The sequence below is a fragment of the Bradyrhizobium sp. DOA9 genome (assembly GCF_000617845.2).
Classification (GTDB): Bacteria; Pseudomonadota; Alphaproteobacteria; order Rhizobiales; family Xanthobacteraceae; genus Bradyrhizobium.
The window spans coordinates 5270835-5382129 of record NZ_DF820425.1 but is presented as its reverse complement, the minus strand read 5'-3'; the positions used below and the strand labels follow the sequence as shown (position 1 = coordinate 5382129).

At 65.1% G+C, this 111295-nt stretch carries 110 protein-coding genes and 3 tRNA genes (2 of these 113 only partly in view); 74 read left to right on the top strand and 39 right to left on the bottom strand.

Annotation, left to right across the window (positions count from 1 at the left end; translation table 11 throughout):
• The 8 genes from BDOA9_RS25235 to BDOA9_RS25200 all read left to right on the top strand — a co-directional run.
• On the top strand, positions 1 to 69 hold the end of the coding sequence (locus BDOA9_RS25235) for an NAD(P)H-dependent flavin oxidoreductase (RefSeq protein ID WP_025036740.1). It extends 909 nt beyond the left edge of the window; only the last 69 of its 978 coding nucleotides appear in the window; its start codon lies beyond the left edge, outside the window; its stop codon occupies positions 67 to 69.
• Between the two features lie 184 nt (positions 70 to 253).
• A complete protein-coding gene (locus BDOA9_RS25230; RefSeq protein WP_025036739.1) occupies positions 254 to 1330 on the top strand; it encodes an NAD(P)H-dependent flavin oxidoreductase in 1077 nt (358 codons plus the stop codon).
• Positions 1331 to 1420: 90 nt separating this feature from the next.
• On the top strand, positions 1421 to 1708 hold the full coding sequence (gene gatC / locus BDOA9_RS25225; protein ID WP_025036738.1) for an Asp-tRNA(Asn)/Glu-tRNA(Gln) amidotransferase subunit GatC: 288 nt from the start codon (positions 1421 to 1423) through the stop codon (positions 1706 to 1708).
• A gap of 14 nt (positions 1709 to 1722) precedes the next feature.
• On the top strand, positions 1723 to 1947 hold the full coding sequence (locus BDOA9_RS25220; protein WP_025036737.1) for a hypothetical protein: 225 nt from the start codon (positions 1723 to 1725) through the stop codon (positions 1945 to 1947).
• Complete coding sequence (gene gatA, locus BDOA9_RS25215) at positions 1944 to 3419, top strand: Asp-tRNA(Asn)/Glu-tRNA(Gln) amidotransferase subunit GatA (protein ID WP_025036736.1); 1476 nt, start codon at positions 1944 to 1946, stop codon at positions 3417 to 3419. The genes BDOA9_RS25220 and gatA overlap by 4 nt, the downstream gene beginning before the upstream one ends.
• Complete coding sequence (locus BDOA9_RS25210; protein ID WP_025036735.1) at positions 3410 to 3712, top strand: hypothetical protein; 303 nt, start codon at positions 3410 to 3412, stop codon at positions 3710 to 3712. Before gatA ends, BDOA9_RS25210 begins: the two co-directional genes overlap by 10 nt.
• Positions 3709 to 5187: an Asp-tRNA(Asn)/Glu-tRNA(Gln) amidotransferase subunit GatB gene (gene gatB / locus BDOA9_RS25205; protein WP_025036734.1), complete on the top strand. Its 1479-nt coding sequence runs from the start codon at positions 3709 to 3711 to the stop codon at positions 5185 to 5187. The genes BDOA9_RS25210 and gatB overlap by 4 nt, the downstream gene beginning before the upstream one ends.
• Before the next feature lie 1443 nt (positions 5188 to 6630).
• Positions 6631 to 6897: a hypothetical protein gene (locus tag BDOA9_RS25200; RefSeq protein WP_025036733.1), complete on the top strand. Its 267-nt coding sequence runs from the start codon at positions 6631 to 6633 to the stop codon at positions 6895 to 6897.
• A gap of 47 nt (positions 6898 to 6944) precedes the next feature.
• Here the strand turns inward: BDOA9_RS25200 and BDOA9_RS25195 are convergent, their stop codons facing one another.
• Entirely contained in the window at positions 6945 to 9020 is a 2076-nt protein-coding gene (locus BDOA9_RS25195; protein WP_152033459.1) for an O-linked N-acetylglucosamine transferase, SPINDLY family protein, read from the bottom strand.
• A 412-nt stretch (positions 9021 to 9432) separates the two neighbouring features.
• A tRNA-Ser gene (locus tag BDOA9_RS25190) sits at positions 9433 to 9525 on the bottom strand.
• A 742-nt stretch (positions 9526 to 10267) separates the two neighbouring features.
• Between BDOA9_RS25190 and BDOA9_RS25185 the strand changes: the two genes are divergently transcribed.
• Positions 10268 to 11827, top strand: coding sequence for a porin (locus tag BDOA9_RS25185; protein WP_025036731.1), 1560 nt, complete (start codon positions 10268 to 10270; stop codon positions 11825 to 11827).
• Positions 11828 to 11949: 122 nt separating this feature from the next.
• Complete coding sequence (locus BDOA9_RS36885) at positions 11950 to 12264, top strand: DUF3551 domain-containing protein (protein ID WP_082847871.1); 315 nt, start codon at positions 11950 to 11952, stop codon at positions 12262 to 12264.
• Positions 12265 to 12436: 172 nt separating this feature from the next.
• On the opposite strand, the gene BDOA9_RS25180 is transcribed toward BDOA9_RS36885, so the two are convergent.
• Positions 12437 to 14935 carry a lytic transglycosylase domain-containing protein gene (locus BDOA9_RS25180; RefSeq protein ID WP_025036730.1) on the bottom strand — a complete coding sequence of 833 codons (2499 nt, stop codon included), beginning with the start codon at positions 14933 to 14935 and terminating at the stop codon, positions 12437 to 12439.
• A gap of 225 nt (positions 14936 to 15160) precedes the next feature.
• Between BDOA9_RS25180 and dapA the strand changes: the two genes are divergently transcribed.
• From dapA to BDOA9_RS25160, 4 genes are read left to right on the top strand one after another with little or no spacing between them, the layout of a single operon-like run.
• On the top strand, positions 15161 to 16051 hold the full coding sequence (dapA, locus tag BDOA9_RS25175; protein ID WP_025036729.1) for a 4-hydroxy-tetrahydrodipicolinate synthase: 891 nt from the start codon (positions 15161 to 15163) through the stop codon (positions 16049 to 16051).
• 50 nt (positions 16052 to 16101) lie between these two features.
• Positions 16102 to 16515 (top strand): large conductance mechanosensitive channel protein MscL, encoded by a 414-nt coding sequence (gene mscL / locus BDOA9_RS25170; protein WP_025036728.1) that lies wholly within the window; start codon positions 16102 to 16104, stop codon positions 16513 to 16515.
• A gap of 59 nt (positions 16516 to 16574) precedes the next feature.
• Positions 16575 to 17048 (top strand): SsrA-binding protein SmpB, encoded by a 474-nt coding sequence (gene smpB, locus BDOA9_RS25165; protein ID WP_025036727.1) that lies wholly within the window; start codon positions 16575 to 16577, stop codon positions 17046 to 17048.
• 4 nt (positions 17049 to 17052) lie between these two features.
• The gene (locus BDOA9_RS25160; RefSeq protein ID WP_025036726.1) at positions 17053 to 17634 is read left to right on the top strand and encodes a peroxiredoxin; all 582 of its coding nucleotides are present in this window, start codon (positions 17053 to 17055) and stop codon (positions 17632 to 17634) included.
• 214 nt (positions 17635 to 17848) lie between these two features.
• Here the strand turns inward: BDOA9_RS25160 and BDOA9_RS25155 are convergent, their stop codons facing one another.
• Both BDOA9_RS25155 and BDOA9_RS25150 read right to left on the bottom strand, forming a co-directional pair.
• Positions 17849 to 18523, bottom strand: coding sequence for a uracil-DNA glycosylase (locus BDOA9_RS25155; RefSeq protein WP_025036725.1), 675 nt, complete (start codon positions 18521 to 18523; stop codon positions 17849 to 17851).
• On the bottom strand, positions 18504 to 19148 hold the full coding sequence (locus tag BDOA9_RS25150; protein WP_025036724.1) for a LabA-like NYN domain-containing protein: 645 nt from the start codon (positions 19146 to 19148) through the stop codon (positions 18504 to 18506). The genes BDOA9_RS25155 and BDOA9_RS25150 overlap by 20 nt, the downstream gene beginning before the upstream one ends.
• 329 nt (positions 19149 to 19477) lie before the next feature.
• On the opposite strand from BDOA9_RS25150, the gene rpoZ reads away from it, so the two are divergent.
• The 8 genes from rpoZ to BDOA9_RS25110 all read left to right on the top strand — a co-directional run bounded on the left by rpoZ (position 19478) and on the right by BDOA9_RS25110 (position 26756).
• The gene (gene rpoZ / locus BDOA9_RS25145) at positions 19478 to 19870 is read left to right on the top strand and encodes a DNA-directed RNA polymerase subunit omega (RefSeq protein ID WP_007603391.1); all 393 of its coding nucleotides are present in this window, start codon (positions 19478 to 19480) and stop codon (positions 19868 to 19870) included.
• A gap of 204 nt (positions 19871 to 20074) precedes the next feature.
• Complete coding sequence (locus tag BDOA9_RS25140) at positions 20075 to 22363, top strand: RelA/SpoT family protein (RefSeq protein ID WP_025036723.1); 2289 nt, start codon at positions 20075 to 20077, stop codon at positions 22361 to 22363.
• 44 nt (positions 22364 to 22407) lie between these two features.
• Positions 22408 to 23160, top strand: coding sequence for a pyridoxine 5'-phosphate synthase (locus BDOA9_RS25135; protein WP_025036722.1), 753 nt, complete (start codon positions 22408 to 22410; stop codon positions 23158 to 23160).
• Positions 23157 to 23576, top strand: coding sequence for a holo-ACP synthase (gene acpS, locus BDOA9_RS25130; RefSeq protein WP_025036721.1), 420 nt, complete (start codon positions 23157 to 23159; stop codon positions 23574 to 23576). The genes BDOA9_RS25135 and acpS overlap by 4 nt, the downstream gene beginning before the upstream one ends.
• A 249-nt stretch (positions 23577 to 23825) precedes the next feature.
• Complete coding sequence (lepB, locus tag BDOA9_RS25125) at positions 23826 to 24590, top strand: signal peptidase I (RefSeq protein WP_025036720.1); 765 nt, start codon at positions 23826 to 23828, stop codon at positions 24588 to 24590.
• Positions 24587 to 25438, top strand: coding sequence for a ribonuclease III (rnc, locus tag BDOA9_RS25120; protein ID WP_025036719.1), 852 nt, complete (start codon positions 24587 to 24589; stop codon positions 25436 to 25438). The genes lepB and rnc overlap by 4 nt, the downstream gene beginning before the upstream one ends.
• Positions 25428 to 26354: a GTPase Era gene (gene era / locus BDOA9_RS25115; RefSeq protein ID WP_025036718.1), complete on the top strand. Its 927-nt coding sequence runs from the start codon at positions 25428 to 25430 to the stop codon at positions 26352 to 26354. The genes rnc and era overlap by 11 nt, the downstream gene beginning before the upstream one ends.
• 21 nt (positions 26355 to 26375) lie before the next feature.
• Entirely contained in the window at positions 26376 to 26756 is a 381-nt protein-coding gene (locus BDOA9_RS25110; protein ID WP_025036717.1) for a hypothetical protein, read from the top strand.
• Between the two features lie 128 nt (positions 26757 to 26884).
• On the opposite strand, the gene BDOA9_RS25105 is transcribed toward BDOA9_RS25110, so the two are convergent.
• Positions 26885 to 27199, bottom strand: coding sequence for a hypothetical protein (locus BDOA9_RS25105; RefSeq protein ID WP_025036716.1), 315 nt, complete (start codon positions 27197 to 27199; stop codon positions 26885 to 26887).
• Between the two features lie 59 nt (positions 27200 to 27258).
• On the opposite strand from BDOA9_RS25105, the gene recO reads away from it, so the two are divergent.
• The 5 genes from recO to BDOA9_RS25080 all read left to right on the top strand — a co-directional run bounded on the left by recO (position 27259) and on the right by BDOA9_RS25080 (position 34201).
• The gene (gene recO, locus BDOA9_RS25100) at positions 27259 to 28011 is read left to right on the top strand and encodes a DNA repair protein RecO (protein ID WP_025036715.1); all 753 of its coding nucleotides are present in this window, start codon (positions 27259 to 27261) and stop codon (positions 28009 to 28011) included.
• 100 nt (positions 28012 to 28111) lie between these two features.
• On the top strand, positions 28112 to 28384 hold the full coding sequence (locus tag BDOA9_RS25095) for a hypothetical protein (RefSeq protein ID WP_025036714.1): 273 nt from the start codon (positions 28112 to 28114) through the stop codon (positions 28382 to 28384).
• Positions 28385 to 28448: 64 nt separating this feature from the next.
• Positions 28449 to 30707 (top strand): DNA topoisomerase IV subunit A, encoded by a 2259-nt coding sequence (parC, locus tag BDOA9_RS25090; RefSeq protein ID WP_025036713.1) that lies wholly within the window; start codon positions 28449 to 28451, stop codon positions 30705 to 30707.
• Positions 30708 to 31101: 394 nt separating this feature from the next.
• On the top strand, positions 31102 to 32652 hold the full coding sequence (locus tag BDOA9_RS25085; RefSeq protein ID WP_025036712.1) for an ABC transporter substrate-binding protein: 1551 nt from the start codon (positions 31102 to 31104) through the stop codon (positions 32650 to 32652).
• Between the two features lie 4 nt (positions 32653 to 32656).
• Positions 32657 to 34201 (top strand): GMC family oxidoreductase, encoded by a 1545-nt coding sequence (locus BDOA9_RS25080; protein WP_025036711.1) that lies wholly within the window; start codon positions 32657 to 32659, stop codon positions 34199 to 34201.
• 636 nt (positions 34202 to 34837) lie between these two features.
• Here the strand turns inward: BDOA9_RS25080 and BDOA9_RS25070 are convergent.
• The 3 genes from BDOA9_RS25070 to BDOA9_RS25060 form a co-directional block, all read right to left on the bottom strand.
• Positions 34838 to 35104 carry a hypothetical protein gene (locus BDOA9_RS25070; protein ID WP_025036709.1) on the bottom strand — a complete coding sequence of 89 codons (267 nt, stop codon included), beginning with the start codon at positions 35102 to 35104 and terminating at the stop codon, positions 34838 to 34840.
• 92 nt (positions 35105 to 35196) lie between these two features.
• Positions 35197 to 36579 (bottom strand): chromate efflux transporter, encoded by a 1383-nt coding sequence (chrA, locus tag BDOA9_RS25065; RefSeq protein WP_025036708.1) that lies wholly within the window; start codon positions 36577 to 36579, stop codon positions 35197 to 35199.
• Positions 36579 to 37397 carry a chromate resistance protein ChrB domain-containing protein gene (locus BDOA9_RS25060; RefSeq protein ID WP_025036707.1) on the bottom strand — a complete coding sequence of 273 codons (819 nt, stop codon included), beginning with the start codon at positions 37395 to 37397 and terminating at the stop codon, positions 36579 to 36581. The genes chrA and BDOA9_RS25060 overlap by 1 nt, the downstream gene beginning before the upstream one ends.
• Positions 37398 to 37593: 196 nt before the next feature.
• On the opposite strand from BDOA9_RS25060, the gene dmeF reads away from it, so the two are divergent.
• Positions 37594 to 38550, top strand: coding sequence for a CDF family Co(II)/Ni(II) efflux transporter DmeF (gene dmeF, locus BDOA9_RS25055; RefSeq protein WP_025036706.1), 957 nt, complete (start codon positions 37594 to 37596; stop codon positions 38548 to 38550).
• A 278-nt stretch (positions 38551 to 38828) separates the two neighbouring features.
• On the opposite strand, the gene BDOA9_RS25050 is transcribed toward dmeF, so the two are convergent.
• Entirely contained in the window at positions 38829 to 39020 is a 192-nt protein-coding gene (locus BDOA9_RS25050) for a hypothetical protein (protein ID WP_025036705.1), read from the bottom strand.
• A 31-nt stretch (positions 39021 to 39051) separates the two neighbouring features.
• Positions 39052 to 40209, bottom strand: a complete 1158-nt coding sequence (locus BDOA9_RS25045; protein ID WP_025036704.1) for an MFS transporter — start codon at positions 40207 to 40209, stop codon at positions 39052 to 39054.
• A gap of 178 nt (positions 40210 to 40387) precedes the next feature.
• Here BDOA9_RS25045 and BDOA9_RS25040 point away from each other — a divergent pair, with 178 nt between their 5' ends.
• A complete protein-coding gene (locus BDOA9_RS25040; RefSeq protein WP_025036703.1) occupies positions 40388 to 41647 on the top strand; it encodes an adenylate/guanylate cyclase domain-containing protein in 1260 nt (419 codons plus the stop codon).
• 16 nt (positions 41648 to 41663) lie between these two features.
• Here BDOA9_RS25040 and BDOA9_RS25035 read toward each other — a convergent pair whose 3' ends face one another.
• On the bottom strand, positions 41664 to 42908 hold the full coding sequence (locus tag BDOA9_RS25035) for an MFS transporter (protein ID WP_025036702.1): 1245 nt from the start codon (positions 42906 to 42908) through the stop codon (positions 41664 to 41666).
• Positions 42909 to 43077: 169 nt separating this feature from the next.
• Between BDOA9_RS25035 and BDOA9_RS25030 the strand changes: the two genes are divergently transcribed.
• On the top strand, positions 43078 to 44430 hold the full coding sequence (locus BDOA9_RS25030; RefSeq protein ID WP_025036701.1) for an Nramp family divalent metal transporter: 1353 nt from the start codon (positions 43078 to 43080) through the stop codon (positions 44428 to 44430).
• Between the two features lie 188 nt (positions 44431 to 44618).
• On the opposite strand, the gene BDOA9_RS25025 is transcribed toward BDOA9_RS25030, so the two are convergent.
• From BDOA9_RS25025 to hemB, 3 genes are all read right to left on the bottom strand, one after another.
• Complete coding sequence (locus BDOA9_RS25025) at positions 44619 to 45395, bottom strand: arginyltransferase (RefSeq protein ID WP_025036700.1); 777 nt, start codon at positions 45393 to 45395, stop codon at positions 44619 to 44621.
• A 68-nt stretch (positions 45396 to 45463) separates the two neighbouring features.
• Positions 45464 to 46006, bottom strand: coding sequence for an RDD family protein (locus tag BDOA9_RS25020; RefSeq protein WP_025036699.1), 543 nt, complete (start codon positions 46004 to 46006; stop codon positions 45464 to 45466).
• Between the two features lie 176 nt (positions 46007 to 46182).
• Positions 46183 to 47244, bottom strand: coding sequence for a porphobilinogen synthase (gene hemB / locus BDOA9_RS25015; RefSeq protein ID WP_025036698.1), 1062 nt, complete (start codon positions 47242 to 47244; stop codon positions 46183 to 46185).
• 122 nt (positions 47245 to 47366) lie between these two features.
• Between hemB and BDOA9_RS25010 the strand changes: the two genes are divergently transcribed.
• The 12 genes from BDOA9_RS25010 (at position 47367) to BDOA9_RS24955 (ending at position 58107) form a co-directional block, all read left to right on the top strand.
• A complete protein-coding gene (locus BDOA9_RS25010) occupies positions 47367 to 47870 on the top strand; it encodes a DUF6163 family protein (protein WP_025036697.1) in 504 nt (167 codons plus the stop codon).
• Between the two features lie 483 nt (positions 47871 to 48353).
• Positions 48354 to 48872: a transcriptional regulator LdtR gene (gene ldtR / locus BDOA9_RS25005; protein ID WP_025036696.1), complete on the top strand. Its 519-nt coding sequence runs from the start codon at positions 48354 to 48356 to the stop codon at positions 48870 to 48872.
• A gap of 200 nt (positions 48873 to 49072) precedes the next feature.
• Entirely contained in the window at positions 49073 to 49309 is a 237-nt protein-coding gene (locus BDOA9_RS25000) for a hypothetical protein (RefSeq protein ID WP_025036695.1), read from the top strand.
• A 37-nt stretch (positions 49310 to 49346) separates the two neighbouring features.
• Complete coding sequence (locus BDOA9_RS24995; RefSeq protein WP_025036694.1) at positions 49347 to 49568, top strand: hypothetical protein; 222 nt, start codon at positions 49347 to 49349, stop codon at positions 49566 to 49568.
• A gap of 263 nt (positions 49569 to 49831) precedes the next feature.
• A complete protein-coding gene (glyA, locus tag BDOA9_RS24990) occupies positions 49832 to 51130 on the top strand; it encodes a serine hydroxymethyltransferase (protein ID WP_025036693.1) in 1299 nt (432 codons plus the stop codon).
• A gap of 70 nt (positions 51131 to 51200) precedes the next feature.
• Positions 51201 to 51683 (top strand): transcriptional regulator NrdR, encoded by a 483-nt coding sequence (gene nrdR / locus BDOA9_RS24985; RefSeq protein WP_007603426.1) that lies wholly within the window; start codon positions 51201 to 51203, stop codon positions 51681 to 51683.
• Positions 51680 to 52828, top strand: a complete 1149-nt coding sequence (ribD, locus tag BDOA9_RS24980; RefSeq protein ID WP_025036692.1) for a bifunctional diaminohydroxyphosphoribosylaminopyrimidine deaminase/5-amino-6-(5-phosphoribosylamino)uracil reductase RibD — start codon at positions 51680 to 51682, stop codon at positions 52826 to 52828. Before nrdR ends, ribD begins: the two co-directional genes overlap by 4 nt.
• Positions 52828 to 53451, top strand: a complete 624-nt coding sequence (locus BDOA9_RS24975) for a riboflavin synthase (protein ID WP_025036691.1) — start codon at positions 52828 to 52830, stop codon at positions 53449 to 53451. The genes ribD and BDOA9_RS24975 overlap by 1 nt, the downstream gene beginning before the upstream one ends.
• 111 nt (positions 53452 to 53562) lie before the next feature.
• Entirely contained in the window at positions 53563 to 54054 is a 492-nt protein-coding gene (gene ribH / locus BDOA9_RS24970; protein WP_025036690.1) for a 6,7-dimethyl-8-ribityllumazine synthase, read from the top strand.
• Positions 54055 to 54058: 4 nt separating this feature from the next.
• Complete coding sequence (nusB, locus tag BDOA9_RS24965) at positions 54059 to 54556, top strand: transcription antitermination factor NusB (protein ID WP_025036689.1); 498 nt, start codon at positions 54059 to 54061, stop codon at positions 54554 to 54556.
• 202 nt (positions 54557 to 54758) lie between these two features.
• Positions 54759 to 55751: a thiamine-phosphate kinase gene (gene thiL, locus BDOA9_RS24960; protein ID WP_025036688.1), complete on the top strand. Its 993-nt coding sequence runs from the start codon at positions 54759 to 54761 to the stop codon at positions 55749 to 55751.
• A 235-nt stretch (positions 55752 to 55986) separates the two neighbouring features.
• On the top strand, positions 55987 to 58107 hold the full coding sequence (locus tag BDOA9_RS24955; protein ID WP_025036687.1) for a sodium-translocating pyrophosphatase: 2121 nt from the start codon (positions 55987 to 55989) through the stop codon (positions 58105 to 58107).
• Positions 58108 to 58282: 175 nt separating this feature from the next.
• Here the strand turns inward: BDOA9_RS24955 and BDOA9_RS24950 are convergent, their stop codons facing one another.
• Together BDOA9_RS24950 and BDOA9_RS24945 are read right to left on the bottom strand one after the other, a co-directional pair.
• Positions 58283 to 59284 (bottom strand): Bug family tripartite tricarboxylate transporter substrate binding protein, encoded by a 1002-nt coding sequence (locus BDOA9_RS24950; protein ID WP_025036686.1) that lies wholly within the window; start codon positions 59282 to 59284, stop codon positions 58283 to 58285.
• Between the two features lie 214 nt (positions 59285 to 59498).
• Positions 59499 to 60005, bottom strand: coding sequence for an outer membrane protein assembly factor BamE (locus BDOA9_RS24945; RefSeq protein ID WP_025036685.1), 507 nt, complete (start codon positions 60003 to 60005; stop codon positions 59499 to 59501).
• A 98-nt stretch (positions 60006 to 60103) separates the two neighbouring features.
• Here BDOA9_RS24945 and BDOA9_RS24940 point away from each other — a divergent pair, with 98 nt between their 5' ends.
• From BDOA9_RS24940 to BDOA9_RS24905, 8 genes are all read left to right on the top strand, one after another.
• Positions 60104 to 60655, top strand: a complete 552-nt coding sequence (locus BDOA9_RS24940) for a ubiquinol-cytochrome C chaperone family protein (protein WP_025036684.1) — start codon at positions 60104 to 60106, stop codon at positions 60653 to 60655.
• The gene (locus tag BDOA9_RS24935) at positions 60652 to 61215 is read left to right on the top strand and encodes a YceD family protein (protein WP_025036683.1); all 564 of its coding nucleotides are present in this window, start codon (positions 60652 to 60654) and stop codon (positions 61213 to 61215) included. The genes BDOA9_RS24940 and BDOA9_RS24935 overlap by 4 nt, the downstream gene beginning before the upstream one ends.
• Positions 61216 to 61515: 300 nt before the next feature.
• The gene (gene plsX / locus BDOA9_RS24930) at positions 61516 to 62577 is read left to right on the top strand and encodes a phosphate acyltransferase PlsX (RefSeq protein WP_025036682.1); all 1062 of its coding nucleotides are present in this window, start codon (positions 61516 to 61518) and stop codon (positions 62575 to 62577) included.
• Positions 62574 to 63554 (top strand): beta-ketoacyl-ACP synthase III, encoded by a 981-nt coding sequence (locus BDOA9_RS24925; RefSeq protein WP_025036681.1) that lies wholly within the window; start codon positions 62574 to 62576, stop codon positions 63552 to 63554. The genes plsX and BDOA9_RS24925 overlap by 4 nt, the downstream gene beginning before the upstream one ends.
• A 132-nt stretch (positions 63555 to 63686) precedes the next feature.
• Positions 63687 to 64028, top strand: a complete 342-nt coding sequence (locus tag BDOA9_RS24920) for an integration host factor subunit alpha (RefSeq protein WP_025036680.1) — start codon at positions 63687 to 63689, stop codon at positions 64026 to 64028.
• A gap of 24 nt (positions 64029 to 64052) precedes the next feature.
• The gene (locus BDOA9_RS24915) at positions 64053 to 64628 is read left to right on the top strand and encodes a MerR family transcriptional regulator (RefSeq protein WP_025036679.1); all 576 of its coding nucleotides are present in this window, start codon (positions 64053 to 64055) and stop codon (positions 64626 to 64628) included.
• Between the two features lie 112 nt (positions 64629 to 64740).
• Positions 64741 to 64818, top strand: a tRNA-Pro gene (locus BDOA9_RS24910).
• 330 nt (positions 64819 to 65148) lie between these two features.
• Entirely contained in the window at positions 65149 to 65640 is a 492-nt protein-coding gene (locus tag BDOA9_RS24905; RefSeq protein ID WP_042336754.1) for a DUF421 domain-containing protein, read from the top strand.
• Here the strand turns inward: BDOA9_RS24905 and BDOA9_RS24900 are convergent.
• From BDOA9_RS24900 to BDOA9_RS24890, 3 genes are all read right to left on the bottom strand, one after another.
• Positions 65615 to 65914 (bottom strand): hypothetical protein, encoded by a 300-nt coding sequence (locus tag BDOA9_RS24900; protein WP_025036678.1) that lies wholly within the window; start codon positions 65912 to 65914, stop codon positions 65615 to 65617. The genes BDOA9_RS24905 and BDOA9_RS24900 overlap by 26 nt on opposite strands.
• The gene (locus BDOA9_RS24895; protein ID WP_025036677.1) at positions 65911 to 67164 is read right to left on the bottom strand and encodes an OpgC domain-containing protein; all 1254 of its coding nucleotides are present in this window, start codon (positions 67162 to 67164) and stop codon (positions 65911 to 65913) included. The genes BDOA9_RS24900 and BDOA9_RS24895 overlap by 4 nt, the downstream gene beginning before the upstream one ends.
• 367 nt (positions 67165 to 67531) lie before the next feature.
• Positions 67532 to 68089, bottom strand: coding sequence for a TetR/AcrR family transcriptional regulator (locus tag BDOA9_RS24890; RefSeq protein WP_244521519.1), 558 nt, complete (start codon positions 68087 to 68089; stop codon positions 67532 to 67534).
• A 184-nt stretch (positions 68090 to 68273) separates the two neighbouring features.
• Here BDOA9_RS24890 and BDOA9_RS24885 point away from each other — a divergent pair, with 184 nt between their 5' ends.
• Entirely contained in the window at positions 68274 to 69248 is a 975-nt protein-coding gene (locus tag BDOA9_RS24885; RefSeq protein WP_025036675.1) for an alpha/beta fold hydrolase, read from the top strand.
• 150 nt (positions 69249 to 69398) lie between these two features.
• On the opposite strand, the gene BDOA9_RS24880 is transcribed toward BDOA9_RS24885, so the two are convergent.
• Entirely contained in the window at positions 69399 to 69638 is a 240-nt protein-coding gene (locus BDOA9_RS24880; RefSeq protein WP_025036674.1) for a hypothetical protein, read from the bottom strand.
• A 408-nt stretch (positions 69639 to 70046) separates the two neighbouring features.
• Between BDOA9_RS24880 and BDOA9_RS24875 the strand changes: the two genes are divergently transcribed.
• Positions 70047 to 71018 carry an SDR family NAD(P)-dependent oxidoreductase gene (locus BDOA9_RS24875; RefSeq protein ID WP_025036673.1) on the top strand — a complete coding sequence of 324 codons (972 nt, stop codon included), beginning with the start codon at positions 70047 to 70049 and terminating at the stop codon, positions 71016 to 71018.
• 345 nt (positions 71019 to 71363) lie between these two features.
• Positions 71364 to 72476, top strand: a complete 1113-nt coding sequence (locus tag BDOA9_RS24870; RefSeq protein WP_025036672.1) for an alpha/beta hydrolase family protein — start codon at positions 71364 to 71366, stop codon at positions 72474 to 72476.
• A gap of 9 nt (positions 72477 to 72485) precedes the next feature.
• Here the strand turns inward: BDOA9_RS24870 and BDOA9_RS24865 are convergent, their stop codons facing one another.
• On the bottom strand, positions 72486 to 72992 hold the full coding sequence (locus tag BDOA9_RS24865; RefSeq protein WP_025036671.1) for a MarR family winged helix-turn-helix transcriptional regulator: 507 nt from the start codon (positions 72990 to 72992) through the stop codon (positions 72486 to 72488).
• Between the two features lie 406 nt (positions 72993 to 73398).
• On the opposite strand from BDOA9_RS24865, the gene BDOA9_RS24860 reads away from it, so the two are divergent.
• A complete protein-coding gene (locus BDOA9_RS24860) occupies positions 73399 to 74883 on the top strand; it encodes a porin (protein ID WP_025036670.1) in 1485 nt (494 codons plus the stop codon).
• A 273-nt stretch (positions 74884 to 75156) separates the two neighbouring features.
• Here BDOA9_RS24860 and BDOA9_RS24855 read toward each other — a convergent pair whose 3' ends face one another.
• The 3 genes from BDOA9_RS24855 to BDOA9_RS24845 form a co-directional block, all read right to left on the bottom strand.
• Positions 75157 to 75648, bottom strand: a complete 492-nt coding sequence (locus BDOA9_RS24855) for a GcrA family cell cycle regulator (RefSeq protein ID WP_025036669.1) — start codon at positions 75646 to 75648, stop codon at positions 75157 to 75159.
• A gap of 73 nt (positions 75649 to 75721) precedes the next feature.
• Positions 75722 to 75919, bottom strand: coding sequence for a hypothetical protein (locus tag BDOA9_RS24850; RefSeq protein ID WP_024341172.1), 198 nt, complete (start codon positions 75917 to 75919; stop codon positions 75722 to 75724).
• Positions 75920 to 76120: 201 nt separating this feature from the next.
• Positions 76121 to 77062 carry an acetamidase/formamidase family protein gene (locus BDOA9_RS24845; protein ID WP_025036668.1) on the bottom strand — a complete coding sequence of 314 codons (942 nt, stop codon included), beginning with the start codon at positions 77060 to 77062 and terminating at the stop codon, positions 76121 to 76123.
• 194 nt (positions 77063 to 77256) lie between these two features.
• On the opposite strand from BDOA9_RS24845, the gene BDOA9_RS24840 reads away from it, so the two are divergent.
• Genes BDOA9_RS24840 through BDOA9_RS24830 form a run of 3 tightly spaced genes read left to right on the top strand, consistent with a single transcriptional unit; the run spans position 77257 to position 80052 of the window.
• Positions 77257 to 78024 (top strand): YdcF family protein, encoded by a 768-nt coding sequence (locus BDOA9_RS24840; protein WP_042336851.1) that lies wholly within the window; start codon positions 77257 to 77259, stop codon positions 78022 to 78024.
• Between the two features lie 57 nt (positions 78025 to 78081).
• Positions 78082 to 78864 carry a DUF169 domain-containing protein gene (locus BDOA9_RS24835; RefSeq protein ID WP_025036666.1) on the top strand — a complete coding sequence of 261 codons (783 nt, stop codon included), beginning with the start codon at positions 78082 to 78084 and terminating at the stop codon, positions 78862 to 78864.
• Between the two features lie 9 nt (positions 78865 to 78873).
• On the top strand, positions 78874 to 80052 hold the full coding sequence (locus BDOA9_RS24830; protein ID WP_025036665.1) for a saccharopine dehydrogenase family protein: 1179 nt from the start codon (positions 78874 to 78876) through the stop codon (positions 80050 to 80052).
• Positions 80053 to 80161: 109 nt separating this feature from the next.
• Here BDOA9_RS24830 and BDOA9_RS24825 read toward each other — a convergent pair whose 3' ends face one another.
• Positions 80162 to 81358 carry an FAD-dependent monooxygenase gene (locus BDOA9_RS24825; protein WP_025036664.1) on the bottom strand — a complete coding sequence of 399 codons (1197 nt, stop codon included), beginning with the start codon at positions 81356 to 81358 and terminating at the stop codon, positions 80162 to 80164.
• 147 nt (positions 81359 to 81505) lie between these two features.
• Between BDOA9_RS24825 and BDOA9_RS24820 the strand changes: the two genes are divergently transcribed.
• Positions 81506 to 81982, top strand: coding sequence for a MarR family winged helix-turn-helix transcriptional regulator (locus BDOA9_RS24820; RefSeq protein WP_042336850.1), 477 nt, complete (start codon positions 81506 to 81508; stop codon positions 81980 to 81982).
• Here BDOA9_RS24820 and BDOA9_RS24815 read toward each other — a convergent pair.
• The 3 genes from BDOA9_RS24815 to BDOA9_RS24805 form a co-directional block, all read right to left on the bottom strand.
• Entirely contained in the window at positions 81951 to 83207 is a 1257-nt protein-coding gene (locus tag BDOA9_RS24815) for an O-antigen ligase family protein (RefSeq protein WP_025036662.1), read from the bottom strand. The genes BDOA9_RS24820 and BDOA9_RS24815 overlap by 32 nt on opposite strands.
• Before the next feature lie 78 nt (positions 83208 to 83285).
• Complete coding sequence (locus BDOA9_RS24810; protein ID WP_025036661.1) at positions 83286 to 84836, bottom strand: undecaprenyl-phosphate glucose phosphotransferase; 1551 nt, start codon at positions 84834 to 84836, stop codon at positions 83286 to 83288.
• A 117-nt stretch (positions 84837 to 84953) separates the two neighbouring features.
• Complete coding sequence (locus BDOA9_RS24805; protein WP_025036660.1) at positions 84954 to 86087, bottom strand: glycosyltransferase family 4 protein; 1134 nt, start codon at positions 86085 to 86087, stop codon at positions 84954 to 84956.
• Positions 86088 to 86289: 202 nt separating this feature from the next.
• Between BDOA9_RS24805 and BDOA9_RS24800 the strand changes: the two genes are divergently transcribed.
• Complete coding sequence (locus BDOA9_RS24800) at positions 86290 to 88638, top strand: GumC family protein (RefSeq protein ID WP_025036659.1); 2349 nt, start codon at positions 86290 to 86292, stop codon at positions 88636 to 88638.
• Between the two features lie 241 nt (positions 88639 to 88879).
• On the opposite strand, the gene BDOA9_RS24795 is transcribed toward BDOA9_RS24800, so the two are convergent.
• Complete coding sequence (locus BDOA9_RS24795) at positions 88880 to 90061, bottom strand: GNAT family N-acetyltransferase (RefSeq protein WP_025036658.1); 1182 nt, start codon at positions 90059 to 90061, stop codon at positions 88880 to 88882.
• Between the two features lie 130 nt (positions 90062 to 90191).
• Between BDOA9_RS24795 and BDOA9_RS24790 the strand changes: the two genes are divergently transcribed.
• Positions 90192 to 91238 carry a polysaccharide deacetylase family protein gene (locus tag BDOA9_RS24790; RefSeq protein ID WP_025036657.1) on the top strand — a complete coding sequence of 349 codons (1047 nt, stop codon included), beginning with the start codon at positions 90192 to 90194 and terminating at the stop codon, positions 91236 to 91238.
• Here the strand turns inward: BDOA9_RS24790 and BDOA9_RS24785 are convergent.
• Positions 91222 to 91443: a DUF2842 domain-containing protein gene (locus tag BDOA9_RS24785; protein WP_025036656.1), complete on the bottom strand. Its 222-nt coding sequence runs from the start codon at positions 91441 to 91443 to the stop codon at positions 91222 to 91224. The genes BDOA9_RS24790 and BDOA9_RS24785 overlap by 17 nt on opposite strands.
• 110 nt (positions 91444 to 91553) lie before the next feature.
• Here BDOA9_RS24785 and BDOA9_RS24780 point away from each other — a divergent pair, with 110 nt between their 5' ends.
• Positions 91554 to 92636, top strand: a complete 1083-nt coding sequence (locus BDOA9_RS24780; RefSeq protein WP_025036655.1) for a COX15/CtaA family protein — start codon at positions 91554 to 91556, stop codon at positions 92634 to 92636.
• On the opposite strand, the gene BDOA9_RS24775 is transcribed toward BDOA9_RS24780, so the two are convergent.
• The 4 genes from BDOA9_RS24775 to BDOA9_RS24760 form a co-directional block, all read right to left on the bottom strand.
• Positions 92637 to 92978, bottom strand: coding sequence for a hypothetical protein (locus BDOA9_RS24775; protein WP_025036654.1), 342 nt, complete (start codon positions 92976 to 92978; stop codon positions 92637 to 92639). It lies immediately after the preceding gene.
• A 106-nt stretch (positions 92979 to 93084) separates the two neighbouring features.
• Positions 93085 to 94365 carry an O-acetylhomoserine aminocarboxypropyltransferase gene (locus tag BDOA9_RS24770; protein WP_025036653.1) on the bottom strand — a complete coding sequence of 427 codons (1281 nt, stop codon included), beginning with the start codon at positions 94363 to 94365 and terminating at the stop codon, positions 93085 to 93087.
• A 150-nt stretch (positions 94366 to 94515) separates the two neighbouring features.
• Positions 94516 to 95100: a CoA-binding protein gene (locus BDOA9_RS24765; protein ID WP_025036652.1), complete on the bottom strand. Its 585-nt coding sequence runs from the start codon at positions 95098 to 95100 to the stop codon at positions 94516 to 94518.
• A gap of 108 nt (positions 95101 to 95208) precedes the next feature.
• Entirely contained in the window at positions 95209 to 96033 is an 825-nt protein-coding gene (locus BDOA9_RS24760) for an enoyl-CoA hydratase (RefSeq protein ID WP_025036651.1), read from the bottom strand.
• 85 nt (positions 96034 to 96118) lie between these two features.
• Here BDOA9_RS24760 and BDOA9_RS24755 point away from each other — a divergent pair, with 85 nt between their 5' ends.
• The 6 genes from BDOA9_RS24755 (at position 96119) to BDOA9_RS24730 (ending at position 99792) form a co-directional block, all read left to right on the top strand.
• Positions 96119 to 96547, top strand: coding sequence for a PaaI family thioesterase (locus tag BDOA9_RS24755; RefSeq protein ID WP_025036650.1), 429 nt, complete (start codon positions 96119 to 96121; stop codon positions 96545 to 96547).
• 158 nt (positions 96548 to 96705) lie between these two features.
• Positions 96706 to 97170 carry a 50S ribosomal protein L13 gene (gene rplM, locus BDOA9_RS24750; protein WP_011087726.1) on the top strand — a complete coding sequence of 155 codons (465 nt, stop codon included), beginning with the start codon at positions 96706 to 96708 and terminating at the stop codon, positions 97168 to 97170.
• Between the two features lies 1 nt (position 97171).
• Positions 97172 to 97651, top strand: coding sequence for a 30S ribosomal protein S9 (rpsI, locus tag BDOA9_RS24745; protein WP_018642439.1), 480 nt, complete (start codon positions 97172 to 97174; stop codon positions 97649 to 97651).
• Positions 97652 to 97880: 229 nt separating this feature from the next.
• Positions 97881 to 99098 carry a GGDEF domain-containing protein gene (locus BDOA9_RS24740; RefSeq protein ID WP_025036649.1) on the top strand — a complete coding sequence of 406 codons (1218 nt, stop codon included), beginning with the start codon at positions 97881 to 97883 and terminating at the stop codon, positions 99096 to 99098.
• 60 nt (positions 99099 to 99158) lie between these two features.
• Positions 99159 to 99395, top strand: a complete 237-nt coding sequence (locus BDOA9_RS24735; protein WP_025036648.1) for a hypothetical protein — start codon at positions 99159 to 99161, stop codon at positions 99393 to 99395.
• A 100-nt stretch (positions 99396 to 99495) separates the two neighbouring features.
• Complete coding sequence (locus BDOA9_RS24730; protein WP_025036647.1) at positions 99496 to 99792, top strand: antibiotic biosynthesis monooxygenase family protein; 297 nt, start codon at positions 99496 to 99498, stop codon at positions 99790 to 99792.
• A 7-nt stretch (positions 99793 to 99799) separates the two neighbouring features.
• On the opposite strand, the gene BDOA9_RS24725 is transcribed toward BDOA9_RS24730, so the two are convergent.
• On the bottom strand, positions 99800 to 100951 hold the full coding sequence (locus tag BDOA9_RS24725; protein ID WP_025036646.1) for an AI-2E family transporter: 1152 nt from the start codon (positions 100949 to 100951) through the stop codon (positions 99800 to 99802).
• A gap of 135 nt (positions 100952 to 101086) precedes the next feature.
• Between BDOA9_RS24725 and BDOA9_RS24720 the strand changes: the two genes are divergently transcribed.
• From BDOA9_RS24720 to BDOA9_RS24710, 3 genes are all read left to right on the top strand, one after another.
• The gene (locus tag BDOA9_RS24720) at positions 101087 to 101791 is read left to right on the top strand and encodes a hypothetical protein (protein WP_025036645.1); all 705 of its coding nucleotides are present in this window, start codon (positions 101087 to 101089) and stop codon (positions 101789 to 101791) included.
• Between the two features lie 90 nt (positions 101792 to 101881).
• Positions 101882 to 102655, top strand: a complete 774-nt coding sequence (locus BDOA9_RS24715) for a gamma-glutamyl-gamma-aminobutyrate hydrolase family protein (RefSeq protein ID WP_025036644.1) — start codon at positions 101882 to 101884, stop codon at positions 102653 to 102655.
• Between the two features lie 165 nt (positions 102656 to 102820).
• Positions 102821 to 103300: a hypothetical protein gene (locus BDOA9_RS24710; RefSeq protein ID WP_340162397.1), complete on the top strand. Its 480-nt coding sequence runs from the start codon at positions 102821 to 102823 to the stop codon at positions 103298 to 103300.
• Between the two features lie 297 nt (positions 103301 to 103597).
• Here BDOA9_RS24710 and glnA read toward each other — a convergent pair whose 3' ends face one another.
• Positions 103598 to 105007 (bottom strand): type I glutamate--ammonia ligase, encoded by a 1410-nt coding sequence (gene glnA / locus BDOA9_RS24705; protein ID WP_025036642.1) that lies wholly within the window; start codon positions 105005 to 105007, stop codon positions 103598 to 103600.
• Between the two features lie 153 nt (positions 105008 to 105160).
• A complete protein-coding gene (locus tag BDOA9_RS24700; RefSeq protein ID WP_007603495.1) occupies positions 105161 to 105499 on the bottom strand; it encodes a P-II family nitrogen regulator in 339 nt (112 codons plus the stop codon).
• A 381-nt stretch (positions 105500 to 105880) separates the two neighbouring features.
• On the opposite strand from BDOA9_RS24700, the gene BDOA9_RS24695 reads away from it, so the two are divergent.
• The gene (locus BDOA9_RS24695; RefSeq protein ID WP_025036641.1) at positions 105881 to 107380 is read left to right on the top strand and encodes an NAD(P)H-hydrate dehydratase; all 1500 of its coding nucleotides are present in this window, start codon (positions 105881 to 105883) and stop codon (positions 107378 to 107380) included.
• 107 nt (positions 107381 to 107487) lie between these two features.
• Here the strand turns inward: BDOA9_RS24695 and BDOA9_RS24690 are convergent, their stop codons facing one another.
• The gene (locus BDOA9_RS24690) at positions 107488 to 108792 is read right to left on the bottom strand and encodes a multicopper oxidase family protein (protein WP_025036640.1); all 1305 of its coding nucleotides are present in this window, start codon (positions 108790 to 108792) and stop codon (positions 107488 to 107490) included.
• Positions 108793 to 108946: 154 nt separating this feature from the next.
• Here BDOA9_RS24690 and BDOA9_RS24685 point away from each other — a divergent pair.
• From BDOA9_RS24685 to BDOA9_RS24675, 3 genes are all read left to right on the top strand, one after another.
• Positions 108947 to 109031, top strand: a tRNA-Leu gene (locus tag BDOA9_RS24685).
• A 175-nt stretch (positions 109032 to 109206) separates the two neighbouring features.
• Positions 109207 to 110568 carry a trigger factor gene (gene tig / locus BDOA9_RS24680; RefSeq protein WP_025036639.1) on the top strand — a complete coding sequence of 454 codons (1362 nt, stop codon included), beginning with the start codon at positions 109207 to 109209 and terminating at the stop codon, positions 110566 to 110568.
• A 280-nt stretch (positions 110569 to 110848) separates the two neighbouring features.
• A protein-coding gene (locus tag BDOA9_RS24675; RefSeq protein WP_025036638.1) for an ATP-dependent Clp protease proteolytic subunit crosses the window boundary here: on the top strand, positions 110849 to 111295 show its 5' portion. 189 nt of this gene lie beyond the right edge of the window; 447 of the gene's 636 nt are visible here — the first part of the coding sequence; the start codon lies at positions 110849 to 110851; the stop codon falls past the right edge of the window.

Here is a 111295-nt window from a genome sequence, read left to right as displayed (position 1 = left end):
GTCGAGCGGATTGCGGCGGAGGCGGAGCAGTTGCTCGCCGGGCGGAGAAACTCGGTGGCGGCAGCGTAGACTTCTTACCCTCCCCTGGAACGGGAGGATCGATCGCGCGAAGCGCGAGCGGGGTCGGGTGATAGTCTCTCCATTGAGGCGGTGCCCGTGTTGAGAGATCACCCCACCCCGCTTCGCATTTCGCTTCGCTACATGCGAACCGACCCTCCCCCTCCAGGGGAGGGCAAGAAAGAGAGAAACAACCATGTGGCCTGACCGTCGACTGATCGACCTGTTCAAGACCGAACTCCCGATCGTGCAGGCGCCGATGGCGGGCGCGATGGATGCGGAGCTGGTGATCGCGGCCGCGCAAGGCGGGGCGCTGGGGTCGCTGCCGTGTGCGATGATCTCGCCGGAGAAGGTGCGCGAGCAGGTCGGCCTGATCCGCCAGCGCGTCAAGGCGCCGGTCAATGTGAACTTCTTCTGCCACACGCCGGTCGAGCTGACGCGCGAAGCTGAGGCGCGCTGGAAGCAGCGGCTCTCAGGGTACTACGCCGAGTATGGTCTTGATCCCGCAGCGCCGATCGCGGCTGCGAACCGCGCGCCGTTCGATGCAACGTTCTGCGAGGTCGTCGAGGAGCTGAAGCCGGAGGTCGTCAGCTTCCATTTCGGCCTGCCGGAGCAAGCGCTGCTGAGGCGCGTCAAGGCGGCGGGCTGCCTCGTCCTCTCGTCCGCCACGACGGTGGAGGAGGCGGTCTGGCTGGAAGACCACGGCGTCGACGCCGTGATCGCGCAAGGTGCCGAGGCGGGCGGCCATCGCGGCATGTTCCTGACCGACAGGATCGCCGAGCAGCCCGGCACCTTCGCTCTGGTGCCGCAGGTCGCCGATGCCGTGAAGGTGCCGGTGATCGCAGCGGGCGGCATCGCCGACGGGCGCGGCATTGCCGCAGCCTTGGCGCTCGGCGCCTCGGGCGTGCAGATCGGCAGCGCCTATCTGCGCTGCCCGGAATCCAAGGTCAGCGCAGGCGGCCGCAAGGCGCTCACTGATGCGCGGGATGATTCCACCGTCATCACCAATGTCATGACCGGCCGGCCGGCGCGCGGGGTGCAGAACCGGCTGATGCGCGAGGCCGGCCCGATCTCGCCGGATGCGCCGCCGTTTCCCCACGCCGCGACGGCGCTGGGGCCGCTGAAGGCGGCTGCCGAAAAGCAGGGCAGGGTCGATTTCACCAATCTCTGGGCGGGACAGGCCGTTGCGCTCGGCCGAGAGCTCCCCGCCGCCGAATTGACCCGGGATCTCGCCAGATTGGCGCTGGGGCGCATGAAGGCCCTCGCCGGATAGGGGGAAGCGCCGGTTGCGGCGCAAAACCGGCCTCTGCTATACGGCACTCAGGTTTACCGTGCTGGGTTTTGCCGTAAGAGGCCTTATATAATGTCCGTCGACGCCGCTACCGTCCGCCGCATCGCGCATCTGGCGCGCATTGCGGTTTCCGAGGACGAGGTTCCGCATCTGCAGGGCGAGCTCAACGCCATGCTCGCCTTCGTCGAGCAGCTCTCGGAGGTCAATGTCGAGGGCGTGGAGCCGATGACCTCGGTCACCCCAATGCAGATGAAGAAGCGGCAGGACGTGGTCGATGACGGCGGGATCGCCGACGATATCGTGGCCAACGCGCCCGCGACCGAAGGTCACTTCTTCTTGGTGCCGAAGGTCGTTGAATAAACAGGTTAGGTCCGATGTGCCTGCTTTGCGACGATGAGAAGGCCTATCAGGCCTACATGAATTACCTCGACAAGATGGAGCGGCAGGGCAAGGCTGCCGATCCCAACGTCGCCGTCAATGCCGTGCTCGACGAGATCGAGGCGGCTGCGAAAGCCGCCGCCAAGAAAAACGTCATGCAAGACGACCCGGCCAACGACAAGACCCTGTCTCCGTTCTTCTGCAGCCCGATCAATAAATGACCGATTTGACATCGCTGACGCTCGCCGAGGCCCGCAAGGGTCTCGCGGCAAAAACGTTCACGTCGCTGGAGCTGACCGACGCGCATCTTTCCGCGATCGAAGCCGCGCGCGTGCTCAACGCCTTCGTGATGGAGACGCCCGATCGCGCGCGCGACATGGCCAAGGCCGTGGACGCGAAGATCGCCAAGGGTGAGGGCGGCCCGCTCGCCGGCATCCCGCTCGGCATCAAGGACCTGTTCGCGACCAAGGGCGTGCGCACCACGGCCTGCTCGAAGATCCTCGGCAATTTCGTGCCCACCTACGAGTCCACCGTCACCTCGCAGCTCTGGCGCGACGGCGCGGTGATGCTCGGCAAGCTCAACAATGACGAGTTCGCGATGGGCTCGGCCAACGAGACCTCGTGCTTCGGCCCGGTCGGCAATCCCTGGCGGCGCGAGGGCAGCAACACCACCTTGGTGCCGGGCGGCTCGTCCGGCGGCTCGGCCTCGGCCGTGGCGGCGCTGCTGTGCATGGGCGCGACCGCGACCGACACCGGCGGTTCGATCCGCCAGCCGGCGGCGTTCACCGCCACCGTCGGCATCAAGCCGACCTATGGCCGCTGCTCGCGCTGGGGCATCGTCGCCTTTGCCTCCTCGCTCGATCAGGCTGGCCCGATCGCCCGCAGCGTGCGCGATGCCGCGATGCTGCTGCGCTCGATGGCCGGGCACGATCCGAAGGACACGACCTCGGTCGATATCCCCGTGCCGGATTACGAGGCGGCGATCGGCAAATCCGTGAAGGGCATGAAGATCGGCATCCCCAGGGAATATCGTCTCGACGGCATGCCGGCCGAGATCGAAAAACTCTGGAGCGAGGGCGCGGCGTTGCTGAAGGCGGCGGGCGCCGAGCTGGTCGAGGTGTCGCTGCCGCACACCAAATACGCGCTGCCGGCCTATTACATCGTGGCGCCGGCGGAGGCCTCGTCGAATCTCGCGCGCTATGACGGCGTCCGCTACGGCCTGCGCGAGCAGGGCAAGACCATCATCGAGCTCTACGAGAACACCCGCGCCGAAGGCTTTGGCGCAGAGGTGCGCCGCCGCGTCATGATCGGCACCTATGTGCTCTCGGCCGGCTATTACGACGCCTATTATCTGCGCGCCCAGAAGGTGCGCACGCTGATCAAGAAGGACTTCGAGGATTGCTTCGCCAAGGGCGTCGACGCCATCCTCACCCCGGCGACGCCGTCGGCGGCCTTCGGTATCGGCGAGAAGGGCGGCGCCGATCCGGTCGAGATGTATCTCAATGACATCTTCACGGTGACGGTAAACATGGCGGGCCTTCCGGGCATCGCCGTGCCCGCCGGCAAGGACGCGCAGGGCCTGCCGCTCGGCCTGCAATTGATCGGCCGCCCGTTCGACGAGGAGACGCTGTTCTCGCTCGGCGAGGTGATCGAGCAGGCCGCCGGCCGCTTCACGCCCGCGAGGTGGTGGTGAATGTCGCCGATTTCATCGCGAGCATCAGTGGCGCGGCGCCCGCGCCGGACCTGAGCGCGCCGCTCGCCGGCCTCTGGTGGGCGGCGAAGGGCGACTGGGACCGCGCGCATGGAATCGTTCAGGACGAGAGCAACCGCGAGGCCGCCTGGGTGCATGCCTATTTGCACCGTGTCGAAGGCGATCTCGGCAATGCCGGCTATTGGTACCGCCAGGCCGGCCAGGTCGCGGCAAAGGATTCATTGGAAGCGGAGTGGGAGCGGATCGCTGCCACGCTGCTCGGGAGCAGGACATGAGCACGGCCACGCACAAGCTTCTCAAGGGCTCAACTGGTGACTGGGAGGTTGTCATCGGCATGGAGATCCACGCCCAGGTGACCTCCAATGCGAAACTATTCTCGGGTGCGTCCACCGCGTTCGGCGGCGAGCCGAACAGCCACGTCTCGCTGGTCGACGTCGCGATGCCGGGCATGCTCCCCGTCATCAACGAGGAATGCGTCAGGCAGGCTGTCCGGACCGGGCTTGGCCTCAACGCGAAGATCAACCTGCGCTCGGTGTTCGACCGCAAGAACTATTTCTATCCGGACCTGCCGCAGGGCTACCAGATCAGCCAGTACCAATCGCCCGTCGTCGGCGAGGGTGAGGTGATCATCGATCTCGACGGCGGCAAGACGGCCACCATCGGGATCGAGCGGCTGCATCTGGAGCAGGATCCCGGCAAGATGCTGCACGACCGGTCGCCGTCGCTCTCCTACATCGATTTCAACCGCTCCGGCGTGGCGCTGATGGAGATCGTCTCCAAGCCTGACATCCGCGACGCCGAGCAGGCCAAGGCCTATGTGACCAAGCTGCGCTCGATCATGCGCTACCTCGGCACCTGCGACGGCGACATGGAGAAGGGATCCTTGCGCGCCGACGTCAACGTCTCCGTGCGCAGGCCTGGCGCGCCGCTCGGCACTCGCTGCGAGATCAAGAACATGAACTCGATCGCCTTCATCGGCCAGGCGATCGAGTACGAAGCCCGGCGCCAGATCGAGATCCTCGAGGACGGAGGCGAGATCGAGCAGGAGACGCGCCGGTTCGATCCCAACAAGGGCGAGACGCGCTCGATGCGGTCGAAGGAAGAGGCGCACGACTATCGCTACTTCCCCGACCCCGACCTGTTGCCGCTGGAGTTCAGCCAGGACTTCGTCGACGCGCTGAAGGCGAAGCTGCCGGAGCTGCCGGACCAGAAGAAAGCGCGCTTCGTCGCCGATTTCGGCCTCTCGGCCTATGATGCGAGCGTGCTGGTCGCCGAGCGCGAGAGCGCGCTGTTCTACGAGACGGTGCTCGACAAGCTGGCGAGCCGCGCCCGCGACGGCAAGATGGCCGCGAACTGGGTGATCAACGAGCTGTTCGGCCGTCTCAACAAGGAAGGCCGGGACATTACGGCCTCGCCCGTCGATGCCGCGCAGCTGGCTGCGATCATCGACCTGATCGGCGAGGGCACGATCTCGGGCAAGATCGCCAAGGATCTGTTCGAGATCGTCTGGCAGGAGGGCGGCGATCCCCGCGCGCTGGTCGAAAGCCGCGGCATGAAGCAGGTCACGGATCTTTCGGCGATCGAAAAGGTGGTCGACGACATCATCGCGGCCAATCCGGACAAGGCGGCGCAGGTGAAGGACAAGCCGCAATCGCTTGGCTGGTTCGTCGGCCAGGTGATGAAGGCGTCCGGCGGCAAGGCCAACCCGCAGAGCGTCAACGACCTGCTCAAGTCCAAGCTCGGCGTCTGAGTCTTTCGCATTCGAACGAGGTGACGGATAAGTTCGTCGCCTCGTTTTCGTTCCTCGGTACGGCGCTCGCGCGCATCATCGACGGCATCATCATCTGCTCAGGGGCGCGCGGCGCACCGAATCGCGGCCTGCGCGATTCGCGCAAAACGGCGACTTGCGCAGGCTCTGACGAGCGCTTCCGCCGTTAAGCATGAAAATAATTTCGTTGCCAAAATTCGCGACTCAGAGTCCGCGACTCGCCCTCGCGGTGTGATCGCGCGCGGCGCAGCGCGCGTCGTCGCATCGATCACGTGTGATGTGCGTGCGCAGAATCTTGCTTGCTGCATAGGGTTTTCTTGCAATCGCGGTGCTTGCCGACGTCGATGTTGCGAGAAGCGTTTGCGATCGCGGACGCGTGTCTCTGCGTGTCGGCAAATCAGGCGCGGCTGGCGCACGCGCACTGCGCCGTCAACACTTCCTTAAGTCAGAAGATGTTTTTTTTGTCGTGTTGGTGTATTCGGAATGAGTGTGCACTCGATCCCCGAATGCATGCAGCGATTAAAGCCATCTCACACATCGGAGGGCAACATGGCCAAGAAAGCGAAGAAGGCGAAGAAGGCGAAGAGCGCAGTGAAGAAGACTGCGAAGAAGACCCGCAAGGTCGCGAAGAAGAAGAAGTAACTTCGCTTCTGAAGTTGCCGGCTCCAGATAGCCGGCACGTCATCAGCGCCTCCTTGAGGTTCTGGTCGACGATAGAGGGTGTCGGCGAGACATCAGGTCAACGGTCGGACCGTTCTCTTTCGCGGTCCGGCAGAAGAAACGAGTTTTCTTCGTTCGGTGCGGTTCTCCTCAAACGGGCTCCGCAATTTCACGAGCGGCCTTCGGGCCAAAGTGGAATCTGGTCCTGACGTGTTCGCCGACGCCCTCGTTCCCTTGAAGCCGGGGCATTGCCGGCATTCCTTTCCCCCCGACATTGCTGATCTGACCGCGTCGCGTCCGCGCCGGTTCTGTCATGCTGGCCTGATCGTTTTGCTTGGAGAGGCAAGGCGGGCTGCGGCGTGATTGCGCGCCGTTTCTCCCTGCGCGGGTGCCTTGGCGTAGCCGAGGTCGCAGGTGACGACCGTTGAAGGGAAGCAGCCACATGACCTGCGCCACCGCGCGCGATGGTTATCGATGTCCTGAAATCGCAGGGTAAACCGAATCTGACGAATGACAGAAGTGCCTGTAAATCAGGGACTTCTTGAATCTTGCCCGCACGGGCGGCGCGCTCGCGTTTACGTCTGCTTCATCGCGATACTTAAACTGCCATTCAAATTTGCCCGCCATCATCGCCCCCAACAAGCCGGCAAACGGCGATGGGGAAGAGTTGAACAGTGCACGATCCCGGGAAGGGTCAAGCACATCAGAGTTGGACGGGAGCCGCGCTCGGGGGACGAGGCGGCACAAGAACAAAGGGGATGCGTGATGTTTCAGGGTACTTTCGATCTGGAGACGGCAACACCGGTCGATGCGAGCGCGCTGTCGGACGTGCTGTTCGAGCGCGGGATCTATTGGGCGAGCGGTCGCTCCGGCATCGTCGATCTCGTCGCCGCACACAAATGGTTCAACCTCGCCGCGCTGAAGGGCCGCAAGGACGCCGTGGCGCTGCGCCAGGAAGTCGCCGGGCAGATGTCGGACGCCGAGATCTCGGTCGCGCAACGCGAGGCGAGGGCCTGGGTGGGTGCGCACTGAGCGGAACCGGACCTTGACCGGCCGGCGCCCATCGCGCCGAGGCGGCCTCAGGTCGCGGCTTGCACGGCAAACGAGGCCGGCGCTTCGCCGGCACAGTGCCTGCGCCAGATTTCGTCGAACGCCTTTTCGATATCCCGCGTCATGCGGACAGTATCGAAAAGCGGCCAACTGGTCCGGTGCGTCGCCAGCTTGCTCCTGAGCGCGACGCGAAGCTCGGAATCGTGCGCGATCCGAAGCGCCAAGGCCTCATATTCCTCCAGCGATCGCGCTACCTGCTCGGGAAGGCCGACGGCGTTCAGGAGACTGGCTGCAACGCGTCCGGCAAAGGTGGTCCCAAGGCACGTCAGGACCGGCAAGCCGGCCCAGAGGGCGTCGCTGGCGCCGGTGTGGGCGTTGTAAGGCAATGTGTCCAGGAACAGATCGGCGGCCTGGTGGCGCGCCAAATGCTCCTCAGCAGGGACGCGCGGAGCGAACACGATTCTCTCGGCGGCGATCCCCCGCGCAACGGCTTCGCGCTTCAGATTCTCCCTGGCGACCGGGTCTCCGTCCAGCAGCCAAAGGACGCTTCCGGGGGTCTTGTCGAGCAGCCGCATCCAGACGCCAAACAGCGGGGGCGTGATCTTGGGGCTTCTGTTGAACGCGCAATAGACGAACGCATCGTCCGGAAGTCCGACCCGGGCGCGGCTCGGAGGAGTTGACGGAAGCGGTCGCTTGGCGTCGGTCGCCTGGTAGCTGTTGGGAAGATAGATCACCTTCTCGGCGTAATGAGGCTGCTCTGCTTCGGGGATGACGATCCGGTCGGCCATGAGATAGTCGACATAGGGGGCGCCCATCGTGCCGGGAAAGCCGAGATAGCTGACCTGGACAGGAGCCGGCCGGCGCGCAATGATGTTCGGACGCGCACCGGCGGTGAAGCCGCCGAGATCGACGAGAACCTCGATCTCGAGCTGGCGGATCAGCCTGGCGACGTCCTCGTCGGCGAGATCGCTGACATCTTCAAAGCGTTCGAATGCGGCCTTCAGGCGGTTGCGCATCTGGCTGTCGTCGTCGGGCCCGCAGGAGATGGCGGTGACGTCGAAGCGCTCGCGGTCGTGCGCCTCGAAGACTCCGGCCATCAAATACGCGGTGGCATGACTGCGAAAATCGGCCGACATGTACGCGACCCGGAGCCGGGACGCCGGGCTCGGCGTTCCGGGCCTGGCGGCACCCCCGTCGGTGGCCACCTTGGCGACATAGGTCTTCGCGCAGGTCAGTTGGCGTGCAGGCGACGAGGAGACATGAAAGAAGGCGAAGGGGTCGATCGGCACGCCCGCCTCGACAGCCTCGTCCATGGCGGCCTGATCACGTTCGAAACTGCTCCAGTCGGCGCGCTTCCGCTTGAAAGCAACGAGGTTGCTCAGCGCAAACGGGAACGCCTTATCAAGTGCGACCGTTCGTTCCAGAGCCACGATCGCTTCGTCGTCTCGCCCCAACTGGCCAAGAACCTCAGATAACGCGAAATGGTTCTGTGGGTCGCCCGGTGCAAGCTCGATGGCGCGGCCATAGCTGTCACGCGCCTCCTCGAGCCGGCCAAGCTGCTGCAACGCGCTGCCGCGGTTGGCGAACGCGGCGCTCGACGGTGCGATCGCAATGGCACGATCAAACTCGGCTATGGCGTCGCGAAGCTGCTGCCGTGCAATGAGGATCGCTCCGCGATTGAGATGCGCGTCCGCGAAGTTCGGAGCCAGGGCGATCACTTTCGCAAGCCAGGCGAGCGCATCGTCCGGCTTGTTCAGCGCGCGCAGCACGTTGGCATAGTTGAAAAGAACGTCGGGATTGCCGGGGTCGACGCGTGCAGCCTTCTTCAGCAAAGGCTCGGCGTCCGCGAAATGGCCGCGCTGGGCGTGCAACAGCCCCAGCATGTGGAGCGCGACGGCATGCGTTCTGCTTCCCTTCAGGATGGTCGCGTAGGCACGTTCCGCTTCCGACAGATTGCCCGAACGGTGCGCCGCAATTGCCTGGTCCAGAATAGCTGACGGATGGAATGAGGAGGGCGCCGAGGCTCCCTTGTTGCGGCCTTGTTGCGACATGCGATGGGTTTCTCGACCCGGCGTAGGGGTCCGTGCTCGGGCGAAATGGTGCAAAAAACTCTAGTCACCTTTGCCGGGGAGAACAACGGCCGCGCCGCCTGCGCTTCATTCGCACGCTGCGGGCCCAGTTGCGCTGAAGTAAGTTCCTCCGTCACGCCGCGCCGAGAATGCGAAAGCATGAGCAACCAGGCGACGAATAGACGATGGCTGCCGATTCAGATCGCTCCCGCAAGGGCGGCGCCTGGTCCAACGTCTGGGCCGACGAGGCCGTGCTGATATCGCCCTCGCATTGGCGGGTCTGGCGATCCGGCATCGAGGTGGCTGCCCACATATATCAGGAGCGCACACCGGGCGCGGGCTCGCCGCGCTCATCCTTGCGCGGAACTTTCGTGCCGACGTCGCCCACCGCTTTTCCGCTGAATGCGCGCGGAGATCTTGATTCTGCTTACGGGATTCTGGCGGCGGGTGGCGGAGAGGGAGGGATTCGAACCCTCGATACAGCTTGAGACCGTATGACGCTTTAGCAAAGCGTTGCCTTCAGCCACTCGGCCACCTCTCCGGTGCGAGCCTTATGCATCTATTTGCTCGGGCTGGTCAATTTGGAAGCGTGTGTTTTCGCTCGAATATTCCCAGTGATTTGCGAAACAAGGCGGTCTTGTTCTCGGGCGAGGGCATGATGGTGAATTCGCAAGGAAATTCAAAGGCGGAACGGAGGCTGGCACTTCTGCATCCTGGCTCGCCGCTGTCCGGCCCGATCCATCCCGCGGCCGAGACCTTCGTATAGAGAGTGTGACCCCGACGCCCGAGGCAGTGCAGGGCACCTGCTTGCAATCAAATTGCGCGGCGACGAGGCGTTTGATCCGCCCATTGAGTCTGCTTCTGATTCCACGATTCGAGCTGCGTCAAAGCCAGTTCCCGCGCAGGTCTCGCGTGCGGCGCCTCACATGGGGAACTTTGGTGACGTTTGGAACCGCTCAAAAAACATCAATGTAAACAAGATGTTACGAGGGCGGTTTGATCACATCTGCGTGTTATTTGTGCAACACCCGTTGGAAAACACGCTTCATCGGCCCGTTTCGGAGCGTTCTCTTGTTGTGTGTGCAAGGACGTTCGGTAATTGTGACTGAGCGACGGAGGGGGGCATCCCGAGGTCGTCCCGTTTAGGTCATTCGCTTAAGTCCCTCGCGTTCATGCGGGTGTGTCCGAAGGCGCGAAGGGGCCGAAAGCGGTGATTTAGAGGGGGTTGGGGAATTGGCCGTCCGGTCAGTGACCTTCCCTGAAGAGCAACTTGGAGGTTTAACATGAAGTTGGTTAAGAGCCTTTTGCTCGGCTCAGCGGCGGGTCTGATCGCCGTGGGCGGAGCTCAGGCAGCCGATCTCCCCGTGAAGGCCAAGGCGGTCGAGTACGTGAAGATCTGCTCCCTGTACGGTGCTGGATTCTACTACATTCCGGGCACTGACACCTGCATCAAGCTCGGCGGCTACGTCCGCGCTGACGCGCTCGCGAACACCAATTCCGACTACGGCATTGGCCAGGGCGCTCCGGCGGGCGGCAAGAATCGCTTGAGCGGCTACTACACGACCCGCGCTCGTTTCGACTTCAACGTCGATACGCGTACGGCGACCGAGTATGGCGTGGTGCGCACCTACGCCGACGTGATCTTCTCCTGGGATACCCCATCCGTCACCGGCTCCGGCGGCGGCACCACGGCTCCGACCGGCTCGGCCTCGCTCGGTCTGTACCACGCGTTCATCCAGTTCGCCGGCTTCACCTTCGGCCGCACGGTCTCGATCTTCGACGCTCCGTGGCAGAGCTATCCGGCTGGCGGTCCCGACTTCCTGCCGGGCGGCACCAACTGGGTCACCGGTATCAACCAGGTCGCCTACACGGCGGATTTCGGTCAGGGCATCACCGCTTCGGTGGCCTTGCAGGATCAGTCGACCGGCGCAGGCGGTCAGTCGAACCTCTGGAACGCTTCGGCCTTCGCGGCCGCCGGTTCTGTTAGCAGCGCGGGCGTCGTGACTGTGACCCCGGCAGCGACGGTTGCGGCTGCGGCCCTCATCCAGGGCCAGTACGGTGTGTCGGACTGGGGTGGCACGCGCGTTCCCGACATCGTCGGTGCGGTTCGCGTCGACCAGGCCTGGGGTCTGGCCCAGTTCTCGGTTGCGGCGCATAACATTCACTCGGGCTACTATGGCTCGACTGAAGTCACGAACCATCCCGCCGACAAGTGGGGCTGGGCTGTTCAGGGCGCATTGTCGATCAAGAACATCCCGACCGGTGCGGGTGACTCGATCAACTTGCAGGCCGTCTATACCGACGGTGCCTCGCACTACAACTTCCAGAGCTTGTTCCCGCAGACGTTGTTCATGTACGGCGGTAGCGGCATCGGCGCGTATCAGAGCCTCGGCTTCGCTGGTATCGCGGATGGCGTCTACGGTACGATCGGCGGCGTCGGCACTGGGATCGACACTGTCAAGACCTGGGGCTTCCGCGGTGGTTACACCCACAACTGGACCCCGAACTGGGCATCGGGCATCTACGGCGCCTATGCTCAGCTGAAGTACGGTGACACTGGCAAGACCCTGATCTGCAACAACTTCAACGCTGTTTGGGGTGCCACGGCCACCTGTAACCCCGACTTCAACCTCGCGGTTGTCGGCGGCAACGTGGTCTGGACCCCGGTCAAGGGCCTCGCCTTCACGACCGACGTGAGCTACGTCTGGCTCGACCAGAAGTACTCGGGCACGATCGCGGGTGCTGCTACGGCGAACTCGGCGGTTGCGAAGCCGGCAGCGACGTATGAGCTGAAGGACCAGGGTAACCTCCAGGTTCTGTTCCGCGCTCAGCGCACCTTCTAAGATCAATCTTCCGGTTGATCAGAGAACCCCGGCAGGAAACTGCCGGGGTTTTTATTTGCGGGTCATGGAGCTGGCACCTAAAAGGCGGATCGTTCGAGACTGCCGTAAGGGAGCTTCCGACCATGAACATTTCGACCAACTGGCGGCAGATGTTGAGTGTGGCCGCCGCGACATCGATGATTGCCGGGGTTACGGCCGTGTTGGCACCGGCAGCAGCCGAACCCTTGGACCCCAATTATCCCGTGTGCCTCCAGCAATGGGAGTGGGGCGGCAGCAACCGGATTTACTGCAGCTACCGATCCTGGGAGGATTGCAAGGCGTCTGCGATGGGATTGCCGGCGATGTGCCTTGCGAACCCATACTGGTCTCCCCAGCCGGGCTCGGTCCGCCCGGTCCGCCCACCTCATGGCCGGTCCGTCCCCGACCGGATGTGGTGAGGAATTCTGCGATCGAGGCGCTTCGCGCTTGCGTGCGCGCCGGGCCACGGCCTGAAGGCGCTTACGATGAGTCGTTATCGCGCTCCGGATCATCGCCCCAGGATGTCTTTCGGAAAACCGCTGCGCAGTTTTGCGGATCCTGCCCATGGGCAGGGTCTGCCTGATCGACCCGCTATTCCACGCTGCCGGCGCCGCGGCGCAGGTCGGCTTCGATCTGCAGGCGGGTGCCGCCGCCGAAGCGGGCGCGGTAGACCTGAAGGTTCTCCATGATCCGCTGCACGTAATTGCGCGTCTCGGAGAAGGGAATCAGCTCGACCCAATCGACGGCGTCGACCTTGGGGTCGCGCGGATCGCCGTAACGCTCGACCCATTTCCTCACGCTGCCGCGGCCGGCGTTGTAGGCGGCGAAGGTCATGATGTAGGAGCCGCGATAATCCTCGAGCAGTCCGCCGAGCTCGGCCGAGCCGAGCGTGGCGTTGTAGACCGAATCGTTCTTCAGCCGCCCCAGGTCGTAGGTCGCGCCGTGGCGCTTGCAGACGTAGCGGGCGGCATCCGGCGTCACCTGCATCAGCCCGTAGGCCTGCGCCGGCGAGACCACCGAAGGGTTGAATGCGCTCTCCTGCCGCGCGATGGCGTAGATGATGCTGCGCTCGACTTCGGGGCCGATCGGCGTGAATTGCGGAATGCCGTTGACGGGGTAGGCATAGAAGTCGAACGGCAGGCCGCGGTTGAGTGCGCCCTTGCCCAGCAGCAGCATGCCGCGCGCATCGCTGTAGCGCTGCGTCAGCTCGCCGAGGCCGGCAAGCGCTTCGGGATCGCCGTTCTCGCCCATGTCGGCGAGCATGGGCACCGCGAGCTCGCGCTCGTCGAGTTCGTAGAGCAGTTGCGCGGCGCGTACGATCTCGAGCCGCTCGGCGCCGCGACCGCGCGGCTGGCTGTTGAGCTCGATCTGGGGCAGGCCGAGCTTGGCGCGCGCGAGCTGGCCGTAATAGCTGGTCGATTGCTCGGCCGCGCGCGCATAGGCGTTGCGCGCCTCCTGCTGGCGGCCCATCGCCTCGGCAGCGCGGCCCTGCCAATAGCCGGCACGGGCCAGCGCGGTGGGATTGACGCTGCCGACCCCGATGCGGGCGAAATGCTGGGCGGCGGTCGCGGGATCGTTGAGGAAGCGCAGCGCGATCCAGCCGGCGGTGAATTCCTGCTCGGTCTTGTAGATGTCGCGCGAGGGCAGGGCGGCATCGCGCGCGATCAGATAGGCGCTGCGGAACTCCTCGGTGTCGATCATCTTGCGCGCCAGCAGGCGCCGCTCGATCCACCATTCGTCGAGATTGTGGAGGCGACCCGGATCCTTCGGCGCGGACAGCATCAGCTGGGCGGCTTCAGTGAACTTCTCCTCGCGACGCAGCAGCTGGATCTTGCTGAAGATGAAGCCGGGATCGCCGTGCAGCTCGCGCGGCACCGCATCGAGCAGCGCCCGCGCGTTCGGTGCCTTCTTGACCGCGGCGATGCGGGCCTTGGCGAGCGCGACATAGCCGGCACCGAGGCGCTTTGCCGCGCGCAGCGCCGCCTCGTTCTCGCTGCCGTAGAGCAAATTGTCCATCCGCGCTTTCTGGTCGCCCGGCGTCAGCAGGGCGCCGAACTGGTCCAGCGCGTTGTTCTCGGTGTCCTCCGACATGGGATCGCCGCGCCAGGCCTCACGCACCAGCCGCTCGGCATTGGCGCGGTCGCCGCGCGCCAGCATCGCCCTGGCCAGTGTGAAGCGGCCCTTGGCGGAGATCGGCGATTCGTGCTCGAACCACGACCACGCGACCGTTTCGTCGCGCCTGTCGTCCCACATCGCAGCCTCGAGGCGACGGCGCAGGAAGGTCTGCGACGGCCAGCTCGGATTGGCGGAGAGGAAGGCGCGATAGCGCTCCACCGTCGCGCCGTTGTCCTCGCTGCGCAGGATGATCCATTCGGCGAGCTTTCGCGCGACGGGATCGGAGATGCCGGCCGCGGCATTGGTGGCGTCGCCGGCCTTGCGCTTGCGCACGAGCTCGATGACGCTCTCCAGCGTGTCCTTGTCGGCTTGCGACGTCGACGAGGTCGCCGCGACGGCGGCCGGGATGACCGGCTTGCGCGGCGTTGCGTGCTGGCGGGTTGCAGGCGCCAGCACGGGAGCTGCGGCCGGTCTGGCGGGTGCCGGCGCAGTCGGCTTGATGGTGGCCGTCACGGCCGGGGCTGCCTTGGGCGGCGAACCGCTCGCAGTCGGGGCTGCCTTTGGCGCGGCTGCAGGGACCGCAGGCTTGGGTTTGTCTTTGGGCTTGTCCTTCGCCGGTTCGCTGCTGGCGTCCTTGGCCGCGTCCGGCTTCTTCGCGGCGTCCTTGGCGGGGGTGCCAGGCGCACTCTTGCTCGCAGCCTTCGCAGCGTCCTTGCCGGTTCCCTTGCCAGTTCCCTTGCCAGTTCCCTTGCCAGTTCCCTTGGCTGTGTCCTTCGCTGGTTCCTTGGCCGATTCCTTTGTCGATCCCTTGGTTGCGCCCCTCGGCGCGTCCTTGGCGGCCGGCTTGGCGGGATCCTTGGTCTCGGCGGCCGTCTCGTTGGATTTGGCGAGGGCGGCGCAGCCCATCGACAGCCCGGCCACCAGGCACACGGCCATACCCAGGGATCGCCATGCGGCACGAGCAAAGGAGGTCACGGCGTTTCGTCGCCCCGAATCAGTGAAGTGGCTCAAGACCTAGCTGAATTTGCTTGAATATGCGGAGAAAATACCAACAGCCGCTTACCTCGGGCCGATTTGCACCAGCACCGCGGCAAAATCGCGGCCTAAACCCAGCCTCGCGCAGACCGCAGGCCTTTTACCGGCCGGATAGACCCGATATGAAGGGGGCTTGCTCAAGAAAGCCGCGTACGGAGGAAGTCCATGGCAGCCAAGACGAAATTCCGAGGATCGTTCACCGCCTTGGTCACCCCGTTCAAGAACGGCGCGCTGGACGAGGCGGCGTTCCGCTCCCTGGTCAACTGGCAGATTTCCGAGGGCACCAATGGCCTCGTTCCGGTCGGCACCACCGGCGAGAGCCCGACGCTCAGCCATGACGAGCACAAGAAGGTCGTGGAATGGTGCATCGCTGAAGCCAAGGGCCGCGTCCCCGTCATCGCCGGCGCCGGCTCCAACTCGACCAAGGAGGCGATCGAGCTTTCCCAGCACGCCGAAAAGGCGGGCGCGGACGCCGTGCTGATCGTCACGCCCTATTACAACAAGCCGACCCAGGAAGGGATGTACCAGCACTTCAAGGCGATCAACGATGCGATCGGGATTCCGATCATCATCTACAACATCCCGCCGCGCTCGGTGATCGACATGTCGGTCGACACCATGAAGCGGCTGTGGGAGCTGAAGAACATCGCCGGGGTCAAGGACGCTACCGCCAGCATGGTTCGCGTGTCGCAGCAGCGCGCCGCGATGGGCGAGGACTTCAACCAGCTCTCCGGCGAGGACGCCACCATCATCGGCTACATGGCCCATGGCGGCCATGGCTGCATCTCGGTGACATCGAATGTCGCGCCGCGCCTGTGCTCGGAGTTCCACGCGGCCTGGCAGAAGGGCGACACCAAGGCGGCGCTCGCGATCCACGACAAGCTGATGCCGCTGCACAACAACCTCTTCATCGAGAGCAATCCGGCGCCGATCAAGTACGCGATGTCGCTGCTGGGCAAGCTGGACGAGACGCTGCGGCTGCCGATGGTCCCGGTGTCCGAGCCGACCCGTGTTGCCGTGCGCAGCGCGATGGTTCACGCCGGCCTGATCAACTGACGCATTAGCTTGGGGAGCCTTTCATGAGCGTCGAGGATAAGGGCGCGCGGATGCTCAAGGAGTTTCGCGAATTCGCCATGAAGGGGAACGTCGTCGATCTCGCGGTCGGCGTCATCATCGGCGCGGCCTTCGGCGCCATCGTCACCTCGCTGGTCGGCGACGTCATCATGCCGATCATCGGTGCCGTCACCGGTGGCCTCGACTTCTCGAACTACTTCATCCCCTTGTCGAAGGCGGTCACCGCCACCAACTTGGCCGATGCGAAAAAGCAAGGCGCCGTCCTTGCTTACGGCAGCTTCCTGACGCTCACGATCAACTTCATCATCGTCGCCTTCGTGCTGTTCCTGGTGATCCGCGCCATGAACACCTTGAAGCGCAAGGAGGAGGCGGCGCCTTCCGCTCCGGCCAAGCCGTCGGCCGAGGTGGAGCTGCTCACCGAGATCCGCGACCTCCTGAAGAAGTGACGCGCGGGCTTCATCCGAACTGTTAGCTTTGCTGCGCATCTCGATCAGGTTGCCACGTCATGGCCGATAAAAATGAACGTCCGATCAAGGTCATGGCGGAAAACCGCAAGGCCCGCTTCAACTACGCCATCGAGGACACGATCGAGGCGGGCATCGCGCTGACCGGCACCGAGGTGAAGTCGATCCGCAACGGCAAGAGCACGATCGCGGAATCCTATGCCGATTCCAAGAACGGCGAGATCTGGCTGATCAACGCCACCATTCCTGAATATCTGCAAGGCAACCGCTTCAACCACGAGCCCAAGCGGCCGCGAAAGCTGCTGCTGCACCGCCGGCAGATCAACAAGCTGATCGGCGCGGTCGACCGCGAGGGCATGACGCTGATCCCGCTCAAGCTTTACTTCAACGAGCGCGGCCGGGCCAAGCTGCAGCTAGCAGTGGCAAAGGGCAAGAAGCTGCACGACAAGCGCGAGTCGGAGAAGAAGCGCGACTGGAGTCGGGAGAAGGGCCGGCTGCTGCGGGCGAGGGGATGACGAGATGAATCAACGGAACCTGCTCGAGGTAGACTGGAGCCAGATTCCCGCGCCTGCCGACGACGGCGCCGCCGCGCATCTCGAGGGCATGACGTTGCCGCCGATCGGCCTGCGCGCGACCGACGACACGTCGGTCACGCTGTCGGCGCTGCGCGGCCGCACCGTGGTGTTCGCCTATCCCCGCACCGGAGAGCCCGGCAAGATCGCGCTGGTCGACGATTGGGACATGATCCCCGGAGCGCGCGGCTGCACGCCCCAGACCTGCGCATTCCGTGACCTCTACGCCGAGCTGAAGGCCGCCGGCGCTTCGTACGTGTTCGGCCTCTCGACCCAGAGCAACGACTACCAGATCGAGATGGCCTCGCGTCTGCATCTGCCGTTCCCGGTGCTCTCGGACGAGAAGCTGGCGCTGACGCGCGCCTTGAAGTTGCCGACCATGGAGGTCGCGGGCCTGACGCTGATCAAGCGCCTCGCGCTTGTCATCGACGACGCCAGGATCACGCACGTGTTCTATCCCGTGTTTCCGCCCGACCGGAACGCCGGCGATGTGCTGGCCTGGCTCAAGGCCAATCCGGCCAGGGGCTAGACTAGATCGCCGCCTAAGGCTGATGAGGTTTGGTTGAATCGAGCCCCGATGGGGCACCTCTCCCGTAGGGAGAGGTCGGATCGCATCGAAAGATGCGATCCGGGTGAGGGGATTTGGTCTCACTGGACGCCGCGGCCCCTCACCCGGATTGCTGCGCAATCCGACCTCTCCCCGCCGGGGAGAGGTGAACCCCGCACGACCGACCGGTCTAGGCCTAGTCGAGATCCGCCTTCACCTTCGCGAACACGGATCTGAACATATCAGGCGTCAGCACGCCGGTGTTCGTGTTGTAGCGGGAGCAGTGATAGCTGTCGTAGAGCCTGAACCGGCCTGCCTGATGCACCGCGCCGTGGCCGAAGGGCGCTTGCGAGGCCTTCAGGTTCAGCGGCTTGAGCACGCTATCGTGCGCAATCCGCCCGAGCGCGACGATCGCGCGCAGGTTCGGCATCGTCGCCAGATTGGCCACGAGGAACTGGCGGCAGGTGTTGATCTCGACCGGCAGCGGCTTGTTCTGCGGCGGCACGCAATGCACGGCATTGGCGATCCGGCAGTCGACGAGTTTCAGTCCGTCGTCCGGGCGCGCCTGATAAGTGCCCCGGGCAAAGCCATATTCGATCAGCGTGGCATAGAGCAGGTCGCCGGCGTAATCGCCCGTGAACGGGCGCCCCGTGCGGTTGGCGCCCTGCATTCCCGGCGCGAGGCCCACGATCAAAAGGCGGGCCTTGACGTCGCCGAAGGGCGCAACCGGGGCATTGTGCCACGACGGCTCGCGCGCGCGGTTCGCCTCGCGAAAGGCGACCAGGCGCGGACAGAGCGGGCAGTCACGGTCGGGAACGATTGTGAGAGGCTGGCGGCTCGACCGGGCCGCCTCACTCCTCGAAATCGTCATCGCCCCTCGGCGCCATCGTGGTCGCGCGCTGGAGGAATTGCGGGGCGTGGTGACGTTCGCCGCGCTCGCCGCGGTCACGCGGGGCGGGGCGCTCGGAGGGATCGCGGCCGAGCTTGGATTGCAGCTCGACGAGATCGGTGAAGACGTCGGCCTGGCGGCGCAGCTCGTCGGCGATCATCGGCGGCTGGCTGGCAATGGTGGAGACCACGGTGACCCGCACGCCGCGGCGCTGGACGGCCTCGACCAGCGAGCGGAAGTCGCCGTCACCCGAGAACAGCACCATCTGGTCGATGTGCTCGGCGAGCTCCATGGCGTCCACGGCGAGCTCGATGTCCATGTTGCCCTTCACCTTGCGGCGGCCGGAGGCGTCGATGAACTCCTTGGTCGCCTTGGTGACGACGGTGTAGCCGTTGTAGTCCAGCCAATCGATCAGCGGGCGGATCGAGGAATATTCCTGATCCTCGATGATCGCGGTGTAGTAGAAGGCCCGCAACAACGTCCCGCGGCTCTGAAACTCCTTCAGCAGGCGCTTGTAGTCGATGTCGAAGCCGAGGGTTTTCGCCGTCGCGTAGAGATTGGCCCCGTCGATGAAGAGCGCGATCTTGTTGGTAGGAGAAGGTGACATTCAGTTTGCTCGCGTAGTGTTCGTGATTGATCGTTTTTTGTTGGCGCGGCGACAGCAGGCCGCGCAGTTCTAGAGTGCCGCAGAGACCCGTCGAAACCGCAAATCCGGAGAAGTCGGGGCAATCAAGGTATAGTTATGGCGGACTTGCATACACCCGGGGACGCCCTCAATGGCAGCCCGGAAAACCACCCGTCCCAGCCCCAATGTGGGGGTAGCAGAGCCGTTTGGCGAGGCCAAATCACAAATTGGCCTTGCGAAACCGCCCCGGCCCCTATAACTAGCCCCAATCATCCACATATTTCGTCCCACCCACAACGGAGCGACAGTCCATGGCTCGCGTCACCGTAGAAGATTGTATCGACAAGGTCGACAACCGGTTTGACTTGGTCCTGCTGGCCGCCCACCGTGCCCGCATGATCTCGTCCGGTTCACAACTAACGGTTGATCGCGATAACGACAAGAACCCTGTTGTGTCTTTGCGTGAAATTGCCGAGACGACGATCTCGCCGGAGGACCTGCGCGAGGAGCTGGTCCACTCGCTCCAGAAGTTCGTCGAGGTCGACGAGCCCGAGCCGGATACGGTGCCGCTGATCGGTTCCGCGGGCGCGAGCGTCGATGCCGACGACACCGAGGTCGCCGTGGAGCGCATGACCGAGGAGGAGCTGCTGAAGGGCCTGGAAGGCCTCGCGCCTCCCGAGGAGCAGCCCGAGGAAGACGAGTAATTCCTCCATCGCGATCATCTTCTTCTTGTGATCATATCAAAGGCCCGAACCGCTGTTCGGGCCTTTGCTTTTGTTGACCTTTTCGTGGTTACCATAGCGTTGCGGTCGCGCTTGGCCCTGTCACTGAATTGATCGGACACAAGCGCGATCGGAGTTAGGATGTATGCAACGGGCCGGCTCTAGCCCGTTTGAAGGCAGGACGGCATGGTATATCGGCGCCGCAGATCCACGCAGATGCAGGCCGCAACCGAATCGGTTGCCGTGGCCCCGACTGCGCCGGTCGTGCGCCCGGCCAGGCCGCGCGCTCGCATGATGCGTCAATATGACCTCGTCGAGCGCGTCAGGTCCTACAATCCCAACACCAACGAAGACCTGCTGAACCGGGCCTATGTCTACGCCATGAAGGCGCACGGCTCGCAGACCCGCGCCTCGGGCGATCCCTATTTCTCGCACCCGCTCGAAGTGGCGGCGATTCTCACTGACCTCAAGCTCGACGACGCCACCATCGTGGCCGCGCTGCTGCACGACACGATCGAGGACACCGAGGCGACACGGGCCGAGATCGACCAGATCTTCGGACCCGAAATCGGCGCGCTGGTCGAGGGGCTGACCAAGCTGAAGCGGCTCGAGCTGGTCTCGCGCGAGGCCAAGCAGGCGGAGAACCTGCGCAAACTGTTGCTGGCCATTGCTGATGATGTCCGAGTGCTTCTGGTGAAGCTCGCCGACCGCCTGCACAACATGCGCACGCTGGATTTCGTGCCGACGGAATCGCGCCGGCGCATCGCCGAGGAGACGCTCGACATCTACGCGCCGCTGGCGGGGCGCATGGGCATGCAGGAGATGCGCGAGGAGCTGGAGGATCTGTCCTTCCGCACCCTCGACCCCGAAGCCTATTCGGTGGTGATGCAGCGGCTCGACGCGCTCGCCGAGCGCAACCGCAACCTGATCGGCGAGATCGAGGACCAGCTCTCCAACAATCTGCGCCACCGGGGCCTCGGGGCGCGGGTCTATGGCCGGCGCAAGAAGCCGTTCTCGATCTGGACCAAGATGGAGCGCAAGTCGGTCGGCTTCGAGCAATTGTCCGACATCTTCGGCTTCCGCCTCGTCGTCAGCGACATCGAGGCCTGCTATCGCGCGCTCGGCATCGTCCATACCACCTGGCCGGTCGTGCCGGGACGCTTCAAGGACTACATCTCGACGCCGAAGCAGAACGATTACCGCTCGATCCACACCACCGTGATCGGCCCCGGCAACCAGCGCGTCGAGCTCCAGATCCGGACCGAGGAAATGGACCAGATCGCCGAGCGCGGCATCGCCGCGCACGTCTTCTACAAGGAGGACGTGGGCTCGCCGACCGAATTCCTCAAGCGCGAGTCCAACGCGTTCGCCTGGCTGCGCCACACCATCGGCATCCTCTCGGAAAGCGCGAACCCGGAGGAATTCCTCGAGCACACCAAGCTCGAGCTGTTCCACGACCAGGTGTTCTGCTTCACCCCGAAGGGCAAGCTGATCGCGCTGCCGCGGCATGCCAACGTGATCGACTTCGCTTACGCCGTGCACACCGACGTCGGCAACAGCGCGGTCGGCTGCAAGATCAACGGCAAGTTCGCGCCGCTGTCCTCGGAGCTTCAGAACGGCGACGAGGTCGAGGTGCTGACCTCGGAGGCGCAGTCGGCGCCGCCCTCGGCCTGGGAAACGCTGGCCGTCACCGGCAAGGCGCGCGCCGCGATCCGCCGCGCCACGCGCACCGCGGTGCGCGATCAATATGTCGGGCTCGGCCGGCGCATCGTCGAGCGCCTGTTCGAACGCGCCAAGATCGAATACGCCGACGACAAGCTCAAGGGCGCGCTGCCGCGGCTCGCGCGCACCTCGATCGAGGACGTCATGGCGGCGGTCGGGCGCGGCGAGATCAAGGCCTCCCATGTCGCGCGTGCGATGTACCCGGACTACAAGGAGGAGCGCATCGCGCGCTACGGCGTCAAGAAGGGCCTTGCCGCCAAGCTCAAGGAGAAGGGACCCTCCGAACCGCCGCGCAGCCCGGTCGCGATCCCGATCCGCGGCATCAATTCCGAGCTTCCGGTGAAGTTCGCGCCGAACGGCGGCGCCGTCCCCGGCGATCGCATCGTCGGCATCGTCACGCCGGGCGAGGGCATCACGATCTACCCGATCCAGGCGCCGGCCCTGAAGGATTTCGAGGAGGAGCCGGAGCGCTGGCTGGACGTCCGCTGGGACATCGAGGATTCCGCGCCGCAGCGCTTCCCCGCCCGCATCAAGGTCGAGAACGTCAACGAGCCCGGCGCGCTGGCGCAGATCGCGACCGTGATCGCCGAGCACGACGGCAACATCGACAACATCAGCATGCAGCGCCGCTCGCCGGATTTCACGGAGACGACGATCGATCTCGAAGTCTACGATCTGAAGCACCTCAGCGCGATCCTGGCCCAGCTGCGCGCCAAGGCGGTGGTCGCCAAGGTCGAACGTGTTAATGGATAGGCGCATCTCGCATGCACCGTTCCTCTGATTTCGCGAGTCCTGAAATGCCCGCACCTCCGCTCCGCCTCGGCGTCAACATCGACCACGTTGCAACCGTGCGTAACGCGCGCGGCGGCCGCCATCCCGATCCGGTGCGCGCCGCGCTGCTCGCGATCGAGGCCGGCGCTGACGGCATCACCGCACATTTGCGCGAGGACCGCCGGCACATCCGCGACGAGGACATGGCGCGCCTGAAGGCGGAGATCTCCAAACCGCTCAATTTCGAGATGGCCGCAACGGACGACATGATGCGGATCTCGCTCGCCACCAAGCCGCACGCAGTGTGCCTGGTGCCGGAGCGGCGCCAGGAGGTGACGACCGAAGGCGGGTTGGACGTGGTCGGCCAGCACAACGCGCTCGCGCCCTATATCGCGCGGCTGAGCGAGGCCGGCATCCGCGTCTCGTTGTTCATTGCGGCCGATCCCGCCCAGATCGAGATGGCGGCACGGCTGCGCGCGCCCGTGATCGAGATCCATACCGGTGCCTGGTGCGATGCCGTCGTCGACGGCCACACCGACAGGGCCGAGGCGGAATGGCGGCGGATCGTGGCCGGAGTGAAGCTGGCGAAGGACGCTGGGCTCGAGGTTCACGCCGGTCACGGGCTGGACTATGCGACGGCGGAGAAGATCGCGGGCTTGCCCGAGATCGTGGAGCTGAACATCGGCTATTACATGATCGGCGAGGCGCTGTTCGTGGGGCTGGCCGAGACCGTGCGCAGCATGCGCGCGGCGATGGATCGAGGCCGGAGCCGGGCATGATCATCGGCATCGGCTCCGACCTGATCGACATCACCCGCGTCGCCAAGGTGATCGAGCGCCATGGCGAGCGCTTCCTCGACCGCATCTTCACTGCGGCCGAGCGGGCCAAGGCGGAGCGGCGGGCCAAGAACGAGAAGATGGTGGTGGCGACCTACGCCAAGCGCTTCGCCGCCAAGGAGGCCTGCTCCAAGGCGCTCGGCACCGGCATCAGGCGTGGCGTCTGGTGGCGCGACATGGGGGTGGTCAACCTGCCGGGCGGTCGGCCGACCATGCAGCTGACCGGCGGTGCCCTGGCCCGGCTCCAGGCCCTGACACCGGAGGGATTCGAGGCGCGGATCGACCTGTCGATCACCGACGATTGGCCGCTGGCGCAGGCCTTCGTCGTCATTTCGGCCGTGCCGCTGCCGAAACCTTGATCGCGGCTCGGGCGTTTTGTGATTTTCTTTATAAATCAATGCCTTATTCAGTTTTGATGCGATCCTTGATTGCGTGGCCTGCGACAACCGTCTAAAAGTCCGCGAACGCAAATCAGCCTGGGCGAATTCGGCTTTACGCCGGAATTGGCCCTCACTATCAGAATCAGGACAATCTCCATGGGCCGCGAAGCAATGGGCTGCTCGCGCCAGGAGGGCGCTCTGTGACCGCCGGCCGGAATTGAGAGAGCAATGAGCGTGACTTCAGGAACGAAAACCGAGAGCGGCGTCGGCGAAACGATCCGGGTCGTCATTCATGCTCTCCTGATCGCGCTCGTGATCCGCACTTTCCTGTTCCAGCCCTTCAACATCCCCTCCGGCTCGATGAAGGCGACGCTGCTGGTCGGCGACTATCTGTTCGTCTCGAAATATTCCTACGGCTACAGCCATTATTCGATTCCGTTCTCGCCGCCGCTGTTCTCCGGGCGGATCTGGGGCTCGGACCCCTCTCGCGGCGATATCGTCGTGTTTCGCCTGCCGAAGGACGATTCCACCGATTACATCAAGCGGGTGATCGGGCTTCCCGGCGACCGCATCCAGATGCGGGACGGGCTGCTCTACATCAACGACACGCCGGTCGAGCGGCAGCGCATGAGCGAGTATGTCGGCGAGGACCCCTGCGGGTCGGAGGGCGGCGGCATCTCCCGGGTGAAGCGCTGGAAGGAGACGCTGCCGAACGGCGTGTCCTATGAGACGCTCGATTGCGCCGACAACGGCTACATGGACAACACCAACGTCTACACCGTGCCGGCGGGCCATTTCTTCATGATGGGTGACAACCGCGACAACTCCACCGATAGCCGCTTCCTCGGCCAGGTCGGCTACGTCTCGCAGGAGCACTTGATCGGCCGCGCCCAGATGATCTTCTTCTCCATCGCCGAAGGCGAGCACGCCTGGATGTTCTGGCGCTGGCCGTGGTCGGTTCGCTGGAATCGTTTCTTCAAAATCGTCCGATGAAAGACGAAGCCAAGGACATCGCGACCCAATCGATCGAGGCGCAGGCCGGCCCCGAAGGGGAAGCCGCGACCAAGACGCCTGCAAACAAAACATCTACTGACAAGGCGCCTGCCAAGAAGAAGCGGGCAAGGAGCAGCAAGGCCAAGGGCACGGATGCGAATGCGGCGGTCGAAGCGCGGATCGGCCACAGCTTTGCCGACCCGAACCTGTTGATGCAGGCGATCACGCATGTCTCGGCGCTGAAGTCGGGGCGCAAGCGCGGCGATAGCTATCAGCGGCTGGAATTCCTCGGCGACCACGTGCTCGGACTCGTCGTCTCCGACATGCTCTATCATGCCTTCCCGAACGCCGACGAAGGCGAGCTGTCGAAGCGGCTTGCCGAGCTCGTGCGCAAGGAAAGCTGCGCCGACGTCGCCAAGTCGCTCGGTCTCGTCGACGACATCAAGCTGGGCTCGGTCGGCTCGAGTGCCGATGCCCGCCTGCGCAAGTCCATCCTCGGCGACATCTGCGAGGCCGTGATCGGCGCCGTCTACCTCGACGGCGGCCATGCGGCGGCAGCCGAATTCGTCAAGCGCAACTGGACCGAGCGCATGCACAAGCCGCGTCGTCCCTTGCGCGATCCCAAGACCGTGCTGCAGGAATGGGCGCAGGGCAAGGGACTGCCGACGCCGGTTTACCGCGAGGTCGAGCGCACCGGCCCGCATCACGATCCGCAGTTCCGTGTCGCCGTCGATCTGCCCGGCCTGGCCCCGGCCGAGGGCATCGGCGGCAGCAAGCGCGCGGCAGAGAAGGTGGCAGCGTCAGTGATGATCGAACGCGAAGGCGTCGGCGGCGGCAATGACAGTTGAAGCAAGCGGCGAGGTACCCAGCGCGACGCGCTGCGGCTTCGTCGCGCTGATCGGCGCGCCGAATGTCGGCAAGTCCACGCTGGTCAACGCGCTGGTCGGCGCCAAGGTCACGATCGTCTCGCGCAAGGTGCAGACCACGCGCGCATTGATCCGCGGCATCGTCATCGAGAACAACGCGCAAATCATCCTGGTCGACACGCCCGGCATTTTCTCGCCCAAGCGCCGGCTCGACCGCGCCATGGTCTCGACCGCCTGGAGCGGAGCGCATGATGCCGATCTCGTCTGCGTGCTGCTCGATGCCAAGACCGGGATCGACGAGGAGGCCGAGGCGATCCTCGCCAAGGCGGCCAGCGTCAATCACGACAAGATCCTCGTCATCAACAAGGTCGATCTGGTCCAACGCGAGAAGCTGCTCGCGCTGGCGCAGGCCGCCAACGATCGCATGACCTTCGCAAGGACCTTCATGATCTCGGCGATCTCGGGCGACGGCGTCGACGACATCCGCAAGACGCTTGCGGACATGGTGCCGCCGGGCCCGTTCCTCTATCCTGAGGACCAGATGTCGGACGCGCCGATGCGGCAGCTGGCGGCCGAGATCACGCGCGAGAAGATCTATCAGAAGCTGCACCAGGAATTGCCCTACCAGTCCACTGTCGAGACCGACAAGTGGGAGGAGCGCAAGGACAAGTCGGTGCGGATCGAGCAGACCATCTATGTCGAGCGCGAAAGCCAGCGCAAGATCGTGCTCGGCAAGGGCGGCGCCACCATCAAGTCGATCGGCGCGGACTCGCGGAAAGAGCTGATGCAGATCCTGGACGTGCCGGTGCACCTGTTCCTGTTCGTCAAGGTGCGCGAGAACTGGGGCGACGATCCCGATCGCTACCGCGAGATGGGCCTGGACTTCCCGAAAGAATAACCAAGAAAAGATCGGCATTCGATGAGCCTACCCACCAACGTCCAGCGCTTCGAAGCGCTGCTCTATGCATCGTTGATGCTGGACGCCGTCTCGGTCGCCGTGCAGGACCGCACGCCCAATGCCGAGGTGACCGAGCAGATGATCATGACCGGTACGTTGCTCGCCGGGGGCATGATCCTGCTGCTGCTCTATTTCGTCCGGCTGGCCGCGCATCATCGCAAGAACTGGCCGCGCTGGGTGCTGGCGGCGGCCCTCGTGCTGTCGGTGATCTCGCTCGGCCAGATCATCGGCCAGAAGGGCCTCGAGCTCGACAGCGCCATCGAGATCGTTTCCTGCGCGCTGACGACGATGGGATTGTATTTCTCCTTCAGCGGCGACGCGCAGGGCTGGTTCAACGCGTGAGGTTTGGCGCGGTGCTGTAGGGTGGGCAAAAGGCGCGCTCTTGCGCGCCGTGCCCACCATCTCACCATGGTCGTAAAAGATGCGTGGGCACGCTTCGCTTTGCCCACCCTACGAGTCCGCTGGCCGCCCTACGATCGGTAGGCTTGGGCGATGATCACCGCGCTTGCGATGATGGCCCAGATGACGAAGCCGGCGATCACACCGAGCGCCGGGGACAGGATCAACCGACCTTCACTGGGGCGCCTGATGTGCAAGGCGCCGGTCCAGCCGATGCGGGTGAGACGTTCCGGAAATTCGACTCTGACCTTGCCGAATGTGGCCGCGAACAACAGAGCGAACGCTGTGAAATAGAAAATGGTCGGCAGCGCATCGAAAATGGTCCACCAGACGACCCCGATTACCAACTCGACGATCGGGCCGATCAAACCGGCAATGAAGTCCATTGTGATTTCCAGGCGAGTCCGAACTTCTGCGCCAAAGCATAGCGCGTTATACTTAGCACATGGAATGGACCGATGAAGGCATCGTGCTGGGGGTGCGGCGGCATGGCGAGTCCAGCGCCATCGTCGAGCTCTTGACGCGCGCCCATGGCCGGCATCTCGGCCTCGTCCGCGGCGGCGCCGGCTCGCGGATGCGGCCGCTGCTGCAGCCGGGGAACAGCGTCAGCGCGGTGTGGCGGGCGCGGCTCGACGAGCATCTGGGCACCTATGCGATCGAGGGATTGAAGCTGCGTGCGGCGACGCTGCTGGGGTCATCCCATGGCGTCTATGGCGTCACCCATCTGGCCTCGATCGCGCGGCTGTTGCCGGAGCGCGATCCGCATGAAGAGATCTTCGCGCTGCTAGAGCATTCGCTCGACGATTTCGACGACATCGGCAGTGCGGCCGTGCACCTGATCCATTTCGAGCTGGCGATGCTCACTGAACTGGGTTTCGGCCTGGCGCTGGATAATTGTGCGGTGACCGGCGAGACGGCGGACCTGATCTATGTCTCGCCGAAATCCGGCGGCGCGGTATCGCGCGGCGCGGGCGAGCCGTGGCGCGACCGGTTGTTGCGGTTGCCGCCGTTCCTGCGCCAAGGCGAAACCGCGAGCGAACTCACCGACCAGGACCTCCAGGACGGCTTCCGGCTCACCGGCCTGTTCCTGCTCCGCCACGTGCTGGAGCCCCGCGGGCAGGGGCATTCCGATGCGCGGGCCGGCTTCATCAACGCCCTGATGCGGCAGCAGGCGAGGGCGGCCATCCCCGCGCCATGACGTAACGGCTGCCTAGACTTGCACTGGGGCATGCGGTTCCAGGGAACGAAATCGGCCTGAGCGGATTTGCCGTGAGGTTCCACATCGGGGGACAGCCCAAATGTTGATCAAGGGACTCGCCTTGTCCGCGACGCTGCTTGCGTTCGCGCCCGACGCCATGGCCGGCGAGCCGCAGCCCGGGGTATTTCGCCGGGCCTCGTGCACGGTGGTGCGATACTACGTTGCGAAATATTCCGCTGCGGCCGCAGAGACATGGGCGCGGTCCAAGGGGGCGACGGATGCCGAGATCGAGGCGGCCCGCCGTTGCTTGACCAATGCTCCGGGCCCAGCCCAGCCGCAGACCCAACCCGTGACGGCCGGCTGGGCAGGCTAGCAGGCCGCCCACAGGGAACCATTCGATCCTTGCCCGATTCGCTTCCACGGTTTAACCGGGCGGCATGGGAAAACGAATCGTTCCGCCGGAAGAACCGGCTGAAATCCACGAGGTGCCGCTGCGTGAGGCGCTGGAAGAGCGCTATCTCGCTTATGCCCTCTCGACCATCATGCACCGTGCGCTGCCGGACGCGCGCGATGGCCTGAAGCCGGTGCACCGGCGCATCCTTTACGGCATGCGCCTGCTCAGGCTCGACCCCGGCACGGCCTTCAAGAAATCCGCCAAGATCGTCGGCGACGTGATGGGCTCGTTCCATCCGCACGGCGACCAGGCGATCTACGACGCCATGGTCCGCCTCGCGCAGGATTTCTCCTCGCGCTATCCGCTGGTCGACGGCCAGGGCAATTTCGGCAATATCGACGGCGATAACCCCGCCGCCTACCGCTACACCGAAGCGCGCATGACCGACGTCGCGCGGCTTCTGCTTGAGGGCATCGACGAGGACGGCGTCGAGTTCCGCGCCAATTACGACGGCCAGTCGAAAGAACCCGTGGTCCTGCCGGGCGGTTTCCCGAACCTGCTCGCCAACGGCGCACAGGGCATCGCCGTCGGCATGGCGACCTCGATCCCGCCGCACAATGCCGCCGAGCTTTGCGAAGCTGCGCTGCATCTGATCGAGAAGCCCGACGCCAAGTCCAAGGCGCTGATGCGGTGGGTGAAGGGCCCGGATTTCCCGACCGGCGGAATCTGCGTCGATTCCAAGCAGGCGATTGCGGAGGCCTACACCACCGGCCGCGGCTCGTTCCGCGTCCGGGCGCGGTGGACGCAGGAAGAGGGCGCACGCGGCACCTGGGTCGTCGTCGTCACCGAGATTCCGTTCCTGGTGCAGAAGTCGCGCCTGATCGAGAAGGTCGCCGAGCTGCTGGACCAGAAGAAGCTGCCGCTGGTCGGCGACATCAGGGACGAGTCGGCCGAAGACGTCCGCATCGTGATCGAGCCGAAGTCGAAGAACGTCGATCCGGCGCTGATGATGGAATCGCTGTTCCGGCTCACCGAGCTCGAGAACAAGATTCCGCTGAATCTCAACGTGCTGATCAAGGGCCGCATCCCCAAGGTCGTGGGGCTCGCGGAGTGCTTGCGCGAATGGCTCGACCATCTGCGCGACGTCCTGATCCGCCGCACCAATTACCGCAAGGGCGAGATCGAGCATCGGCTCGAAATCCTCGGCGGCCTGCTGATCGCCTATCTCAACATCGACGAGGTGATCCGGATCATCCGCAACGAGGACGAGCCGAAGCCGGCCTTGATAAAGGCGTTCAAGCTCACCGACTTGCAGGCCGATTCCATCCTCAACATGCGGCTGCGCAATCTGCGCAAGCTCGAGGAAATGGCGATCCGCACCGAGGACAAGGATCTGCGCAAGGAGCTGAAGGGCATCCAGGCCCTGCTGGCCTCCGAAGCCGAGCAGTGGAAGAAGGTCGGCGAGCAGGTCGGCAAGGTCCGCGACATGTTCGGACCCAAGACGCCGCTCGGCAAGCGACGCACCACCTTCGCAGATGCGCCCGAGCATGATCTCGCCGCGATGGAGGAAGCCCTCGTTGAGCGCGAGCCTGTCACCGTCGTCGTCTCCGACAAGGGCTGGATCCGCACCATGAAGGGCCATGTCGAGGATCTCTCGGGCCTGGCCTTCAAGCAGGACGACAAGCTCGGCTTCGCCTTCTTCGCCGAGACGACCTCGAAGCTGCTGCTGTTCGCCACCAACGGCAAGTTCTACTCGCTCGACGTTGCGAAGCTGCCGGGCGGACGCGGCCATGGCGAGCCGATCCGCCTGTTCATCGACCTCGAGCAGGAGGCCGCGCCCGTCGCGCTGTTCGTCAACAAGGGCGGCCGCAAATTCCTGGTCGCCAGCCATGAAGGCCAGGGTTTTGTGGTCAACGAGGACGATTGCGTCGGCACCACCAAGAAGGGCAAGCAGGTCCTCAACGTGGAGATGCCGAACGAGGCGCGCGCGATCACCGAGGTGACGGGCGACACCGTCGCGGTGATCGGCGAGAACCGCAAGATGCTGGTCTTCCCGCTCGATCAGGTGCCGGAGATGGCGCGCGGCCGCGGCGTGCGCCTGCAGAAATACAAGGACGGCGGCCTGTCCGACGTGACGGTATTCGACGCCAAGGCGGGCCTGACCTGGAAGGACTCCGCAGGACGCGAATTCTCCGCGACCATGAAGGAGCTTAGCGAGTGGCAAGGCACCCGCGCCGACGCCGGCCGCCTGCCGCCGAAGGGTTTCCCGAAGTCGAACAAGTTCGGCCGGGTGATCGGGTAGGGCTTGTGTCCCGGACGCGCTGCAACGCATCTTCGCGTTGCTGCGCAGAGCCGGGACCCAGGCGATCCCGATTGCACGACGACATGGGCCCGGCTCAGCAGCGCACCGCTGAAGTGACGCTGCGCTACGTCCGGGGCACGAGAGCGTGTGTTGAGCGCATCTCTCTCCAAGCCGTCATTGCGAGCGCAGCGAAGCAATCCACTGCCTCCGCGGAAAGACTATGGATTGCTTCGCTGCGCTCGCAATGACGGGGATGCAATAGCCTCGTTCTCCAACTCAAGGTGTGTGCATCCTGCAAACGCGTGGCAGCTAGCCACGGGCGCATACGTGCGGGCACGAACATTGCTTTTTCCTGGCGACTGCAAACGGCTGGTCAAAAGGCAAAAACACTCCAATGCTCAAACTGAAGGCTTTCCTTCCGGCGCTGTTCGGCCTCGCGCTGGTGGCGGCGCCCGCGCATGCGGCGGGCAATCTCGTCGCGGTGCTCGAGGCGGAGATCGTCACGCTCGATCCGCATTTCTCCACGGCCTATGTTTCGCGCACGTTCGGCTACATGGTGTTCGACACGCTGTTTGCGAAAGATGCCAAGGGCGAGATCAAGCCGCAAATGGTGCAGGACTGGAAGGTCTCGCCCGACGGGTTGACCTATACGTTCACGCTGCGCGACGGCCTGAAATGGCATGACGGCCAGCCGGTCACAGCTGCCGATTGCGTTTCCTCGCTGCGTCGCTGGGGCACGCGCAGCGCGCTCGGCCGCCGCATCTTCGCGATCACGGCTTCGCTCGAGCCGACGGACGCGAAAACCTTCGTGCTGACGCTGAAAGAGCCGTCCGGTCTCGTCATCGACGCACTCGGCAATCCCGTCAGCCCGGTCGCTTTCATGATGCCCGAGCGCATCGCCAAGACGCCGGGCGACCAGCGCGTCACCGAGATCATCGGCTCCGGACCGTTCGTCTACAGCAAGGCCGAGCACCGCACCGGCGACCGGATGATCTTGAAGAAGTTCGGCGACTATGTGCCGCGCCCCGAGCCCGCGGACTTCCTGGCCGGCGGCAAGCGCGTCAATGTCGACACGCTCGAGGTCCGCGTCATTCCCGATGGCGCGACCGCCGCCTCTGCGCTGCAGGCCGGCGAAGTGGATTTCATGCAGTACGCGCCGTTCGATCTGCTGCCGCAGCTGGAGAAGAACACGCGCGTCAAGCTCGTCAACTTCACCGGCGGCAACATGTTCGCCGGCGCCTACCGTCTCAACGCAGCCTCGAAGCCGTTCGATGATCCGGAAATCCGCCGCGTGCTGTGGAAGCTGGTCGACCAGCGCGAAGTGCTGGATGCGCTCGGGCTCGACGCCAAATACGCCACGCCTTGCGCGACCTACTTCACCTGCGGCACCACATACGAGAGCAATGCCGGCACGGAAGCGGCGGCCAAGCCCTCGATCGAAGCGGCCAAGGCTGCGCTGAAGGCGACCAAATATGCCGGCGAGCCGGTGGTCGTGATGCAGGCCAACGACCTCGAAGCCCCGCGCGTTTCGGCGCAGGTGCTCGCCGAGCGGCTGAAGGCTGCCGGCTTCAACGTCGACCTGCAGGTGATGGACTGGGCGAGCGTGCTGGCGCGCCGCGCCAAGAAGGAGGGCTGGAGCGTCTATGGCGTTCACGCCGGCGGCTTCGATCTGGGCTCGCCGCTGACCAATGTCATGGTCGCCTTCAACTGTGCCGACTTCACCGGCTGGCAATGCGATGCGCGCATCACGCCGCTGATGGAAGCCTTCGCCAAGGCGCCGGCCGAGGCGGCCCGGAAGAAGATCGCGGGCGAGATCCAGGCTGTCATGTACGATCAGGCGCCGGCCATTCCATGGGGCCAGTTCGCCCAGCCGGCCGCCTATCGCGCCACTCTGCGCGGTCTGATACCGTCCGCCATCCCGGTGTTCTGGAATGTTGAGAAGTAACGCGATGTACGATGTCATTGTTGTCGGCGGCGGCTCCGCTGGCGCCGCTGTGGCCGCACGGCTCTCCGAAGATCCGGCACGGCGCGTGCTGCTGCTGGAGGCGGGGCTCGACTGGCGCGCTGACGAGGCGCCCTGGGAGGTGAGGACGCCGAATCCGATCCCGATCATCCACAAGCGCGAGTATCAGGAGAAATGGCAATGGCCAGATCTTCTGACGCGCCGCGTCGCCGGGCAGGAGCCGCGCTTCTACTGGCGCGGCAAGGGGCTCGGCGGTTCGTCGATGATGAACGGCCAGATCGCGATCCGCGGCGTTGCCGATGCCTTCGACGAATGGGCGGCCAATGGATGCGCCGGCTGGTCGGCGAAAGAGGTGATGCCGCTGTTCTCGGTGATCGAGGACGATCTGGAGTTCGGCGATGCCGCGGGACACGGACGCGGCGGGCCGTTGCCGGTCTATCGCGCGCCGCCGCAGACTTGGGGCCCGATCGACCGGGGCCTGCGCGATGCGGCGCTGGGATGCGGCTATCCCTGGTGCGCCGACGTCAATGGTCCGGATGGCGAGGGTGTTGCGTGCTATCCCATCAACAGCCGCAACTTGCGCCGCATCACCACCAACGAAGGCTATCTCGAGCCGGCGCGCGGGCGCTCCAATCTGGAGATCCGCGGGAATGCGCTGGTCGATCGCGTGCTGATCAGCGGCGGACGGGCCACCGGCGTCCGCGTTCACATCGAAGGGCAGGGCACCCAGGAGATCAGCGCACGCCAGATCGTGCTGTGCGCCGGCGCCATCCACAGTCCGGCGATCTTGCTGCGCTCGGGCATCGGGCCGGCCGAGGAACTCAAGGCGATGGGGATCAACGTCGAGCGTGATCTGCCGGTCGGCCGCCACTTCTTCGATCACCCGCTGTTTCGCGCCACGATCCAGCTCCGGGAGGAGATTCGTCCCACCGATCCCGATACGCGCCACACCAATTGCTGCGTGACCTATTCCTCCGGCCTCGCCGATGGCGGCAAGCGCGACATGATCCTGATCGCGTTCAACCATCGCGGCATCGGTAACCCCGGCGCGATCGGCGCGGGGTTGTTCAACGCCTATTCGCGTGGGACGCTCAAGCTGGCCTCGACCGATCCCGCAATTGATCCGGTCGTCGAGGAGAACATGCTCGCCGATCCCCGCGACATGCTGCGCATGATGGATGCGGTGAAACGCCTCGCGGTCATCACGTCGCAGCCGGCGCTGTCAGGCATCGCCGACTGGATCCGGCTCGCCGACACGGATTTGACGCTGCCGCAGGCCGCCAGCCTGCCGGATCACGAGCTCGATTCGGTGCTGCGGCGAGAGACCGGCGATATTCAGCATGCCGCCGGCAGCTGCCGCATGAGCGGCGTCGGCGACGCGGATGGCGTGGTCAACCCGGACGGCACCGTGAAAGGGATCAGCGGCCTGCGCGTCGCCGACGCATCCATCATGCCGTCCGATTGCCGCGCCAACACGCACTTCACCACGGTGGTGATCGGGGAAGCGATCGCGCGGATGATGATGCGGTAGCCGGCGGCCACGATTCAAGCCGCGTTCATGGTGGTCATGCGCGCTTCGCGGGAGGTGCGTCGAGTGGCCGCGGGACGAGACTCAATTCAACGTTGTGCGACATCGTTCCTACGAATGTCGAAGACCTCCGACGAATATCATCAGGAACGTTTGCGCGCGGCTTCGATTGGCATGTCATCGTCAATCGGAGTCTGAACAATGCGAAAGACAATCTTCTCAGTGACCATGTGTGCGTTGCTTGCTGGCGCGTCGATCGGGTTTGCCCATGCGCAGGCAGGCGGAGGCGCTGGCGGCGCAGGTGGAGCGGGCGGCGCGGGTGCGGGCGCCAGCGCTGGAGGAACCGGCGCCGGTTCGGGTAGCGGAACGAGCGGCACGACTGGCGCTGGAACAGGGCCGGGCGGTGCTGGCGCGGTCGGCGGCACTGCTGCAGGATCCAGCGCAAGCACCAGTGGGAACGGCGCGGGCAGCGCCGGCCAGGGTGGCCCTCAGACCATCCGTCCCGGCGGGTCCAATGATCCGACCCGAAGGTAACGACATTCTCGCCTTGTGACTTGAAGAAAGGGAAGCTGCGGAGTTCAACTCAGCAGCTTCCCAACGATCGGCCATGTGCCGCCGCCGACGAGCAATACGAGTTCTCTACGGGCTGAACAAGCTGCGGAGGAACCGCTCCTTTTCGCCGGGCGCGTAACCTTGAGAAGCACCGAAATAAGGCTCCGTGGCGCCGGGGTAGACCGCAGTCCCGTGCGGCGCCGGCGCGTAGGCAAAGCCGGTAGCCGGACCCGGCGGGATCATGCCCTGATTGGGATGAACAGCCGCATCCCGCCGGTGTGCATGATGCACCTGTGCCGCGTCGGCGACGCCGCCCAAGGTAATGAGAAAACTCAAGGCCAAAATGAAACGCATTGCTGTTTCTCCAAACGCCCCGCCTGCTTAATTGGCGTTCGGCCGGAGCGCTCCAACGCATATTGGCCTCACGATTGGTCACATCCCCGGCATCAGATCACCCCCGCCAGCCTCAGTACCACGCCCGCCGCGCAGCTGCCCGCCAGCACCGTCAGCATCCCCAGCTTGAACCGGAAGATCGCCGTTGCCGCCGCGATCGCCAGCACCAGCGCAGGCACGTCGACGCTTCTCAGCACCGGCATGTCGAAGTTCAGCGGAAACGCATGCACCGGCACGGTCTCGCGGAACAGGATGTGGAGTGCGAACCAGATCGAGAGGTTGAGGATCACGCCGACGACGGCGGCGGTGATGGCGCTGAGCGCGCCGGCGAGGCCCGTATTGCCGCGCAGGCGCTCGATATAGGGGGCGCCAACGAAGATCCAGAGGAAGCAGGGCGTGAAGGTCACCCATGTCGCGAGCAGTCCGCCGAGCGTCGCCGCCAGCATCGGCGACAGCCCGCTCGGGTCGCGATAAGCCGCCATGAAGCCGACGAACTGCAGCACCATGATCAGCGGGCCCGGTGTGGTCTCGGCCATGCCGAGGCCGTCCAGCATCTCGTGCGGCCTGAGCCAATGATAATGCTCGACCGCCTGCTGCGCGACATAGGCCAGCACCGCATAGGCGCCGCCGAAGGTGACCAGCGCCATCTTCGAGAAGAACAATGCGATCTGGCTGAAGACATTCGCCTGGCCGAAGGCCATCAGCAGCGCGATCACCGGCACCAGCCAAAGCGCCAGCCACAATGCACCGACGCGGATCGCGCGCGCCGTATTGGGCCGGACGTGATCGGGCACGGCCTCGCCCAGCATGCTGTCGATCGCGGCGCCGCCGCCATGGCCGTGACCAGCCGGGGCGAACTCCGGACGGCCGCTTCGCGCGCCGGCATAGCCGATGAGGCCGGCGGCGATGATGATGATCGGGAAGGGGACCGCGAAGAAGAAGATCGCGACGAAGGCCGCCACCGCGAGCGCGATCATGATGCGGTTCTTCAGCGCGCGTTTGCCGACGCGCACCACGGCCTCGACGACGATGGCGAGCACGGCGGCCTTGAGACCGAAGAACAGCGCCTCGACGAAGCTGACATTGCCGAAGGCGGCATAGATGTAGCTCAGGCCCATGATGGCGATGATGCCGGGCAGGATGAACAGCCCGCCCGCCATCAGTCCGCCAGCGGTGCGATGCATCAGCCAGCCGACATAGGTCGCCAGCTGCTGCGCCTCCGGGCCCGGCAGCAGCATGCAATAGTTCAGCGCGTGCAGGAAACGGACTTCGGAGATCCACTTCTTCTCCTCGACCAGGATACGGTGCATCACCGCGATCTGGCCCGCGGGGCCGCCGAAGCTCAGGCAGGCGACACGGAGCCAGACGTGGAAAGCTTCGTTGAAGCTGATGCCGTGACCGGCATCAGCTCCCGTTCGAGGGCTGCGAACGTCCATTACGCCTTCACCTTGTTGGTCGGCCAGTTGTGGGTCTCGGTGGTGGCGTCGCGGCACCAGCGGTAGAAGGCATCATAGAGCAGCATGCCGGCCTCGAGCTGCTCGAGGTCGTCGTCATACATGCGAGACAGACCGAGCGATGCCGCGAGCAGGCCGGGCGCCTCCGGCGCGAGGTCAGGCCGCGCGGTGTCGGCGCCGCGCACCAGCGTCGCGAGCCGGAGCAGGGGCGGCGTCGCGATGCCGAACTCCTCGATCATCACGTCGAAGGTGCAGTTTTCGCCGCGGTGGCTCCAGAACACGTTCTCGATGTCGAAGGGCGCCGCATTGAAGCGCTCGCCGACGGCAACCACCTCGGACGGCGCGACATAAAGGAACACTGCGCCCGGATCGACGAAGCGGCGGATCAGCCACGGGCAGGCGATGCGGTCGACCTTGGGCCGCGCCCGCGTCACCCACACGGTGCGCCCCTTGGCGTCGCGCGGCGGCAGCTTGCGGGCGTCGACCAGCGGCAGCTTGGCTGCCTTCCAGCCCTCGAAGCCGCCCTCCAGCGTCTCGGCCTGCGCGCCGAGCTGGCGCAACCAGGCCGCGGTGCCTTGCGCGAGCTTCTCGCCGCGCAGGCAGGAGACGACGGCGCGGCGGCCCGCGAAGGCGCTGCCCCAGTCCGTCACGCTGTCGTGGCTGAGCTTGATCGAGCCGGGAATCAGCCGCCGGTCGGCGGCAAAATCCTGCTCGGTGCGCACGTCGATCAGAACGGGCGCGTTCGCCGTGCCGATCAGCCGTGCCATTTTGTCGGATGAGATGGTCGTGAATGGTGACATGATGCGTCCTCGCAAGAACCAAACGGGACGCGATGCTTGGGCCTGTCGCCTCGTGGGGAGATCGCTCAAATCCCCATGGCAGAGATTACAGCGAAACTAAGAAGCACTGTCAATCCGCGGGACGATTGGACCTTAGAAAATTGGTGCCTGCCGTCTATATTGGCGGCCGACGGACCTGAATCTTCGGGAGAATTCGATGCATTCCCATTCCATCGAACAATGGACCCACGACCACGCCTTCCTGGGCGAGAAGCACGACGAGAACGAGCGGCGCACCTGGTTCGTGGTGGTACTGACGCTGGTCATGATGGTCGGCGAGATCGTGGCCGGCTCGCTGTTCGGTTCGATGGCGCTGCTCGCCGACGGCTGGCACATGGGCACCCATGCGGCGGCGCTCGGCATTGCCGCCTTCGCCTATCGCTTTGCGCGGCGGCATCTCGGCAATGCACATTTCACCTTCGGCACCGGCAAGTTCGGCGATCTTGCCGCCTTCGCCAGCGCGGTCATCCTCGGCCTGATCGCGGTCGAGATCGCCTATGAGAGCGTGCTGCGGTTGATCAATCCGGTGCCGATCGTCTACGGCGAGGCGATCGCGGTGGCCGCGCTCGGGCTGTGCGTCAACCTCGCCAGCGTGTGGCTGCTGCGCGACAGCCACGATCATCATCATCACGATCATGTGCATGATGACCACGCCGAGCATGGCCATGAACACGATCATCACCACCATCACCACGACAACAATCTTCGGGCGGCCTATGTCCATGTCATGACCGATGCCGCAACGTCCGTGCTGGCGATCGCAGCGCTTGCCGTCGCGATGTATTCGGGCTGGGTCTGGGCCGACCCGGCGGTGGGCCTGATCGCCAGCGCGGTGATCGGAAGCTGGGCATTCGGCCTGATCAAGTCGTCGGGTGCGGTGCTGCTCGACGTGCGCGCCGACGAGAAGCTGGAGCGGGTGATCCGCGCCCGCATGGAGGTCGGCGAGGATCGCGTGACCGACCTGCATCTCTGGCAGGTCGGGCCTGGCCATTGTGCCGTGCTGCTCTCGGTGGTGTCGGACAAGCCGAAGCAGCCGGCCGTCTACAAGCGGCGGCTCGCGGGGCTGAAGGGTCTCAGCCACGTCACGGTCGAGGTCGAAACCTGTCCGCACTGAGGTGGGGCTATCGCATATGCTTCGCGGCGACGCCGGAGCAAGCGCCTCGCCCTTCGAGACGACCGCTTCGCGGTCTCCTCAGGGTGAGGCTGAACTGTGTCAATGTGCTTTGAAACTGTAGCCGCGCGCGCCGCCCTCATCCTGAGGGCCCGCCCATGGCGGGCGTCTCGAAGGATGTGCCACGAGGAAGGCTGTTTCGGTCCGATCGCCCTGGCATTGACATGGGGCCGCGCGAACTGCCGCGCTGCCGGCACGAGAGCTTTCCGAATGCGTGCGGGTCAGCCTTTAGGCGCGGTCGCCGTCGGCGGGCTCGCCTCCGGCGTCTTCTTCGGCTTCAGCGTGCCGGCGTAGAACGAGAGCAGCCAGACCAGGAGAATCGCGAGCAGATAAACGCCCCAGGCCTGCGGCGGCGTGGTCGCCCAGCGCAGGAGGCCTTTGAACGTGCGGGGCGGGCTGTTGTCGTCGCTCATGGTCCGCTTGTGCGCGAAAGCGTTGTTGCGGTCAATCCGGCCGCCGCCCGGCGCGGATCAGGAACAGTGCTGCCAGCGCCGAGAGGCTGAGCGCGGATGAGACGATCAGCACCTTGGCGCCCATGAGGTCGATGAGCAGGCCGAAGGCGAGCGGCGCCACCGCCTGCGCCATCCGTGCCGGTGCGCCGATGATGCCGAGGCGGTAGCCGAAATCCTTCGGGCCGAAGATCGACAGCGGCAGCGTGCCGCGCGCAATCGTCAGGATGCCGTTGCCGGAGCCGTGGAACAGCGCGAACGCGCTCGCCGCCGCGCCGCCGAAGATCGCGACGATCACCGCGCCGATCGGGTGCGTGAGGCAGGCGAGCCGCGTCGACCACAGCGGATGGAAGCGGCTGAGGAAGCCGGCCTCCAGCATGCGGGCACCGACTTGCGCCGGGCCGATCAATGCGCCGGCCGCGATCGCCTCGGCCGGCGTCGCCCCCGTCGTCTCCAGGATGCGCGGGAAATGCGCGGCCATGGCGCCGGTGACGGTCCAGACCGCCGCAAAGATGAAGGCAAGCAGGATCATGGTGCGGTCGAGCGGCACATGCGGCTTCTCGGCCGCGGCCGCCGCCTGCTTGGCGCCCTTGATCGCCGGCAGCATGAAGAGATTGAGCGGCAGGCCGATCAGGATGTTGGCGGCGGCCCAGGCAAAACAGGTCTCGCGCCAGCCGATATGCGACAGGCCCCAGGCGGTGAGCGGCCAGCCGACGGTGGAGGCGAATCCCGCCATCAGCGTGATGCCGGTGATCGGCCTGCGCGCCTCGGTGCCGTAGATGCGCCCCAAAGCGGCGAAGGCGGCATCGTAGAGCCCCATCGCCATGCCGATGCCGAGCACCAGCCAGGCGATCGCCATCACCGTCACGGATTGCGAGACGCCGAGCAGCACGAGGCCGGCGGCGATGGTCAGGTTGGAGGCCGACAGCACCTGACGGCCGCCGACGAGATCGATCTGCCGTCCGATGCGCGGGCCGAGCATCGCGGAGATCACCAGCGCGGCCGAGAACGCGCCGAAGATCCAGTTGGAGGAGACGCCGAGCTCGCGCCCCATGGGGTCGGCGAGCAGCGCCGGCAGATAATAGCTGGAGGCCCAGGCCAGGGTCTGCGTGGTGCCGAGCGCCAGGATGATCGGAAGCTGGCGCCGGCTCATCTGCGCACGCTTCGAATTCTGGCCGGCAACGTCATCATCACAAGCATTTGCCGCCCGCGCGGCGAGTGCGTCAACCGCGGCTGCGGCATATTCGACCTGCGCGGGACGGGGAACCTTGCGCTCGGCTTACGCCTGGCTTTCGCCTTTCGTTCATCACGAATGCACGCCATAATGGCGCATGCAAGTCACCTCGCGCCTCTCCCTGATGAACTGGATCACCAGCCAGGGGCTTACCGGCCTGCCTGAAAATGAACTGCTCGGTGGCTTCTGCGAGCGCTGCTGCGCCGAGGGGCTGGACCTGTCGCGTGGCCTCGTCGTCATCGACACGCTGCATCCGATCTATGAGGGCCGCGGCTTCCGTTGGAGCGATCGTCCCAGCAACGAGAGCGCTGCCTTCGAATACGGCTCGACCGCAGACGGCGACGCCGCCAAGAGCTGGCGCCGCTCGGTGTTTTTCCACATGCTCGAGAATGGCCACGACGAGATGGTGATCGATCTCGCCGACGCGCCGTCGATGGATTTCTCGCAGCTCGGCGAGCTCGCCGAGAAGGGCCACAAGCACTATCTCGCCTTCGTCCACCGCTTCGGCGAGAACGGCGCGCTCGGCCTGATGGACTGCCTGTATTCCTGCTGGACCACCCGCCGCGAGAGCGGTTTCTCCGGACCGGAGCTGGAAGCGCTGCGCGATCTGGTGCCGGTGCTGGGGCTTGCGATCAAGTCGGCACAGCAGGTCGACATCGCGCGCACCCTCGGCCGGGTCTATCTCGGCCGCGACGCCTCCGAGCAGGTGCTGCGCGGGCGCATCTCGCGCGGCGTCACCGAGCGCATCAACGCCGTGCTGTGGTATTCGGACCTGCGCGGCTCGACCGGGATCAGCGAGAGCATCGGTCCCGACGAGATCATTCCGTTCCTCAATGACTACGCGCAGGCCGTGATCGATCCGATCCACGAGGCCGGCGGCGACGTGCTGAAGCTGATCGGCGACGGCGTGCTCGCGATGTTCTGGGGCGAGGACATGGCGGATGCGCGGCGTGCAGCGCTCCGCGCCGAGCATCTGTTCCGCAAGAACGTCGCCGCGCTGAACGAGCGGCGGGCGGCGGAGGGTCGTCCGACCACGTCGGCCTATATCGGCCTGCATGTCGGCGAGGTCTTCTACGGCAATATCGGCAGCGAGGACCGGCTTGATTTCACCGTGGTCGGCCCGACCGTCAATGAGGTCAGCCGCATCGCCTCGATGAGCCGCTCGGTGGATCGCGAGCTCCTCGCCTCGTCCGAGTTCTACAAAGGCTTAGATGCCGCCGGCCGCCGCTACCTCGTCTCCACCGGCCGCTACGCGCTGCGCGGCATCGGCCGCGCGCAGGATCTCTATACGCTCGATCCGGAGGTCGACGCGAGCGAGCCGGTGATGGGGAGCTACGAGCGCTATCTGGCGGGTTAGGCCGGCGACGATGCGGCTAGCACCGCGCCGCCGCCTCATCTCCCACCATGTCCGGCTGCCGGTCCAGTCCCACTGCCGGCGACTGCAGGATCACCAGCGCCTGCACGCCGAACACGGCGGCGGCGAGATAGAGGCATGCTTCCGCGCTCCAGAGGCCGCCGACGATCGCCCCCAGCGCCGAGCCCAGCGGGCGGGCGCCGTAGCTCATGATGTTGATGGCGGAGACCCGGCCGAGCAGGCGCGGCGGCGTCACGGACTGGCGCAGCGTCGTGGTCGAGATCACCCACAGGATAGGGCCGACGCCGAGCAGGAAGAAGCTGAGACTCGCGAGCCAGGGCGAGGGGACCAGCACTGTCGATGCCATCACCAGGGCGGCGACGAAGCCGGTGACCGGGCCGAGCCCCACCACGGTGCCGAAGGCGATGCGCTTCATCACCCGCGTGGCGAGGAGCGCGCCGATCACCATGCCGACGCCGTACATCGTCAGCACCGCGCCGACCCCGGCGGCGCTCAGGCCGAGATGGCGCACGGCGTAGGGCACGAACACCGCGATCTGCAGGAACCAGCCGGTGTTGAAGATGAACTGGGTGACGAACACCGGCCGCAGCAGCGGATGGCGAAACACGAAGGCCGCGCCTTCGCGGATCTCCTGGAGCGGATGCCGCCGCGGCGCCGGCGCGCGTGCGGGCTCGTAGATGCCGGAGAGCAGCACGACGGCGATGGCCGAGAGCGCCGCGGCAAAGCCGAACGCCGGGCTCGCGCCCCACCATCCCACCAGCACACCGCCGAGCGCAGGGCCGCTGGCGAAGGCAATGGTGCGCGCCAGCTCGATGCGCGCATTCGCCGTCGGCAACAGGTCGGAGCTCACCAGCGAGGGCACCAGCGCCGGCGCTGCCACGCTATAGACGACGGTGCCGCACACGGCAGTGAAGCCGAGCAGGGCCAGCAACGGCAGATTGAGGGCTCCCAGCGCGAGCAGGAGCACGATGGCGGCGAGCGCCACGGCGCGCAGCGCCTCGGCACCCGCCATCAGCCGGCGGCGCGAGATGCGGTCGGCGAGCACGCCGGCGGGAATGGCGAACAGGACGAAGGGCAGGGTGAGCGCGGTCTGCAGCAGGCCAGTCTGCCCTTCGGCCACCCCCAGCGTCAGAACGGCGACGATGGGCGTTGCCGCGAGCGCGATCTGCTCGGCGGACTGCGCCGCGAGATTGGACCAGGCGAGGCGGCTGAAGGTGCCGGGGAGGCGAGCGGGTGTTGACATGGCGCATATCCTGCAGAGGCGAATGTGCGCAATGTTCTCCCCCGATGACCACCAAACCCACCCGCTTCCCGACAAGAGGTGATCTCCCCGGGTCCGCGGCGGGAATGCTTGTCGCTAGATGCAGTTGCAAATGAGTTGCAATAAGAACGAAGTTGGGTATTCTGCCGATATGGATGCCCGATCACCCCACGTGACTACCGATGTCGCCGGCTGGCGCACTGATGCGCCCACCACCAAGAGCCTCGCTGAGGTCAATTCCACAGTCGCCATTCCCGCCGCGGGCCGCTGGTGGCGGCGGCTGCTGGCCTTTGTCGGGCCGGGCTACCTCGTCTCGGTCGGCTACATGGACCCCGGCAATTGGGCGACCGACCTCGCCGGCGGGTCGAAGTTCGGCTACACGCTGCTCTCCGTCATCCTGATCTCGAACTTGATGGCGATCCTGCTCCAGTCGCTCGCCGCACGGCTCGGCATCGTCACCGACCGCGATCTGGCCCAGGCCTGCCGCGCCTCCTATCCGCCGGCGGTGAACTTCCTGCTCTGGCTCGCCTGCGAGGCGGCCATCATCGCCTGCGATCTCGCCGAGGTGATCGGCACGGCGATCGCGCTGAAGCTGCTGTTCGGCATTCCCCTGATCGGCGGCGCGTTGCTCGCAGCCCTCGACGCCTTCCTGCTGCTGCTGCTGATGAACCGGGGCTTCCGCTTCCTGGAGGCTTTCGTCATCGCGCTGCTCGCAGTGATCGCGGTCTGCTTCGCCGTCCAGATCGTTGCTGCGGCCCCGCCGGTCGCGGAGGTCTTGCGCGGGTTCATGCCGAAGAGCGAGATCTTCACCAACTCGGACATGCTCTACATCGCGATCGGCATCATCGGCGCCACCGTGATGCCGCACAATCTCTACCTGCACTCCTCGATCGTGCAGACGCGCGCCTATGAGCGCAACGACACCGGCCGGCGCGAAGCGATCAAATGGGCGACGACGGACTCCACCATTGCGCTGATGCTGGCGCTGTTCATCAACGCCGCGATCCTCGTCGTGGCGGCTGCGACCTTCCACAAAAGCGGCCATTCCGACGTCGCCGAGATCGGCCAGGCCTTCGAGCTGCTGTCGCCGCTGCTCGGTCTCGGCATCGCCTCGACGCTGTTCGCGGTGGCGCTGCTCGCCTCGGGCCTCAATTCGACGGTCACCGCGACGCTCGCCGGCCAGATCGTGATGGAGGGCTTTCTCGACCTGCGCCTGCCGAGCTGGGCGCGCCGCCTGCTGACCCGCGGCATCGCCATCGTTCCCGTGATCATCGTCACCGCGATCTATGGCGAGCGCGGCACGGCGGATCTGCTGGTGTTCAGCCAGGTCGTGCTGTCAATGCAGCTGCCCTTCGCCGTCATTCCGCTGGTCCGCTTCGTCTCCGACCGCCGCAAGATGGGCCAGTTCGCGATTCCGGTGTCAGTTGCTGCGATCGCGTGGATCGTCGCGGGGATCATCGTGGTTTTGAATCTGAAGCTGCTGGCAGATACGTTTTTCGGGTGAGGGGATTCACCGGGCGTTCGCTTCGTCTCGATCGAACTTGTAACCGGAAGAGAGGCGGCCACGGAGAGCCCGCAGGCGCTCAAATAGCTGACCTCGATCGCGCGCACTGAGTTCACGTGCGTCGATCTTTGCTGGAACGCTCTTTTCCGAGTTGTCGTCGATCGGTGAGCCTTTTGATTAGCTCAATGTCAATCCTGCGGCTCTGATGCGGTGTCGCCCTGCGCGTCGATGCGGAGCCAGCCTGACGGGGCGAGGCGCTGCTGCGGCAGGAAGCGGGCCTTGTAGTCCATCTTCTTGGAGCCCTCGATCCAATAGCCGAGATAGACGTAAGGCAGGCCCTGACGTCGCGCGCGGGCGATGTGGTCGAGGATCATGAAGGTGCCCATCGAGCGGCTGACCTGGCCCGGCTCGAAGAACGAATAGACCATCGACAGGCCGTCGCTGAGCACGTCCGTGAGAGCGACTGCGATCAGCTCCTCGCCGCGGCCGGTGATGCCGCTGTCGGGGCCGCGCTTGCGGTACTCGATGATGCGGGTCTCGACATGGCTGTCCTCGACCATCATGGCGTAGTCGAGCACGGTCATGTCGGCCATGCCGCCATGGCGATGGCGGGCGTCGAGATAGGCGCGGAACACCGAATATTGCTCGGAGGTCGGCACCGCGCTGCGCTGCTCGCCGATGATGTCGGCATTGCGCGCCATCACCTTGCGGAAGTTGCGCGAGGGGCGGAACTCGTTGGCGATGACGCGGACCGAGACGCAGGAGCGGCACTGGTCGCAGGCGGGCCGGTAGGCGATCGACTGGCTGCGGCGGAACCCGCCATGGGTCAGCAGGTCGTTGAGGTCGCCGGCGCGTTCCCCCACGAGGTGCGTGAACACCTTGCGCTCGTGCCGGCCCGGCAAATACGGGCAGGGGGAGGGCGCCGTGAGGTAAAATTGTGGGGTGTCGCGCGAGTGCTGGGTCAAGGGACGTCGTGGGCCTCCAAAACAGGCATCAGCATCGCGCTCCAGAAGCGCCCGGTCAATCGATTAGCTCACCACGTCCGCGCCGCCTGCGGTGCGGGTATGCGAACCGAATTGTTGATCACGACCGTTCCCAGCACGAAGTCGTGCAGCAGGCGACGGCGGCCGTTGAACAGGCCGACCAGCACCACGAACGGCGACAGGAACGAGACCGTCACCCAGAACAGCACGGCATGGGTGGCGCCGAGCACGAAATAGCCCGGCGCGCCGTACCAGGTGCGCAGCTCCAGGTCCATCAGGCGCATGCCGACCGTGGCGGAAGACGCGCCGCCGATGCTGGCGCCGTAATAGACGATGGCCCAGATCACGGAGGCCGGCCAGGCGATCCAGAACAGCGCCCAGCCGATGCCGAGCGTGACGACGCCGAACAAGGCGATGAAGACGTAGCCGAGGATCACCGGGACCGAGATCACGACCATGTCGATCAGGAAGGCGAACACCCGCCGCGTCGCGACGCCCCGGAACAGTTCCGGATGCAGGTCGGGGTCGTAGGCGTGCGGTTGCATGGCGCCATCGTTGCGCCAGGCGCCTGAATTGCCCGAGTCGTACGACATAGTCCGTTCTCCCAGCGAAGCCCCGTCGCAGGACATGGGAACAGGCCAAGCCCGTGCCAAGGGCGCGCGGACGGCAGCAAGCCGAAATATTCCGGCGATTCGGGGGCGGAAGGATCGGGCAGTCCTATAGGGTGGGCAAAGGCGCGCTAGCGCCGTGCCCACCATCCTACGAGACCTTACGTTTGGCTGCGCAGCTTCTCTGCGGCCTTCGGCGCAAAATAGCTCAGCACGCCGTCGGCGCCGGCGCGCTTGAAGGCGAGCAGGCTCTCCATCATGGCGCGGTCGCCATCGAGCCAGCCGTTGCCCGCGGCCGCTGCAATCATCGCGTATTCGCCGGACACCTGATAGGCGAAGGTCGGCATCGCGAACGTGTCCTTCACGCGGCGGACCACGTCGAGATAGGGCATGCCGGGCTTCACCATCACCATGTCGGCGCCTTCGGCGATGTCGAGCTCGACCTCGCGCAGCGCTTCATCGGTATTGGCGCTGTCCATCTGATAGGTGCGCTTGTCGCCGGTGAGCGTCTTGGCCGAGCCGATGGCGTCGCGGAACGGGCCATAGAAGGCGGAGGCGTATTTGGCGGCATAGGCCATGATCTGCACGTCGAGCAGGCCGGCGCGGTCCAGCCCCTCGCGGATCGCGGCGACGCGGCCGTCCATCATGTCGGAGGGCGCGATGATGTCGCAGCCGGCTTCAGCCTGCACCAAAGCCTGACGCACCAGCACGGCGACCGTCTCGTCGTTGAGGATCCTGCCGTCCGAGATCAGGCCGTCATGGCCATGGCTGGTGAAGGGATCGAGCGCGACGTCGCAGAGGATGCCGATGTCCGGAAATTCCTTCTTGATCGCACGCACGGCCTGGCAGACCAAATTGTTCGGGTTGGTGGCTTCCGAGCCTTCCTCGTCGCGCAGGGAGGGATCGGTGTAGGGAAACAGCGCGATGCAGGGGATCGTCAGCTTCATGGCGCGCTCGGCCTCGCGCACGGCCTGGTCGACGCTGAGGCGGTCGACGCCGGGCATCGAGGCGACCTGCTCGCGCCTGTTGGTGCCGTCGATCAGGAACAGCGGCCAGATCAGATCGTCGGTGGTGAGGACGTTCTCGCGCACCATGCGCCTGGCCCACTCGGCCTTGCGGTTGCGGCGCGGACGGACGGTCAGATCGAGGGCATGCGGCACCGCGGTGCTGTCCCGGCGCGAAACGTCGCGCAATTCGATCGGACGTCCGTATTTGATCGCCATTACTCTTCCTCCGGCTGGAATTATTCTTATACCAGCTCGCATGGTTCCCGTCACCGCGGCTTGACCTGCCGCAAGTGATGGCAGCCGATTGATTTTGCGGGCCGAAGCAGCCAGAAGGGGCCATGTCCGAGATCTCCACCCGCGATGCGGCCCAGGGCGGCGCCAACGCCAGGGACGCGGCCCGAGACACTGCCAGAGAGAGCGCGCTCTCGGTGGCGGCGATCTCCTCGGAGCGCTCGGAGTCCGACGACAATGTCTGGACCCGCCGGCTGGTGCTGTTCCTGCGGGTGATGGCGCTGCTCTCGATCCTCAAAGGCCTCTATCACTGGGCGCAGGTCACCGGCTTCGTCGGCGGCGAGGACGAAGCGTTCGAGAACCAGTCGATGGCCTGGCAGGCCGCGACCGTCTACTTCGCCGTGATCGAGCTCGTCGCCGCCGTCGGCCTCTGGCTGGCGACGCCCTGGGGCGCGGTGGTGTGGCTGACGACCGTGGTGTCGATGGCGGTGATCGAGCTGATGTTCCCGGGAATCTACGGCGGCAGCCTCGTCGTGGTCGGCGTCGAGGTCTTCATGCTTGCCGCCTATCTCGCGCTCGCCTGGATGGCCGCGCGCGAGCGGCCGCCGTAGCGATCGCGAGTCAGGCATCTTTGTAGGATGGGTAGAGCGAAGCGAAACCCATCATTGTCGCGCGGATGCATCGATGGGTTTCGCTTCGCTCTACCCATCCTACGATCTGTCCAGCTCCGGGACACGAGAGGTTTCACGCGCGTTTGGTTGACCGCTGGTTGCCTAAAATTCGAGGTAAGTTTTCATTGACCAGGGCGGTTCCGCCACAGCTCTTACGCGTGCGTTTCGAAACAGGGCGGGGCTGTTCTGGAATGCGACAACAGGGGCGGACGGAGGGTGAACAGGACCTTGCGAAGGTCAACAGAGGCTTTCGAAAAGTGCTTGTGGCACAGACTTAATGCGCAATTCACTCTCTTAAATTCATGATCTCTTTATTCTCTTATTTAAGCCGATGTTCAAACGCCCCCCTTAAGTTGCACCTATCAGACGGGACACAAGTTTCGTCGAATAAGTGTCGATAAAAACGACAACAGGGGAAGTGTCATGATGAAAGCCGTCGCAACTGCGGCAGATACCGCAGAGCGCGTCTCCGGCCAGCAGGGTTCGGTGCAGTCGCTCTATCTGGAAGCTTTGACTCTGGTGGAGCGGCTGCATCGCCGGCTCCTCGACGTGATCAAGGACGAATTCGATCGCCGCGGCCGCGCGGACATCAACTCGGTCCAGGCGCTCTTGCTCTACAACATCGGCGACAAGGAGCTGACCGCGGGCGAATTGCGCACGCGCGGTTACTATCTCGGCTCCAACGTCTCCTACAATCTGAAGAAGCTCGTCGAGCTCGGCTTCCTCGATCATCAGCGCTCGCGCGTCGATCGCCGCTCGGTGCGCATCCGCCTGACCCCGCAGGGCCAGGAAGTCCGCCGCATCGTCGATGCGCTCTACCAGAAGCACGTCAAGACGGTGGAGCAGGTCGGCGGCATCTCCGGCGACGAGTTCGCGACCCTCAACAAGTCGCTGCACCGTCTGGAGCGGTTCTGGACCGACCAGATCCTCTATCGCCTCTGAGTTTCAACGGGATCAGGGCGAAGCCGGCCCGCAACAAGACCGGCAGCCCTCCCGAACGTGCCTGACTTCCCCAAGCGCGCCGGTCCGGAGTTGCCCCCGGACCGGTGCGTTGATGTTTTCGCACCTGCGAAAAAATCCCCCGACGACCAGGAACCAGTTCCCAGGTCGGCGCTTATCTCCTTCGGATCGGAGAAACGGCGATGCTGGTCGAGCGCGGGCTTCAGGCGATGAACGTGGAACTCGTCAGTGAGGCCTATGCCATCGCCGCAAACTACCTTCGCCGCTCCGGCGCGATCCCGGACACGCTCGTCACCGACGAACGCCTGCTCCACCTGATCGTCAAGCTGCTCCAGCAGGGCGAATTCAACAAGATCAGGCTGGCCAACACGGCCATCGCCCGGTTCCAGGCGCAGACCGAGGCCAGAGCGGTTGCCTGATCAGAACCCCCGAAATCCCGACCAACCAGAGGATGCCATGGAAGCCGCCATCGACCGCATCATGCAGACCTATGACCTGCTCGCCAACCGCACCGCGGCGGCCAGCGCGGAGGCGCGTGAAAAGGTCACCAACTACCTCAATATCCTGATGGAAGCCGGCGAGACCGACACCCACAGGTTGACCGTCTGCGGCCTGACCTATCTGCGCCAGCTAGACGGCAGCGTCGACCCGGTGAAAGCGGGGTATACGGGGCTGTAGAGGGACGACGGCTGCGCCCGGTGGCGGCCGGCAAAAGATCAGGCCCAGAGCGGTTCCAGCCCGGATGTTGAGGGGGAGCGGTCTGGCAAAACCGATCCCGGGCTGAAAAACCCCAATCCACCATATCTTGCATAAATATCAGTCCCGACCCGCAAACCCTTGGCCTGTTGCGGGCGATGTGGTAGATCGCGCGTGCTTCCGACCGCCACACCAGACCCGCCCGTAGCCCGCCAAAAGGCTGCGGCGGTGGAGATATTCGCAAGATGACCCTCGCCAAAACCGCCTCCGCGCCCGATTCGTTTTTCACCGCCTCGCTCGAGCAGGCCGATCCGGAAATCGCCGCCGCCATCAAGGGCGAGCTCGGCCGGCAGCGCCACGAGGTCGAGCTGATCGCCTCCGAGAACATCGTCAGCCGGGCCGTGCTGGAAGCGCAGGGTTCGGTCATGACCAACAAATACGCGGAAGGTTATCCGGGCGCGCGCTATTACGGTGGTTGTGAGTGGGTCGACGTCGCCGAGAACCTCGCGATCGATCGCGCCAAGAAGCTGTTCGGCGCCAATTTCGCCAACGTGCAGCCGAACTCCGGCAGCCAGATGAACCAGGCGGTGTTCCTGGCGCTGCTGCAGCCCGGCGACACCTTCATGGGTCTCGATCTCGCCGCCGGCGGCCATCTCACCCACGGCTCGCCCGTCAACATGAGCGGCAAGTGGTTCAAGGCCGCGCATTACACCGTGCGCCGCGAGGACCAGATCATCGACATGGATGCGGTCGCCAAGCAGGCCGAAGAGGTCAAGCCGAAGCTGATCATCGCCGGCGGCTCGGCCTATTCGCGCGCCTGGGACTTCAAGCGCTTCCGCGAGATCGCCGACAGCGTCGGCGCCTACCTGCTGGTCGACATGGCGCATTTCGCCGGGCTCGTCGCCGGCGGCGTGCATGCTTCGCCGGTGCCGTACGCGCACGTCACCACCACCACGACGCACAAGTCGCTGCGCGGTCCGCGCGGCGGCCTGATGCTGTGGAATGACGAGACGCTGACCAAGAAGCTCAACTCGGCGATCTTCCCGGGCCTGCAGGGCGGCCCCCTAATGCACGTGATTGCGGCCAAGGCGGTCGCTTTCGGCGAGGCGCTGCGTCCGGACTTCAAGGTCTACGCCAAGAACATCGTCGAGAACGCCAAGGCCCTGGCCGAGACCTTGAAGGGCCATGGTCTCGACATCGTCTCCGGCGGCACCGACAATCATCTGATGCTGGTCGATCTCCGGCCCAAGGGCCTGAAGGGCAACGTCTCGGAGAAGGCACTGGTCCGCGCCGCCATCACCTGCAACAAGAACGGCATCCCGTTCGACCCGGAATCGCCCTTCGTCACCTCGGGAATCCGGCTCGGCACCCCGGCTGCGACCAGCCGCGGCTTCGGCGTGGCCGAATTCCAGCAGGTCGGCGGCATGATCGCCGAGGTCCTCAACGCGATCGCGCAATCCTCCGACGGCAAGGCGCCGCTGGTGGAGGCTGCGATCAAGGAACGGGTCAAGGCGCTCACCGACCGCTTCCCGATCTACCAGTAAGGCGTCGCATGATCCGGAAAAGTGGGTACCGGTTTTCCGAAGAGATCATGCGAAAATAAAGGTCACACGGATGCGCTGCCCGAACTGCAACAGTCTCGATACGCAGGTAAAGGACTCGCGTCCGACCGAGGACTCGTCCGTGATCCGCAGGCGGCGCGTGTGCGTCGCCTGCAATTTCCGCTTCACCACATTCGAGCGCGTGCAGCTGCGCGAGCTCACGGTGATCAAGCGCAACGGCCGCCGCGTGCCGTTCGACCGCGACAAGCTGATGCGCTCGGTGTCGATCTCGTTGCGCAAGCGGCAGGTCGAGCCCGAAAGGGTGGAGAAGATGGTCTCCACCATCGTGCGCGAGCTCGAGACCGGGGGCGAGGCCGAGATCTCCTCGGAGGTGATCGGCGAGACCGTGATGGAGCATCTGCGCACGCTCGACGACGTCGCCTATGTGCGCTTTGCCTCGGTCTACCGCAATTTCCGCGAGGCCAAGGATTTCGCCGATGTGCTCGGCGAGCTCTCCGGCGAGGAGGAAGCGCGGCTCGCCGCGATCCGCAAATGATCTTCCGCATCCTGGAAGACCAGTTCGCGCAGAAGACCCGCGAGGCCAAGGATGCTGATCGCCGTTTCATGGAGCTGGCGCTCGCGCTGGGCAGGCGCGGGCAGGGGCGGACCTGGCCCAATCCGGCCGTTGGCGCCGTCATCGTCAAGGACGGCGTCATCGTCGGCCGCGGCTGGACGCAAGCAGGCGGACGGCCGCACGGCGAGCCCGAAGCGTTGCGGCGGGCGGGCGATGCGGCGCGAGGCGCCACGCTCTATGTCACGCTGGAGCCGTGCTCGCATTTCGGCAAATCTCCGCCTTGCGCCGATGCGGTGATCGCCGCCGGCATCAAGCGCGTGGTGGCGGCGATCGAGGATCCCAATCCGGAAGTGGCGGGCCAGGGCCATGCGCGCCTGCGCGCCGCCGGCATTTCCGTGGACGTCGGTCTTTGCGCAGCGGAGGCTGCGTTCGACCATGCCGGCCATCTCCGTCGCATCCGTGACCAGCGTCCGCATGTGATCCTGAAGCTCGCGGTCTCGCCCGACGGCAAGATCGGTGCTGCCGGCGGCAAGCCGGTTGCGATCACGGGCGAGGCCGTGCGCGATCGCGTGCACCTCTTGCGCGCGCAATGCGACGCCATCCTGGTCGGCATCGGCACGGTGCTGGCGGATGATCCGCAACTCAACTGCCGCCTGCCGGGCATGGCGGCGCGCTCGCCGGTGCGCGTGGTGCTCGACCGGAGCCTGCGCATACCCGCATCGAGTCAGCTGGTTCGGTCCGCGCGCGAGACGCCGCTCTGGGTGATCGCGTCCGAGCTTGCGGAAGCGGCCGCCGCGACGCGTCTTGGCGCGGCCGGTGCGCAAATGATGCGCATGCCTCCGGGGAGTGCATCCGGATTCGATCTCTCGGCCGTGCTGCATGCGCTGGGGGAGAAAGGTATCACGCGGCTGATGGTCGAGGGCGGCAGCCGCGTTGCGGCTTCGTTCGTCGCGGCGGATCTGGTCGACGAGATCTGGCTGTTCCGCGGCGCGGAAGAGGTCGGCGAGGGCGGCGTCGATGCGCTCGATGCATTGCCCCTGTCGAAAATCACGCAGTCGCAGGCCTACAAGGTTCATGCTAGCGACACCTACGGCAAGGATACTCTCACCATCTACGAGCGCGCGTAATGTTCACCGGCATTGTCACCGATATCGGCGAGATCGTCAGCTTCACGCCAACGGTGCAGGGCCAGCTGCACCGGCTCCGCATTGCCTGCCGCTACGATCAGAGCACGATTGCGGACGGCGCCTCGATCGCCTGCAACGGCGTCTGCCTGACCGTAGTTGGCTCCGGCGTGGCGGATGGCAGGGACTCTAAGCAAAGGACCTGGTTCGACGTCGACACCGCGGCCGAGACGCTGGCGTTGACGACGGCCAAGCACTGGAAGGTCGGCACGAGGCTCAACCTCGAGCGCGCGCTGAAGATCGGCGACGAGCTCGGCGGCCATATCGTCGCCGGCCACGCCGATGGCATTGCAACCATCGTCAGCCGCGAGGACTTGCCGGATATGGCGCGGTTCGTGCTCTCGACGACCCGGGAGCTGGCCCGGTTCATCGCCACCAAGGGCTCGATCACGCTCGACGGCGTCTCGCTGACGATCAATACGGTTGCGGACGTGACCTTTTCGGTGCTGATCATCCCGCACACGTTGACGGTCACCACGATCGGCGGCTGGAAGGCGGGTGATGAGGTCAATATCGAGGTCGACCTGATGGCCCGCTACGCGGCGCGGCTGACGGAAATGAAGTGACGGTGCCTAAAGATCGTCATGCGCGGGCTTGACCCGCGCATCCATCCTCTTAAGAGGGGCTTGCCCGATGGATTGCCGGGTCAAGCCCGGCAATGACAGAATAGGTTGACCATGGCAGACGCGCGGCGCGCTCCCCTGAAGGACCAGACCGACATTTCCGGCGCGCGGGCGCTGATTGTCGAGGCGCGGTTCTATGACGATCTCCAGGATGCGCTGCTGGACGGCGCGGTCGCCGAGCTGAAGGCGGCCGGCCTGACCCACGACGTCATCACGGTTCCCGGTGCGCTGGAGATTCCCGCGGCCGTGGCCATCGCGGTCGATGCCGCGGCGGCCAACGGCAAGCCCTATGATGCGGTAATCGCGCTCGGCTGCGTGATCCGCGGCGACACCATTCATTTCGAGATCGTCTCGCAGGAATCCTCGCGCGCGCTGATGGACCTCGCCGTGGCGCGGAAGCTGCCGCTCGGCAACGGCATCCTCACCGTCAACACCGAGGCGCAGGCCTGGGCGCGGGCGCGCGCCAGCGAGCTCAACAAGGGCGGCGATGCCGCGCGCGCCGCGCTTGCGATGCTGCGCATCAAACGCCGCCTGGCGCAGGCCTGAAGCCATGGCCGATAACACCAAGAAGCCGACAGGCGCTGTCGAGAAGAAGGCGAACCGGCGCGGCGCGGCGCGGCTTGCTGCCGTGCAGGCGCTGTACCAGATGGACATCGCCGGTGCCGGCATCAACGACATCTTTGCCGAGTTCGAAAGCCATTGGCTCGGCAACGAGGTCGAGGGCGACACCTACCTGCCGGCCGAGGCGGCGTTCTTCCGCGACGTCGTCTCCGGCGTCGTGCGCGACCAGAAGAAGCTCGATCCCCTGATCGACGAGGCGCTGTCGAAAGGCTGGCCCTTGAAGCGGATCGAGGCGATCCTGCGCGCGGTGCTGCGGGCAGGGGCTTATGAGCTGCAGCACCGCAAGGACGTGCCGGGCCGGGTGGTCGTCTCCGAATATGTCGACGTTGCCAATGCCTTCGTCGATCGCGAGGAGACCGGCATGGTGAATGCGGTGCTCGACCAGATCGGCCGGCAGTTTCGCGGCGACGAGTTCGGGCGGGGGTAGTTTCCCGCGAGGGCGGTGAGGTGATGCGAGACGGCTGCCCCACATTCCGCTGTCATCACCCGCGAAGGCGGGTGATCCAGTACGCCGCGGCCTATCGGGCTGACACGACCGTCTTCGGAATACTGGATCGCCCGGTCTCCCTTTCGAAGACGCGCTTCGCGCTTTTGCCGGGCGATGACGGCTGTGGATGTGGTTGGCGCTGATGGCAAACAATCCCTCCGGCGAAGACTCCCTCATCGCGCGCTATTTCAAGCCGCTGGCGACCGATCCCGGCGCGTTCGGACTGGTCGACGACGCTGCGGTGCTGCCCTCGTCCGGCGAGGACATCGTCGTCACCACCGACGCCGTGGTCGAGGGCGTGCACTATCTTGCCAGCGATCCGCCTGACACCATCGCGCGCAAGGCGCTGCGGGTGAACCTGTCCGATCTCGCGGCCAAGGGCGCCGTGCCGGCTGGCTTCGTGCTGACGCTGGCGTTGCGCAGCAAGGAGGATGGTTGGCTCCGTCCCTTTGCCGACGCGCTGGGCGAGGACGCCAAGGCCTTCGCTTGTCCTCTGCTCGGCGGCGATACGGTGTCGACGCCGGGCCCGCAGATGATCTCGATCACCGCCTTTGGCCGCGTGCCGCGGGGGCGGATGATCGGCCGCACCGGCGCAAGGCCGGGCGACCGCATCCTGGTGACGGGCACGATCGGCGATGCCGCGCTCGGCCTCGACGTGCTCAAGGGCGGCGCTGTGGCCGCCGCGTTGGCATCCGATCCTGCGGCACGGGATTTTCTGGTCTCGCGCTATCGGGTGCCGCAGCCGCGCAATGTGCTGGCGCGGGCGGTGCGCGATCATGCCACCGCGGCGATGGACGTCTCCGACGGCCTCGCCGGCGATCTGACCAAGCTCTGCGCCGCCTCGGGAGTCTCGGCGTCGGTGGACGTGCCGAGCGTGCCGCTTTCGGCCGCGGCGGCCGCCCTGTGCGCCCGCAGCGTCGCGTCTGTCGAGACGCTGCTTGCAGGAGGCGACGACTACGAGGTGCTGTGCACTGCTCCGCCAGCGCAAAGCGACGCGCTGATTGCCGCGGGGCGGGCCCTCGGCATTGCCGTCACCGCAATCGGGACGATCACGGAAGGGCAGAAGCCGCTGCACTTCCTGGACGGGCAGGGCCAGGACCTGCTTTTGACGCGGCTTTCCTACAGCCACTTCTAGGAATTGCTCCAAACCGGCATCCTGGTTCTCAGCACTTGGTCCTAAATACCTGCCGAGATCGGCCTTTTGGCCTGATCCGGCGTTGCACCCTCAATTTGATTTTGGCAAGCTCGCGGCCGACTGGAGCCGCCCCCTAAGGGCAAGGGGGCGGCTTTGTTCAAAATCAAGGCGCCGCACCGCACGACGGAACACAAAAGGCGCCGGGGGTACATCAAGGATCTGAGGCAAACATCACATGACAGCATTATGGTTGATAGTGCTCTGCGGAGCGCTTTCCGTCGCCTACGCGATTTGGGCGACGTCTTCGGTCTTGGGCGCGGATGCGGGGTCGCCGCGCATGCAGGAGATCGCAGGGGCGGTGCGCGAAGGCGCACAGGCCTATCTGCGGCGCCAGTACACCACGATCGGTATCGTCGGTATCGTCATCTTCGTGCTGCTTGCCTATTTCCTCGGGCTCTATGTCGCGATCGGTTTCGCCATCGGCGCGATCCTGTCCGGCGCCGCGGGCTTCATCGGCATGAACGTCTCGGTCCGCGCCAATGTGCGCACCGCCCAGGCCGCGACGACGTCGCTCGCCGGCGGCCTGGAACTCGCCTTCAAGGCGGGCGCCATCACCGGACTTCTGGTGGCCGGTCTCGCGCTGCTGGGTGTGACCCTCTATTTCGGCTTCCTGGTCCACTCGCTGAAGCTCGCGCCCGATAGCCGTGTCGTCGTCGACGCCCTGGTGGCGCTCGGCTTCGGCGCCTCGCTGATCTCGATCTTCGCCCGTCTCGGCGGCGGCATCTTCACCAAGGGTGCGGACGTCGGCGGCGACCTCGTCGGCAAGGTCGAGGCCGGTATTCCCGAGGACGACCCGCGCAACCCCGCGACCATCGCCGACAATGTCGGCGACAACGTCGGCGACTGCGCCGGCATGGCCGCCGACCTGTTCGAGACCTATGCGGTGACCGCGGTCGCCACCATGGTCCTGGCGGCGATCTTCTTCGCCAAGACGCCGATCCTCGCCAACATGATGACGCTGCCGCTCGCGATCGGCGGCATCTGCATCATCACCTCGATCATCGGCACCTTCTTCGTCAAGCTCGGGCCGAGCCAGTCGATCATGGGCGCGCTCTACAAGGGCCTGATCGCGACCGGCATCCTGTCCCTGATCGGCATCGCCCTGGTGATCTACTATCTGATCGGCTTCGGCAAGCTCGACGGCGTCAACTACACCGGCCTGGCGCTGTTCGAATGCGGCGTGGTCGGTCTCGTCGTCACCGCGCTGATCATCTGGATCACCGAATACTACACCGGCACCGACTATCGTCCGGTGAAGTCGATCGCCCAGTCCTCGGTGACCGGCCACGGCACCAACGTGATCCAGGGCCTCGCCATCTCGATGGAGGCGACCGCGCTGCCCGCGATCGTCATCATCGCCGGCATCCTGGTCACCTACAGCCTCGCCGGGCTGTTCGGCATCGCCATTGCGACCGCCACCATGCTGGCGCTGGCCGGCATGATCGTCGCCCTCGACGCCTTCGGCCCGGTGACGGACAACGCCGGCGGCATTGCCGAGATGGCGGGATTGCCGAAGGAGGTGCGTAAGTCGACCGACGCCCTCGACGCGGTCGGCAACACCACCAAGGCGGTCACCAAAGGCTACGCGATCGGCTCGGCCGGTCTGGGTGCGCTGGTGCTGTTTGCGGCCTACAACGAGGACCTCAAGTTCTTCGTGGCCCGCTCCGCACAGCATCCCTACTTCGCCGGCGTCAATCCGGACTTCTCACTGAACAATCCCTACGTCGTCGTGGGTCTCTTGTTCGGTGGCCTGCTGCCGTATCTGTTCGGTGCGATGGGCATGACCGCGGTCGGCCGTGCGGCCGGTGCGATCGTCGAGGAGGTCCGTCGTCAGTTCCGCGAGAAGCCGGGTATCATGCAGGGCACCGACAAGCCGGATTACGGCAAGGCGGTCGACCTGCTGACGCGTGCGGCGATCAAGGAGATGATCATCCCCTCGCTGCTTCCGGTGCTCTCGCCGATCGTCGTCTACTTCCTAATCTATGCGATCGCGGGCGGCGGCGCGGCCGGCAAGTCGGCGGCGTTCTCGGCCGTCGGCGCGATGCTGCTCGGCGTGATCGTGACGGGCCTGTTCGTCGCGATCTCGATGACCTCGGGCGGCGGCGCCTGGGACAACGCCAAGAAGTACATCGAGGACGGCCATTTCGGCGGCAAGGGCTCTGACGCCCACAAATCCGCGGTGACCGGCGACACCGTCGGCGATCCCTACAAGGACACGGCGGGACCTGCGGTGAACCCGATGATCAAGATCACCAACATCGTGGCCCTGCTGCTTCTGGCGATCCTGGCGCACTGAGCGGCGTACAGGTGACAAAAGAAGACCCCGCGGCGCGAGCCGCGGGGGTTTTGTTTGATGGGCCGGATGCTCTCACCACGTCATTGCGAGGAGCTCTTGCGACGAAGCAATCCAGGGTCTTTCCGTGGAGGCAGTCTGGATTGCTTCGCTTCGCTCGCAATGACGAAAGAGAGACCTACTGCACGTCCATCTGCAGGCCTTCCTTCTGGATGATGCCGGCGAACTTCTTCGTCTCGGCGTCCACGAAGGCGGCGAACTGCTCCGGCGTGCCGTAGTCGGCGCGGGCGCCCATGGCGGCGATCTGCTTCTTGACGTCGTCGCGCTCCAGCATCGCCTTGACCTGGAGATTGAGCGCATTGAGCACGTCGGGCGAGACGCCCTTCGGCAGGAACACGGAGAACCAGGAGGAGATGTCGAAGTTCGCCAGCTCCGGCGCGCTCTCGCGCATGGTCGGCAGGTCTTTCGCGAGGTCGCTGCGCTCGGGCGTGGTGACGCAGAGACCGTTGAGCGTGCCGCTCTGCACTTGCGGCAGGCTCGGATAGAGATTGTCGAACAGGATCTGGATGTCGCCGGCAAGGGCGGCCTGCAGCGCGGGGCCGGCGCCGCGGAACGGGATGTGCGTCATCTTCAGGCCGGTGAGCTGGAGAAACCAGGCGCCGGTGAGGTGAGGGCTCTGGCCGACGCCGGAGGAGGCGTAGCTGAGCTTGTCCGGATTGGCCTTCAGGTAAGCGATCAGCTCGGGAATCGACTTGATGCCGGTCTTCGGATGCGCCGAGACGATGTTCGGAATCCGGATCATGTTCGAGACCGGCTGAAGCTGGTCCGGCTTGTAGCTGAGGTTCTTGAAGATGCTGTAGGCGATCGCGTTCGGGCCGGGATTGCCGACCAGGATGGTGTGACCATCCGGTTTGGCGCGTACGGCTTCGGCGGTGCCGATCGTGCCGCCGCCGCCGGAGCGGTTCTCGACCACAGCCGACTGGCCCCAGGCGGTTTGCAGATGCGCGGCCAGGAGCCGGCCCATCACGTCGGTCGAGCCGCCGGCTGCGGCCGGCACGATGAGACGAACGTTTTCGGTGGGCTTCCAGTCGGCAAGGCTCGATCGCGGCAGAATTGCTGCGGCCGAAAGGCCGGCAGCACCGGCGAGCACGTGACGGCGGGACAACAGAGGTTTAGGCACGAATCCACTCCTGCTTTTTGCTTTGCGGGAACCGTAGGGAACAGCACGTGCGACCGCAAGTCGCGCGCGACGACAACTGCCGCGCAGAGAGCGGCACGACGACGCAGGCGTAAGCCCATATGCCTTGCGATGGAATTAAGGGCTTCAGGAGTCTCGTTCGACGCCCATTTTCGATCGAAGCGACAAGCCGCTTCGATCGAATCCTTCGACGGCCTCAGTTGAAGCTGAGCAGCTTGAACAGCGGGGTGAGGTAGCTCATCTCCTGGCCCGACGTCGGCGTGGTGCGGCTGATGAAGTCGAAGATCTTGCCGTCCTGGAGACCGTAATTCGCAAGCCGGCGCACGCGCCGGGTCTTGTCGAAATAGACCGCGATGACACGCTGATCGACCACCTTCTGGTTCATGAAGGCGACCGGGCGCTCCGAGCGCTGCGAGATGTAGTAGAACACTTCACCGTCGAGGGTCGCGACCGTCGAAGGCGTGCCCATCACGATCAGCACCTGATCCTGGCTCGCGCCGATCGGAATCTGTTCGAGCGCGCCGGGCGGCAGGATGTAACCCTTCTGGAACTGCTCGCCGGTGCAGGCTGCAAGGGCCACGCCGACCAGGGTCACGGCGGCGAGCATGCGCAGGCCGCGCCAGCGCAAATGAACTCCGCGCCAGTAGGCATGAAGGCCGCGCCGCATGTCCGCGCGCGGGCTGATCTGGTTCATTGTCGTCATAGCGGAACTGATTCCGTCCCCTTGCGTCGCGCGAGGCGCTGAAGTACCGGGCTGGGCGTCTGAATGCAACTCGCGCGCGCCCGCTTGCGGAAACCACAATGCTTTGGCCGTTCAATCACTTCAGGAAACCCCGGCGAACCCCGCCAGGCACCATTGAGGCCATCTATGGCATGATCGTGACGCAGGCGCGAGAACCCATATTTTACCGGGACTTGGGCGTGCCCGATACGGTTAACGGGCGTTTCGACCTGTTGCTGCTGCATCTGTGGCTGCTGCTGCGCCGCCTGCGTACCGTTCAGGGTGCCGCGGAGCTGTCCCAGGCGCTGTTCGACCGCTTCTGCGAGGACATGGACGACAATCTGCGCGAGATGGGGGTCGGCGACCAGACCGTGCCGAAGCGGATGCGGGCCTTTGGCGAGGCCTTCTACGGCCGCGTCCAGGCCTATGACCAGGCGATGGACGCCGGCGGCGAGGCGCTGGCAGCGGCGATCTGCAAGAATATCTTGAATGGGACCGGCTTCGACCAGGCGAAGCGGCTCGCGGCCTATGCGAGGGCCAGCGAGGCCGAGCTTGGCCGGACCGGCGAGGCCGCGCTGCTGCGCGCGTCCTTCAAGTTTCCCCCGGCGTTGCCAGAGGATGTCACGCCATGAGCCGATCAGATACCGAGCGCGATCCCTGGCGGGCGCCCGTCTTCGTTGCGCAGATCCCGGATGGCGGGCTGCATCGCGAGCTCGAGGCATCAGTGGCCGAGCGGCAGGCGATGGCGGAGGTCGCGGGCCTGCGCGAGGTTCTGTCCGCCCAGGCCAGCTTCGATGTCGTGCCGAAAAGCGGCGGGCGGGTCCAGGTCACGGGCCTCGTCCGCGGCCGGATCGGCCAGACCTGCGTCGTCACGCTGGATCCGATCGAGAGCGAGATCGAGGAGGAGGTGGACCTGATGTTCGCCCCCGAGGCCGAGGCGCGGCGCCTCGCCGATCTGATCGAGGAGGGCCAGGACGGCGACGCGCCGCCCGAAATTGCCGACCCGCCCGAGCCGATCACGGGCGGCATCATCGACCTCGGCCGGCTCGCCACCGACGTCCTGTTCCTGGCGATCGATCCCTATCCGCGCAAGGAGGGGGCCGTGTTCGAGGCCGAGGTCACCGCTCCCGACCCCGAAGACCATCCCTTCGCCGTGCTGAAGGCATTGCAGGACAAGAAGAAGGGCCAATGAGGGGCGTTTTGCGCTCGCGGCCGCCTTGCCAGGGGACGCGAGCCATTTGCCTCGATGGTTTGGGACAGCTGTTTATCTGTCTGATTTCAATGTGTTTCTCGCGAAATCCGCGGCCGGCGGCCGGATCGCCCCGAATGCAAAAGGCTGGGGGCAAGAGGTTGTTTCGGGGGTACAAAACGCTATTGTCGCGCCCCGGTCCGGGTGCGGCGTGGCGCTTGGCCGGCCGCCATCCCGGTGGCGAACCCATTTTGCGGCCCCGCTGATCCCAAAGCCGCACCAGACCAGGTTTCCAGGACTTTCATGCCAAGCAAGGTTCGCATCGCGCTGGACGCCATGGGGGGCGATGTCGGCCCCGCCGTGGTCATTCCGGGCGCCGCGATCTCGCTTGGGCGGCATCGCGACACCGAGTTCCTGCTGGTCGGCGACCGCGCCAGGATCGAGCCCGAGCTCGACCTGCACCCGAAGCTCAAAGCGGTCTCCAAAATTGTCCACACCGACGTCGCCGTCAGCATGGAGGACAAGCCGAGCCAGGCGCTGCGGCGCGGCCGCAAGACCTCCTCGATGTGGCTCGCCATCGATGCGGTCAAGAAGGGCGAGGCGGATGTGGCGATCTCCGCCGGCAATACCGGCGCGCTGATGGCGATGGCGCGCTTCCACCTGCGCACGCTGCCGGGTATCGACCGCCCGGCGATCTCGGCGATCTGGCCGACTCTGCGCGGGAAGTCCGTCGTGCTCGATCTCGGCGCCACCCTCGGCGGCGATGCCCACCATCTGGTCTCGATGGCGGTGATGGGCGCGGCCAAGGCGAGCGTGCTGTTCAACAAGACCCGGCCGACGGTCGGGCTGCTCAACATCGGCGCCGAGGAGATCAAGGGGCACGAGGAGATCCGCGAGGCCAGCGAGATCCTGCGGGCGCGGAACCTGCCGGAGCTCGACTATATCGGCTTCGTCGAGGGCGACGGCATCGGCAAGGGGCTCGCCGACGTGATCGTCACCGAAGGCTTCAGCGGCAACATCGCGCTGAAGGCAGCCGAGGGAACCGCACGGCAGATGGCGGAATTGCTTCGTCACGAGATGCAGCGGAGCTGGACGTCCAAGCTCGGCTACCTCTTCGCCCGCAGCGCCTTCCAGGCCCTGCGCGACAAGATGGATCCCAACAAGTCCAATGGTGGCGTGCTGCTGGGACTGAACGGTGTGGTGGTCAAGAGCCACGGCGGAACCAACGCCGAAGGCTTTGCCTATGCGATCGATGTTGGCTATGAGATGGCTCACTACGATCTCCTGAACAAGATCAATCAGATGCTCAACCGCGAGGGTGGTGCACTCAGTTCCGTGCAGGCCGCGCAGGAGGCTGTTTCGTGACTCAGATTCGTTCGGTCGTGCTCGGCTGCGGCTCTTATCTGCCGGAGCAGGTGGTGACCAACGCCCAATTGGCGGCGCGCATCGACACCTCCGACGAGTGGATCGTGCAGCGCACCGGCATTCGCGAGCGGCACGTCGCGGCCGAGGGCGAGTTCACCTCGCATCTGGCGATCAGGGCGGCGCAGGCCGCGCTCAACGACGCCGGCGTAGACGCGCAGTCGATCGAGCTGATCGTGCTGGCGACCTCGACGCCGGACAACACCTTCCCTGCAACCGCGGTTGCCGTGCAGCACGGGCTCGGCATCAATCATGGCGCGGCCTTCGATCTCCAGGCCGTGTGCTCGGGCTTCGTGTTCGCGCTCGCCACCGCCGACAACTTCCTGCGCACCGGCGCCTACAAGCGCGCGCTGGTGATCGGGGCGGAGACCTTCTCGCGCATTCTCGACTGGAACGACCGCGGCACCTGCGTGCTGTTCGGCGACGGCGCCGGCGCCGTGGTGCTGGAAGCGCAGGAGCAGCCCGGCAATGCCGCGACCGACCGCGGCATCGTCACCACTCACTTGCGCTCCGACGGCCGCCACAAGGCAAAGCTGTATGTCGATGGCGGGCCGTCCTCGACCCAGACTGTCGGCCATCTGCGCATGGAGGGCCGCGAGGTCTTCAAGCACGCAGTCGGCATGATCACCGACGTGATCGTCGATGCCTTCAAGGCGACCGGGCTCAATGCCGAGGGCATCGACTGGTTCGTGCCGCACCAGGCCAACAAGCGAATCATCGACGCCTCCGCGCACAAGCTTCACATCGCGCCCGAGAAGGTGGTGCTGACGGTGGACCGTCATGGCAACACCTCGGCGGCCTCGATCCCGCTGGCGCTGTCGGTTGCGCGCAAGGATGGCCGCATCAAGAAGGGCGACATGGTCCTTCTGGAGGCCATGGGCGGCGGCTTCACCTGGGGCTCCGCGCTGGTGCGCTGGTAAGCCACACCGATAAAATTTTGCCGGAATCACCGCCGATTATCGATACGTCTGCATTGATGTGCGGTGTTGACCGCACTATCGTAAGCTCATAATTTCAGACAAGAATTGTTCGCCGTGAGGTGGGGCAGGGCGATGAGCGAGACCAGCAAAACCGTAACGCGTGTCGATTTGTGCGAAGCCGTCTACCAGAAGGTGGGCCTGTCGCGCACGGAATCGTCTGCCTTCGTGGAACTCGTGCTGAAGGAGATCACCGACTGCCTGGAGAAGGGCGAGACGGTGAAATTGTCCTCGTTCGGGTCCTTCATGGTGCGCAAGAAGGGGCAGCGCATCGGCCGCAACCCGAAGACCGGCACCGAGGTGCCGATCTCGCCGCGTCGCGTCATGGTGTTCAAGCCGTCGGCGATCCTGAAGCAGCGGATCAACGCCCAGCACCGCACCAACGGCGACGCCACCAAGGCTCAAGAAGAGGCATAACCGCTTTTCGGAAAGGACTGGCCTTTGGACAAGGCGCCGGATGCGTTCCGAACCATCAGCGAAGTAGCGCAGGAGCTCGACATTCCGCAGCACGTGCTGCGGTTCTGGGAGACCCGCTTCTCCCAGATCAAGCCGATGAAGCGCAGCGGCGGCCGCCGCTATTACCGCCCCGACGACGTCGACCTGCTCAAGGGCATCCGCCGGCTGCTCTACGGCGAGGGCTACACCATCCGCGGGGTGCAGCGGATCCTGAAGGAGCACGGCGTCAAATCGGTGCAGGGCCTCGCGGACAGTGCGGCCGCGGTCTCGTTCGGCGCGATCGAGGACGCCATCGGCGCGAGCCTGCTGGAGCCCGAGGACGAGGCCCCCATCAAGGGCGTCACCGACACCGACGATGACGACTTCCAGGGCGACGAAGAGGAAGGCATCGACTTCCGCTTCACGGAGATCGACGACGAGGAGATCCTCACCACCTTCCGCAAAGCCGGCGCCGCCGCGCCCGCCGGCCCCAGCGCGCTCGACCGGGAGCGGCTGGAGCGGGTCCTCGGCGACCTCGTCGCCTGCCGGGAGATGCTGGACCAGGCGCTGAAGGATGGGTAGGGCGGCGTCAGGCCGGCTTTGCGAGGCAGTTCCGGGGGCGTGGCCGGGTGGCACCAAAATGCTGCGGCCTCGCCTTGCGCATCGCGCCGATCCTAGCTAATGGAACGACGTTCGGAGCGTGGCGCAGCCCGGTTAGCGCACTAGTCTGGGAGACTAGGGGTCGGAGGTTCAAATCCTCTCGCTCCGACCATTTTTTCCAAAACATGAGTCGGGTGGATGATTGTCGGCGTGGAGCCTGCTCCGGGCCGCGAGGGATGCCTGTGACCAGAAGCGCGGCGGGCGTGCATCAAAACGCCGAAAACAACCCCATGCACAGTAGCGATGTCCTTGAGTCATATGGTTTTTCCGAATCGATGCGCCGGACAGGGGTAAGGAGCGGATCGTCCGGAGGAAAATGACGATCGAGCTGTCGCCTGGAGGCTCAAATCTTGATCATCCTCCTCGCAATTCCGAAACCGTTCGGATCCGATAAGAGTTTCGATACGCGGCATCGGGACGCTTCCATTTGGGCGAGAGCAACATGTTTCAGTTATCGTGGAGCGAAATCTTCGTCCCGACGCATTCCGTCATGGAAATGATCGTGCGGGGCACCATCATGTACCTCGGCATCTTCACGTTGATGCGCTTCATTCTGAAGCGTCAAACCGGCGGGCTCAGCATCCCCGATCTGCTTCTGGTCGTCCTGCTGGCGGACGCGGCGCAGAATGGCATGGCGGGTGAATACCACTCGATCACAGAAGGTATCGTGCTCGTTGCCACCATCATCTTCTGGAATCTTGCCATCGACTGGGTCGGGTATCATGTGCCCTTCGTGGAGCGGCTTGCTCGGCCGGCGCCGCTCCTCCTGATCAAGAACGGGCAGGTCCTTCGCCGCCACATGCGGCAGGAACTGGTGACGATGGATGAGTTGATGAGCAAACTTCGCGAGGAGGGCATAGCGAGCCCCTCTGACGTCGTAGAGGCCTATATCGAGGGCGACGGAAACATCAGCGTGAAAAAGAAGGAAGCCTGACGGCCTTCGTCTGCCCGCCCATCCACGTCGTCTCGTCCACCAGCACCGTCACCATCTTCTCCGACCGAATCTCTTCGTTCAGCACCATGTTGTGCGCTATGGCTTCGATCGTGCTCACGCACATGAAGGCTGCGAGGGCGTGGATCTCGTGGCTGCAGGCTTCGACCTCCGCGAGCTGGCCGGAGCGGGGAATCTGCTCGGCGAGGGCGCGGTGCAGGTTCGGGTCGATCGAATGGGCCTCGATCGCGACCGTGACGGCCGGCGCGGTTGTCAAACTTCCGTTAACGGCTGCTGCTGCGTATCCGTCCCGCGAGCGACCTGCGGCACCGTTCCGGGGGCGCGCAGTACAAGATGATCGAGGGAGCCGGTGTTTTCCGGCGCCCTCTTTCCATCCACCGGACTCTCATGTGAAGGTTTCTCCACTCGCTTTGACCAGGATCTGTAGTAGGCAACCGCCGTCATGATCGCGATTCCCGCAGCTCCGACGAGCAGTTGAGCGAGGATGCCGTTCCCTGCCAACTGCAGGATGAAGTACCCGATGAAGGCTAGGAGAATGCCCACACAGAACACTTCGAGGGACTGCTGGCCGCACTTTGCCAGGGGGCGCACGATGCTGGCTCGTAGCCAGCGCGCATCGATCGGTATGAACCGGGCACCAAGAATAATCAGCACCATCAAATGAAGATAGCGATAGGGCGCCAGATTGGTCTTGTCGTTGGGATTGAAAAGCTCGAACAAGGCAGGCGCAAACAAGGCCCGCAGCTGAAGCTGGTGAGCAGCTAACGTCATGATCGCCGCAAAAATCAAATAGGCAACCGCAACAACCAGCACGAACCTGGACCGCAGCAAGAAATGCAGACGCCCCGCACCCGTCAACGCGAGCCACGCGCCCGTGACAAACAGAAGCTGCCACGCCAGCGGATTGAAGTACCAGCTTCCCGACGGATAGGAAGGCAGGTTCCATTGGAATTGCCGCGCAGCGAGATACAACAGCACCGACCCGATCATGGCGGCGTCGGGAAATCTCAACATCAACCAGAGGATCGGAGGAAACAGGCCCATCAAGACGACGTAGAGCGGCAGCACGTCCAAATTCAGAGGCTTGTATCGCAGCAAAAGCCCCTGCGTCATCATCTCGATCGGCGCGCTGGTGACCGGTCCGGCGTTGAACAGATCGACCAGATCAGGCGCGTTGAACCTCTCCGACAGGAAATGGATGAAAGCCAGGTAGATCATGAATAGCACGATATGGGCGGTGTAGATTTGCCATACGCGCCTGAAGAGCCTGCTCGTTCCGAACACAAAGCCTCGCTCCATCTTTCGGGTATAGACGAGCGCCGAGGTGTAGCCGGAGATGAACACGAACAGGTCGGCCCCGTCGCTGAATCCATAATTTCGGAACGAACACCACGCCAGCACTGTGCCGGGCACATGGCCGAGAAACATCGCCCAGTTGGCGAGGCCGCGAAACAGGTCGAGACGCAAATCACGTTGCGGTGGTGGCAGCGCAAGCGCGAGCTTCATTCTGCTTTCCGTCGTGTCACGATTCACGATCGATGTCCGCGCCCCGGCACTCCGCCGGGATCGCTCACGCTACATGGCAGGCAATATGACACCCATATGACAATGTTGGCGCGCTGAGGCCAGCGGGATATTGACCTGAGTCAAGCGGCCCGCCGAGAGCCCGGGTGCGATGCATGGTAACTTGGTCCCGAGCAAACGCGCGCGCTGTGTCATCGGGCTTGGCGAAGTGGGCGCTTCCTCGATCCGTCGTGTTCGGACGTTACGCATTACGGTGGCAGTGCATTCAACTGGCGCGGCTCTCAGGGCGCAGGGCGCTGCCTCATCCAAATGGACGCGCGGTCACCGATTTCCGTAATCTCAGGCTCCGCTACCTCAAATACCCCACCACCATCCTTGTCGTTTCGTCCACCAGCACCTTCACCATCTTCTCCGACATCATCTCTCCGTTCAGCACCGTGTTGTGCGCCACCGCTTCGATCGTGCTGACGCACATGAAGGCTGCGAGCGCGGGGTCGATCTTGCGCATCTCCTTGCGGTGGCGTTCGAGATAGGCGCGCACGAGGGCGTGGATTTCGTGGCTGTAGGCTTCGACCTCGGCGAGGTGGCCGGAGCGGGGGATCTGCTCGGCGAGGACGCGGTGCAGGTTGGGGTCGATGTGATGGGCCTCGATCGCGACCGTCACGAGGCGGCGCACGGCCTTCTCGATCGGCAGGTCGGCGACACCAGCGAAGGCGGCGCGGACGACATTCATGATCGCATCGTTGTGGCGATCGATCACGGCGGCGACGAGCGCTTCCTTGCTGGGAAAATATTGATAGAGCGAGCCGACGCTGACGCCGGCGACGTCTGCGATGCGGTTGGTGCTGGCCTTCTCGAAGCCTTCCTTGACCAGAATGCGAGCAGTTGCCTCGATCAGTGCGTCCACCGTCGCGCGGGACCGCTCCTGTGAGGCGTTTTTCCGGGGTTTTGTGGGCGGTTTGCGGGCCACGGCCTTGTGATCCGAATGCGAGTAGGAAAAGCGAGTGAATGCTCGCATTATAGCGGCAAGTGGCGGCGGGTCGGCAAGCCTCTTCGTCGCCGGGTCGAAACAGCCGGATGGGGATGTGGCGATGAGCGTTGCGAGACTTGTATCGGCCTTTCAATTCTGTCCGGGCAGCTGCGTATTCGGTGCGCGGGCGCCGCGCGATCCCGCCCCGAGCCTGCAAAGCCGGGCATTCAATTTGCTGCTGCGGCAGCTTCCCTACAAGCAGCAGCTGGCATCTGCCGAAGCGGTGCAGGCACATGTGCAGAAGCTGGCGCTGGCACCGGCCTCTCATGAGCCGATCGGGGTCGGCCGCGGCGTCGAGGTGACGCTGACCAAGATGGGCGGGTGGCCGGTCTACTACACCGCGCCGGCGTCAGGCTTTGAGGGCTGCAACTACGTCATGTTCCTGCATGGCGGCGGCTACATCAACGAGATCGTGCCGGCGCATTGGCGCTTCGTCGGTGAGATGACGCGCAAAGCGCGAATCTGCTGCGTCGTGCCGATCTACCCGCTGGCGCCGCGCGCGACCGCCACGGACGTCGTGCCGGCGACGGCCGAGCTGCTGCGCATGCTGCTGGAAGACGCGGGCGAGGCAAAGGTGACGGTCGTCGGCAATTCGGCCGGCGCCGGGCTTGCGCTCGCGGCCTGCCAATGGCTGCGCGATCGCGGTCATCGGCAGCCGAGCCGCATGCTGCTGATCTCGCCTGCGGCCGATGCCTCGGTCAGCCGTCCGGAGCAGGTTGCGATCGCCTCGCGCGATCCGATCCAGGACATTCCGGGCATGGTGGAGGCGGCACGTCTTTATGCCGGCGAGCTCGATGTCGGCCATCCCTTGGTCAGCCCGCTCAACGGCAGTTTCCGCGGGCTCGCGCCGATGACGATCTTTTCGGGCACGCGCGATCTTCTCTATCCCGACAGCGTCGATCTTGCCGCAAGGGCGAGGGCGGTGGGCGTGCCGGTCGAGCTGCATCTATTGCGCGAGCAGCCGCACAACTTCGCGCTGATGCCGACGCCGGAAGGCCGGCGGGCACGCGCGATCATCTTGCGTGAGGTGGCTTAGAAGGAGGGCGTGATCATTGTCACAGAGCGCCTGCCGCGATCGGTCCGGCGCTGGCGGTGTCCGCACGGAGGGGTAAGCGGCCCCCGGGGCGTTTCCTCTTGATCGGTCGTCCTGGTATCCGTGGTCCCGGTACCAGGAGTTTTGCGGGCCTTAGGCGTGGCCCTTGATCTCGTAGTGACCCGGCACGCATTTGTAGCGCTCGAGGCGCCAGTTCGCGTGATAGATCGGATGCTCGCCCATCCACTTCGCGAGGGGCGCCTGTGCGCCGATCGCGCACTGCATCAGCGAAATCTCGGGTGTCATGTTGCTGTCGGTCACGATTTCCTCGACGCAACTGCCTGAGCTGGCTGCGCCAAGCCGGCAAAGCACGGCAACGACGGTCACGAACATTCCTATCACCTCGTCGGTTGTTTCTGACCACGAAGAGGATGCAAGCGGAGTGCCAGAGCCTGTGACACGCAAACAACACGCTGGCCTGGCCGACTCGACCCAGCGTCCACCCCCCATTTGGCGATTCGGATTGTAAAAAAATTGCCATTAACCCGAAGCCGGACAAATACGGGCAACCCGCTGGAAAACACCCGCGAATGATCGATTGTCCGGGCCGCGTCGCCTATGAGCCACTTCACAAGGCCCGCGCGCAGCATCGCGCGTAGTCCGCCCGCCGAAATTACCGACGACGAAGATGCACCGCACGGCTTTTACCCGCGGATGTCGCGCTGCTACAGTTTTGCGCGCGCCGCGGCCAGCGGCGCCGTGACCAAGAAACACACCGACAAGGGGAGGGACCGAAGTCCCATGAAGGATTTTGCTGGAAAGATCGCAGTCATCACCGGCGGCGGCACGGGAATGGGGCGCGAGCTCGCGCGGCAGCTCGTCGCCGAAGGCTGCAACGTCGCGATGTGCGACGTCTCGGAAGCGGCGATGGCCGAGACCAAGCGGCTCTGCGAGGCCGAGAAGCTGCCGCAGGGCCTTCGCGTCACGACGCATGTTGCCGACGTCGCCATCGAGGATCACCTGAAGCGGTTTCGCGACGAGATCGCCGAGCAGCAGCAGACGGACAGGATCCATCTCTTGTTCAACAATGCCGGCATCGGCGGCGGCGGCAGCCTGTTCACCAACACCCGCGAGCAGTGGGAGCGCACCTTCAACATCTGCTGGGGCGGGGTCTATCTCGGCGTGCGCACCTTCCTGCCGATGCTGGTCGCCGCCGACGAGGCCCACATCGTCAACACCGCGAGCGTCAACGGCTTCTGGGCCTCGATCGGCATGGGGCAGGCGCACACCGCCTACAGCGCCGCCAAGTTCGCGGTGAAGGGATTTACCGAAGCGCTGATCAACGATCTTCGCCTGCACGCCCCGCACGTCAAATGCTCGGTGGTGATGCCCGGTCATATCGGCACGTCGATCGTCGCCAATTCGCGCAAGGTGCAGAGCGGCGACGGCTCGGAGCGGCTCAATGCCGACGAGGTGGCGCTGACCCGCAAGCGCATGGCCGCGGCCGGCGTGCCGGATGCCGACAAGATGTCGGACGAGGACATCCAGGCGGCGTTCGCCGAGCGCGCCCGCAGCTTCCTGGAGGACGCGCCGACCACGGCCGCGCAGGCGGCGAAGATCATTCTCGACGGCGTCAAGGCGGAGCGGTGGCGCATCCTCGTCGGCGAGGATGCCAAGCGCCTCGACGAGCGCGTGCGCGCCACGCCGGAGCAGGCCTATGACCGTGCCTTCTACGAAAGTTTTACGCAGGAGGTCGGCTGGCGGCTTGGTTGAGCCCGCCTCAGGGGCGCCTATCGCATCCGAGAGCTTTCCCTGTGGCCATCCTTCGAGACGCCCGCTTTGGGCGGGCTCCTCAGCGCGAGGTTAGCGCGCCCAGCGGGGCGCGTTAATATGGGTATGATGATCGTCATAGCCAGAGAGGCTCGAACAATTTTAAGTGCCTGCTCCTGCCAATGCTGGTCCCACTCCACGAGCTGTGGGGATGTCACGCATGCGTCATGACGATGTTCAAGCGATGTTGATCTCAAAAGCCTGTCATGGCGCGCGCCGTGCCTTGGTCGCCGACCTGAAATGGTCTAGTCAGTCGAGATAACGCGACGATTAGAGCGTAGCTATCCGATGATGCCCGAATGCCTCTCCGACGACTGGATCCTTTGCCCGGAACGAGAGGACATTTCCGCTGAGTTCACGCGGCTGCTGACGACGGCCCAGGAGGGCGGCGCCACGATCGCGGAATGCCTGATGATCGCGCGGCAGCTGGACCGTGGCGACGACCGCTCCTGGCATCGCGAATGGAAGAAGCTGGCGCAGACCAATCGGCAGCGCGCGGAGGCCGCGTTCGCGGAAGGGCACCTGGCCAGTGCGCAACGCAATTGGCTGCGTGCGCTGAACTATTATGGGGCCGCTGCGATACCGCTCGACGCCGCCGACGAGCGCCGCTGGGTCGCAGTGCTGGCGATGCAGGAATGCGCGCGCTGCTACCTCGCCGCGCGCAGGCCGGCCGGCGAGGTGGTGACCATACCCTGGCTCGACGGGCATTCGCTGCAGGGCTATTTCCTTCCTGCGTCATCGGGGACGGAGCCGGCGCCGACCGTGATCTGCATCGGCGAGCCCGGCCACCGCAAGGAAGAATTTCTGTTCAAGCTCGTGCCGCACGCACGCGAGCGCGGCTTCTCGATGCTGGCGCTCGACCTGTTCGGCGACCAGCGCGACGATTTCCTCGAGGTGCTCTTGCGGCGCAAGGATCTCGAGAGCGCGATCCCCGGCGTCATGGACTATCTGGAGACGCGGCAGGACGTCGATTTCGCGCGCGTCGGGATCATCGCCGATGGCTGGGGCTCGTCCTTCGTGGCGCGCGCGGTGCTGCATGAGCCGCGGCTTGCCGCCGCCGTCTGCGACGGCGGCCTGTGGGACCTGCACGAGCGGGCCTTCTTTGCCAGCCGATTCGCGATGAGCGACGTCAGCATCGTCCCGGTGCCGCATGCGCCGCTGATGGCCTCCAGCGCCGATTGCCCGGTGTTGATCACGCTCGGCGAGGACGGCTGGCTCAAGGCCGACCGGGCGCGTCAGCTCGTCCGCAATTCCCGGCTCGGCAGCTCGGATGTCACGCTGAAAGTATTCACCGCAGCGGAGACCGGCGCGGCGCAGGCCCATGCCGACAATCCGAGCCTTGCCAACGAGTACATCTTCGACTGGCTGGAATCGCGGCTCGGCGGCGCCCGGCGAATCTAGGGCCTGCCATCAGAAGTCCAGGCTGAGGCGGACGCAGGCCTTTTCCAGCCGGGTTTTCAGCGTCGCGAGCTTGGTGGTGAATTCGGCGAGCTCGGCCTCGTCGAACTCCTGGAAGACGAATTCCTTGATGGTCTTGTACTGCTCGTTGAGGCTCGCCAGATGCTTCTGCGTCTTCTCCGTCAGGGACAGCCGGACCACGCGCGCGTCGGTCGGCGAGGGGCGGCGGCGCAACAGGCCCTTCTTCTCCAGCAGCTTGGACTGGGTGGTGACGAAGGACGGATCGACGTGGAGGAGCTTGGACACGACGTTGACAGGAATGCCGTCGTCCTTGTCGAGGTCCGAGATGGCCATCAGGATCAGCCATTGCGGCCCGCTGATGCCGAGCGTCCTCGCCCAGAACTGACGCAGCTCCTCGAGATACATGTTGATCGACGATATCTCCCAGGTGAATCGCCTGATGATATCCAGGTTGCCGATGGTGCGCAGGCGCGCCCCTTCTTTCCTCGTCGCGGACACAGCGTCACTCCCGCAAGCTGATTCTCTTCCCGATCGTTGTTTGGGAGCATAGTCCACGCAACTCTGCCCTGACGCAAGTGCAGAGCAGGCTAATTGTGTCACGAAAACTACAAATATGACCCGATCAGCCTTTTCGGCTCATCGCTGTGTTGCGCCGCGGACACAGGTTTAGTGAAACCACAAAGGTGATCTAATAAACTATTTTGATTAACGGAGTTGCGCGGGCATATTGGTTCGTGACGGTGGGGGGTTCTCGATCGTCCCGTTGCAGGTGGTTCGCTCACGTCCCTCGCGAATGCGGGTACGTCCGAAAACGCGAAGCGGCCGAGCGGATTTGATGAAGAGACGGGGATCTGGGGGGCCTCACGGTCCGGTCTCCGTAAAATGAGCAACTTGGAGGTTTTAAATGAAAGTGGTGAAGAGCCTTTTGCTCGGCACTGCGGCGGGACTGATCGCCGTCGGTGGAGCTCAGGCGGCTGATCTTCCGGTCAAGGCCAAGGCGGTCGAGTACGTGAAGATCTGCTCGCTCTACGGCGCAGGTTTCTACTACATGCCGGGCACCGACACCTGCATCAAGCTGGGTGGTTACGTCCGCGCCGACATGATCCTCGGCGGCGGCGGCGACTATGGCTTCGCGAACAGCACCACCAGCGTGAACGGCGGGTCGAACAACCGTCTGACCAACTACTATTACAGCCGCGCTCGTCTGGACTTCAACATCGATACCCGCACGGCGACCGAATACGGCGTCGTTCGCACCTACGCCGACCTGGTCGTCAGCTATGACTCCACGAACGCCACCGGCAGCAACCCGTCGTCGATCTCGTCCAGCTCGGCTTCGCTCGGTCTCTACCACGCGTTCATCCAGTTCGCCGGCTTCACCTTCGGCCGCACGGTCTCGATCTTCGACGCACCGTGGCAGAGCTATATGGCGGGCGGCCCCGATACCATTCCGGGCGGCTCCAACCACGTCAACGGCGTGAACCAGGTTGCCTACACGGCCGACTTCGGCCAGGGCATCACTGCTTCGTTCGCGCTGCAGGACGAGACTTCGGCGAACAATGGTCAGTCGAACCTCTGGAACGTGTCGTCGGGTACGGCGGCGCAGTTCGTGACCGGCGTCTATGGTGCCAACGCCTGGGGCGGCACGCGTTCGCCCGACATCATCGGTCAGGTTCGCGTCGACCAGGCCTGGGGTCTGGCTCAGCTGTCGGTCGCCGCGCATGAGCTCCATACGGCCTATTACGGCGCGACTGAAGCCAGCGGTCATCCCTCCGACAAGTGGGGCTGGGCCGTGGCGGGTGCCTTGTCGATCAAGAACATCCCGACCGGTGCGGGTGACGTCATCAACCTGCAGGCCGTCTACACCGACGGTGCGACTCGCTACAACTTCCAGAGCCTGTTCCCGCAGAGCTTCTTCATCTTCAGCGGCAGCAGCAACGCCTATCAGAGCACCGGGTTCGCCGGTGTCGCCGACGGCGTGTTTGGAACCGGTACCGGCATCGATACCGTCAAGACCTGGGGCGTCCGTGGTGGCTATACCCACAACTGGAGCCCGAACTGGGCCAGCGGAGTCTATGGTGGTTATGCCCAGCTGCAGTACGGCACGGCGGGCAAGGGCCTGATCTGCACCAACTTCGCTGCGATCGCCGTGGCCGGTTCGACCTGTAATCCGGACTTCAACTTCGCGGTGGTCGGTGTCAACACCGTGTGGACCCCGGTCAAGGGCCTGGCGCTCACGGCCGACCTCAGCTGGTCGCGTCTGGACCAGAAGTACTCGGGCGCAATCAACAGCCCGGGCATTGCCTCGGCTGCGAAGCCGGCGGCCGTGTACGAGCTGAAGGACCAGAACTCGGTGAGCATGCTGCTGCGCGCTCAGCGCAACTTCTGATCATCGATCGCGCAATCGATCGGAGAAACCCCGGCGGGAAACCGCCGGGGTTTTTTCACGCCTGTCGGTCTTCTGAGAAATCGAATTGCGTTGCGGAATGCGAAGGCGAGCCATGCGATGGGATCGCGTCAAACTTATTTACTTACCTGAGTTGCTCAGCTATATAGCTCTCAGCCAAATACGAAAGTTGCGGCTCTTAGCTTCATGCTAAGCCTCCAGAAACCTCCGGCGATGCCCCGCCGGAGGTTTTTCATTGTCCAGATGCCCGCAACGTCAGCCGCGTATCGCGCGCCCGCGCGCAGCCGGCCGGTAGGCGAGGCGGCTGTGGCCGGCGCAATAGGACTGGCCGTCCGGCGCCTTGTTTCCGCAGAAGCAGAAATCGTCTGCGCCCGGCGTCGAGATCGGCCAGCGGCAGCGATTCTCCGACAGCTCGAGCAGTGAGCAGCGGTTGGCCTCGTCGATCGGGCCTGCAAGGACCGGCGCATCGGTCTCGCCGTAGAGCGTGGCGAGCATCTCGTATTGCAGCCGCGGCACGGCCTTGCGCAGCCGCGCCGGAGCCAGGCCCTTGTCCTGAACCTTGCGGTCGTCGACCGTCCGGCCACGCGTCAGGTTCAGGCGCGACAATTTGCCGATCACCGCGTTGCGGCTGACGCCGATGTCCGCGGCGATCTCGCGACAGGAGAGGCCGGCCTCGAAGTGCTGCTTGAGGAGTTCGATTCGTTCGTCGGTCCAGGTGGGCGAAGAGGTCGGTGAGAGAACAGGCATTTGTCGGCGATCCCAGGTTGCAGATGTCGGCCATCGCTGTCTCGAGATCCGTCCGCCTCCGCACCGTGTGCTCTCACGTCCTGCCATTGTCGCGGATCGACAGCAGACCGTCCTTGATGGCGAGACGGATGCCTTCCTCGATCAATGTCCGTGCGACGCCGGGAACGCTGGTGCCGTGGGTGCCCTGTCTCACCAGCTTCTCCAGATACGCGATGGTCGAGAGCGCCAAGGTTACGGGGATGCGGTCAGTCTCGGCTTTTTCGGTGGCCATGGCCCGAACGCTAGCCTCTTACTCAGGTACATAAAAGTAACGATTAAGACTCTATTTAGGTTCAGGGGTGGAAGTCAAATGCGGGCTGTGCGTCATGTTCAGCATATTGGAATCGCACGGGAAATTACCCGCGCCGCAGCGCGCCGCGCGGCAGACCCGGCGGCGAGGGGCGTCGATCGGTCGGGGAAGGGGTGGCCCGGCTCAGCCGTGCACGATCGCCTTTTCGATCATGCAATGGATGCCCTTGGAGCCGTTGACGGTCTGGGTCACCCGGAGATCGGCGGCGAGGCTGCACAGCGTGTAGGCATCCTCGCGGGACAGATTTCGCGTCTCGCCGAGCAGCGCGATCATGTCGCGCAGCGCGCGCACCACGCATTGGTCGAGGTCGGGGTCCATCGCCATGGTCATGTAGTGCGTCGGTGTCTCGGCGCGGGGGTAATCGAGCTTCAGGTCCTTGCGCAGCGTCAGGCGGAAGCGGCCCTGCAGGGCGGTCTCGATCGCGGTGACGCAGACCTCGCCGTCGCCCTGCACGCCATGGCCGTCGCCGCAGGAGAACATCGCACCCGGCACGAACACCGGCAGGTACAGCGTCGCGCCCGCGCCCAGCTCCTTGTTGTCGAGATTGCCGCCCATCGCGCGCGGGATCAGCGAGGAGATGCGGCCCCAGGCCGGCGGCGGCGACACGCCCATCACGCCGAAGAACGGCTTCAGCGGCAGGTCGAGGCCCCAGGGCATGCGGCCGACCATCCTGGTACGGTCGAGCGGGATGTTCAGGATCCGCGTCTCGTGGAAATCGTCGGGCAGGGTGCCCGACAGCGGCTTGATCAAGTTCCAGCCCCAATCCTGCCGGAGCTGCACGTCCAGGATCTCGACCGCGAGCACGTCGCCGGGCTCGGCGCCTTCGACCGCGATGGGACCGGTGAGGATGTGGCCCGGCAGCATCCGCTCGTTCGTGGCGTGAACCTGGTGCATCTCGGGCGGAATGTGAAACTTGTCGCGATCAGGCAGCACATCAGGACTGCCGCTGATGGTGTCGACCGTCACCTCGTCGCCGCTGGCCACGGTGAGAACGGGCCTGAGTGCCGCTTCGAAGAAGCCCCAATGGCAGGTTTCGGGGCTGGAATGCAGGTGATGATGGGTCATGGGCCGCGTCCGCTCGGTTTCATCGGCCGCGGGCTTGACCCGGCGATCGATCCTCTTTCAAGAATCTTTCTGAAGATGGCGGGGCCGGTCAACCCCCGCACGGACCGGCCAGGTCATTCAGGCCAGAAATTTAGACCAGGTGATTCAGCGAGGCTCCCCTGTTTTTCGTTCTTTCCAAGACCTTGGGCACCGCGCTGCTGCCGATCAACCTGCTGGTCGAGCTAGGCATCCTGTCCGTCGTGCTGATGGCGACGCGCTTTGCCGCGCTCGGCCGCCGGCTTGCCGTGACCACGTTCGTGCTGCTGGGACTGGCTGCCTTCTCCCCGCTCGGCAATCTCCTGATCTATCCGCTGGAGTCGCGCTTCCCGCCGTGGGACGCCTCGCGCGGCGCGCCCGACGGCATCATCGTGCTCGGCGGCTCGGTCGACACCGACCTGTCGGCGGCGCACCGCACGCCGGTCGTCGCGCACGCGGCCGATCGTCTGTTTGCGCCGGCCGAGCTCGCGCGCCGCTATCCCAATGCGCGTATCGTCTTCACCGGAGGCACGGCGAATCTGGTGTCGACCGAGGCCAGGGAGGCCGATTATTCCGCGCCGATCCTGGAGAATCTCGGCATCGCGAAGGACCGCCTGATCCTCGAGCGCGACTCCCGCAACACCTGGGAGAATGCGATCTTCACCAAGCAGCTGGTATCGCCAAAGCCGGGCGAGCGCTGGCTTCTGGTGACGTCGGCCTTTCACATGCCGCGCTCGATAGGGATATTCCGCAAGGCAGGCTTTGACGTCGAGGCGTATCCGGTGGACTGGCGGATGGGGGGACGCGACGATCTGTTCTCGTTCACCAACATGGCCGCGGACGGCTTGCGCCGAACCGAGGTTGCGGTGCGCGAGTGGATCGGCCTCGTGGCCTACCGCCTGATGGGCCGGACCGGCGAGTTGCTTCCCGGACCCGCGCGGGACTAGAACCGGGATCGCACAACAAGAACATGCGGCGTGACTACGTCGCGGCCGGAGGAAGCCATGCAACAGCAGAGCGTAGACAGAATCGATCTCGCCGGCCTCGTCGCCGATCTCAACAACCTGCTGCGGCTGAAGACCACGGTGATCGGCATGAAGCTGTTCGCGAGCGTCGCGGAGATGGAGGCGATTTCGAAAATCCGGCGGCCGAACGCGGTCCACACCACTGACCAGATCGTCAGCATGGCCGCGCGTCTCGGCTGGACGGTCGGCATCACCGCCGACGACCTTGTCGGCGCGCAGTGCCGCGCGGTGATCGGGCTCAGCCCCCAGGACGAGACATGGCTCGCCGGCGCAAACTATGTCGGAGTCTGGCACGGCACTGCGGAGGACGCACGCAAGCGCCAGGAGGCGCTGGACGTGGTTCCGTTCGGCCATTATCAGGCGCTCGCCGTCAGTCCGCTGGCGAGCGGTCGGCTCGATCCGCCCGATATCTGCCTCGTCTATGCAACGCCCGGGCAGATGATCATCCTGATCAACGGGCTGCAATATACCGGCTACAAGAAGTTCGAATGGGGCGTGGTCGGCGAGACCGCCTGCGCCGATTCCTGGGGGCGGGCGCTCAAGACCGGGGAGCCCAGCCTGTCCTTGCCATGCTATGCCGAACGGCGCTATGGCGGCGTGCCGGACGAGGAGATGCTGATGGCCTTGCAGCCCTCGCATCTTGCCAAGGCCATCGAGGGCATGAAGGCGCTGGCGAAGAACGGCTTGCGCTACCCGATCCCGCCCTATGGCATCCAAAGCGACGTCCGTGCCGGCATGGGCGTGAGCTACGCGAAGAAGTAAGGGACGAGCATGAGCTCTCAAAAATTCGACATCGTCGTCTACGGTGCGACCGGTTTCACCGGCCAGCTCGTCGCCGAATATCTGGCGGCCCATTACAAGGACGACAAGGCGCTGACATGGGCGATGGCGGGCCGCAGCCTCGACAAGCTGAAATCGGTGCGCGATGCGATCCGCGCGCCCGCCGATACGCCGCTGATCGTGGCTGACGCCTCCGATGCGGCCTCGCTGAAGGCGATGGTGGCGCAGACGAGGTCGGTGATCACGACGGTGGGGCCGTACCAGTTCTACGGCGAGGCTCTGTTGGCCGCCTGCGTCGCTGCGGGCGTCGATTATTTCGATCTCTGCGGCGAGCCGGTGTGGATGCGGCAGATGATCGACAAGTACGAGGCGGCAGCCAAGGCGAGCGGCGCGCGCATCGTGTTCTCCTGCGGCTATGATTCCGTGCCGTTCGAGCTCGGCACCTTCTTCGTGCAGGAGGAGGCGAGGCGCGTGTTCGGCGCACCGGCACCGCGCGTGAAGGGCCGCGTGCGCGACATGCGCGGCACGCTGTCAGGCGGCACCGCGGCGAGTGCGAAAGCGACCTTCGATGCGGTCGCCAAGGACCTCAGCCTCGTCGCGATCCTCAACGATCATTTCGCACTGACGCCCGGCTTCACCGGTCCGAAGCAGCCCAAGGGCAACAGGGCCGCTTACGAGGAGGACCTGCAATCCTGGGCCGCGCCGTTCATGATGGCGCTGATCAACACCCGCAACGTCCATCGCTCCAACATGCTGATGGGCTTTCCCTACGGGAAAGAGTTCGTCTACGACGAGATGGTGCTGACCGGTCCCGGCGAGAAGGGCGAGGCCAACGCCAAGCGGGTGATGGCGGCCAACGCCGAGAAGACCGGCCCCAACGCGCCGAAGCCGGGCGAGGGGCCCTCGAAGGCGGAGCGCGAGAACGGCCTGTTCGATCTGCTCTATGTCGCGATCGCGCCCGACGGCCGCATGGTCCGCGCCGGCGTCACCGGCGACCGCGATCCCGGCTACGGCTCGACCTCGAAAATGATCTCCGAATGCGCGGTCTGCCTGCTGCGCGATGCGAGCGATGTTCCCGCCGGCTTCTGGACGCCGGGCGCGGCGATGCAGCACAAGCTGATCAAGCGGCTGCAGGACAACGCGGGGCTGGCGTTCAATGTGGAAGGCTAGCTCAGTCTCGTAGGGTGGGCAAAGCGAAGCGTGCCCACCACTGAGAGAGATCGTGGGCACGGCGCGCGCAGGGCGCGCCTTTGCCCACCCTACGGCATCGCGCGCGCGGCTACGCCGCCCGCGCATCATACGCGTACATGAAGTCCATGCCCTTGGCGCCCAGCGGCAGCAGCCATTTCATCATCTGATTGCGCATCCAGGCGCCGGCGGCGCTGAACTCGCGCTTGCTGTTGCCATTGCGGCGGGCGATCGCGACGATCTTCTCGGTGCGCGGGCGGCGCTCGGCCTCGAATGCCCTAAACGTGACGCCGAGCTCCTGGCCGTCCTGCATCAGCCGCGCGAAGCGCATCGCGTCCTCCAGCGCCAGCGAGGCGCCCTGGCCGGCATGAGGGCTGGTTGCGTGCGCGGCATCGCCGATCACGAGCGAACGCTTGCGCGACCAGGTCGGAAGGGTCGCAACGTCGAGCGTGTCGGTGACGACGATGGTCTCGGCCGCTTCGATGATGGCGGGAATCGGATCGTGCCAGCCGTGATGGAAGCTCAGCAGATGCTGCTTCAGCGTCGCATGGTCAAGCGCGCGGAACATCGCGGCGTCCATGCCGTGTGCCGGCTGCGTGCTCCACCACATCACGCCGTCGTTCGGATCGGGGCTGCAATGGCCGTAGCCGAAGAAGCCGCTCTGTCCGAACGTGGTCTCGACGTGCCGGCCGATCGATCTGCCGTCGAGCACGGCGTGCGGCACGAAGCCGCCGAAGCCGATCAGGCCGGTGTCGAACGGCTGCGGGCCATCCGGGATCACTTGGCGGCGCACGACGGAGTGCACGCCGTCGGCCCCGATCAGGAAATCGCCCTCGGCGGTAGTGCCATCGGCGAAGTAGGCGATGATCGGCTGGTCGCCGCGGTCCTCGATCTTGATCAGGCGCTTCTCGAAATAGAGCGAGACAGAGGCGCACCAGGCCTTGTCGATTAGAACCTCGTTCAGCACGGCGCGGGAGATGTTGACGGCCGGCTGGCCGAAGCGCCGCGCCATGTCGCGGTTGATCGAGCCGAGTTTCTCGCCGCCTTGCGAGTAGAAGTCGAAGGCTTCCGCGACCGAGCCGCGGCTGACCAGCTCCTTCGCAAGGCCGATCTCATCCATCACATGCATGCCGTTCGGTGCGATCTGCAGGCCGCCGCCGATACCCTTTGAGTAGGGCCAGGCCTCGTAGATCGCGGCTTCGATGCCGGCGCGGCGCAGCAGGATCGCGGCGACGGGTCCGGCGATGCCGGCGCCGATGATCAGCGCCTTGCGGGGACGGTGGGCCATGGCTTGCTTCCGACGTTTCGCGGGTGCTAGGAGAAAACACGGTCGCTTAATATCTTAGCGACTAAGATATATATCGAGTAAGATAAGGGGCCGGGCTTGTCAAGGACGAAGGCGCGTGCGGCGCTGCTGCTGGAGCTCGAGGACGCGATGCGCAGGTCGTCGGCGCAGGGCGTGCTCTACGGCCAGACCGTCGCCAACGTTGCCGGAATTGCCAATTCGGACCTCGAATGCATGGACATCCTGTATCTCGAGGGCCGCGTCACCGCAGGGAGGCTCGCCGAGGTTACGGGGCTGACGACCGGCGCCATCACCGGCGTGGTCGACCGGCTCGAGAAGGCCGGTCTCGTGCGCCGCGAGCGCGACGAGAAGGACCGTCGCAAGGTCTTCATCGCGGTCGTGCCCGAGGCGATCGCAAAGCTCGGCCAATTCTACGTGCCGATGCAGCAGGCGATGGAGAAGGTCTTCGGCGCCTATTCCGACGAGGAGCTGCGCCTGCTGCTGCGCTTTGCCAATGAGGCTTACAAGGGTGTGCTGACGGCCACCGAGGCGCTGAAAGGGGTGCTGGACACGCCGCCGGAGAAGCGGCCCGAGCTCAAGCTGAAGAAGCGTCCTCGCCGGTCCTAGCCTTGTAGGCCTGCGCGGCTGCAATCATGCCCCACACCGCGCCCAGCATCATCCAGAAGTGCCGCCAGTGGTCGGTGTCGATCACGAGGCTTTCGCCGACGGTGCCGAGGAAAGCGGAAAACACCGCGAGGTAGGCGCGCTGCCACGGCACACGGATGAAGACGTGGCGGAAACCCATGATGACCGTGGTGAAGACCAGCGCGGGATAGCACACACCGGACAGCCAGCCGCCGGACATGAAGGCGTTGAGGTAGGAATTGTGGGTGTCCTCGGGGAAGTAGCGGTGGAATTGCAGCGGGCCGATGCCGAACGGCAGCTCCAGCGCCATCTCCGCACCGAGGATGTGCCGGCCGAAGCGGCCGAAGCGGCCCTCGTCATAGCTTTGGTCGAAGCTCGCACGCTGCTTGAACATTTCGGCGGTGGCGTCCAGCGACAGCAGCACGGCGATCAACGCGATGCCGAGCACCGCGGCGACGACCGCCATGATGATGATGCGCGAGCGCTGCGCATTGGTGCGGCTGGTCAGCACCATCAGCGCCAGCATGAAGGCGGAGGTCAGCACCAGCCCGCCCCAGGCGGCGCGGGAGAATGCGAGCAGGATCGCCAGCGACATGATGCCGAAGGCGATGACGTTGCGGAACGCCTTGCCGAACTTGTCGGTGACCACGCTCTGGAGCGCGAACAGCGCCGGCAGGATCAGGAAGGCGCCGAGCACGTTCGGGTCCTTGAATGTGCCGCGCGCGCGGCCGTAGAGCGTCAAGAGGTCGTTGCCGCCGGGAACCAGGTGGAAGTAGCCGGCAATCGCCAGGAGCGAGGCAATCATCGCACCGACCACGAGGCCGCGGCGGAGCATGTCGAGTCGGGCCTCGGTGTCCTCGGAGATGACCATGGCGAAGAACAATACGGTCACCGCCATGTACCATGAGGTCGCGATCCAGCTCACCACCTCCGTCTGCTCGAACAGCGGGATCGCGCTGATGGTATAGCCGACATTGAGCAGGATCAGCATCAGCACCAGCGGCATCAGCACGAGCCGCAGGCGCAGACCGGTGGCGAAAAAGGTGACGGTCGCGAGCAGTGTCGCGATCTCGTAGGGGCTCGGCTCGATGAAGACGATGGCGCCGGAGGCGCCGACCAGCCACACCATTGCGCGCTGCAGCGCCAGCACGCCCGGTGCGGCCGTTGCGGCTACGTTCACTCCACCGGCTGTCGCCGCATAGGCCATCACACGCTCACGCTACTCGCACGCCACACAACGCGTACTGGATGCCCGTCAAGCCGAGGCATGTCAGCGAAACTCAATTCAATACGCGTTCTCGTTCTTGGTCAGCAGCGAGATCGGCGTCTTCAGGAGAATGACGAGGTCGAACAGCACCGACCAGTTCTCGATGTAATAGAGGTCGAACTCGACGCGCTTCTGGATCTTCTCTTCGTTGTCGATCTCGCCGCGCCAGCCGTTGATCTGGGCCCAGCCGGTGATGCCCGGCTTGACGCGGTGGCGGGCGAAATAGCCGTCGACGGCTTCGTCGAACAGCCGGCTCTGGAGCTTGCCCTGCACCGCATGCGGACGCGGGCCGACCAGCGAGAGATTGCCCGAGAACACCACGTTGAAGAGCTGCGGCAGCTCGTCAAGGCTGGTCTTGCGGATGAAGCGGCCGACGCGGGTGACGCGCGGATCGTTCTTGGTCACGACCTTCGAGGCGGTCGGATCGGCCTGGTGATGGTACATCGAGCGGAACTTGTAGACGTCGATGCGCTCGTTGTTGAAGCCGAAGCGCTTCTGTCGGAACAGCACCGGGCCGGGGCTGTCGAGCTTCACGGCGAGCGCAACCAATGCCATCACCGGCAGGGCTGCGAGCAGCGCGAGGCTGCCGACGATGCGGTCGAACAGCCATTTCATCACCAGGTCCCAGTCGGTGATCGGCGCCTCGAACACGTCGAGCGTCGGCACCTCGCCGAGATAGGAATAGGAGCGCGGCCGGAAGCGCAGCTTGTTGGTGTGCGCGGAGAGGCGGATGTCGACCGGCAGCACCCAGAGCTTCTTCAGCATCTCCAGGATGCGGGTCTCCGCCGAGATCGGCAGCGCGAACAGCACGAGGTCCACGCGGGTGCGGCGTGCGAATTCGACGATGTCGTCGACCTTGCCGAGCTTGCGCGCGCCGGCGCAGGTGTCGAGAGCGCGGCTGTCGTTGCGGTCGTCGAACACGCCGAGCACGTGGATGTCGGAATCCTCCTGCGCTTTCAGCGCCTCGACCAGCTGCTCGCCGTTCCTGTCGGATCCGACGATGATGGTGCGGCGGTCGAGCCGGCCTTGTCGCGCCCAGGCCCGGACCAGCGAGCGCAGCACCAGGCGCTGTGCGATCAGGGCTGCGAGCCCGAGGAAGTAGAAGGCGGCGAGCCACAGCCGCGAGATTTCGCTGCCGAACTTGGCGAAGAAGGAGATGCCGATGAAGAGCAGGAAGACGAACGACCATGACGAGATCATCCGCGTCATCTGCCGCAGCTGACCACGGAACAGCTGCACCTGGTAGATGTCGGCGGCCTGGAAGCAGACCACGGCGGCAATGGCGACGGCGATGACCTCGGCCGGATAGATCCAGCTGAACGCCCCCGCGAGCGGCATGACATAGCCGAGATAGACTGCGATGCCGACGAGGCTCAGCAGCGCGAAATCGGCAAGGCGCACGAAACCCGCGATCACGATCGGCGAATAGGCCCGCGCGACCTTCTGGTTGACGACGTCGAGCGCCGCGGGCGAAAGCCGGCGACGGCGCTCCACGAAGGGCTGGTCAGCAGGCTTTGCCGCAGCGCTGGCCGCGGCATCGAGCATCGAGCGTGCGTTGAGCGGTTCCACGGGCGTCCACGTCCATTCCAAAACCCGCGGCACGGCCTTGCGCGCCCGGGCAAGCATCCCTGGCGCTTCGATTATCGAACAAATCGGAAGATTCTCTAAAGCCGGCCTTAAGGATGGTTAATGATTGGCAAATGCGTCGCGATAGCCTGCGAGCACGCCTTCGACCATCGCGGCTTGCGAGAAATGCGCCGAGATGCGCTCGCGCAAGGCAAGTGCGCGCTGCGCGGTCGTTTGCGCATCGTCCAGCGCGGCGGCGATCGCTTCCGCCATGGCTTCGGGATTGCTCGGCGCGAACAGAGCGGGGCTGTCGGCGCCCAGGATTTCGGGGATGCCGCCGATCTTGGACGCGATCATCGGAATGCCCGCAGCGCCGGCCTCGATCACGACGTAAGGCATGGAATCGCCGCGCGAGGGGACGACCAGCAGCCGCCCCTTGGAGAAGCCGTAGCGCGCCTTGACGTGACCGATGAAGCGGATGGCGCCCGCGAGGCCTAGCCTTTCGACCTGTGCCTTCAGCGCGGCCGTCTCCTCGCCGTCGCCGCCGAGCGTGAGCGTGACCTTCTTGCCAGCCTCATGCAGGCGCGCCACGGCGTCGACCAGCAGGTCGGCGCCCTTGATGTGCCTGAACTCGCCGACATAGCAGAGGTCGGTCGCATCCTCGGCGGTGATGACCGGCTCGAATTCCTCCGGCGTCACGCCATTGAAGACGCAATGCACCACGCCCTTGGGCGTGCCGACGATGCGCTGATAGGTGTCACGGGCAAACACGCTCTCGAACAGGAAGAGGTCCGTCGAGTTTATCAGCGCGCGTTCGAGCCGCGCGTAGAACTCGCCCTTGAAGGTGTTGAGCGGATAGTGCAGCGAGCCGCCATGCGGGGTGTAGATGCGGATCGTGTCGTCCGAGCGCCGCCGCATGCGGATGAAGGCGCCGGCCTTGGCGCCGTGGCCGTGCATCACGTCGGGCTTGAGTGCGGCGACAAGCCGCCGCATGCGGAGCCATACCAGGACGTCATCGGGTGACGGTTCGCGGCGGATCGCCATGCGGTGTACGCCGAGCTTCAGGCGCGGCGCGAGCTCGGTCAGCGCCTTGTCGGCGCGCTCGCCGCCGGTGAGGCTATCGGCGAGGATGCCGACATGATGGCCGCGGTCGACCTGGCCGTTGGCGACGTCCAGGATATGGCGGAAGATGCCGCCGACGGGTGCGCGCACGGCGTGAAGGATGCGAAGCGGCCGGTCGGGAGAGGGGGGCATGATCAAAACCAGCTCGACGGCGACTGCCGCACAATCCTCACGAAATAATCGAGATGGATTAAGGGGCCTCGTGGTTAACAAACGGTGACGGGTGTGCGCGAGCCTTGGCGCGTGCTGTCGCGATTAACCCAGCGGCAACCTTAATGGAGTGTAATCGCCCCGGTTGAGGTAGAGTCGCAGCATTGCCCTGCGGGAGTGTTCGATGCGTTTAGCGTTCTGGCGTGCCGGCAAGGACAAGGCCGTGATCGAGCGGGCAGTCGCGAAGTCCAAGCGCGAGGCTGCGCCCAAGAGCGAGGCTGCGCCCAAGAGCGAGGCTGCGCCCAAGAGCGAGGCCAAGATCGAAAAGACCGAAGCGAAGGTTGACGCCAAGCTCGAAGCGAAGCCTGCGCCCGTCATCGCCAAGCCTGTGCAGGTCGAATCCGGCGACATCGACCTGCACGCGCTCGGTGCGGCCCTGGCGCGCAAGCGCGGCTGGGTCATCGTACCGACGGTGCTGGCGCTCGTCGCGTCGCTCGCCATCGTCAACCTCGTCACGCCGCGCTACAAATCCGAAACCCGCATCCTGATCGACGGCCGCGAGAACGTGTTCCTGCGCCCGAACAGCGATCGCGCCGAGGAGCGGCAGGCGCTCGACGCCGAGGCCGTCACCAGCCAGGTGCAGCTCGTGCTGTCGCGCGATCTCGCGCGCGAGATCATCAAGAAGAACAAACTCGCCGAGCGCCCCGAATTCGATCCGGTGTTGCAGGGCATCTCGCCGCTGAAGTCGCTTGCCGCGCTCATCGGCATCGGCCGCGATCCGTTCGCGATGACGCCGGAAGAGCGCGTGCTCGATTCCTATTACGAACGTCTTCAGGCCTACGCCGTCGACAAGTCGCGCGTGATCGTGGTCGAATTCCAGTCCGCCGACCCCGAGCTTGCTGCGCGCGTCGCCAACTCGATCGCCGACGGCTATCTCGTGCTGCAGCAGGCGGCGCGCCAGGAGCAGGCCAAGAACGCGAGCCAATGGCTGGCCGGCGAGATCGAGAGTTTGCGCAAGAAGGTCTCGGACGCCGAAGCCAGGGTCGAGGACTTCCGTTCCAAATCGAGCCTGTTCGTCGGCACGAACAACACCACGCTGTCGAACCAGCAGATGGGCGAGGTCAACACCCAGCTCAACAATGCGCGCTCGATGAAGGCGGACGCGGAATCCAAGGCACGGCTGATCAAGGAGATGCTCCAGAGCGGCAAGCCGATCGAGGCATCCGAGGTCGTGAACTCCGAATTGATGCGCCGGCTGTCGGAGCAGAGGGTGACGCTGCGGGCGCAGCTCGCCGAACAATCGTCGACGTTGCTCGGCAATCATCCCCGGATCAAGGAGCTGAAGGCGCAGCTCGGCGACCTCGACAATCAGATTCGCGACGAAGCCGCCAAGCTCTCGCGCTCGCTCGAGAACGACGCGCGGATCGCCAGCGGCCGGGTCGATGGCCTCACCGTGAGCCTCGAGCAGCTCAAGAAGCAGGCGGCCTCCACCAACGGCCAGGACGTCCAGCTCCGCGCGCTGGAGCGGGAAGCCAAGGCGCAGCGCGACCTGCTCGAGACCTATCTTGCCAAGTACCGCGAGGCCAACACCCGCGAGTCCATCGACACCGCGCCGACCGACGGCCGCATCATCTCGCGCGCCATCGTCTCGAACACGCCGGCCTATCCGAAGAAGCTGCCGATCGTGCTGATCGCGACGATCGCGACGCTGCTGCTCTCGTCCGGCGTCGTCGTCACCGGCGAGCTGCTGCGCCAGACCACCCCGCGCGCGGCGATGGGCTCCGCGCAGACGCCGGTGCGCGAGGAGCGGCGAGTCGTTCAGCGGGCCATCGAGCCCGTGGTGGACAGGGGCGGCGAACCAATGCTGGATCCGGTGTTGGCGGAACCCGCGCCGCTGCAGCCGGAGATGACGGCCGATCTGGACGCGAGCGAATTCGCCGAGATCGAACGTCTGGCCGACGATCTGCGTGCCGCGGGCGCCGCGGCCAAGAAGGTCACGGTGCTCGGCACGGCGCCGGGCGAAGCCGTCACGCTGTCGACGCTGACGCTGGCACGGAACCTGGCGCGCGATGCCCGCGTCGTCGTGGTCGATCTCGCCGCGTCCTCGCCGACGATTGCCGCGGTCTCCGCCGACGCGCAGTCTCCGGGCCTTGCCGAGCTGATGCAGGGCGAGGCCTCGTTCGCGCAAATCATCACCCGGGACAGGCTGTCGCGGCTGCATCTGGTGATGGCCGGCCGCCCCGGCTTCGACCGCAGTCTGCTGCAATCGCCGCGCGTGGCGCTCGCGATCGACGCGCTGCTGCGGGCCTACGATCACGTGCTGATCGACGCCGGCAGCGCCGCCGACCTTCCGGCCGAGCTGTTGACGGCGCATGCCCGCGCCGTCGTCGTGCCCGACGCGGCGATGGCACCGGAAGCGCGCACGCAGATGTGCGAGCAGCTGCGGGCGGTGGGCTTCAGCGCGGTAACGATGCTGAGCAAGCCGGTGCAGCCGTCCGATACCGCCGAGACGCCGCGCGTCGTGGCGGCGTAGGCGGGGAAAGTCGCTACAGTGCGTTCGTGAGACTGAGTGACATTGGTGCTGCGCTTACCCTCCCCTGGAGGGGGAGGGTCGATCGCGCGCAGCGCGAGCGGGGTGGGGTGATCTCTCCACTCGGGCACTGTCGGATGTGGAGGGACCGTCACCCCACCCCGTTACGCATTTCGCTTCGCTGCATGCGTAACGACCCTCCCCCTCCAGGGGAGGGTAAGAGTAGCTGGCTGGCGGAAAATACTTACCCGAACGCCTGCCGCAGCCGGCGGGCCATGTCGAACAGCATCTGGTTCTGCTTCACCAGCCGCTTGCCGTGGCTGAGCGAGGACATTGCCATCGCCGCGAGCTTGCCGCGCGAGGTCAGGGGGACGAAGCTGTCGAAGATCTCGTCGTCGTCCTTGCAGAACATCCGCTTGTAATCGTCCGAACCGATGCCGAGGTCGAGCGAGCGGTAGCCGCGCTCGCCGTAACGGTCGATGATGTAGCGCATCAGGATCAGGCCGGGGCTGTAGCGGGCGTGCTCGGACATCGTGTAGGTGTTGAACATCATCGAGAAGCGCTCGCCGTCGGCGACGCCGGCGAAGATCGCGATCACCTCCTCGTCGCATTCCAGCGCATGAATGTCGATGACACGGCCTTCACCACGCACCGCAAGGCAGGCGCTGCGGATGAACTGCTCGACGCCGGGTTCGGCGAAGACGTTCGGGAGCTTCTGCTCTGCCATCCGCGCCGGCTTGACGCGGAAGAACCAGTCGAGCAGGCGGGCGATGTCTGCGTCTGACGTCGCCAGGTGATAGCGATAGCCGGCCAGCGACTGGAGCTTCTTTTCCTTGCTCTTGAGGCGGCGGCGGAGTGAGTTGCTGATCCGCGATGCCGGCGGGCCGCCCGGCTCCATCACCAGTCGCGGACAGCCGTTGATCGTACGCTGCCGCGGCAGGGCTGCAAACGGGTTCTGCTGGTCGTGCCAGCGCTCGGGCTGCTGCGTCAGCGCGAGCACGTCGACGTGCTCGCCGAGCGGCGCAAGCAGTGCGTCGAGATCGGCGCTGGCGGCCTCAGCCGCGAACTCGGCGTTCCACAGGCCCATGTTGAAGGTCGTATGCTTGCCGCCCATGAAGCCGGCGGTGCGCATGCCGTGGCCCTGGCGCAGCGAGAGCGGCAGCAGCAGGAGCGGCCGGCGCTCGGCGTCGCTCGCGATCACGATGAACGGCCGGGTGCCTTCACGGGCGCCGACCAGGCGCTGCCACGGGCCGAGCAGGTCGAAGCGTTGGTAGGGCGTGAAGAGATGGCCGCTCGCCTCGAAGCCGCGCCAGACCGCCTCGGCCTCGGCGAGATCGGTCACGATATCGACCCGCGCGATACGGCTCGCTTTCGACCGCATTGGCGCTTCTGCCGTCCGGCTTTGCATCGCCGCAGCCATGGTCATTCGCGAAACCTGTCGAGAAAAACGAAAATACGTATTTCGGCCTGTGGCCGACCTTTGCAAACAAAGGTCAACAAAGGGTAATGACGATGGCAGAGGGAACGGACCGCCGGCGCACGCGAAAGGTGGGATTTTGGCTTCCGACGACAGATGGCTGGAACGGCTGCGCCTCGAGCTGGCCTGGTTCACCGGTCGGGCCATGCTGCGCAGCCGCGGTGCCGGCGCCATCCTGCGCTTCCGCTACGTGCGGCCGCGGCGGCGCGGATTTCAGCCGCTGCGCGAGCACGAGATCACGCCGGAGTTCCTCGATCGGGCCATCCGCGCGCTGAAGCGGTGGAAGTACGATCTCCTCGGCATGGACGAGGTCTGCCGGCGCGCGGTGACGCTGCCGGAGAAGCGGCGCTTCGTGGCACTGACCTTCGATGGCGCCAGCAAGGATCTCATCACCTTGGCCTATCCGGTGCTGGCGCGCCACGACGTGCCGTTCACGGTCTATGTGCCGACCGCCTTTCCCGACGGCGTCGGCGAGGCCTGGCGGCTCGGGCTGGAGCAGGTGATCGCGCGCGAGAGCCGCATCAGCCTGATGATGGGCGAGAAGGAGCAGCGCTTCAACGTCGCCGACAAGGCCGGGAAGCAGGCGCTGTTTTCGTATCTGGAGAGCTGGCTGCGGTCGCTGCCGCCGGCGGATCTGTCGGCAGCGATCGCCGATCTCTGCACGCGCTACCGGATCGACCTTGCCGCGCTCTCGCGCGAGGCGTCGATGGATTGGGAGGACCTTGCCAGGCTCGCTGCCGATCCGCTCGTGACGATCGGCAGTGCGACGGTGAACTATCCGGTCCTGGCCAACATGAAGGACGCAGCCGCGCTGCGCGAGATGACGATGGGCAAGGCCGTGGCGGAATCGGCCTTCCAGCGCGAGATCAGGCATTTCGCCTATCCGTTCGGCGACCGCGCTTCGTTCCGGCGCAGCCACGTCGTGATGGCGGAGGAGGCGGGCTTCGCCAGCGCGGCCTCGACGATCCCGGGCATCGTTGAGGCGGAGGGACGTACGAACTTGCGCGCGCTGCCGCGGATCTCCTGGGACGGGCGCGTGCGTTCGCTGCGGATGCTGCGCGTGCTGGTGTCGGGCGCCGCCTTTGCGCCGGTGCGGCCGACCGGGAGCGCTACGAGCCAGACTTGAGGCGGTCGGGCCGCTGCATCCAGCTCACGATCGGCATCGCCGGCAGCACCCAGCCCAGGCCGACCACGACATAGTAGATCGCCTGCCGCCAGCCGGATTCGGCGATCCACGGCATCTGCGCCGCCGCCATGCCGAGCAGGGCCCAGACGGTGGCCAGCACCAGGAGCAGGATGGCGCCGAGGAACTTGCGGGTGCGGATCGTCATGGCGTGGACTTTAAGGCTTTCGCGTAACTTGCGCTGCGGGAGCGGGGGACTATAAGGGGCACGCAATCCGGTTCAAGTCTCTTAGCCACAGGCTTGGTTTTGTCTCTGAAATGACGACGATTTCCGCCCCATCCGAGCCGCATCGCGCCGTGCGCTGGTGGCTGATCTGCGTGGCCGCGCTGATCGCGCTGATGGTGCTGGTCGGGGGCGCGACACGGCTGACGGAATCCGGTCTCTCCATCGTCGAATGGAAGCCGGTCACGGGCAGTGTTCCGCCGCTGTCGGAAGCGGCGTGGGCCGAGGCGTTCGAGGCCTACAAGAAGATCCCGCAATATCGTGAGCTCAATTCAGGCATGAGCCTGTCCGAGTTCAAGCAGATCTTCTGGTGGGAGTGGAGCCACCGGCTGCTCGGCCGCTTCATCGGCGTCGCCTACCTCTTTCCGTTCCTGTTCTTCCTCTGGCGCGGCGGACTGCCCGGTGAACTGAAGCGCAGGCTGTGGCTGCTGTTCGCGCTCGGCGGCCTGCAGGGCGCGGTCGGCTGGTGGATGGTGGCTTCGGGCCTGACGGAGCGGGTCGAGGTGTCGCAATATCGGCTGGCGACGCATCTTATCCTCGCGCTCGTGATCTTCGCCGGCATCGTCTGGACGGTGCGGCGGCTCGAGGAGCGGCCGCAGATCGCAGCACCGGCACGGCTGCGGTTCACGAGCGCGCTGCTGCTCGTGGTGACCTTCGTGCAGATCTATTTCGGCGCACTGGTCGCGGGCCTGCGTGCCGGGCGCGCCTACAACACCTGGCCTGAGATCGACGGGGCGCTCATCCCGTCGGCGGAGCGGCTGTGGTTCGAGACGCCGTGGTGGCGCAACATGTTCGACAACGTGCTGACGGTGCAGTTCGAGCACCGCATGACCGCCTACGCGCTGTTCGTGCTGGCGCTGCTGCACGCGATCGACGCGGTGCGCTCGCGCGCAGGCGCGGCAGCGAGTGGCGCGCTGTGGCTGTTCGCGGCCGTGAGCGCGCAGGCCGTGCTCGGCATCCTCACGCTGCTCAACCAGGTGCCGATCGATCTCGCGCTGATGCACCAGGCGGTTGCGATCGTGGTGTTGACGCTGGCCGTGATGCAGGTCGAGCGGCTGGCGTCGCGGCAGTCTGCGCAGGCAGAGGCGCGCGCGGTGCCCCTGGGGCAGCCCGGCTGATCAGCAATAGCCGTAGACGCCGCACGCATAGGGCAGGCGCCAGAAATAATCGACCTGCTTCCCGCCGTAATAGGAACCCTGGTAGTCATAACTCCACGGGCGGCCGTAATAGCCAGGCAAGGTGTGGGAGCCCGGCAGCAGCGGCGTGCCGGGCAGGTTGCGGATATAGCTGCCGATGCCGTAGGCCGGCGAGATCAGCGCGTCCGGATCGGTTTCCACATAGACCTGAGGCGGGTCCTGCGGCACGGCCGCGCGCCGCTTCGGCGTCGCCGGCAGATCGGCGGCCATGGCAGACGAGGCCGTCAGCATCACTGCCAGGGCGGGCACCATCCAGCGCAGCATCGTCGGCTCCGAATCAAAGGGGCGATCCAAGCACGATGTATGGGGCAGATATGGTTAACGAGGATTAACCGACGGCGGCCAAAACGGCCGCCGTCGTTCCGGGCGGCTACGCCCCCAGCGCCTGCTCCAGATCCGCGATCAGGTCTTCCTTGTCCTCGATGCCGATCGAGAGCCGGACCACGTCGGGGCCGGCGCCGGACTTGATCTTGGCGGCGTCGTCGAGCTGGCTGTGCGTGGTCGAGGCCGGATGGATCACGAGCGAGCGCGTGTCGCCGACATTGGCAAGGTGCGAGAACAGCTGCAGCTTCGAGACCAGGCTGACGCCGGCGTCATAGCCGCCCTTCAGGCTGAAGGTGAACACCGCGCCGGCGCCGCGCGGCGCGTATTTGCGGGCGAGCTGATTGTACTTGTCGCTCGGCAGCCCCGCATAGTTCACCGAGGCCACCGCAGGATGTCCGGCAAGGTATTCGGCAACAGCCTTGGCATTGTCGCAGTGCTTCTGCATGCGCAGCGGCAGCGTCTCGATGCCGGTCAGGATCATGAAGGCGTTGAAGGGCGACAACGCCGGGCCGAGGTCGCGCAGGCCCAGCACGCGGCAGGCGATTGCGAAGGCGAAATTGCCAAACGTCTCCTGGAGGCGGATGCCGTGATATTCCGGCCGCGGCTCAGAGAGCATCGGGTATTTGCCGCCCGTGGACCAGTCGAACGTGCCGGCGTCCACGATGATGCCGCCGAGCGAATTGCCGTGGCCGCCCAAAAATTTGGTCAGCGAGTGCACGACGATGTCGGCGCCGTGGTCGATCGGACGGATCAGATAGGGCGAGGCCAGCGTGTTGTCGACGATCAGCGGCACGCCTGCCTTGCGCGCCACGGTCGAGATCGCCTCGATGTCGGTGATGCTGCCGGCGGGATTGGCGATGGACTCGATGAAGATTGCTTTCGTGCGCGGCGTCACCGCGCGCTCGAAGCTTGCGATGTCGTCGGGATCGGCCCACACCACGTTCCAGCCGAAGCTCTTGAACGCATGCGTGAACTGGTTGATCGAGCCGCCATAGAGTTTTCGCGCGGCGATGAACTCGTCGCCGGGCTGCAGCAATTGCTGCAGCACCACGACCTGTGCGGCATGGCCGGAGGCCACCGCGAGGGCGGCCGTGCCGCCTTCGAGCGCGGCAACGCGCTCTTCCAGCACCGCATTGGTGGGATTGCCGATGCGGGTATAGATGTTGCCGAACGCCTGCAGGCCGAACAGCGAGGCGGCGTGGTCGGCATCGTTGAAGACGAAAGAGGTGGTTTGATAAATCGGAGTCGCGCGCGCGCCGGTGGTGGGGTCGGGCTGTGCACCGGCATGCACGGCGAGCGTTGAAAATCCCGGAAGGCGATCGCTCATTTGGGCGTCCTGTTCTTGTAGCTTGAAAATCGCGCGGCATGCTGATCGGCGCCGCGCCTGCCGTCAAGGCGCGGCGTCACATCAGGATCATTTTGGGAATGATCGTGCTACGCATTGTCGCGTTCGCGAAACGAAACCTTCGCAAGTGCGTCAGCTTTGCTCGCTCTTGTTCTTCGCAGCGCGATCCGACGCGGCGGTGTTGCCGCCGCCGACACTCATCCGATTGAGGGACAGCCGCATGCCCTGCGTCGGTGCCGGCGCGCGCTTGGAGCTGAGCGTGCGCGAATTCACGCCCATCCAGGAGATTTCTGACGACAGACGGCCATATTCGATCTTGGGGCAGCGGTTCATGACCACCTTGATCCCGACTGATTCCGCTTTCGCCGCCGCCGCATCGTCGCGCGCACCGAGCTGCATCCAGATCACCTTCGGCAGCGGATCGAGCGTGAGCGCCTCCTCGACGACGGGCATGATGTGGCTGGAGTTGCGAAAGATGTCGATCATGTCGACGGGACGGCCGATGTCCGACAGTGAGGCGACGAACGGCTTGCCGAGCAGCTCCTTGCCGACATGGCCGGGATTGACCGGGATCATGTCGTAGCCGCGCTGCATCAGGTATTTGAACGCGAAATAGCTCGGCCGCACATTCACCGGCGAGGCGCCGACCATCGCGATCGACTTCACGCTGTTGAGGATGCCGCGGATGTAGTTGTCGGGATAGGCGTCGTGGTTCATTCGTCGTTCTTCTTTCTTGTCATTGCGAGGAGCCCTTGCGACGAAGCAATCCAGACTGTCTCTGCGGAAGCAGCCTGGATTGCTTCGTTTCGCTCGCAATGACGAATTTCATTCATCCCGCCATGTCGGCGCGCGCTTCTCGATGAAGGCGCCGATGCCTTCCTCGGCATCGCGCGCCATCATGTTCTTGGTCATCACCTCTGCGGCATAGCGATAGGCGTCCGCAAGGCTCATCTCGGCCTGGCGGTAAAACGCCTCCTTGCCGAGCTTGATCGTGTAGGCGGATTTCAACGCGACCTGTTTGGCGAGCTCGATCGCGGCGCCGAGTTCGGTGCCGGCCGGCACCACGCGGTTGACGAGCCCGATCTCGCGGGCGCGGTCGGCCGTGATCGGCTCGCCCGTCAGCAGCATCTCCATGGCCTGCTTGCGCGGGACGTTGCGCGACAGCGCCACCATCGGGGTCGAGCAGAACAGGCCGATGTCGACGCCGGGTGTGGCGAACTTCGCCTCCTGCGATGCGATCGCAAGATCGCAGCTGGCGACGAGCTGGCAGCCGGCGGCGGTCGCGATGCCCTGGACGGCCGCGACCACGGGCTTCGGCAGATGCACGACCGCCTGCATCATCGCGCTGCAGGCATTCATCATCTCGGCGAAGAAGGCGCGGCCGCGATCGGGGTCGGCGCGGTGCGCGGTCAGCTCCTTCATGTCGTGGCCGGCGGAGAAGGCTGGACCGTTGGCCGCGATCACCACGCCGCGGATGGCCTTGTCGTCGCCGATCTCGCCGAGTGCGGCATGCAGGCTCGCGATCATCGCCTTGGACAGGCTGTTGCGCGCGGCCGGGCGGTTGAGCGTCATGATCGCGATGGGGCCTACCGTCTCGCGCAGCAGGATCAGCGGTTGCGGGGAAGGGGCGCGGGCAGCCTGGACGGACATTGACGCGATTTCCGCTAGATGATTGCAATTGGATGACACCAATAACTTAATGTAACAGGGCAGGCGAAGCGAGGGTGGGGACGGCATGGCGTTAGCGAAAATGAGCGTAGCGGAGCTGGAGCAGTTCCTCCGTGACGAGTTTCCCCAGGCCTTCAGCGGTGACGACATCACGATCGAGAGTGCGGACGGCCAGACCAGCCTCTTGCGCCAGCGCTACAGCGAAAGGATGCTGCGGCCCGGCGGAACCGTGTCCGGTCCGACGCTGATGGCGCTCGCGGATTTCGCGATGTACGTGGTGCTGCTGTCCGCGATCGGGCCGATCGGGCTCGCCGTCACCACCAACCTCAACATCAACTTCCTGCGCAAGGGCCAGCCCGGGCAGGATGTGCTGGCCGAGGCGCGGCTGCTCAAGCTCGGCAAGCGCCTTGCGGTCGGGGAGGTGAACCTTTTGTCTGGGACCTCACCCGATCCGATTGCCCATGTCACCTCGACCTATTCCATTCCAAATGTTTGAGCATTTTGCAGGTAATATCGCACCATATTTTTAAGTCGTTGATTTTATGTAGCTAATTTACATTTCGGGGCATTGACCGTTGCGCCGCTCTTCTCTAGAACCGCGCGCAGTCCGGTGCGGTGTTCGCGCCGATATCTCCCGTCCACGGAAACTCCGACATGAAAACCTTTTCGGCAAAGCCGGCTGAGGTGACGAAGAAGTGGGTGCTGATCGACGCCAAGGGTCTGGTCGTCGGCCGTCTCGCCACCATTGTCGCCATGCGCCTGCGCGGCAAGCACCTCCCGACCTACACCCCGCACGTCGATTGCGGCGACAACGTCATCATCATCAATGCGCAGCATGCGGTCCTCACCGGTCGCAAGCGCGAGCAGAAGACCTACTACAAGCACACCGGCTATGTCGGCCACGTCAAGGAGCGCACCGCGCGCCAGATCCTCGAGGGCAAGCATCCCGAGCGCGTGCTCGAGAAGGCCGTCGAGCGCATGATCCCGCGTGGTCCGCTCGGTCGCGTCCAGATGGGCAACCTCCGCGTCTATGGCGGGGCTGATCATCCGCACGAGGCGCAGCAGCCCGAGAAGATCGACATCGCCAAGTTGAACCGCAAGAACACGAGGGCCGCATAACATGGCCGAATCCATTCAGTCGCTCGACCAGCTCTCGCAGCTCAAGACCGCGGCCGCGCCCGAGGCGCCCAAGCACGAGAAGAAGGTCGACAAGTTCAACCGCGCCTACGCCACCGGCAAGCGCAAGGACGCGGTCGCCCGCGTCTGGATCAAGCCGGGTGCCGGCAAGGTCACCGTCAACTCGCGCGAGGTCGAGGTCTATTTCGCCCGTCCCGTGCTGCGCATGATGATCGAGCAGCCGTTCTCCGTGGCCCAGCGTTCAGGCCAGTACGACGTGATCTGCACCGTCGCCGGCGGCGGTCTGTCCGGCCAGGCCGGCGCGGTCCGTCACGGCATCTCCAAGGCGCTCACCTATTTCGAGCCGGAGCTGCGCTCCGTGCTCAAGAAGGGCGGCTTCCTCACCCGCGACTCGCGCGTGGTCGAGCGCAAGAAGTACGGCAAGGCCAAGGCCCGCCGCTCCTTCCAGTTCTCGAAGCGTTAATCGTTTCGTGCGCATTCGCCGCGAAAGCGGCTTCAATGAGATGCAAAAGGGCGCTGATTTCAGCGCCCTTTTTGTTGTTCGTTTGTATGCAAATTGATGGCGTGTTTCGCGAAAACTTAGGGATCCGCGAAAACCTGAATGGAACCCGCAAGACCTAGCGTCGCATTTGGAAGGGCGCGCAAATCGGCTGGGCCGATCGCGTAACTGCTATGTTTCAGAGGGGGCCGACATGATGTCGCTCGATAGCATCACGCTCTATTTGGTCGCCACCATGGTTGCCGCATTGCTCGGCGCCATGATGGTGTTTTTCGGAAAGCAGGAGAACAGCCCGGCGCTGAAATGGTGGGGCACCGCCTATCTGCTCGGTGCCGCCTCGGTCGCGCTCTGGACCGCGGCGGGCGACAGGCTGGGGCCGCACATTTACCTTGCGCTGAACGCCGTCGGTTTCGTTGCCTGCGGCATGGTTTGGAACGCGGCGCGCGTCTTCCACGGCCGCAAGCCGAACTGGCCCGGGCTCGTGCTCGGCGCACTTGCCTGGGTCGCGGCCGCGACGCTGCTCGATCCCACGGCATCGATGCTGCGCATGCTCGTCGGTGCCGGCATCGTCTCGGTGTACGCGGCGCTGACTGCGAGCGAGCTCTGGACCGAACGGCGCAAGAGCGTGCAACGGCGCTGGCCCGCCTTGGTGATGCCGGTGATGCACGGCTGCGTGTTGATGCTGCCGATCCTGATCGGCAGCTTCCTGCGCCCGCATGATGCCGGCTTCTCCTCGAGCATCTGGGTCACCGTGTTCGCGGTCGAGCTCATCCTTTATGCCGTCGGCACCGTGTTCGTGATCTTCATGCTGGTGTCCGAGCGCACCGTGACCGCGCACCGGACCGCAGCTTCCACTGATCCGCTCACCGGCATGCTCAACCGTCGCGGCTTCTCGGAGGCCTGTGCGCGCGTGATCGAGCGCGAGGCCAAGGCCGGGCGTCCGGTGACGGTGATGATCTTCGACATCGACCACTTCAAGTCGATCAACGACCGCTTCGGCCATCCCGCCGGCGACGAGATGCTGAAGCTGTTCTCGACCGTCGTGGTCAGCAATCTGCGCATCTCCGACCTGTCGGGCCGCATCGGCGGCGAGGAGTTCGCCGCCCTGTTGCCGTGCTCGCTGGAGGAGGGCGTGCTGGTCGCCGAGCGTGTGCGCGAGGCGTTCGAGACCTCCGGCGTCGTCGTCGACGAAGGCCCGGTCGACACCACCGTCAGCATCGGCGTCTCCGGCGGTCCGGCCGGCACCGAGCTCGAGGTGCTGCTGGCCTCGGCCGACACCGCGCTCTACCAGGCCAAGCGCGGCGGCCGCAACCGCGTCGAGGCGGCGGAGGAGCTGCCGCTGTCGCTGGAGAACTGGCGCCGCCAGAGCGCGGCGCGGACCGCATCGCAGGCGCGCCCGGCCACCGCGTGAGAATGCAGGGCGGCCTTGCGGTAAATCTCTGTTTACCATTCGATCCCTACCATCGTGGTCATGGAATCGATCCGCCGACAGAATCCGCAAGCCGCCCTGATGTCGCTCGAAGCCGAAGCTGCCTCGGCCCGCGGCGGTTTCGCCTGTCTGTTCTCCACCGCGGACGAATACGAGAGCGCGCTGATCACCGAGCGCCGCGCGCAAGGACGCCACGCGCAGCACCGCAGCTACTGGCCGTTCGTGTTGTTCGCGGGTTGTGCGGCGATCGTGACCGGCACCGTTCTGCTGTTTGCCTGACGCACCCGCAATTCGGCCGGGCAGGGCGCCGTTCCGGCGCCTTTTTCTTTGGCGCGGTCTACGCTAGACACGGGCATCGAACAAACAGGGTGGAAAGCCAATGATCACCGAGATCGCGCAAATCGACGTCAAGCCGGGCAGCGAGAAGGATTTCGAGGCGGCCGTTGCCAAGGCCAAGGCCGCTTTCGGCCGTTCCAAGGGCTTTCACGGCTTCGAGCTGCACAAGTCGATCGAGAAGCCGCAGCGTTACCGGCTGATGGTGAAATGGGCGACGCTGGAGAACCACACCGTGGACTTCCGCGGCTCGGAGAATTTCACCGAATGGCGCGGCCTGGTCGGCCAGTATTTTGCCGCGCCCCCCGAGGTCGAGCACACCGAGACCGTGCTCACGACCTGAGCGAGGTTCACGCCGCCTCCGCCAGAGGCGGCGCCTCGTACGTCTTGACATGGTCGATCATGACCTTGGCGATGGCGACCAGCGGCAGCGCCAGCGCGAGGCCCCAGATGCCGAACACGACGCCGAGCAGGATCTGGAACGCGAACAGCGTGGCCGGCGGGATGTCGAGCGCCTGCCGCTGCAGGATCGGCGTCAGCAGGTAGCTTTCCATCGCGTGCACGCCCATGAACAGCAGAAACGCCGACAAGGCGGGGATCCAGCCCGAGGCGAGGCTCGCCAGCACCACGATGACGCCGGCGATGATCGCTCCCACCGTGGGGATGAAGGCGAGCAGGCCCGCCTGAATCCCCAGGATGAACGCGCCGGGGATGCCGATGACGGCGAGTCCGATCCAGGTCACGGCACCAACCGCGATCATGACGATGATCTGGGCGATCAACCATCGCTCCAGGGTTTCAGCGATACGGTCGATGACCAGGGCGACACGGGTCCGGTGCCGCGCCGGCGCCAGGAACAGCAGGCCGTCATGATAGACACTGGGCTGGGCGGCGAAGGCAAGGCCCAGGAACAGCACGATGAAGATGTTGCCCACGCCGTGAATGGTGCCGAGCAGCAGCTTGAGGGTCTGGCTCACGATCGCGCCGCCGCTGGAGGCGAGCGCGCCGGCGCTCGGCAGGGGAGCGCGCGAGGGCGTTGCCGGTGCGGGCGTCGCCTCCGAGGACGCGTTGGTCGCGGACTCGGACGCAGCGTTGCCGAGATCGAAGAAGCTGGTGTCGATGCCGTAGCTCTCGAGCAGGGACCTGGCATTGGTGATCTGCGACTTGATGGTCTTGCTCAGCAGCGAGGCCTGTTCGGCAATGGTGGCGCCCCCGAGATAGGCGACGCCCGCGAGTAGCAAAGCGAGCGCGACGCAGACGATTGCAAGCCGCATCGTGTGAGGCAGGTGGACCCGGCGGCCGAGCGCATTGACCAGCGCGTTGAGACCGAGGCCGAGCAGCATGCCGCTGAAGATCAGCATCAGGGTGGCCGCAAAATACCAGGTAAAGGCGAGCAGCGCGGTGAACAGCACGACGCCGATGCCGCCGACCGCGATCGCCCAGGCCTGATCCCGCGCGAGGTCGGCACGGCAGCGGGGTCGTTCATCTGCGGGAAAGGTCACATCGTATCCTGTCTTTGGTGGCTGCGATCGGGCACTCTTTCGACAAACGCACTTCCGATCAAGAGCGGCAACGCGCCCGTTTGACGCTCGCGCGCGAACTGTGCAGAGCTGAGACGAAACGGAAGTGAGGGGCGCTTGGGCTCTATCAGCAAGTGGGCCGGTCTGCTCGGGCTCTTGGCTTTGATCGTCGGTGGCGACCAGATCCGGATCAACCGGCCCGACCATAAATTCCGCCTGACGGTCGAGGTGACGACGCCGGCCGGGATCAAGACCGGGTCGAGCATTCTCGCTGTCGTGCCCGATCGCAACTATAACCGCAGCGGCCGCACCACGATGCGCGGGGAGGCCGTGTTCGTCGATCTCGGCCAAGGCAAGAACATCGTGGTCTTGCTGGCGCACCAGCAGGGCGCCAAGCTCGACCTCGACGACATCAACTATGTGGCGCTCCGCGCCTATGGCGCCGCGCGCGGCAGCCGGGTGTCGTTCAAGGACATGAGCCGGCAGACCGGCACTGTCCCGGTGCAAGGGGAGCTCATCCCCGTGCTCGTGAGCTTCGGCGATCTCAGGGATCCCAGCACCGCGCGCCTTGTCGCGAGCGATCGTGCGGAGGCAATCCTGGGCGAGGGCTATGCGATCCGCGGCGTCTCCGCCGAGGTGGTGCCCAACGGGCTCTGGCCGATCGACTTCGGTGGCGCGCTCGGGGAGCCCGTGACGCGCGGAATCGAGGCCAAGCTCCCCTGGCTGGCCGCACCGGGCGAGACAGCGTCAACCGCGCTGAAGGCCGCCGGCCTGCCCGTGGCGGGCGGGTTGGACGCCCGGGAGGCATTTGCGCGAAAATAGCATTGCCGTCCCGCGATCCCTTCTGTTGAATTTGTTCCATCGGAGGGGCATGTTCGGGGAATCTTCTTATCGGGAGCCGCGGAACGACAGATGAGAAAGCCGGTCGTCGGCGTGATCGGGAATTCCTATCGCGTCGAAAATCGATTTCAGGTCCAGATGGTCGGCGAGCGAAACCTGCGCGCCGTGGCCGAAGTCTCCGGCGGCTTGCCGCTGATGTTCGCTGGAGCCCCCGACATCACCGATATCCCGGCACTGCTCGATACCGTGGACGGCATCATCCTGACCGGGGCCCGGGCCAACGTTCACCCGACCCGCTTCAACGTCGATCCCTGCGAAAAGCACGAGCCCTACGACATCCACCGCGACGAGGTCGCGCTGGCGCTGTCGGTCGCCTGCGTGGCCCGCGGCATTCCGCTGTTCGGGATCTGCCGCGGCTTGCAGGAGATGAACGTCGCCTTCGGCGGCTCGCTGCATCCCGAGATCCGCGAGATCCCCGGCCGCATGAACCACCGCATGCCCCGGCTCGAGAACGGCGAGATCCATCCCGATCCGACGGTGGTGTTCGCCGACCGTCACGACGTCGAGCTGACGGCCGGCGGCGCCTTCGCCAAAATTCTCGGCTGCGAGAAGATCCGGGTCAATTCACTGCACGGGCAGGGCATCCTCGATCCCGGCAAGCGCGTGCTGATCGAAGGCATCGCCGAGGACGGCACCATCGAGGCGATCCGCATCGCGGAAGCTCCGAGCTTTGCCCTCGGCGTGCAATGGCACGCGGAGTACGACCCGCAGCACAATCCCATCAACCGCAAGCTGTTCGAAGCCTTTGGCGAGGCGATGGTGACACGACAGAAGGCGGCGGCCTAGGCTCCGGTTCGTTCCTCGAAACCGGATTGCCTTGCGATGAACCCCAGCGTCACCGTGACAACCCTTCTCCTGCTCGCGTCCTCCGCATTCGCGCAAAGCGCGCCGCCGCAGGAGGGACCGATTACCTGCGCTTCACCGGTTGGGCCCGGTGACACCGAGAGGACGTTGAAGCAGCGCTATGGCACTGACGCCGTGGTGCAGGCGCTGCCGGGCGCCGAGGGCGAGAAATACAGGGCGCTCGTACTGTTTCCGAAGGCGACGGACCGCCGCATCGCAATTGCCTTCACCGACGACAAGGCCGGGCGCGCCTCCGGCCTCACCTTGCGCGATGCCAAGACCAGCCGCTGGAGCATTGGCGGAATCACCCTCGGCTCAAGCCTTGCCGAGGTGCAGAAGGCCAACGGCAAGCCGTTCCTGGTGAGCGGATTCGAATGGGACTACGGCGGCTTCGTCACCGACTGGAAGGGCGGCGCGCTGAGCCGGCCGCTGCAAGACGGCTGCATCGTCACGATCCGGTTCGGCAAGAAGGCCGGAGCGCCGAGGTCGCTCTCCGGTGATGGCGTCAAGGTCGCCTCGGACAATGCGACGCTGGTGAAATGGGCGCCCGTGGTGACCGAGATTGGCGTCAACTTTCCCGACGAGTGACAATGCCGCGCGATGCGCATTCCAAATCTCGGGCCGATAAACCAATCGGTAGGAATTGCTCCGATGCGGTTTTTGCGGCTCTGATTTGTTCTTTGAGAACGGATTGGAGTCAGATGCAGAACGAAAGCGGATGGCTCCGCAGCGCAGGTTCTCGCTACCATCGTCGAACCGTAGACGCCCTCCGGCAGTCGTCTGATCTCGCCCCGTTTCCGCTTGGCCGCCTTGATTTGGCATGACCAAACGAAAAGGCGCCTCCTTCCGGAAGCGCCTTTTGCTTGTCGCCGATGTTCGTGCCGATCAGCCCGAATAGTACATGTCGAACTCGATCGGGTGCGGGGTCATCTCGAAGCGCTCGACCTCGGTCATCTTCAGCTCGATATAGGCGTCGATGAAGTCGTCGTCGAACACGCCGCCGGCCTTGAGGAAGCTGCGGTCCTTGTCGAGGTTTTCGAGCGCCTCGCGAAGCGAGCCGCACACCGTCGGGATCTGCTTCAGCTCTTCCTTCGGCAGGTCGTAGAGGTCCTTGTCCATCGCCGGACCCGGATCGATCTTGTTCTTGATGCCGTCGAGGCCGGCCATCAGCATCGCGGCGAAGCCGAGATAGGGATTGGCGAGCGGATCGGGGAAGCGCACCTCGACGCGCTTGGCCTTCGGCGAAGCGGTGTAGGGGATGCGGCAGGAGGCCGAGCGGTTGCGCGCGGAATAGGCGAGCAGCACGGGGGCCTCATACCCCGGGACCAGACGCTTGTAGGAGTTGGTCGACGGGTTGGTGAAGGCGTTGATCGCCTTGGCGTGCTTGATGATGCCGCCGATATAGTGGAGGCAGGTCTCCGACAGGTCGGCGTACTTGTTGCCGGCGAACACCGGCTTGCCGTCCTTCCAGATCGACTGGTGCACGTGCATGCCCGAGCCGTTGTCGCCGTAGACCGGCTTCGGCATGAAGGTGGCGGTCTTGCCGTAGATGTGCGCGACCTGGTGGATGCAGTACTTGTAGATCTGGATGTGATCGGCCATCAGCGTCAGCGTGTCGAACTTCATGCCGAGCTCGTGCTGGGCGGAAGCGACCTCGTGGTGGTGCTTCTCGACCTTGACGCCCATCTTGGCCATGGCGCCCAGCATTTCCGAGCGCATGTCCTGCACGGAATCCTGCGGCGGAACCGGGAAATAGCCGCCCTTGGTGCGGACGCGGTGGCCGAGATTGCCGCCTTCATATTCGGTGTCGGAGTTGGTCGGCAGCTCCGAGGAGTCGAGGCGGAAGCCGGTGTTGTAGGGCGTGGAGGAGAAGCGCACGTCGTCGAACACGAAGAATTCGGCTTCGGGGCCGACGAACACGGCGTCGCCCACGCCCATCGACTTCACCATCGCCTCGGCCTTCTTGGCGATGCCGCGGGGGTCGCGGTTGTAAGGCTCGCCGGTGGTCGGCTCGAGCACGTCGCAGGTGATGACCATGGTGGTCTCGGCGAAGAACGGATCGATCGTCGCGGTCACCGGATCAGGCATCAGGCACATGTCGGACTCGTTGATCGCCTTCCAGCCGGCGATCGAGGAGCCGTCGAACATCGTCCCTTCGGCGAAGATGTCTTCATCGATCATGCTGACGTCGAACGTGACGTGCTGCCACTTGCCGCGCGGATCGGTGAAGCGCAGGTCGACGTACTTCACGTCGTTGTCCTTGATCGATTTCAGGACGTCTTTGGCGGTCTTCATGCATACCCCTTTTGGCTCTGCGGGTCGGTTTCCAGGTGAGCAAGATTGTTCTCGCTTTTGGCGAGTTCGCGCGCGACCGCACAAACGAAATCAGGCCGCCGAAGCAGCCTTATTTCTTGTCAGAGTGTCGCAAAATGCGGGATAGCACCCGGCTCAGATAGCGTCCAGCCCGGATTCGCCGGTTCGGATGCGGATCGCCTCTTCGATGTTGGAGACGAAGATCTTGCCGTCGCCGATGCGGCCGGTCTGCGCGGCGCGGCGGATCGCGTCGATGGCGCGCTCGACCAGATCGTCGCCGATCACGATCTCGATTTTGACCTTCGGCAGGAAGTCGACGATGTATTCTGCGCCGCGGTAAAGTTCGGCGTGACCCTTCTGCCGGCCAAAGCCCTTGGCCTCGGTGACGGTGATGCCCTGGAGACCGACTTCCTGAAGCGCTTCCTTCACCTCGTCGAGCTTGAATGGCTTGATGATGGCTTCGATTTTCTTCACTGCGCGACTCCCGGCCTCTCGATCCAATAGCAACGTCTTCGTCAGGACGCGCATTTCTCAACGCACGATCTTGTCTTCTCTATGCCGGGATCCCTGACCAGTCCGGCGACATCGGCCGGCCACACCCTTCTAGATGCCAGTGAGCACGACGAACCGAAGCGGCTTCCTCGAAAGCAGGGTCTATGCCAAGTTGCAAATGCCCTGATTATCGGAGCGTTATCAGCCTTTTAACGAGCATCCCTGAGTGATGGTGCCGATCTGCACAAAATACCGAAGACTACGAAATAGGCAAACGGTTCAATGTGTGTGCAGATCGATGTTCCCGTCGCCGGATCGGCGCCAAAGGTGCCTGTTCAAGAGGCGTTTGTACTAGGAAGTGGCATGGAAGTTCTGACCAACGCGGACATGCAGCGCGCCGACCAGCTCGCCATCGCGGCCGGCACGCCGGGTTTCAAGCTGATGCTCAGCGCCGGCCAGGCGGTCGCCGAGGCCGCCCAGGAGCTAGTGGAGGAGGGGCCGATCCTGATCGTGGCCGGGCCCGGCAATAATGGCGGGGACGGCTTCGTCGCCGCCGCCGAGCTCGCCGCGCAGGGGCGCGAGGTCTCGGTGATCCTGATGTGCGAGCGCGACCAGCTCCAGGGCGATGCAGCCTCCGCCGCGCGCGGCTGGAAGCACCCGGTGCTGCCGTTCAACCCGCAGGCGATCGGCAGGCCTGCGCTGATCATCGACGCGCTGTTTGGCGCGGGCCTCAGCCGCTCCATCGAGGGCGAGGCGCGGGAGATGATCGAGGCGATCAACGCCAACGGTGCTCCGGTGCTGGCGGTCGATTTGCCGAGCGGCATCAACGGCACCAGCGCCGCCGTGATGGGCGTGGCGGTGAATGCCACCGAGACCGTCACCTTCTTCCGCAAGAAGCCGGCGCATCTGCTCTTGCCCGGGCGGATGCATTGCGGCCGCGTGCGCGTCGCCGACATCGGTATCGATGCGCAGGTGCTGGACGAGATCGCGCCGCAGACGTTCGAGAACGATCCGGATGTCTGGGGCGCGGCCTTTCCGGTGCCGCGCATCGACGGCCACAAATACGCGCGCGGCCACGTGCTGGCGGTCTCGGGCGATGCGGCCGCGACCGGTGCGGCGCGGCTCGCCGCGCGCGGCGCGCTGCGCGCCGGAGCGGGCCTTGTGACGCTGGCGAGCCCGCGCGATGCGCTCGCGATCAATGCGGCCGCGCTGACCGCGGTGATGGTGCGCCCCGTCGACAGCGCGATCGAGTTCGGCGAGCTGCTCGGGGACAAGCGCTACAACACCTGCATCATCGGCCCCGGTGCGGGCGTCAGTGAGCGCACCTGCGATTTCGTCCACAGCGCACTAACCGCACAGCGGCATCTGGTGCTCGATGCGGATGCGCTGACGAGCTTTGCCGCAACCCCCGAGCGCCTGTTCGAGTCGATCAAATCCTCGCAGGACAATGCGGTGGTGCTGACCCCGCACGAAGGCGAGTTTCCGCGCCTGTTCTCCGACCTCAGCAACAAGCATCCCGGCCGCTCCAAGCTCGAGCGCGTCCGCGCCGCCGCCGAGCGCTCCGGCGCCGTGGTGCTGCTGAAGGGCCCCGACACCACAATCGCCGCCCCCGACGGCCGCGCCACCATCGCCGCCAATTCGCCGCCCTGGCTCGCCACGGCCGGCGCGGGCGATGTGCTGTCCGGGATCATCGCAGGGCTCCTGGCGCAAGGCGTGCCGGCGTTCGAGGCCGCCAGCATCGGCGTCTGGATGCACGGCGAGGCGGCGAGTGAAGCCGGGCCGGGGCTGATTGCGGAGGACCTGACCGAGACGCTGCCGGCCGTGCACCGGCGGATCTATGACGCGCTGGGGGTGGAGTACTGAGCTGTTCGTTACGGGGCGTAGATGGGTAGAGCGCAGCGAAACCCATCATCTCTCGGCTTGGCGCGATCGCGATGGGTTTCGCTGCGCTCTACCCATCCTACAAAATCTCACTCCACCCCATACCAGCGCACCAGGCGCGGCGCGGCCCAGTCGGTCGCGACGGATTCGATCAGCCAGCGCCCGGGCGAGGTTGCAGCGAATGCAATGCGCTGGGTCTGGCCGGGCTCGATCGCGAGCGTGTCGAGCCAATAGGGCTTCCAGCCGTCGTCGAGCTTGTCGAGCAGGCGGAAATGGTGGCCGTGCAGGTGGAACACCGTGGTGAGCGGGGCGGGGTTCTGCAGCGCCAGCACCACCGTGCGGCCGGTCTTGGCGCGGAAGCCGGGGGCGGAGGCGGTGGAGAAGGTCGCGGGCCGTGCCCAGCCGGAATCGGCTGCTCCCAGCGCGACATCGAACCGCAGGGCGCCTCTCAGATCGAGCTGGTCGGGCAGATCGTTCGGAGGGAGCGGTTGAAGTGGCGACAGCTCCGCGCGCCGGCGGATTCCGCCGGAGACCGAAAGGGTTCCGATTTGGCGGGCCGACTTGCCGTCGTGCAGCAGGAAGGGAGCCGAAGCCTCGACATCCACGAAAGCGTCGGCCCGCGCCCCGGGAGCTAGGACGAGGGCGCCGTTGCGGGCCGGAAAGGGCTCGGCCGGCTGGCCGTCCAAGGCCAGGACGTTAACTTCATGATTCTCCAATTTAATTGCGAGAACAGAGCGTTGCGAACCGTTGATAATGCGCAGTCGCAGCCGCTGGCCGCCCAAAGCTGACAGCTCGAATGAAGTCTGCCCGTTGATCGTGTAGAGCGGCGCCGTGTCCTTTGGGTCCTGGCCCGCAGGGACAGCGGTGCCATCCGGCCGCAGGCGCCATTCCTGGATCAACAGGACCTCGTCACGGTCGACGGCGACCGGGCCGGTTTCGGCCACGATGATCGGAAGCGGGCGCGCGGGCTGCTTCAGGCGGTCCTCGAAGAGGCGGAAGTCGGCCAGCAGAGTGCCCGCATTAGGCACTGAAATAGTTGATGTTTCCGTCGCATCCGGTGCTGCCGGGGCGCGGCCGCGGAGCGGGTCGGCCGCCATCGGCGCGTGGAGGCCGTACCAGACCGGCGCAAGCGGCACAGGGAGGTTGTTGCTGAAGACCAATTGGCAGCGGTCGAAGCGCTTGAGACGCACGTCTCTGAGGTGGCTTACGGCGGCCAGCTCCCAGATCGGTGTAGCCGCCTGACCCGGTGTCAGAGCCAGCGTTGCGGGCCTCGCCTGCAGCGCCAGCTGGGCCGTCACGGACGGGCCCGCGCCGCCCACGATCAGCGCGGCCGCCGAGGCGCCTAAGCCCGCCAAAACCTCGCGCCGATGTGGGGCATGGATCCGCGTTGTCATGGCACGATCCGGACCACGCCGTGCTGGATAAGTCCAGCCATCGTGCCTATTTGAAGCCTGCCTCCATCAAGCCATTTTTTTGCTGCGAACAGTCAGGCGCATGCTATAAGCCCGGCCGCCCGCGGCATCGCGGCCGGTCTTGATGCAAATTCACGCGGGCGTGGCGGAACTGGTAGACGCGCTGGATTTAGGTTCCAGTGACGAAAGTTGTGGGGGTTCGAGTCCCTCCGCCCGCACCAAGCGCTTATCGCGTTTGCACGGATTACGAGGCCTGCTTCCGCGGGGACGATTGTCCGCCTGGGAGCGGGTCCGATGAACCACCGGCGTGGAGGCGTGTGCCTCGCGCCGGATCGATTAACGACAGCGTCCCGACGCGCGACGTGCCGGGGCCGAACGAAAAGAAGATTGGACGCCATGCAGGTCACAGAAACCCTCTCGGAAGGTTTGAAGCACGAGTTCAAGATCAGCGTCCCCGCGTCTGATCTCGACGCCAAGGCCGGTGCCAAGCTCGTCGACCTCAAGGACAAGGTCCGCATCAACGGCTTCCGTCCGGGCAAGGTGCCGGTCTCGCACCTGAAGAAGGTCTATGGCCGCTCGGTGATGGCCGAGACCATCGACCAGACCATCCGCGACACCAACACGCAGCTGTTCTCCGAGCGCGGCTTCCGCCTTGCGACCGAGCCGAAGATCACCATGCCGAGCGAGCAGGCCGAGGTCGAGGAACTGCTGAACGGCAAGACCGATCTGACCTACACGGTCGCGATCGAGGTGGTGCCTTCGATCGCGCTCGCCGACTTCAAGACCTTCCAGGTCGAGAAGCCCGTCGCCGAGGTCACCGACGCCGACGTCGACGAGGCGATCAAGCGCATCGCCGATTCCAATCGCACCTTCGCCGACAAGGGCGAAGGCGCCAAGGCCGCCTCGGGCGACCGCGTCACCATCAACTTCACGGGCCGCATCAACGGCGAAGTCTTCGAAGGCGGCACCGGCGAGGGCATCCAGGTCGTCATCGGCTCCAACACCTTCATTCCGGGCTTCGAGGAGCAGCTCATCGGCATCGGCGCGGGTGAGACGCGCACGCTGAAAGTATCGTTCCCGAAGAACTACATGAACGACAAGCTCGCCGGCCAGCCGGCCGAGTTCGAGACGACAGCGACGCTGATCGAGGCGCCGCAGGACCTTGCGATCGACGACGAGTTCGCCAAGTCGCTCGGCCTGGAATCGCTGGACAAGCTGAAGGAAGCCGCGCGTGAGCGCCTCGTTGCCGAGTTCGCCACCGCCACGCGCCAGCGCGTCAAGCGCACGCTGCTCGACCGTCTCGACGAGGCGCATCGCTTCGAGGCGCCGCCCTCGCTGGTGGACGAGGAGTTCAATCTGATGTGGAACTCGGTCAAGGCCGAGATGGATTCCGCCGGCAAGACCTTTGCCGACGAGGACACCACCGAGGACAAGGCGAAGGAGGAGTATCGCAAGATCGCCGATCGCCGCGTGCGGCTTGGCCTCGTGCTCTCCGAGATCGGCGAGAAGAACAAGATCACCGTGACCGACGACGAGGTCGGCCGTGCCGTGATCGAGCGCGCGCGCTCGATGCCCGGCCGCGAGAAGGAGGTCTGGGACTTCTACCGCAACAACGCCCAGGCGTTGGCCCAGCTTCGTGCGCCGATCTACGAGGACAAGGTGGTCGACTTCATCCTCGAGCTCGCCAACGTGACCGAGAAGAAGGTCTCGCGCGAGGATCTCTACAAGGACGACGACGCGGAAAAGACCGCAGCCTGAAGGGTTTGAGATAGTCCGCTATTAAGGATGATGAGCGAAGAGGTCCAGCTAGCCAGATGGCCGGCTGGGCCTCTTTGTGCGAATCAGCTTCAACTGCCCCTCGGGTTAAGCCTTAATGCGCTCCGCACTTGTCAGAAGCGAATTGGGCTATATCTGTCGCTACGCCTTCTACTTCTTACCCAAGTTCCTGCATCACAGGACGTCCATTCGCCTCCCGGCCAATCCAGCCCAACTGGCAAGCCTGCCCGGCGATGTCCGTCTCCGAAACCCTAGGTGACTCATGCGCGATCCGGTTGAAACCTACATGAACCTCGTGCCCATGGTGGTCGAGCAGACCAACCGTGGCGAGCGCGCCTACGACATTTTCTCGCGCCTCCTGAAGGAGCGCATCATCTTCGTGACCGGCCCGGTCGAGGACGGCATGTCGACGCTGATCGTCGCGCAGCTGTTGTTCCTCGAGGCGGAAAATCCGAAGAAGGAAATCTCGATGTACATCAACTCGCCGGGCGGCGTGGTGACGTCGGGCCTTGCGATCTACGACACCATGCAGTTCATCCGCCCGCCGGTCTCGACCCTGTGCACCGGTCAGGCGGCTTCGATGGGCTCGCTGCTGCTTTGCGCCGGCGAGAAGGACATGCGCTTCTCGCTGCCGAACGCGCGCATCATGGTTCACCAGCCCTCCGGCGGCTTCCAGGGCCAGGCCACCGACATCATGCTGCACGCCCAG

Excerpts from the sequence above, each read along its gene's own strand:
- BDOA9_RS25230 (WP_025036739.1), top strand. The coding sequence starts at position 254 with ATGTGGCCTGACCGTCGACTGATCGACCTGTTCAAGACCGAACTCCCG.
- gatC (WP_025036738.1), top strand. The coding sequence starts at position 1,421 with ATGTCCGTCGACGCCGCTACCGTCCGCCGCATCGCGCATCTGGCGCGC.
- BDOA9_RS25220 (WP_025036737.1), top strand. The coding sequence starts at position 1,723 with ATGTGCCTGCTTTGCGACGATGAGAAGGCCTATCAGGCCTACATGAAT.
- gatA (WP_025036736.1), top strand. The coding sequence starts at position 1,944 with ATGACCGATTTGACATCGCTGACGCTCGCCGAGGCCCGCAAGGGTCTC.
- gatB (WP_025036734.1), top strand. The coding sequence starts at position 3,709 with ATGAGCACGGCCACGCACAAGCTTCTCAAGGGCTCAACTGGTGACTGG.
- BDOA9_RS25200 (WP_025036733.1), top strand. The coding sequence starts at position 6,631 with ATGTTTCAGGGTACTTTCGATCTGGAGACGGCAACACCGGTCGATGCG.
- BDOA9_RS25185 (WP_025036731.1), top strand. The coding sequence starts at position 10,268 with ATGAAGTTGGTTAAGAGCCTTTTGCTCGGCTCAGCGGCGGGTCTGATC.
- BDOA9_RS36885 (WP_082847871.1), top strand. The coding sequence starts at position 11,950 with ATGAACATTTCGACCAACTGGCGGCAGATGTTGAGTGTGGCCGCCGCG.
- dapA (WP_025036729.1), top strand. The coding sequence starts at position 15,161 with ATGGCAGCCAAGACGAAATTCCGAGGATCGTTCACCGCCTTGGTCACC.
- mscL (WP_025036728.1), top strand. The coding sequence starts at position 16,102 with ATGCTCAAGGAGTTTCGCGAATTCGCCATGAAGGGGAACGTCGTCGAT.
- smpB (WP_025036727.1), top strand. The coding sequence starts at position 16,575 with ATGGCCGATAAAAATGAACGTCCGATCAAGGTCATGGCGGAAAACCGC.
- BDOA9_RS25160 (WP_025036726.1), top strand. The coding sequence starts at position 17,053 with ATGAATCAACGGAACCTGCTCGAGGTAGACTGGAGCCAGATTCCCGCG.
- BDOA9_RS25155 (WP_025036725.1), bottom strand. The coding sequence starts at position 18,523 with ATGACGATTTCGAGGAGTGAGGCGGCCCGGTCGAGCCGCCAGCCTCTC.
- BDOA9_RS25150 (WP_025036724.1), bottom strand. The coding sequence starts at position 19,148 with ATGTCACCTTCTCCTACCAACAAGATCGCGCTCTTCATCGACGGGGCC.
- rpoZ (WP_007603391.1), top strand. The coding sequence starts at position 19,478 with ATGGCTCGCGTCACCGTAGAAGATTGTATCGACAAGGTCGACAACCGG.
- BDOA9_RS25140 (WP_025036723.1), top strand. The coding sequence starts at position 20,075 with ATGGTATATCGGCGCCGCAGATCCACGCAGATGCAGGCCGCAACCGAA.
- BDOA9_RS25135 (WP_025036722.1), top strand. The coding sequence starts at position 22,408 with ATGCCCGCACCTCCGCTCCGCCTCGGCGTCAACATCGACCACGTTGCA.
- acpS (WP_025036721.1), top strand. The coding sequence starts at position 23,157 with ATGATCATCGGCATCGGCTCCGACCTGATCGACATCACCCGCGTCGCC.
- lepB (WP_025036720.1), top strand. The coding sequence starts at position 23,826 with ATGAGCGTGACTTCAGGAACGAAAACCGAGAGCGGCGTCGGCGAAACG.
- rnc (WP_025036719.1), top strand. The coding sequence starts at position 24,587 with ATGAAAGACGAAGCCAAGGACATCGCGACCCAATCGATCGAGGCGCAG.
- era (WP_025036718.1), top strand. The coding sequence starts at position 25,428 with ATGACAGTTGAAGCAAGCGGCGAGGTACCCAGCGCGACGCGCTGCGGC.
- BDOA9_RS25110 (WP_025036717.1), top strand. The coding sequence starts at position 26,376 with ATGAGCCTACCCACCAACGTCCAGCGCTTCGAAGCGCTGCTCTATGCA.
- BDOA9_RS25105 (WP_025036716.1), bottom strand. The coding sequence starts at position 27,199 with ATGGACTTCATTGCCGGTTTGATCGGCCCGATCGTCGAGTTGGTAATC.
- recO (WP_025036715.1), top strand. The coding sequence starts at position 27,259 with ATGGAATGGACCGATGAAGGCATCGTGCTGGGGGTGCGGCGGCATGGC.
- BDOA9_RS25095 (WP_025036714.1), top strand. The coding sequence starts at position 28,112 with ATGTTGATCAAGGGACTCGCCTTGTCCGCGACGCTGCTTGCGTTCGCG.
- parC (WP_025036713.1), top strand. The coding sequence starts at position 28,449 with ATGGGAAAACGAATCGTTCCGCCGGAAGAACCGGCTGAAATCCACGAG.
- BDOA9_RS25085 (WP_025036712.1), top strand. The coding sequence starts at position 31,102 with ATGCTCAAACTGAAGGCTTTCCTTCCGGCGCTGTTCGGCCTCGCGCTG.
- BDOA9_RS25080 (WP_025036711.1), top strand. The coding sequence starts at position 32,657 with ATGTACGATGTCATTGTTGTCGGCGGCGGCTCCGCTGGCGCCGCTGTG.
- BDOA9_RS25070 (WP_025036709.1), bottom strand. The coding sequence starts at position 35,104 with ATGCGTTTCATTTTGGCCTTGAGTTTTCTCATTACCTTGGGCGGCGTC.
- chrA (WP_025036708.1), bottom strand. The coding sequence starts at position 36,579 with ATGGACGTTCGCAGCCCTCGAACGGGAGCTGATGCCGGTCACGGCATC.
- BDOA9_RS25060 (WP_025036707.1), bottom strand. The coding sequence starts at position 37,397 with ATGTCACCATTCACGACCATCTCATCCGACAAAATGGCACGGCTGATC.
- dmeF (WP_025036706.1), top strand. The coding sequence starts at position 37,594 with ATGCATTCCCATTCCATCGAACAATGGACCCACGACCACGCCTTCCTG.
- BDOA9_RS25050 (WP_025036705.1), bottom strand. The coding sequence starts at position 39,020 with ATGAGCGACGACAACAGCCCGCCCCGCACGTTCAAAGGCCTCCTGCGC.
- BDOA9_RS25045 (WP_025036704.1), bottom strand. The coding sequence starts at position 40,209 with ATGAGCCGGCGCCAGCTTCCGATCATCCTGGCGCTCGGCACCACGCAG.
- BDOA9_RS25040 (WP_025036703.1), top strand. The coding sequence starts at position 40,388 with ATGCAAGTCACCTCGCGCCTCTCCCTGATGAACTGGATCACCAGCCAG.
- BDOA9_RS25035 (WP_025036702.1), bottom strand. The coding sequence starts at position 42,908 with ATGTCAACACCCGCTCGCCTCCCCGGCACCTTCAGCCGCCTCGCCTGG.
- BDOA9_RS25030 (WP_025036701.1), top strand. The coding sequence starts at position 43,078 with ATGGATGCCCGATCACCCCACGTGACTACCGATGTCGCCGGCTGGCGC.
- BDOA9_RS25020 (WP_025036699.1), bottom strand. The coding sequence starts at position 46,006 with ATGTCGTACGACTCGGGCAATTCAGGCGCCTGGCGCAACGATGGCGCC.
- hemB (WP_025036698.1), bottom strand. The coding sequence starts at position 47,244 with ATGGCGATCAAATACGGACGTCCGATCGAATTGCGCGACGTTTCGCGC.
- BDOA9_RS25010 (WP_025036697.1), top strand. The coding sequence starts at position 47,367 with ATGTCCGAGATCTCCACCCGCGATGCGGCCCAGGGCGGCGCCAACGCC.
- ldtR (WP_025036696.1), top strand. The coding sequence starts at position 48,354 with ATGATGAAAGCCGTCGCAACTGCGGCAGATACCGCAGAGCGCGTCTCC.
- BDOA9_RS25000 (WP_025036695.1), top strand. The coding sequence starts at position 49,073 with ATGCTGGTCGAGCGCGGGCTTCAGGCGATGAACGTGGAACTCGTCAGT.
- BDOA9_RS24995 (WP_025036694.1), top strand. The coding sequence starts at position 49,347 with ATGGAAGCCGCCATCGACCGCATCATGCAGACCTATGACCTGCTCGCC.
- glyA (WP_025036693.1), top strand. The coding sequence starts at position 49,832 with ATGACCCTCGCCAAAACCGCCTCCGCGCCCGATTCGTTTTTCACCGCC.
- nrdR (WP_007603426.1), top strand. The coding sequence starts at position 51,201 with ATGCGCTGCCCGAACTGCAACAGTCTCGATACGCAGGTAAAGGACTCG.
- ribD (WP_025036692.1), top strand. The coding sequence starts at position 51,680 with ATGATCTTCCGCATCCTGGAAGACCAGTTCGCGCAGAAGACCCGCGAG.
- BDOA9_RS24975 (WP_025036691.1), top strand. The coding sequence starts at position 52,828 with ATGTTCACCGGCATTGTCACCGATATCGGCGAGATCGTCAGCTTCACG.
- ribH (WP_025036690.1), top strand. The coding sequence starts at position 53,563 with ATGGCAGACGCGCGGCGCGCTCCCCTGAAGGACCAGACCGACATTTCC.
- nusB (WP_025036689.1), top strand. The coding sequence starts at position 54,059 with ATGGCCGATAACACCAAGAAGCCGACAGGCGCTGTCGAGAAGAAGGCG.
- thiL (WP_025036688.1), top strand. The coding sequence starts at position 54,759 with ATGGCAAACAATCCCTCCGGCGAAGACTCCCTCATCGCGCGCTATTTC.
- BDOA9_RS24955 (WP_025036687.1), top strand. The coding sequence starts at position 55,987 with ATGACAGCATTATGGTTGATAGTGCTCTGCGGAGCGCTTTCCGTCGCC.
- BDOA9_RS24945 (WP_025036685.1), bottom strand. The coding sequence starts at position 60,005 with ATGACGACAATGAACCAGATCAGCCCGCGCGCGGACATGCGGCGCGGC.
- BDOA9_RS24940 (WP_025036684.1), top strand. The coding sequence starts at position 60,104 with ATGCTTTGGCCGTTCAATCACTTCAGGAAACCCCGGCGAACCCCGCCA.
- BDOA9_RS24935 (WP_025036683.1), top strand. The coding sequence starts at position 60,652 with ATGAGCCGATCAGATACCGAGCGCGATCCCTGGCGGGCGCCCGTCTTC.
- plsX (WP_025036682.1), top strand. The coding sequence starts at position 61,516 with ATGCCAAGCAAGGTTCGCATCGCGCTGGACGCCATGGGGGGCGATGTC.
- BDOA9_RS24920 (WP_025036680.1), top strand. The coding sequence starts at position 63,687 with ATGAGCGAGACCAGCAAAACCGTAACGCGTGTCGATTTGTGCGAAGCC.
- BDOA9_RS24905 (WP_042336754.1), top strand. The coding sequence starts at position 65,149 with ATGTTTCAGTTATCGTGGAGCGAAATCTTCGTCCCGACGCATTCCGTC.
- BDOA9_RS24895 (WP_025036677.1), bottom strand. The coding sequence starts at position 67,164 with ATGAAGCTCGCGCTTGCGCTGCCACCACCGCAACGTGATTTGCGTCTC.
- BDOA9_RS24885 (WP_025036675.1), top strand. The coding sequence starts at position 68,274 with ATGAGCGTTGCGAGACTTGTATCGGCCTTTCAATTCTGTCCGGGCAGC.
- BDOA9_RS24880 (WP_025036674.1), bottom strand. The coding sequence starts at position 69,638 with ATGTTCGTGACCGTCGTTGCCGTGCTTTGCCGGCTTGGCGCAGCCAGC.
- BDOA9_RS24875 (WP_025036673.1), top strand. The coding sequence starts at position 70,047 with ATGAAGGATTTTGCTGGAAAGATCGCAGTCATCACCGGCGGCGGCACG.
- BDOA9_RS24870 (WP_025036672.1), top strand. The coding sequence starts at position 71,364 with ATGATGCCCGAATGCCTCTCCGACGACTGGATCCTTTGCCCGGAACGA.
- BDOA9_RS24860 (WP_025036670.1), top strand. The coding sequence starts at position 73,399 with ATGAAAGTGGTGAAGAGCCTTTTGCTCGGCACTGCGGCGGGACTGATC.
- BDOA9_RS24855 (WP_025036669.1), bottom strand. The coding sequence starts at position 75,648 with ATGCCTGTTCTCTCACCGACCTCTTCGCCCACCTGGACCGACGAACGA.
- BDOA9_RS24850 (WP_024341172.1), bottom strand. The coding sequence starts at position 75,919 with ATGGCCACCGAAAAAGCCGAGACTGACCGCATCCCCGTAACCTTGGCG.
- BDOA9_RS24845 (WP_025036668.1), bottom strand. The coding sequence starts at position 77,062 with ATGACCCATCATCACCTGCATTCCAGCCCCGAAACCTGCCATTGGGGC.
- BDOA9_RS24835 (WP_025036666.1), top strand. The coding sequence starts at position 78,082 with ATGCAACAGCAGAGCGTAGACAGAATCGATCTCGCCGGCCTCGTCGCC.
- BDOA9_RS24830 (WP_025036665.1), top strand. The coding sequence starts at position 78,874 with ATGAGCTCTCAAAAATTCGACATCGTCGTCTACGGTGCGACCGGTTTC.
- BDOA9_RS24825 (WP_025036664.1), bottom strand. The coding sequence starts at position 81,358 with ATGGCCCACCGTCCCCGCAAGGCGCTGATCATCGGCGCCGGCATCGCC.
- BDOA9_RS24820 (WP_042336850.1), top strand. The coding sequence starts at position 81,506 with ATGCGCAGGTCGTCGGCGCAGGGCGTGCTCTACGGCCAGACCGTCGCC.
- BDOA9_RS24815 (WP_025036662.1), bottom strand. The coding sequence starts at position 83,207 with ATGGCCTATGCGGCGACAGCCGGTGGAGTGAACGTAGCCGCAACGGCC.
- BDOA9_RS24805 (WP_025036660.1), bottom strand. The coding sequence starts at position 86,087 with ATGCCCCCCTCTCCCGACCGGCCGCTTCGCATCCTTCACGCCGTGCGC.
- BDOA9_RS24800 (WP_025036659.1), top strand. The coding sequence starts at position 86,290 with ATGCGTTTAGCGTTCTGGCGTGCCGGCAAGGACAAGGCCGTGATCGAG.
- BDOA9_RS24795 (WP_025036658.1), bottom strand. The coding sequence starts at position 90,061 with ATGACCATGGCTGCGGCGATGCAAAGCCGGACGGCAGAAGCGCCAATG.
- BDOA9_RS24785 (WP_025036656.1), bottom strand. The coding sequence starts at position 91,443 with ATGACGATCCGCACCCGCAAGTTCCTCGGCGCCATCCTGCTCCTGGTG.
- BDOA9_RS24780 (WP_025036655.1), top strand. The coding sequence starts at position 91,554 with ATGACGACGATTTCCGCCCCATCCGAGCCGCATCGCGCCGTGCGCTGG.
- BDOA9_RS24775 (WP_025036654.1), bottom strand. The coding sequence starts at position 92,978 with ATGCTGCGCTGGATGGTGCCCGCCCTGGCAGTGATGCTGACGGCCTCG.
- BDOA9_RS24770 (WP_025036653.1), bottom strand. The coding sequence starts at position 94,365 with ATGAGCGATCGCCTTCCGGGATTTTCAACGCTCGCCGTGCATGCCGGT.
- BDOA9_RS24765 (WP_025036652.1), bottom strand. The coding sequence starts at position 95,100 with ATGAACCACGACGCCTATCCCGACAACTACATCCGCGGCATCCTCAAC.
- BDOA9_RS24760 (WP_025036651.1), bottom strand. The coding sequence starts at position 96,033 with ATGTCCGTCCAGGCTGCCCGCGCCCCTTCCCCGCAACCGCTGATCCTG.
- BDOA9_RS24755 (WP_025036650.1), top strand. The coding sequence starts at position 96,119 with ATGGCGTTAGCGAAAATGAGCGTAGCGGAGCTGGAGCAGTTCCTCCGT.
- rplM (WP_011087726.1), top strand. The coding sequence starts at position 96,706 with ATGAAAACCTTTTCGGCAAAGCCGGCTGAGGTGACGAAGAAGTGGGTG.
- rpsI (WP_018642439.1), top strand. The coding sequence starts at position 97,172 with ATGGCCGAATCCATTCAGTCGCTCGACCAGCTCTCGCAGCTCAAGACC.
- BDOA9_RS24740 (WP_025036649.1), top strand. The coding sequence starts at position 97,881 with ATGATGTCGCTCGATAGCATCACGCTCTATTTGGTCGCCACCATGGTT.
- BDOA9_RS24735 (WP_025036648.1), top strand. The coding sequence starts at position 99,159 with ATGGAATCGATCCGCCGACAGAATCCGCAAGCCGCCCTGATGTCGCTC.
- BDOA9_RS24730 (WP_025036647.1), top strand. The coding sequence starts at position 99,496 with ATGATCACCGAGATCGCGCAAATCGACGTCAAGCCGGGCAGCGAGAAG.
- BDOA9_RS24715 (WP_025036644.1), top strand. The coding sequence starts at position 101,882 with ATGAGAAAGCCGGTCGTCGGCGTGATCGGGAATTCCTATCGCGTCGAA.
- glnA (WP_025036642.1), bottom strand. The coding sequence starts at position 105,007 with ATGAAGACCGCCAAAGACGTCCTGAAATCGATCAAGGACAACGACGTG.
- BDOA9_RS24695 (WP_025036641.1), top strand. The coding sequence starts at position 105,881 with ATGGAAGTTCTGACCAACGCGGACATGCAGCGCGCCGACCAGCTCGCC.
- BDOA9_RS24690 (WP_025036640.1), bottom strand. The coding sequence starts at position 108,792 with ATGACAACGCGGATCCATGCCCCACATCGGCGCGAGGTTTTGGCGGGC.
- tig (WP_025036639.1), top strand. The coding sequence starts at position 109,207 with ATGCAGGTCACAGAAACCCTCTCGGAAGGTTTGAAGCACGAGTTCAAG.